This window comes from Rhizobium sp. R635 (assembly GCF_002211285.1).
Taxonomy (GTDB): Bacteria; Pseudomonadota; Alphaproteobacteria; order Rhizobiales; family Rhizobiaceae; genus Rhizobium.
The window spans coordinates 1-115343 of sequence record NZ_LOKX01000012.1 but is presented as its reverse complement, the minus strand read 5'-3'; the positions used below and the strand labels follow the sequence as shown (position 1 = coordinate 115343).

At 61.9% G+C, this 115343-nt stretch carries 99 protein-coding genes and 6 pseudogenes (1 of these 105 running past the window's edge); 60 read left to right on the top strand and 45 right to left on the bottom strand.

Annotation, left to right across the window (positions count from 1 at the left end; all coding sequences use genetic code 11):
- From ATY78_RS11260 to ATY78_RS11250, 3 genes are all read left to right on the top strand, one after another.
- Positions 1 to 298 carry the final stretch of an amino acid ABC transporter substrate-binding protein gene (locus ATY78_RS11260; RefSeq protein WP_190237439.1) on the top strand. 917 nt of this gene lie to the left of the window's left edge, so 298 of the gene's 1215 nt are visible here — the last part of the coding sequence; the start codon falls outside the window, past its left edge; the stop codon is at positions 296 to 298.
- A 107-nt stretch (positions 299 to 405) separates the two neighbouring features.
- Positions 406 to 1524 carry an alcohol dehydrogenase catalytic domain-containing protein gene (locus ATY78_RS11255; RefSeq protein WP_190237449.1) on the top strand — a complete coding sequence of 373 codons (1119 nt, stop codon included), beginning with the start codon at positions 406 to 408 and terminating at the stop codon, positions 1522 to 1524.
- A 50-nt stretch (positions 1525 to 1574) separates the two neighbouring features.
- Positions 1575 to 2126, top strand: coding sequence for an NAD(P)H-dependent oxidoreductase (locus tag ATY78_RS11250; protein ID WP_088682413.1), 552 nt, complete (start codon positions 1575 to 1577; stop codon positions 2124 to 2126).
- Between the two features lie 268 nt (positions 2127 to 2394).
- On the opposite strand, the gene ATY78_RS11245 is transcribed toward ATY78_RS11250, so the two are convergent.
- The 4 genes from ATY78_RS11245 to ATY78_RS11230 all read right to left on the bottom strand — a co-directional run bounded on the left by ATY78_RS11245 (position 2395) and on the right by ATY78_RS11230 (position 8295).
- A complete protein-coding gene (locus tag ATY78_RS11245; protein ID WP_088682412.1) occupies positions 2395 to 3390 on the bottom strand; it encodes an aminoglycoside phosphotransferase family protein in 996 nt (331 codons plus the stop codon).
- 21 nt (positions 3391 to 3411) lie between these two features.
- A complete protein-coding gene (locus tag ATY78_RS11240) occupies positions 3412 to 4374 on the bottom strand; it encodes a C-terminal binding protein (protein WP_088682411.1) in 963 nt (320 codons plus the stop codon).
- Between the two features lie 87 nt (positions 4375 to 4461).
- Entirely contained in the window at positions 4462 to 7218 is a 2757-nt protein-coding gene (ppc, locus tag ATY78_RS11235; RefSeq protein WP_088682410.1) for a phosphoenolpyruvate carboxylase, read from the bottom strand.
- 162 nt (positions 7219 to 7380) lie between these two features.
- Entirely contained in the window at positions 7381 to 8295 is a 915-nt protein-coding gene (locus ATY78_RS11230) for a LysR family transcriptional regulator (RefSeq protein ID WP_088682409.1), read from the bottom strand.
- A gap of 117 nt (positions 8296 to 8412) precedes the next feature.
- Between ATY78_RS11230 and ATY78_RS11225 the strand changes: the two genes are divergently transcribed.
- The 17 genes from ATY78_RS11225 (at position 8413) to ATY78_RS11145 (ending at position 28118) form a co-directional block, all read left to right on the top strand.
- Complete coding sequence (locus tag ATY78_RS11225; RefSeq protein ID WP_088682408.1) at positions 8413 to 9588, top strand: acyl-CoA dehydrogenase; 1176 nt, start codon at positions 8413 to 8415, stop codon at positions 9586 to 9588.
- A 54-nt stretch (positions 9589 to 9642) separates the two neighbouring features.
- The gene (locus ATY78_RS11220) at positions 9643 to 10530 is read left to right on the top strand and encodes a 3-hydroxybutyryl-CoA dehydrogenase (RefSeq protein WP_088682407.1); all 888 of its coding nucleotides are present in this window, start codon (positions 9643 to 9645) and stop codon (positions 10528 to 10530) included.
- Between the two features lie 40 nt (positions 10531 to 10570).
- Positions 10571 to 12235 (top strand): electron transfer flavoprotein-ubiquinone oxidoreductase, encoded by a 1665-nt coding sequence (locus ATY78_RS11215; RefSeq protein WP_088682406.1) that lies wholly within the window; start codon positions 10571 to 10573, stop codon positions 12233 to 12235.
- 42 nt (positions 12236 to 12277) lie between these two features.
- Positions 12278 to 13423, top strand: coding sequence for a CaiB/BaiF CoA-transferase family protein (locus ATY78_RS11210; protein ID WP_088682405.1), 1146 nt, complete (start codon positions 12278 to 12280; stop codon positions 13421 to 13423).
- 39 nt (positions 13424 to 13462) lie between these two features.
- Positions 13463 to 14224 carry an electron transfer flavoprotein subunit beta/FixA family protein gene (locus ATY78_RS11205; RefSeq protein WP_088682404.1) on the top strand — a complete coding sequence of 254 codons (762 nt, stop codon included), beginning with the start codon at positions 13463 to 13465 and terminating at the stop codon, positions 14222 to 14224.
- A 20-nt stretch (positions 14225 to 14244) separates the two neighbouring features.
- The gene (locus ATY78_RS11200; RefSeq protein ID WP_088682403.1) at positions 14245 to 15174 is read left to right on the top strand and encodes an electron transfer flavoprotein subunit alpha/FixB family protein; all 930 of its coding nucleotides are present in this window, start codon (positions 14245 to 14247) and stop codon (positions 15172 to 15174) included.
- Between the two features lie 447 nt (positions 15175 to 15621).
- On the top strand, positions 15622 to 16815 hold the full coding sequence (locus ATY78_RS11195) for an ABC transporter substrate-binding protein (protein ID WP_088682402.1): 1194 nt from the start codon (positions 15622 to 15624) through the stop codon (positions 16813 to 16815).
- Between the two features lie 22 nt (positions 16816 to 16837).
- Positions 16838 to 17710 carry a branched-chain amino acid ABC transporter permease gene (locus tag ATY78_RS11190; protein WP_088682401.1) on the top strand — a complete coding sequence of 291 codons (873 nt, stop codon included), beginning with the start codon at positions 16838 to 16840 and terminating at the stop codon, positions 17708 to 17710.
- A gap of 42 nt (positions 17711 to 17752) precedes the next feature.
- Complete coding sequence (locus tag ATY78_RS11185) at positions 17753 to 18739, top strand: branched-chain amino acid ABC transporter permease (protein ID WP_088682400.1); 987 nt, start codon at positions 17753 to 17755, stop codon at positions 18737 to 18739.
- Positions 18736 to 19509 (top strand): ABC transporter ATP-binding protein, encoded by a 774-nt coding sequence (locus tag ATY78_RS11180; RefSeq protein ID WP_088682399.1) that lies wholly within the window; start codon positions 18736 to 18738, stop codon positions 19507 to 19509. The genes ATY78_RS11185 and ATY78_RS11180 overlap by 4 nt, the downstream gene beginning before the upstream one ends.
- Positions 19499 to 20242, top strand: a complete 744-nt coding sequence (locus tag ATY78_RS11175) for an ABC transporter ATP-binding protein (RefSeq protein ID WP_088682398.1) — start codon at positions 19499 to 19501, stop codon at positions 20240 to 20242. Before ATY78_RS11180 ends, ATY78_RS11175 begins: the two co-directional genes overlap by 11 nt.
- 41 nt (positions 20243 to 20283) lie before the next feature.
- A complete protein-coding gene (locus ATY78_RS11170; RefSeq protein ID WP_088682397.1) occupies positions 20284 to 21492 on the top strand; it encodes an aspartate transaminase in 1209 nt (402 codons plus the stop codon).
- Positions 21493 to 21569: 77 nt separating this feature from the next.
- The gene (gene nac, locus ATY78_RS11165; protein ID WP_088682396.1) at positions 21570 to 22508 is read left to right on the top strand and encodes a nitrogen assimilation transcriptional regulator NAC; all 939 of its coding nucleotides are present in this window, start codon (positions 21570 to 21572) and stop codon (positions 22506 to 22508) included.
- A gap of 228 nt (positions 22509 to 22736) precedes the next feature.
- Positions 22737 to 24800 carry a hydantoinase/oxoprolinase family protein gene (locus ATY78_RS11160; protein ID WP_088682395.1) on the top strand — a complete coding sequence of 688 codons (2064 nt, stop codon included), beginning with the start codon at positions 22737 to 22739 and terminating at the stop codon, positions 24798 to 24800.
- A gap of 111 nt (positions 24801 to 24911) precedes the next feature.
- A complete protein-coding gene (locus ATY78_RS11155) occupies positions 24912 to 26588 on the top strand; it encodes a hydantoinase B/oxoprolinase family protein (protein ID WP_088682394.1) in 1677 nt (558 codons plus the stop codon).
- A 9-nt stretch (positions 26589 to 26597) separates the two neighbouring features.
- Complete coding sequence (locus ATY78_RS11150) at positions 26598 to 27401, top strand: SDR family oxidoreductase (protein WP_088682393.1); 804 nt, start codon at positions 26598 to 26600, stop codon at positions 27399 to 27401.
- A 15-nt stretch (positions 27402 to 27416) separates the two neighbouring features.
- On the top strand, positions 27417 to 28118 hold the full coding sequence (locus ATY78_RS11145) for an aldolase/citrate lyase family protein (RefSeq protein WP_088682701.1): 702 nt from the start codon (positions 27417 to 27419) through the stop codon (positions 28116 to 28118).
- Positions 28119 to 29149: 1031 nt separating this feature from the next.
- Here the strand turns inward: ATY78_RS11145 and ATY78_RS11130 are convergent.
- Entirely contained in the window at positions 29150 to 30019 is an 870-nt protein-coding gene (locus ATY78_RS11130; RefSeq protein ID WP_245313541.1) for an AraC family transcriptional regulator, read from the bottom strand.
- A gap of 185 nt (positions 30020 to 30204) precedes the next feature.
- Here ATY78_RS11130 and ATY78_RS11125 point away from each other — a divergent pair, with 185 nt between their 5' ends.
- The 7 genes and pseudogenes from ATY78_RS11125 (at position 30205) to ATY78_RS11095 (ending at position 38438) form a co-directional block, all read left to right on the top strand.
- Positions 30205 to 31371 (top strand): substrate-binding domain-containing protein, encoded by a 1167-nt coding sequence (locus tag ATY78_RS11125; RefSeq protein ID WP_088682391.1) that lies wholly within the window; start codon positions 30205 to 30207, stop codon positions 31369 to 31371.
- 115 nt (positions 31372 to 31486) lie between these two features.
- A complete protein-coding gene (locus ATY78_RS11120; RefSeq protein ID WP_245313539.1) occupies positions 31487 to 32953 on the top strand; it encodes a sugar ABC transporter ATP-binding protein in 1467 nt (488 codons plus the stop codon).
- Positions 32950 to 33954 carry an ABC transporter permease gene (locus tag ATY78_RS11115; protein WP_088682389.1) on the top strand — a complete coding sequence of 335 codons (1005 nt, stop codon included), beginning with the start codon at positions 32950 to 32952 and terminating at the stop codon, positions 33952 to 33954. Before ATY78_RS11120 ends, ATY78_RS11115 begins: the two co-directional genes overlap by 4 nt.
- 26 nt (positions 33955 to 33980) lie before the next feature.
- Positions 33981 to 35408: an arabinose isomerase gene (locus ATY78_RS11110; RefSeq protein WP_088682388.1), complete on the top strand. Its 1428-nt coding sequence runs from the start codon at positions 33981 to 33983 to the stop codon at positions 35406 to 35408.
- A 519-nt stretch (positions 35409 to 35927) separates the two neighbouring features.
- Positions 35928 to 36188, top strand: a pseudogene (locus ATY78_RS28825) (hypothetical protein); the annotation flags it as partial.
- A 147-nt stretch (positions 36189 to 36335) separates the two neighbouring features.
- Positions 36336 to 36995 (top strand): annotated as a pseudogene (locus ATY78_RS11105) (ISNCY family transposase); the annotation flags it as partial.
- A gap of 504 nt (positions 36996 to 37499) precedes the next feature.
- A complete protein-coding gene (locus tag ATY78_RS11095; protein ID WP_088682387.1) occupies positions 37500 to 38438 on the top strand; it encodes a LysR family transcriptional regulator in 939 nt (312 codons plus the stop codon).
- A 13-nt stretch (positions 38439 to 38451) separates the two neighbouring features.
- On the opposite strand, the pseudogene ATY78_RS11090 reads toward ATY78_RS11095, so the two are convergent.
- A pseudogene (locus ATY78_RS11090) lies at positions 38452 to 39209 on the bottom strand (IS5 family transposase).
- Positions 39210 to 39508: 299 nt separating this feature from the next.
- Between ATY78_RS11090 and ATY78_RS11085 the strand changes: the two are divergent.
- The 8 genes from ATY78_RS11085 (at position 39509) to ATY78_RS11050 (ending at position 47831) form a co-directional block, all read left to right on the top strand.
- Positions 39509 to 40336: a shikimate dehydrogenase gene (locus ATY78_RS11085; RefSeq protein ID WP_088682386.1), complete on the top strand. Its 828-nt coding sequence runs from the start codon at positions 39509 to 39511 to the stop codon at positions 40334 to 40336.
- Between the two features lie 85 nt (positions 40337 to 40421).
- Positions 40422 to 41558 carry an ABC transporter substrate-binding protein gene (locus tag ATY78_RS11080; protein ID WP_088682385.1) on the top strand — a complete coding sequence of 379 codons (1137 nt, stop codon included), beginning with the start codon at positions 40422 to 40424 and terminating at the stop codon, positions 41556 to 41558.
- Between the two features lie 60 nt (positions 41559 to 41618).
- A complete protein-coding gene (locus tag ATY78_RS11075) occupies positions 41619 to 42497 on the top strand; it encodes a branched-chain amino acid ABC transporter permease (RefSeq protein WP_088682384.1) in 879 nt (292 codons plus the stop codon).
- Between the two features lie 17 nt (positions 42498 to 42514).
- Positions 42515 to 43483 (top strand): branched-chain amino acid ABC transporter permease, encoded by a 969-nt coding sequence (locus tag ATY78_RS11070; RefSeq protein WP_245313537.1) that lies wholly within the window; start codon positions 42515 to 42517, stop codon positions 43481 to 43483.
- Positions 43480 to 44226 (top strand): ABC transporter ATP-binding protein, encoded by a 747-nt coding sequence (locus tag ATY78_RS11065; protein WP_088682383.1) that lies wholly within the window; start codon positions 43480 to 43482, stop codon positions 44224 to 44226. Before ATY78_RS11070 ends, ATY78_RS11065 begins: the two co-directional genes overlap by 4 nt.
- A gap of 2 nt (positions 44227 to 44228) precedes the next feature.
- The gene (locus ATY78_RS11060) at positions 44229 to 44957 is read left to right on the top strand and encodes an ABC transporter ATP-binding protein (protein ID WP_088682382.1); all 729 of its coding nucleotides are present in this window, start codon (positions 44229 to 44231) and stop codon (positions 44955 to 44957) included.
- Positions 44947 to 45816, top strand: a complete 870-nt coding sequence (locus ATY78_RS11055) for an SMP-30/gluconolactonase/LRE family protein (protein WP_088682381.1) — start codon at positions 44947 to 44949, stop codon at positions 45814 to 45816. Before ATY78_RS11060 ends, ATY78_RS11055 begins: the two co-directional genes overlap by 11 nt.
- A gap of 125 nt (positions 45817 to 45941) precedes the next feature.
- Positions 45942 to 47831, top strand: a complete 1890-nt coding sequence (locus ATY78_RS11050; protein WP_088682380.1) for a sugar phosphate isomerase/epimerase and 4-hydroxyphenylpyruvate domain-containing protein — start codon at positions 45942 to 45944, stop codon at positions 47829 to 47831.
- A gap of 162 nt (positions 47832 to 47993) precedes the next feature.
- Here ATY78_RS11050 and ATY78_RS11045 read toward each other — a convergent pair whose 3' ends face one another.
- From ATY78_RS11045 to ATY78_RS11035, 3 genes are all read right to left on the bottom strand, one after another.
- The gene (locus ATY78_RS11045; protein ID WP_245313536.1) at positions 47994 to 48137 is read right to left on the bottom strand and encodes a hypothetical protein; all 144 of its coding nucleotides are present in this window, start codon (positions 48135 to 48137) and stop codon (positions 47994 to 47996) included.
- A gap of 134 nt (positions 48138 to 48271) precedes the next feature.
- Positions 48272 to 48997, bottom strand: a complete 726-nt coding sequence (aqpZ, locus tag ATY78_RS11040; RefSeq protein WP_088682379.1) for an aquaporin Z — start codon at positions 48995 to 48997, stop codon at positions 48272 to 48274.
- 106 nt (positions 48998 to 49103) lie between these two features.
- Positions 49104 to 49796, bottom strand: a complete 693-nt coding sequence (locus ATY78_RS11035; RefSeq protein WP_088682378.1) for a GntR family transcriptional regulator — start codon at positions 49794 to 49796, stop codon at positions 49104 to 49106.
- A 151-nt stretch (positions 49797 to 49947) separates the two neighbouring features.
- On the opposite strand from ATY78_RS11035, the gene araD reads away from it, so the two are divergent.
- From araD to ATY78_RS11020, 3 genes are all read left to right on the top strand, one after another.
- Positions 49948 to 51684: an L-arabinonate dehydratase gene (gene araD, locus ATY78_RS11030; RefSeq protein WP_088682377.1), complete on the top strand. Its 1737-nt coding sequence runs from the start codon at positions 49948 to 49950 to the stop codon at positions 51682 to 51684.
- An 11-nt stretch (positions 51685 to 51695) separates the two neighbouring features.
- Complete coding sequence (locus ATY78_RS11025) at positions 51696 to 52421, top strand: ribonuclease activity regulator RraA (protein WP_088682376.1); 726 nt, start codon at positions 51696 to 51698, stop codon at positions 52419 to 52421.
- Positions 52422 to 52498: 77 nt separating this feature from the next.
- Positions 52499 to 52990 carry a YidB family protein gene (locus ATY78_RS11020; RefSeq protein WP_088682375.1) on the top strand — a complete coding sequence of 164 codons (492 nt, stop codon included), beginning with the start codon at positions 52499 to 52501 and terminating at the stop codon, positions 52988 to 52990.
- 67 nt (positions 52991 to 53057) lie between these two features.
- Here ATY78_RS11020 and ATY78_RS11015 read toward each other — a convergent pair whose 3' ends face one another.
- From ATY78_RS11015 to ATY78_RS10975, 9 genes are all read right to left on the bottom strand, one after another.
- Positions 53058 to 54677, bottom strand: coding sequence for a GMC family oxidoreductase (locus tag ATY78_RS11015; protein ID WP_088682697.1), 1620 nt, complete (start codon positions 54675 to 54677; stop codon positions 53058 to 53060).
- Positions 54678 to 54679: 2 nt separating this feature from the next.
- Positions 54680 to 56206, bottom strand: a complete 1527-nt coding sequence (locus ATY78_RS11010) for an FGGY-family carbohydrate kinase (RefSeq protein WP_088682374.1) — start codon at positions 56204 to 56206, stop codon at positions 54680 to 54682.
- A 46-nt stretch (positions 56207 to 56252) separates the two neighbouring features.
- A complete protein-coding gene (locus ATY78_RS11005) occupies positions 56253 to 57095 on the bottom strand; it encodes a class I fructose-bisphosphate aldolase (RefSeq protein ID WP_088682696.1) in 843 nt (280 codons plus the stop codon).
- Entirely contained in the window at positions 57068 to 58816 is a 1749-nt protein-coding gene (locus tag ATY78_RS11000; protein ID WP_190237438.1) for a glycerol-3-phosphate dehydrogenase/oxidase, read from the bottom strand. Before ATY78_RS11000 ends, ATY78_RS11005 begins: the two co-directional genes overlap by 28 nt.
- 12 nt (positions 58817 to 58828) lie before the next feature.
- Complete coding sequence (locus tag ATY78_RS10995; RefSeq protein ID WP_088682372.1) at positions 58829 to 59821, bottom strand: aldo/keto reductase; 993 nt, start codon at positions 59819 to 59821, stop codon at positions 58829 to 58831.
- Positions 59818 to 60825: a sugar-binding transcriptional regulator gene (locus ATY78_RS10990; protein WP_088682371.1), complete on the bottom strand. Its 1008-nt coding sequence runs from the start codon at positions 60823 to 60825 to the stop codon at positions 59818 to 59820. The genes ATY78_RS10995 and ATY78_RS10990 overlap by 4 nt, the downstream gene beginning before the upstream one ends.
- Before the next feature lies 1 nt (position 60826).
- The gene (locus ATY78_RS10985) at positions 60827 to 61813 is read right to left on the bottom strand and encodes an ABC transporter permease (protein WP_190237437.1); all 987 of its coding nucleotides are present in this window, start codon (positions 61811 to 61813) and stop codon (positions 60827 to 60829) included.
- 22 nt (positions 61814 to 61835) lie between these two features.
- Positions 61836 to 63362, bottom strand: coding sequence for a sugar ABC transporter ATP-binding protein (locus ATY78_RS10980; RefSeq protein ID WP_088682695.1), 1527 nt, complete (start codon positions 63360 to 63362; stop codon positions 61836 to 61838).
- A 62-nt stretch (positions 63363 to 63424) separates the two neighbouring features.
- Complete coding sequence (locus tag ATY78_RS10975) at positions 63425 to 64450, bottom strand: substrate-binding domain-containing protein (protein ID WP_088682369.1); 1026 nt, start codon at positions 64448 to 64450, stop codon at positions 63425 to 63427.
- 293 nt (positions 64451 to 64743) lie between these two features.
- Between ATY78_RS10975 and ATY78_RS10970 the strand changes: the two genes are divergently transcribed.
- Positions 64744 to 65748 carry a hypothetical protein gene (locus ATY78_RS10970; RefSeq protein ID WP_088682368.1) on the top strand — a complete coding sequence of 335 codons (1005 nt, stop codon included), beginning with the start codon at positions 64744 to 64746 and terminating at the stop codon, positions 65746 to 65748.
- A gap of 27 nt (positions 65749 to 65775) precedes the next feature.
- Here ATY78_RS10970 and ATY78_RS10965 read toward each other — a convergent pair whose 3' ends face one another.
- On the bottom strand, positions 65776 to 66498 hold the full coding sequence (locus ATY78_RS10965) for a response regulator transcription factor (protein ID WP_088682367.1): 723 nt from the start codon (positions 66496 to 66498) through the stop codon (positions 65776 to 65778).
- 13 nt (positions 66499 to 66511) lie between these two features.
- Entirely contained in the window at positions 66512 to 67750 is a 1239-nt protein-coding gene (locus tag ATY78_RS10960) for a sensor histidine kinase (RefSeq protein WP_088682366.1), read from the bottom strand.
- A 279-nt stretch (positions 67751 to 68029) separates the two neighbouring features.
- Here ATY78_RS10960 and ATY78_RS10950 point away from each other — a divergent pair, with 279 nt between their 5' ends.
- The 5 genes from ATY78_RS10950 to ATY78_RS10930 all read left to right on the top strand — a co-directional run bounded on the left by ATY78_RS10950 (position 68030) and on the right by ATY78_RS10930 (position 73393).
- Positions 68030 to 69046 (top strand): ABC transporter substrate-binding protein, encoded by a 1017-nt coding sequence (locus ATY78_RS10950; protein ID WP_088682364.1) that lies wholly within the window; start codon positions 68030 to 68032, stop codon positions 69044 to 69046.
- A gap of 72 nt (positions 69047 to 69118) precedes the next feature.
- Complete coding sequence (locus tag ATY78_RS10945; RefSeq protein WP_088682694.1) at positions 69119 to 70570, top strand: sugar ABC transporter ATP-binding protein; 1452 nt, start codon at positions 69119 to 69121, stop codon at positions 70568 to 70570.
- Positions 70567 to 71517 (top strand): ABC transporter permease, encoded by a 951-nt coding sequence (locus ATY78_RS10940; protein WP_088682363.1) that lies wholly within the window; start codon positions 70567 to 70569, stop codon positions 71515 to 71517. The genes ATY78_RS10945 and ATY78_RS10940 overlap by 4 nt, the downstream gene beginning before the upstream one ends.
- Positions 71514 to 72464, top strand: a complete 951-nt coding sequence (locus ATY78_RS10935) for an ABC transporter permease (protein WP_088682362.1) — start codon at positions 71514 to 71516, stop codon at positions 72462 to 72464. Before ATY78_RS10940 ends, ATY78_RS10935 begins: the two co-directional genes overlap by 4 nt.
- Before the next feature lie 14 nt (positions 72465 to 72478).
- A complete protein-coding gene (locus tag ATY78_RS10930) occupies positions 72479 to 73393 on the top strand; it encodes an SMP-30/gluconolactonase/LRE family protein (RefSeq protein WP_088682361.1) in 915 nt (304 codons plus the stop codon).
- An 18-nt stretch (positions 73394 to 73411) separates the two neighbouring features.
- Here ATY78_RS10930 and rbsK read toward each other — a convergent pair whose 3' ends face one another.
- The 6 genes from rbsK to ATY78_RS10900 all read right to left on the bottom strand — a co-directional run bounded on the left by rbsK (position 73412) and on the right by ATY78_RS10900 (position 79628).
- Positions 73412 to 74341: a ribokinase gene (gene rbsK, locus ATY78_RS10925; RefSeq protein ID WP_088682360.1), complete on the bottom strand. Its 930-nt coding sequence runs from the start codon at positions 74339 to 74341 to the stop codon at positions 73412 to 73414.
- A complete protein-coding gene (locus ATY78_RS10920; protein WP_088682693.1) occupies positions 74338 to 74799 on the bottom strand; it encodes an RbsD/FucU domain-containing protein in 462 nt (153 codons plus the stop codon). Before ATY78_RS10920 ends, rbsK begins: the two co-directional genes overlap by 4 nt.
- Before the next feature lie 51 nt (positions 74800 to 74850).
- Positions 74851 to 75873 (bottom strand): LacI family DNA-binding transcriptional regulator, encoded by a 1023-nt coding sequence (locus tag ATY78_RS10915; RefSeq protein WP_088682359.1) that lies wholly within the window; start codon positions 75871 to 75873, stop codon positions 74851 to 74853.
- Between the two features lie 17 nt (positions 75874 to 75890).
- The gene (locus tag ATY78_RS10910) at positions 75891 to 76802 is read right to left on the bottom strand and encodes a carbohydrate ABC transporter permease (RefSeq protein WP_088682358.1); all 912 of its coding nucleotides are present in this window, start codon (positions 76800 to 76802) and stop codon (positions 75891 to 75893) included.
- Positions 76802 to 77920, bottom strand: coding sequence for a sugar ABC transporter permease (locus ATY78_RS10905; RefSeq protein WP_088682357.1), 1119 nt, complete (start codon positions 77918 to 77920; stop codon positions 76802 to 76804). Before ATY78_RS10905 ends, ATY78_RS10910 begins: the two co-directional genes overlap by 1 nt.
- Before the next feature lie 67 nt (positions 77921 to 77987).
- Entirely contained in the window at positions 77988 to 79628 is a 1641-nt protein-coding gene (locus ATY78_RS10900; protein ID WP_088682356.1) for an extracellular solute-binding protein, read from the bottom strand.
- A 338-nt stretch (positions 79629 to 79966) separates the two neighbouring features.
- Between ATY78_RS10900 and ugpC the strand changes: the two genes are divergently transcribed.
- The 7 genes and pseudogenes from ugpC (at position 79967) to ATY78_RS10870 (ending at position 85261) form a co-directional block, all read left to right on the top strand.
- On the top strand, positions 79967 to 81049 hold the full coding sequence (gene ugpC / locus ATY78_RS10895) for a sn-glycerol-3-phosphate ABC transporter ATP-binding protein UgpC (protein ID WP_088682355.1): 1083 nt from the start codon (positions 79967 to 79969) through the stop codon (positions 81047 to 81049).
- A 123-nt stretch (positions 81050 to 81172) separates the two neighbouring features.
- Complete coding sequence (locus ATY78_RS10890) at positions 81173 to 83155, top strand: protein-L-isoaspartate(D-aspartate) O-methyltransferase (protein ID WP_088682354.1); 1983 nt, start codon at positions 81173 to 81175, stop codon at positions 83153 to 83155.
- Positions 83156 to 83242: 87 nt separating this feature from the next.
- The gene (locus tag ATY78_RS10885; RefSeq protein WP_245313535.1) at positions 83243 to 83740 is read left to right on the top strand and encodes a hypothetical protein; all 498 of its coding nucleotides are present in this window, start codon (positions 83243 to 83245) and stop codon (positions 83738 to 83740) included.
- 10 nt (positions 83741 to 83750) lie between these two features.
- Positions 83751 to 84203, top strand: a complete 453-nt coding sequence (locus tag ATY78_RS10880; RefSeq protein WP_088682353.1) for a YetF domain-containing protein — start codon at positions 83751 to 83753, stop codon at positions 84201 to 84203.
- Between the two features lie 106 nt (positions 84204 to 84309).
- Positions 84310 to 84837 carry a DUF4142 domain-containing protein gene (locus tag ATY78_RS10875; RefSeq protein ID WP_088682352.1) on the top strand — a complete coding sequence of 176 codons (528 nt, stop codon included), beginning with the start codon at positions 84310 to 84312 and terminating at the stop codon, positions 84835 to 84837.
- Between the two features lie 19 nt (positions 84838 to 84856).
- Positions 84857 to 84942, top strand: a pseudogene (locus tag ATY78_RS29045) (DUF2934 domain-containing protein); the annotation flags it as partial.
- 52 nt (positions 84943 to 84994) lie between these two features.
- Positions 84995 to 85261 carry a hypothetical protein gene (locus tag ATY78_RS10870; RefSeq protein WP_245313567.1) on the top strand — a complete coding sequence of 89 codons (267 nt, stop codon included), beginning with the start codon at positions 84995 to 84997 and terminating at the stop codon, positions 85259 to 85261.
- A gap of 17 nt (positions 85262 to 85278) precedes the next feature.
- Here ATY78_RS10870 and ATY78_RS10865 read toward each other — a convergent pair whose 3' ends face one another.
- The 7 genes from ATY78_RS10865 to ATY78_RS10835 all read right to left on the bottom strand — a co-directional run bounded on the left by ATY78_RS10865 (position 85279) and on the right by ATY78_RS10835 (position 92813).
- On the bottom strand, positions 85279 to 86043 hold the full coding sequence (locus tag ATY78_RS10865) for a FadR/GntR family transcriptional regulator (RefSeq protein WP_008523284.1): 765 nt from the start codon (positions 86041 to 86043) through the stop codon (positions 85279 to 85281).
- A gap of 24 nt (positions 86044 to 86067) precedes the next feature.
- A complete protein-coding gene (locus ATY78_RS10860; protein WP_088682350.1) occupies positions 86068 to 87129 on the bottom strand; it encodes a four-carbon acid sugar kinase family protein in 1062 nt (353 codons plus the stop codon).
- Positions 87126 to 88118: an oligopeptide/dipeptide ABC transporter ATP-binding protein gene (locus tag ATY78_RS10855; RefSeq protein WP_088682349.1), complete on the bottom strand. Its 993-nt coding sequence runs from the start codon at positions 88116 to 88118 to the stop codon at positions 87126 to 87128. Before ATY78_RS10855 ends, ATY78_RS10860 begins: the two co-directional genes overlap by 4 nt.
- A complete protein-coding gene (locus tag ATY78_RS10850; protein ID WP_088682348.1) occupies positions 88118 to 89125 on the bottom strand; it encodes an ABC transporter ATP-binding protein in 1008 nt (335 codons plus the stop codon). The genes ATY78_RS10855 and ATY78_RS10850 overlap by 1 nt, the downstream gene beginning before the upstream one ends.
- Positions 89122 to 90081 carry an ABC transporter permease gene (locus ATY78_RS10845; protein WP_088682347.1) on the bottom strand — a complete coding sequence of 320 codons (960 nt, stop codon included), beginning with the start codon at positions 90079 to 90081 and terminating at the stop codon, positions 89122 to 89124. The genes ATY78_RS10850 and ATY78_RS10845 overlap by 4 nt, the downstream gene beginning before the upstream one ends.
- Positions 90082 to 90083: 2 nt before the next feature.
- Positions 90084 to 91040, bottom strand: coding sequence for an ABC transporter permease (locus ATY78_RS10840; protein ID WP_088682346.1), 957 nt, complete (start codon positions 91038 to 91040; stop codon positions 90084 to 90086).
- Positions 91041 to 91175: 135 nt separating this feature from the next.
- Complete coding sequence (locus ATY78_RS10835) at positions 91176 to 92813, bottom strand: ABC transporter substrate-binding protein (RefSeq protein ID WP_088682345.1); 1638 nt, start codon at positions 92811 to 92813, stop codon at positions 91176 to 91178.
- 309 nt (positions 92814 to 93122) lie between these two features.
- Between ATY78_RS10835 and ATY78_RS10830 the strand changes: the two genes are divergently transcribed.
- The 4 genes from ATY78_RS10830 (at position 93123) to pdxA (ending at position 97716) form a co-directional block, all read left to right on the top strand.
- Positions 93123 to 94028: a dihydrodipicolinate synthase family protein gene (locus tag ATY78_RS10830; protein ID WP_088682344.1), complete on the top strand. Its 906-nt coding sequence runs from the start codon at positions 93123 to 93125 to the stop codon at positions 94026 to 94028.
- An 11-nt stretch (positions 94029 to 94039) separates the two neighbouring features.
- A complete protein-coding gene (locus tag ATY78_RS10825; RefSeq protein ID WP_088682343.1) occupies positions 94040 to 95230 on the top strand; it encodes an exo-alpha-sialidase in 1191 nt (396 codons plus the stop codon).
- Positions 95231 to 95566: 336 nt separating this feature from the next.
- Positions 95567 to 96700, top strand: coding sequence for an iron-containing alcohol dehydrogenase (locus tag ATY78_RS10820; RefSeq protein WP_088682342.1), 1134 nt, complete (start codon positions 95567 to 95569; stop codon positions 96698 to 96700).
- A gap of 29 nt (positions 96701 to 96729) precedes the next feature.
- On the top strand, positions 96730 to 97716 hold the full coding sequence (gene pdxA / locus ATY78_RS10815; RefSeq protein ID WP_088682692.1) for a 4-hydroxythreonine-4-phosphate dehydrogenase PdxA: 987 nt from the start codon (positions 96730 to 96732) through the stop codon (positions 97714 to 97716).
- Positions 97717 to 97762: 46 nt separating this feature from the next.
- Here pdxA and ATY78_RS10810 read toward each other — a convergent pair whose 3' ends face one another.
- Positions 97763 to 98245, bottom strand: coding sequence for an RES family NAD+ phosphorylase (locus ATY78_RS10810; RefSeq protein ID WP_088682341.1), 483 nt, complete (start codon positions 98243 to 98245; stop codon positions 97763 to 97765).
- Positions 98242 to 98673 (bottom strand): antitoxin Xre-like helix-turn-helix domain-containing protein, encoded by a 432-nt coding sequence (locus tag ATY78_RS10805; protein ID WP_064696724.1) that lies wholly within the window; start codon positions 98671 to 98673, stop codon positions 98242 to 98244. Before ATY78_RS10805 ends, ATY78_RS10810 begins: the two co-directional genes overlap by 4 nt.
- Before the next feature lie 261 nt (positions 98674 to 98934).
- Here ATY78_RS10805 and ATY78_RS10800 point away from each other — a divergent pair, with 261 nt between their 5' ends.
- The 4 genes from ATY78_RS10800 (at position 98935) to ATY78_RS10785 (ending at position 103579) form a co-directional block, all read left to right on the top strand.
- Positions 98935 to 99948: a sugar ABC transporter substrate-binding protein gene (locus ATY78_RS10800; protein WP_088682340.1), complete on the top strand. Its 1014-nt coding sequence runs from the start codon at positions 98935 to 98937 to the stop codon at positions 99946 to 99948.
- A 67-nt stretch (positions 99949 to 100015) separates the two neighbouring features.
- Positions 100016 to 101566, top strand: a complete 1551-nt coding sequence (locus ATY78_RS10795; protein WP_088682339.1) for a sugar ABC transporter ATP-binding protein — start codon at positions 100016 to 100018, stop codon at positions 101564 to 101566.
- Positions 101556 to 102575, top strand: a complete 1020-nt coding sequence (locus ATY78_RS10790; RefSeq protein ID WP_088682338.1) for an ABC transporter permease — start codon at positions 101556 to 101558, stop codon at positions 102573 to 102575. Before ATY78_RS10795 ends, ATY78_RS10790 begins: the two co-directional genes overlap by 11 nt.
- A gap of 2 nt (positions 102576 to 102577) precedes the next feature.
- Positions 102578 to 103579: an ABC transporter permease gene (locus ATY78_RS10785; RefSeq protein WP_088682337.1), complete on the top strand. Its 1002-nt coding sequence runs from the start codon at positions 102578 to 102580 to the stop codon at positions 103577 to 103579.
- 16 nt (positions 103580 to 103595) lie between these two features.
- On the opposite strand, the gene glpK is transcribed toward ATY78_RS10785, so the two are convergent.
- The 10 genes and pseudogenes from glpK to ATY78_RS10735 form a co-directional block, all read right to left on the bottom strand.
- Entirely contained in the window at positions 103596 to 105098 is a 1503-nt protein-coding gene (gene glpK, locus ATY78_RS10780) for a glycerol kinase GlpK (RefSeq protein ID WP_088682336.1), read from the bottom strand.
- 152 nt (positions 105099 to 105250) lie between these two features.
- Positions 105251 to 106972, bottom strand: a complete 1722-nt coding sequence (locus ATY78_RS10775) for an ABC transporter substrate-binding protein (RefSeq protein ID WP_088682335.1) — start codon at positions 106970 to 106972, stop codon at positions 105251 to 105253.
- Between the two features lie 78 nt (positions 106973 to 107050).
- Positions 107051 to 107332, bottom strand: coding sequence for a DUF2160 domain-containing protein (locus ATY78_RS10770; RefSeq protein ID WP_088682334.1), 282 nt, complete (start codon positions 107330 to 107332; stop codon positions 107051 to 107053).
- Between the two features lie 13 nt (positions 107333 to 107345).
- Positions 107346 to 108173: a carbohydrate ABC transporter permease gene (locus ATY78_RS10765; RefSeq protein ID WP_088682333.1), complete on the bottom strand. Its 828-nt coding sequence runs from the start codon at positions 108171 to 108173 to the stop codon at positions 107346 to 107348.
- A 14-nt stretch (positions 108174 to 108187) separates the two neighbouring features.
- Positions 108188 to 109054 carry a sugar ABC transporter permease gene (locus tag ATY78_RS10760; RefSeq protein ID WP_088682332.1) on the bottom strand — a complete coding sequence of 289 codons (867 nt, stop codon included), beginning with the start codon at positions 109052 to 109054 and terminating at the stop codon, positions 108188 to 108190.
- Between the two features lie 3 nt (positions 109055 to 109057).
- Positions 109058 to 110128 (bottom strand): ABC transporter ATP-binding protein, encoded by a 1071-nt coding sequence (locus ATY78_RS10755; RefSeq protein ID WP_088682331.1) that lies wholly within the window; start codon positions 110126 to 110128, stop codon positions 109058 to 109060.
- Between the two features lie 9 nt (positions 110129 to 110137).
- Positions 110138 to 111217 carry an ABC transporter ATP-binding protein gene (locus tag ATY78_RS10750; protein ID WP_088682330.1) on the bottom strand — a complete coding sequence of 360 codons (1080 nt, stop codon included), beginning with the start codon at positions 111215 to 111217 and terminating at the stop codon, positions 110138 to 110140.
- Positions 111218 to 111259: 42 nt separating this feature from the next.
- Positions 111260 to 112774, bottom strand: coding sequence for a glycerol-3-phosphate dehydrogenase (gene glpD, locus ATY78_RS10745; RefSeq protein ID WP_088682329.1), 1515 nt, complete (start codon positions 112772 to 112774; stop codon positions 111260 to 111262).
- 121 nt (positions 112775 to 112895) lie between these two features.
- Positions 112896 to 113669 (bottom strand): DeoR/GlpR family DNA-binding transcription regulator, encoded by a 774-nt coding sequence (locus ATY78_RS10740; protein ID WP_088682328.1) that lies wholly within the window; start codon positions 113667 to 113669, stop codon positions 112896 to 112898.
- A gap of 99 nt (positions 113670 to 113768) precedes the next feature.
- A pseudogene (locus tag ATY78_RS10735) lies at positions 113769 to 114494 on the bottom strand (DMT family transporter); the annotation flags it as partial.
- An 80-nt stretch (positions 114495 to 114574) separates the two neighbouring features.
- On the opposite strand from ATY78_RS10735, the pseudogene ATY78_RS10730 reads away from it, so the two are divergent.
- A pseudogene (locus tag ATY78_RS10730) lies at positions 114575 to 115326 on the top strand (IS5 family transposase).
- Positions 115327 to 115343 lie beyond the last annotated feature (17 nt).

The window sequence follows — 115343 nt, the reverse complement described above, 5'->3', positions numbered from 1 at the left end:
CAAGGCCAAGGCGGCAGGCTTCCCTTATCCGCGCGCAGAGTATCAGGCGGCCGTCGAATATGCTGCATGGCAAATCCTTGCCGCCGCTGCGGAAGGGGCAGGGAAACTGGACGACGCCGCAATGGCTGCGTGGTTGCGCTCGAATACCGTCGAGACGGTTGTCGGGCCAAGGACGTTCGACGGCAAGTTCAATGCCGGCAAGCCATCGACGAAGCTCAAGCAAGTTCAAGGAAAGGATTGGGTGACCGTCTGGCCCGCGGACTTCCGGCCGGCCGGAAAGGAATTCCCAGCCCCCTGACGAATGCCGCACGGCGCTTTGCCGCGCGCCTGTCTGAAACTGCAAAAAAGCATTCGGTCGGGCACCGTCCGACCGATGTCCCCATGGAGGAGTGAATGGTTAAGACTATGATTGCCGCTCGGCTGCATGCTCTGCATCAGCCGATGTCGCTGGATGAGATTCCGGTTCCCACGCCGCGGCCCAACGACGTTCTGGTACAGGTCAGGGCCTGCGGTATCGTGCCCAACATGGCCAACGTCATCAATAATTGGCCGACCTGGTTTCCCCACCAGCCGCTGCCGAAGTTTCCGGCAGTGTTTGGCCTGGATCCAGCCGGGGTCGTCGCCGAAGTCGGCGAGGCGGTCACCAATGTCAAAATTGGCGATCGCGTATATGTCAGCCCTCTCAGGTCCTGTGGCTCCTGCAAGGCGTGCCGGTCCGGCAACCGCAGTCAATGCCGTTATTACACCTTGAATGGCTACTTCAGCACCAGCCGCGATGGTCAAAGGATCTTCGATCTTTATCCCTATGGCGGCTTCAGCCAATACATGACGGCCCCGGAATATTCCCTCGTGTGCCTGCCGGACAATCTCAGCTTCGAGCAGGCCGGCCGCTTCGGCTACCTCGGTACATCCTACGGCGCCCTGAAGAACGCGCAGGCCGGACCGGGCCAGGTTTGCCTCATCGACGGGATCACCGGTACGCTCGGCGTCGCGACCACCAAGCTCGCTCTTGCGATGGGCCTCTCCAAAATTCTGGGCACCGGCAGAAACAAGGAATTGATGGATCGCATCAAGGCCATCGCTCCGGACCGCATCGACACGATGATGCTCGGCGAAGGCTCGACGGGAGAATGGGCGAAGGCTGAGACCGGCGGCGAGGGCGTGGATTTCGTCATCAGTGCGCTCGGCGCGCGCGCCCCGGCCGCCACCGTGATCGATTCCATGCGCGGCGTTCGCCGAGGCGGCCGCGTGGTTATCGTTGGCGGCGTCGCGGAAGATGTTCCGGTCGACGTGAAATGGCTGATGGACGAGCAGGTTCAGCTCATCGGCTCCAACTGGTTCAGCGCTGCCCAGGGGCAGGAAATGGCCGACATGGTCCGCACCGGCGCACTCGATCTCTCCTATCTCGAGCACAAGATCTATCCCCTCGAGCGGGTAAACGAAGCCATTTCCGGCATCGGCGAACGCGACGGCGGCTTCAGCAACTACGTGGTCGTTCCGCCGGTCCCGGCCTCTTATCAGTAACAATCACCGGCGTCGGCTATCGCCGGCGCCATCACGCGAGAAGAGAGAACATGTCCAAGAAAGATATCGCGGTCCTGGTCGGAAGCCTTCGTCAGGCTTCGATCAACCTGAAGCTCGCCCGCGCCATGCAGAAAGTGGCGCCCGACGGGCTGAACCTGGAAATCGTCCCGATCGGCGATCTTCCGCTTTATAATCAGGACCTGGAGACCGAGACGCCGCCGGCGGAGTGGACGTCCTTCCGCGAGCGCATCAAGGCTTGCGACGGAGCAATCTTCGTGACGCCCGAATACAATAGATCCGTACCGGCGGCATTGAAGAATGCGATCGAAATCGGTTCTCGGCCATTCGGGAAGAGCGTGTGGGATCACAAGCCCGGCGCGGTGACGGGGGCTTCTCCCGGTCTCATCGGCGCAGCCGCTGCGGCGCTTCAGCTCAGGGTTATCTTGACCAACATCAACGTGCCGACCATGCCTCAGCCTGAAGTTTACCTCAGCACGGCAGACAAGTTGGTGGGTGACCATGGTGTGTTCCTCAACGAAGGAACCCAGAAGTTCATCGAGAGCTTCCTGGTTGCGTTTGAAGGCTGGGTCGCTCGCTTCTGAAGCCGAAGCAGATGCGAAGTCTTCATCCGCCATCGCGACAACCTCGCGATGGCTTTCACACCCTCATTGAAAATGAATGCACCGCTTTCCCGATGCGCCCTGTTCCGCCGCCCATGCGCCGTGCCGATCGCGGCTTCGAAAATGTGATTTTCGTGATGATGGGAAGTGCCGCGTGAACGTCGTTATTCGCTCTTCTGAGCATTCCACAAGACCACGCGGTTTCGGCGCAACGGCAACGAAATATGCCGCTGTCCGAAGACCCTATGCATTATGAAAACCAGGCCTGAGCCACGTCAGCCAGCTTTTGCCGAGGCGATGCGATCAGCGGGATTGCGGCTTTGCGGACCATTTCGCGCTGGCATTCATCGGTTATGTACTCGACGGGCGATTTGCCGTCGATCCGAGCGAGGAAGAGGGCGGGCAACAAGCTTGCGGCCCGCGCTTCGAGAGCATGCCGGTCCTCCCAGTCGACTTGATCCAGGTAGGCTGCCGTCAAAGCCGCGAATGACGAGGCGAGCTCCGGCTCCGCTTCTCCGATAATGATCTTCTTCAACAAGAGATGGTTGAGGCAGAAGGCCAGGTCGAAAGCCGGATCGCCGAACCAGGCGCATTCGGCATCCAGGAACACCGGGCCGCTTTCACCCAGAAGGATGTTCTTCGGGCTGACGTCGCCATGGACCAGCGCCAGCTTTGTTTCGGCCGTGCGCTGAACCAGCTCTGCGAGGCGATCACTGACGAAGGGATGTTTGGCGGCAGTCGCCACCAGATAGGGCTCGAGCCGAAGAGCATAGAAATTCGAGCCGGAGTCGAACTGATCCCGCAAGCCCGGCGTACGGGCACTGACGGAATGGATCTGTCCGATCCGCCGGCCGGTTACCTCTGCCGCCTTTCGGTCGACGTGTCCCTGGAGCAGCTGGGTCTTCCAGAGCGGGTATTCGTCGCCGGGAAGGAACTCCATTGCGAAGACGCCGGACGACGCGTCATGTGCGAGCGGCTTCGGCACGGCGGAAGGAAAATGCTGCGCCACGAAGGAAATCCAGTTCCATTCGTATACATTTCTCGACACCGGCGCCTGCCAATCAGCAGACACCTTGAGTTTGGGAAGTGCGCGTTTCACACAAAGCAGCCGGCCGGGAAGTCCCACGCGGTAGATATCCGAAGAAACGCCGCCGGTCAGCGGCTCGTAGACCGCTTCCTCGGAAGTATTTTTCAGGCCGCTCTTCAGCAGGAAATCATCGAAAATCGTCGTCTCGTCTTCAGACATGAAACCAGTGTCCTTGCGGCATTAGCGGCGGGGGCTGTTGCGGGGTTGTTCGGGCATCTCTCCGGAGAGGACCCTGACAACCTCTTCCGCCGCCCGGCGACGCAGCTCGATCAGCGAAGCATCCGAGGAAAAGGCGACGTGCGGGGTGATCATCGCGCCGGGATGAGCGATCAGCTCCGGTGGAACGCGTGGTTCGTCCTCGAGGACATCAAGGCCGACACCGCTCAGAATGCCGGAGTTCAGCCCCTCGATCACGGCAGCGGTATCGACGACGCCGCCTCGGCTGACGTTGATCAGCAGGCTTCCGCGGCGCATCTTCGAGATGGCGTCTCTGTTGATCAGGTGGCGCGTCGCAGGCGCAAGCGGCGCATGCACGATGACGATATCGCTCCTGGCCAGAAGGGTATCGAAATCGGCAAGCTCCACATTCGCAGGAATATTCGAGGCATGAGGATCGTAAGCTAGCACCCGGCACCCGAGCGCCTGCATTTTTGCCGCAGTCGCACGACCGATGCGGCCAAAGCCGATGATGCCGCAGGCCAGCTCCGAAAGCCTGCGCAGATTTGCCGAAGCCGGATCCCAGCGCCCGTCGCGAACTTCGCGATCAAAGCGGATCAGGCCACGGGCCCAGGCAAGTGCAAAACCGACGGCGTGGTCGGAGACCTCCGCGACGCAATAATCGGGAACATTCGTAACCCATATCCCCCGCTCCGTCGCGGCGTCGACAGCAATATTGTCGAGGCCAACGCCAAGGCGGGCGACGATCTTGAGATTGGGAGACGCAGCGATTGCCGTCTCGCTGACCTGGGCCCAGCAGGTCAGAATCGCGTCCGGCTGATGTTCTGCAGCCAAAACGTCTATCTCGGCAGATGGAGAAGGTTCGGCAGGGCCGCTGACGAGTGTGAACCCGGCCCGCTCGATCACCTCCCGTTCTACTTTGTCATCCGGCCAGGCGTAATCGGTCAACAGCACGGTCCGCGTCATGAATTCCTCCCATTTGTGCGAACGTTAGCGCAACGGCATTGTCGCGGTCAAGAAAAATAGGCTTACACCATCTGCATTGGCGGCTCGCTACCCGCTGTTGCGTAGCCCCGCGGCGATGCCGTTGATGGTCAGATGCAGCGCCTCTTCGGTATCCTGATCGCCTTGTCCGGTACGGTGGCGGCGAAGAAGGTCGATCTGCATGTGGTTCAGCGGATCGAGGCATGGAAAGCGATGATGGATCGACTGCTTCAGTGCCGGATTGTTCTCGAGCAGTGAGGCTTGATCCGTTATGGAGCATAACGCAGACGTCGTCGCTTCCCATTCGTCTTTGATGCGTGCGAAGATTTGCTCATGGGCGGATGCGTCGGGCGCGAGATTCACATAACGCGCCGCGATCGCCATATTGGCCTTGGCCAGAACCATCTCCATGTTGGCAATCAGTGTCTGGAAAAAGGGCCAGTCCCGATGCATTGCCTGAAGAGTTTGCAAGCCGTCGGGACGTCTCGCCAACCACTGTCGCACCGCCGAGCCAAATCCAAACCAGCCCGGCAACATTATGCGGCTCTGCGACCAGCCGAACACCCAGGGTATTGCGCGAAGGTCTTCGATGCGACGTGAGGCGCTGCGTGAGGCCGGGCGGCTGCCGATATTGAGTTTTGCGATTTCGCCGATGATCGTTGCTTCCCAGAAGAACCGTTCGAAGCCCTCGGTCTCGTAAACCAGACAGCGATAGGCTGCAAAAGCGAGATCCGACAGTTCCTCCATGGCGCCGAGATAGTCGGAATCCGGTTCCTGTGCCTCGGAGGGCAGCAGGGACGCTTCCAGGGTCGCGGCGATCAGAAGTTCGAGATTGCGGCGGCCGAGCGCTGGATTGGAATATTTCGCTGCGATGACTTCCCCTTGTTCCGTCAGCCGGATCGACCCGGCAACCGCGCCAGGCGGCAGGGCGGTGATGGCTTCATAGCTGGGACCGCCGCCGCGACCGACGGAGCCGCCGCGACCGTGAAACAAGCCGAGGCGAAGGCCTTCTCGCTCAAAGAGCGGAATGAAGGCCGTCTCCGCCTTATACAACTCCCATCCCGAGGTCAGATAGCCGCCATCCTTATTGCTGTCGGAGTAGCCGAGCATGACCTCCTGCTTGCCGCCAAGCGCTTGCAGATATGTCCGGTAGGCCTCGATGGCCAAAACCGTCTGCATCACGTCATGCGACCTTCGAAGATCCGAAATCGTCTCGAAAAGCGGTATGATGTTGACTGACGCGGCTTCAGGTTCATCGGGCCGGAACAGTCCTGCCTCGCGGAACAGGACCATCACCTCCAACAGGTCGGACGGGCTTGCGGCCTTCGAAATGATGTAGTTGGGGATGCTGGCGCGGCCATAGCGTTTATGGGCTTCGGCAGCTTCACGTAGAACGGAAAGCTCTGACATCGTCTCGGCCGAATAGGCCTTGAGCGGTGTGGTCAGCAGCTGGGAAGATCGAAGCTCCTCAGTGAGCAGGCGGATCTGGTCGCCCTCGGCCAACGCCCCGTACCCTGTGCCAGGCCGCACACTCTCGAAAAGCTCATGAACAACCCGTTGATGAACCTCGGAATTCTGTCTCAAGTCCAGGCTGACGAGGTGAAAGCCAAAGACGTCTATCGCGCGTTGGAGCCTGCGCAGTTTTCCTGCGGCGATCTTTTCTGCGCCGTTGGCCGTCAGCGATTTGCTGATCGTCGCCAAGTCGTTGGCGAATTCGGCAGGGTTGAGGTAGGATGGCGCCGCCGCCACAGGCTCGCGAACCAATTCGGCGCTGCCGAAATTGCGCGCCGTGGCCGCCAGGCGAGCATACATGCCCGAAATCGCCAGGCGATACGGCTCGTGCCGGCGCTGCTCCGATCTGTCGGGAGAGTCGGTCGCGAGCTGCCGAAGCTCCTGCGAGACCCTCACATACCGGTCATCCAGGGAAAGTTCGGCGCCAAGGCCGTGCAGTTCGCCGAGATAGAACGCGAAAACTCGCTCGCTCTGCAGCCGGAGCGCCTCTTTCAAGGTCTCACCGTTGACATAGGGATTGCCATCCCGGTCGCCGCCGATCCAGGACCCCATGCGCAGGAATGGCGGCAGCGCGTCCCGACCGAAACTCCAGGGTGAGTCTCGAAGCTGATTTTCGAGACTCTCGTACACCTCCGGGATGACGCGGAAAATGGTGCTGTCGTAATAGGATAAGCCATTGAGGATTTCATCGACGACCTGCAGCCGCCGGCCCCGCAGACTGTTCGTTTGCCAAAGCGTTGTCGTCGCTCTTTCCAAATCCTCTTGATGCCGCCCTATCTCCTGCTCGGTGAGGCCGGCCTGGTCGAGCTGCGTCAGGCATCGTGCAAGCTCCTGCTCGATTTCGATAACGCTCTTGCGCCGAACCTCGGTCGGATGCGCCGTGAAAACGGGCGAGACGACCGCTTCAAAAAGCAGTTTGCGGATATCTTCCGCCTCAATACCGGCCGCGGCCAGAACCGACAGCGATCTGGCAATCGTTCCCGGCATGGCAGGTTCGCGATCGACGACGCTGAAGCGCTGCATCCTGGCTTGGTGCGCGTCCTCGGCAATATTCATGAGCTGAGAAAACTGGCTGAAGGCACGGATTACGCGCTTGAGCGTCCGGGGAGGCATATCTGCACAGAAGGGGGCGAGCTTGTCGTGCAAGTGCGGACCGGTCTTTCTATGGCCGGCAACCGAGAGAGTGCGGACCTGTTCGACGATCTCACGGGCCTCCTTGCCGTCGCTTGCTTCAATAGCCTCGCACAGCAGGCGGCCGAGCAATTGAACATCCTTCACCAGGGCCCTGCTGGTCGTGAAGCGTTTCCCTTGCATGCTGGCGTTCTTCAATTGAAGGTGCAAATGCGCATTCCTTATGCTAACGTTAGCATAAACTGGCAGGATTTGACGGAGGAGTCAAGCAGCGCTCGCAATCGAGCATCAGGGAATTATCGAAGGCAGGGTTCATCGGCTGTTATTGGCGGCCATCGCCCGCTATCAGCCGGCAACGCCCTTCTTATAGAGCGCGACCTGTTCCAGCAGCCATGCGCGGAACGCCACGACAGGGCGGAAATCCTTCCTGCTGAGAGGCGCCACCGCATAATAGGCGCTGGGGCTTTTGACCTGATGCGGGAAGGCTTGAACGAGTTGCCCGTTCGCGAGCTCGGAGTCGATCAGGAACGGCGGCATCAGTGCGAGCCCCAATCCGGCGATGCAGGCCTGGGCGACGCTGCTGAACTGTTCGAACCGCATCGCCTGCAACGGGGTGCCATCGACCTGGAGGCTTTCGAAAAAATGGCTCCAGGCCCCGGGGCGAGAGGCCATCTGCAGCAGCGGAAGACGAAGCAGATCTTCAGCCGTCACGATCGGATGCGTGCTGAGAAAAGAGGGCGATGCGACCGGTGCGACCATCTCTTCCATGAGAAATGTGCTTTCGGCGCCCGGCCAATCAGGCTGACCGACATGGATCGCCATATCGATGTCGTCGCGGTCGAAATCGAATATGCCGATGCGCGTCGCGAAGTTCAACGTGATCTCCGGATGTCTCGACACGAACTGCGGAATGCGCGGCATCAGCCAGCGGGTGCCGAAGGTCGGCAAGATGGCAAGATTGAGCTGATCTCTATGCTGTTTGGTCATGGCCTGCAGTGAAGCGGAACGGATTTCCGCCAGGGCGCCGGCAATCGCCCGCGCATAGTCGGTGCCTGCCTCCGTGAGAATGACACCGCGGCTGGTCCGCTCGAACAGCAAAACGCCGAGCTGGTCCTCCAGTGTGGCGATCTGACGACTGATGGCTCCCTGCGTCAGGGAAAGTTCGTCTGCCGCCGCAGAAAAGGTGTGCAGCCGTGCGACGGAATCAAAGGCGGCGAGAGCTGAAGTCGAGGGGAGGAGTCTTCGCGATAGGTTTGCCATCAGCTATTACTATACCTCATAGGCTGATGAGTAAACCTCGCTTTGTCAGCCGTCAAAAAGCGGCTTTAATTCCGTCAATTTCGAATTGCCGATAACCTCAATGGGAGGACGACGAACTTGGCCTTTTCTTGGAATGATCCCTTTCTGCTCGACGACCAGTTGACCGAAGATGAACGGATGATCCGCGAGTCCGCTGCGGCTTTTGCAGAGTCCGAACTCTTGCCGCGCGTTGCGGACGCCTATCTCGAGGAAATGACGGACCCCGAACTGTTCAGGCTGATGGGGCAGACGGGTCTTCTCGGTGTGACGCTGCCGGAAGAATACGGCGCCGCGAACGCATCCTACGTCGCCTATGGCCTGGTTGCTCGCGAGGTCGAGCGCATCGACTCCGGATATCGCTCGATGATGAGCGTGCAGTCCTCGCTCGTCATTTACCCGATCTTCGCCTACGGCTCTGACGAGCAGAAGAAGAAATATCTGCCGGGTCTCGTTTCGGGTGAGCTGATCGGCTGTTTCGGCCTGACCGAGCCCGACGCAGGCTCCGATCCCGGCGGTATGAAAACCCGCGCCGAGAAAATCGAGGGCGGCTACCGGTTGCGCGGCTCGAAGATGTGGATCTCGAACTCCCCGATCGCCGATGTCTTCGTCGTCTGGGCAAAGTCTGAGGCCCACGACAACGAAATACGCGGCTTCGTTCTCGAAAAGGGCATGAAGGGCCTTTCGGCTCCGAAGATCGGCGGCAAGCTTTCGCTACGTGCCTCGATCACGGGTGAAATCGTGATGGACGGCGTCGAAGTCAGCGAGGATGCGCTTCTGCCCGGCGTTTCCGGTCTCAAGGGACCGTTCGGCTGCCTCAACCGCGCCCGTTACGGCATCTCCTGGGGCGTCATGGGAGCTGCCGAAGATTGCTGGTTCCGCGCTCGTCAATATGGTCTTGACCGCAAGCAGTTCGGCAAACCGCTCGCGGGCATGCAACTATATCAGAAGAAGCTTGCCGATATGATGACCGAGATCACGCTCGCGCTGCAGGGCTCGCTTCGCGTTGGCCGCCTGATGGACGAACACAAGATGGCCCCGGAAATGATCTCGATCGTCAAGCGCAACAACTGCGGAAAGGCGCTTGAGATCGCACGGCAAGCCCGGGATATGCACGGCGGCAACGGCATTCAGATCGAATACCATGTCATGCGCCACGCGCAGAACCTCGAGACGGTCAACACATATGAGGGAACCCACGACGTCCACGCCCTGATCCTTGGACGTGCCCAGACGGGCCTCCAGGCGTTCTTCTAATTCCCCACGGCCAATCGGCACCGTCCTTCAACTTCCGGATCAACGAGAGGCAGCATGCCTATAGCGAATAAGATTTCTACCGTCGCCATCATCGGCGCCGGCCAGATGGGGACTGGGATCGCGGAAGTCGTCGCGAAACACGGGTATGAGGCATTGGTCTATGATCTCGATAAAGATCGAATTCGCGCAAGCATCGAAACGAGTTCCGGATATTTCGGACGCCAGGTGGCAACCGGAAAAATGCCGGCTGAGGCGGCTGATCAGGCGATCTCCCGAATAAGGGGAGCGTTCTCCCTTCCCGATCTGGCGAGTGCTGATTTGATCATCGAAGCGGTCAGCGAGAATGAAGACATCAAGAGGAAAGTTTTTACGGACGTGTGCACTGTCCTGAAGCCGGATGCGATCTTGGCGACGAACACATCGTCGCTCTCCATAACGCGGCTTGCCGCGTCAACCGACAGACCCAATCACTTTATAGGGATACACTTCATGAATCCCGTTCCTGTTATGAAGCTGGTAGAGCTGGTCCGCGGCATCGGAACGGATCAGGGGACATTTGCCAGAGCCAAGGATTTTGCCGAATCCATCGGCAAGACCGTCACCGTCTCCGAGGACTTTCCGGCTTTCATCGTAAACCGTGTCCTCATCCCCATGATCAACGAAGCAATCTACACCCTGTATGAGGGGGTCGGAAACGTCGAAGCCATCGATACCGGCATGAAGCTCGGCGCCAATCACCCAATGGGGCCGCTCGAACTGGCTGACTTTATCGGTTTGGATACATGCCTTTCCATCATGCAGGTCCTTCATGAGGGGTTGGCTGACAGCAAATATCGTCCCTGTCCGCTGCTGGTCAAATATGTCGAAGCCGGCTGGCTCGGCCGCAAGGCGCAGCGCGGGTTCTACGACTATAGCTACGTTCCGGCTCGGCCAACCCGCTGACCCCATCGCATTCCAACATCGAGATTGTCAGGCATTTATCATGACCGAAGAGCACGCAGCCGAGAGTCGTGAAAGCATGGAATTCGACGTCGTGATCGTCGGTGCCGGTCCGGCCGGTCTGGCGGCGGCGATCCGGCTGAAGCAGGTCGATCCGGAACTGTCGGTCGTGGTGCTGGAGAAAGGCGCCGAGGTCGGCGCCCATATCCTGTCGGGCGCGGTCGTCGATCCGATCGGCATCGACCGGCTGCTGCCCGGCTGGCGCGAGGATGGCGATCATCCCTTCAAGACCGAGGTGACGGCGGATCATTTCCTGGTGCTCGGCCCGGCCGGCTCGATCCGCCTGCCGAACATGCTGATGCCGCCCTTGATGAACAATCACGGCAACTACATCGTCTCGCTCGGAAACGTCTGTCGCTGGCTGGCGACCAAGGCGGAGGAACTCGGCGTCGAGATCTATCCGGGCTTTGCCGCAACCGAAGTGCTCTACGATGATAAGGGTGCGGTGATCGGTGTCGCCACCGGCGACATGGGCATCGAGAGGAACGGCGAGCCCGGCCCGAACTATACCCGCGGCATGGAACTGCTCGGCAAATATGTGCTGATCGGCGAAGGCGTGCGCGGTTCGCTCGCCAAGCAACTGATCGCCAAGTTCGATCTGCAGAAGGATCGCGAGCCGCAGAAGTTCGGCATCGGCATCAAGGAACTCTGGCAGGTCAAGCCGGAGAACCACAGGCCGGGCCTGGTGCAGCACTCCTTCGGCTGGCCGCTCGGCATGAAGACCGGCGGCGGCTCCTTCCTCTATCATCTCGAAGACAATCTGGTGGCGGTCGGCTTCGTCGTCCACCTGAACTACAAGAACCCCTATCTCTATCCCTTCGAGGAGTTCCAGCGCTTCAAGACCCATCCGGCGATCCGCGGCACCTTCGAGGGCGGCAAGCGGCTCTCCTATGGGGCACGTGCGATCACCGAGGGCGGCTACCAGTCGGTGCCGAAGCTCACCTTCCCCGGCGGAGCGCTGATCGGCTGTTCGGCCGGTCTCGTCAATGTGCCGCGCATCAAGGGCAGCCACAATGCGGTGCTGTCGGGCATGCTGGCGGCGGAGAAGGTTGCGGCGGCGATCGCATCGGGCCGCAGCCATGACGAGGTGGCCGAGATCGAGAACGAATGGCGCAAGGGCGACATCGGCAAGGACCTGAAGCGGGTGAGGAACGTCAAGCCGCTGTGGTCGAAGTTCGGCACGGCGGTTGGTGTGGCGCTCGGCGGTCTCGACATGTGGACCAACACGCTGTTCGGCTTCTCCTTCTTCGGCACGCTTGGTCATGGCAAGACGGATGCGCAGTCATTGGAGCCTGCCGCAAACCACAAGCCGATCGCCTATCCGAAGCCGGACGGCGTTTTGACCTTCGACCGTCTGTCCTCGGTGTTCCTGTCGAACACCAATCACGAGGAAGACCAGCCGGTGCATCTGCAGGTCAAGGACATGGCGCTGCAGAAGCGATCGGAGCACGACATCTATGCCGGTCCGTCGACGCGTTACTGTCCGGCGGGCGTCTACGAATGGGTGGAGAAGGATGGTGAGGAGACCTTCGTCATCAACGCCCAGAACTGCGTGCACTGCAAGACCTGCGACATCAAGGACCCCAACCAGAACATCAACTGGGTGCCGCCGCAGGGTGGTGAAGGTCCGGTCTATCCGAATATGTAGTCCCACAATATCCGCCAACTTGGGAATGGTCAGGAGTTATCGATGCAGTTTCCGCTGGAAGGCGTTAGGGTCGTGGAATTGGCGCGTATCCTGGCTGGTCCGTGGGCCGGACAGACACTTGCCGACTTGGGTGCGACTGTCATCAAGGTGGAAAGCCCGGAGGGCGACGATACGCGCCGGTGGGGACCTCCCTTCATTCGGGATGGCGAAGATATCGCTGCGGCCTACTTCCACAGCTGCAATCGCGGAAAACTCAGCATCACGGCGGATTTTAACTCGGCGGAAGACGTCGAAAAGCTTCGTGCACTGATCGCGAACGCCGACGTCGTCATCGAGAACTTCAAGGTCGGCGGGTTGAGGAAGTTCGGCCTTGATTATGAGAGTTTGAAGGCAATCAATCCGAAGCTGATCTACTGCTCGATTACCGGTTTTGGTCAAACCGGCCCATACGCCGGGCGAGCAGGATATGATTTCATCGTCCAGGGCATGGCCGGCATCATGGATTTGACGGGCGAACCTGATCGGGAACCCCAGAAAATCGGCGTCGCGTTCGGCGATATCTTCACCGGGCTCTATTCGGTCATCGCTATCCAGGCCGCCTTGATTCTGCGCAACAGTACGGGCGAGGGACAGCATATCGATATGGCCCTCCTGGACAGCACGGTGGGCGTGCTGGCCAACCAGGCGATGAATTTCCTCGCCTCGGGAAAGGCGCCGACGCGGCTCGGCAATGCGCATCCCAACATCGCGCCATACCAGGTATTCCCGGTATCCGACGGCAATATCATTATCGCCTGCGGGAACGACAGCCAGTTCGCACGGATATGCGATATTCTCCGGCTTTCCGCCGTGGCAGCCGACGACCGTTTCAAGACCAACGCGGAGAGAGTACGTCATCGAGCGGAACTGACATCGGTGATGGAAACGCAGACGAAGCTCTTCCAGCGTACGGATCTGTTAGCCGACCTTGCGCGTGTGGGCGTTCCCGCCGGGCCGATCAACACCGTGGAAGATGTATTTGCGGATCCGCAAGTGGTGCATCGCAAGATGGTGGTGGAGAATGAAGGGATACCAGGCATCCGGACGCCAATCGTTTTCTCGGGGACGATGCTGACCTCGCATCACAAGTCGCCGAGGCTCGGTGAGCACAATGGCAAAGTGCAGCCGGACTGGTCTTCAAGAGGCTGATTTGTTTGGCGTAATTGGGTTTAAAGGAGCGCGCACTCCATGAAAATTCTCGTGCCCGTCAAACGGGTTGTCGATTACAACGTGAAGATCCGGGTGAAGCCGGATGGCACGGGTGTCGAGCTTGCCAATGTGAAGATGTCGATGAACCCGTTCGACGAGATCTCGGTGGAAGAGGCGCTGCGGCTGAAGGAGGCCGGCAAGGCGGAGGAAGTGGTGGTGGTGTCGATCGGTCCTGCCAAGGCCGAGGAGACGCTGCGGACGGCACTTGCCATGGGCGCCGACCGGGCGATCCTGGTCGAGACCGAGGATCAGGTCGAGCCGCTCACTGTGGCCAAGATCCTGAAGGCGGTCGCCGATGCCGAACAGCCGGGCTTGATCATCACAGGCAAGCAGGCGATCGACGACGATTCGAACCAGACCGGCCAGATGCTGGCGGCGCTCTTGGGTTCGGCCCAGGCGACCTTCGCCTCGAAGATCGAGATCGAAGCTGCCGTCCCTGGGGGCAAAGCAACTGTCACCCGCGAAGTCGACGGCGGCCTGCAGACGATCGAGATCAAGCTGCCGGCGGTCGTCACCACCGATCTGCGTCTGAACGAACCGCGCTATGCCTCGCTGCCGAACATCATGAAGGCGAAGAAGAAGCCGCTCGACAAGAAGGCTCCTGCCGATTTCGGCGTCGATACGACACCGCGGCTGAAGGTGCTGAAGACCGAGGAGCCGTCTGGCCGCAAGGCCGGCGTCAAGGTCAAGTCGGTCGCCGAACTGGTCGACAAGCTCAAGAACGAAGCCGGCGTGCTCTAAGGTTCGAAAGGAATATCACCATGACCATTCTTCTTCTGGCCGATCATGACAATGCCAGCCTTTCCGACCAGACCGCCAAGGCGCTGACGGCGGCAAGCCAGATCGGCGGCGATATCCACATTCTCGTTGCCGGCAAGGGCGCCAGGGCTGCGGCCGATGCGGCGGCCAAACTTTCCGGCGTCTCCAAGGTGCTGCTCGCCGAAAGCGACGAGCTCGCCAACAATCTGGCCGAACCGCTTTCCGACCTGATCGTTTCGCTGGCCGGTTCCTACGACACGATCCTCTCGGCCGCGACTTCGGTCGGCAAGACGGTGCTGCCGCGTGTGGCCGCTCTTCTCGACGTCGCCCAGGTCTCGGAGATCATCGAGGTCGTTTCATCCGATACCTTCAAGCGTCCGATCTATGCCGGCAATGCCATCCAGACGGTACAGGCAAGCGATGCCAAGAAGGTCATCACCGTGCGCACCGCTTCCTTCGCCTCCGCTGGTGAAGGCGGATCTGCCTCCGTCGAAGCAATCCCGGCTGTCTCCGATCCCGGCCTGTCGCGTTTCGTCTCCGATGCGCTGTCGGCCTCGGAACGTCCGGAACTGACCTCGGCGAAGATCATCATCTCGGGCGGCCGGGCGCTCGGTTCTGCCGAGAAGTTCAAGGAAGTCATCCTGCCGGTTGCCGACAAGCTCGGCGCCGCGGTCGGTGCAAGCCGTGCCGCCGTCGATGCCGGCTATGCGCCGAACGACTGGCAGGTCGGCCAGACCGGCAAGGTGGTCGCGCCCGATCTCTATATCGCCGCCGGCATTTCCGGGGCGATCCAGCATCTGGCCGGCATGAAGGACAGTAAGGTGATCGTCGCCATCAACAAGGATGAGGAGGCGCCGATCTTCCAGGTCGCCGACTATGGCCTCGTCGCCGATCTCTTCGACGCACTGCCGGAATTGCAAAAGGCGATTTAAGCGGTCGCAGGTTCGATTCCCATCAACTGCAAGCCAGGCGTCGAATGACGGCGTCTCACGTTTCGAGAGCTGCGTACCAGTTGCAGCACGGTCGACCGTCAAATCGTATTTATTGGCTTTTGGGCCGTTCGTCGAGCCTGAGTTATCCGAGGCACCTGCGCGAATGTTTATCGTGCGGCGCAGCCGACTTTTGCTGCACTGCAGTTTCTTGGGGGCGCACCCAGCTGTGTGAAACATCGACGGGTCAATCGGCAATGCCGAATAGATCGGTTCGCTATAAATAAACGCTATAGCGGCAGAATGGAGTTGTGTTGGCCAGCGACGCTTTCCTGAACCTACTGTGACGGTGTCAGCGCTGGGCTGACGCCATAAGAACCGCGCAAAGCGGTCAGGAGTACGCTGGGCCATACGCCCAAGCGTTTGCACCCGAGAACATGGAGTGGGAACATGAAACTTACCGTAAGCCGCAGAGCACTTTTCCTTTCTACAGCAGCCCTTTCGCTGGCGGTTTCCGTTTCCGGCCTGCCGGCTGGCGCGCTGGCAGCGGACGGCACGATCAAGCTCGGACTCGTGGCGCCGATGAGCGGCCCGAATGCGCGCTACGGCGCATTTTCGATGCATGGCGCCGAACTCGCCGTCAAGAACATCAACGATGCCGGCGGCGTCGATGGGATGAAAATCGAACTCTTCAATGCCGACAGCCAGGGCACACCGGTCGAAGGCGTTTCGGCCGCCCGTCGTCTGATCGACCAGGAGGGGGTCGACTTCCTCATCGGTGACGTTTCCAGTTCGGTGACGCTCGCCATCCAACCCGTCGCGGAAGATGCTGAAGTGCTTCTCCTGAATGCGGCGTCGTCGAACCCGAAGATCACCTATCAGGCCGGTGTCGGCGGCTTCAAATGGACCTACCGCAACTATCCGACGGATGAGAACCGGGCGCTGATCGTCGCCAAATATGCCGCCGAGCAGCGTGGCTTCACCAAGTTTGCCGTGCTCTCCGTCGACAGCGACTATGGCCGCTCGGCCATCACATTCACGAAGAAGTACCTGCCCGATTTCAAGGGAGAGATCCTCAGCGAAGACTACTACAAGGAAGGCGAAGTCGACTTCCGCAGCGTGCTCGCAAAGATCCGCGACAACGGCGCCCAGGCCATCATCATGTACGGTCTCGCCGATACGACACCCATCATCGCCCGCCAGATGATCGAACTCGGATTGGCCGGTAAGGTCACGCTGATCGGCAATGGCGAGTTCAACACCGAAAAGACCATCAAGTCTGCCCCGTCAGCGCTCGAGGGCGCCGTCGAGGCAGCCGCCTGGCTTCCGCAGTTTGATTCGCCGGAAAGCAAAGCCTTCGTCGAGAAGTTCACGGCCACCTACAACGAGGCGCCGAACAACCACGCCTACGTTCACTGGGATACCGTCAATCTCCTCGCAGCCGCAATCAAGCAGGCCGGCAGCGCCGACAAGGTGAAGGTTCGCGACGCACTCTCCAAGATCAAGTATAAAAGCCCCGTCGGCGAAGTCACTTTCGACGACCATAACCAGGCCCGCCTGCCGATGATCCTGCTGCAGATCGAGAACGGCAAGCCGAGCATCAAGGGTGCATATACGGCGGACATTCAATACCCCGCCAACTGATCTGCCGGGAGGAGGTACGCCCATGCTCTCGACCATATTCGAGCAGTCTGTGAATGGAATCGTGACCGGTTCCGTTTATGCAATCGTCGCCGTCGGCATGACCATGATTTTCGGCGTGCTGAGAGCCATCAACTTTGCTCACGGCGAATACTACATGCTCGGCACGTTCGGGGCGTGGTTTGCGATCGACTATCTCGGCCTGTCCTACGAGGCGTCGATCGTCGTGGGGGTTCTTGCGACGATCGTCGTTGCCTATGTGGTCGGGCAGCTGGTCATGCGCCGGATGGTCGGTGCACCGGCGGAGTCCGGCGTACTCGCCACCCTCGGCATCGCGCTGATCCTACAGAACACCATCATTCTCGTCTTCGGCGGAGGCTACAAGTTCTTCGCCGGAGGCTATATCGAACCGGTTTCCATCCTCGGCTTCAGCCTGGCTCAGCAGCGCATTCTCATTCTCGTCGTCTGTCTGCTGGTGTTCATCGGCCTCGAACTGATGGTCAGCTACACCCGCCTGGGAATGGCGATGCGCGCCGTTTCCCAGAATGTCGAGTGCTGCGGCGTCGTCGGTATCGACGTACCGCAGGTGGTGCTTCGAACCTTCATGCTGGGGGCGGGCCTTGCGGCGCTTTCAGGGGTCCTGACGGCGCCGGTCAATGTCAGCGTCTATGGCGGCATGGGCGAGCTGATCACCTTCAAGACGCTGCCGATCATCATCATGGGCGGTTTGGGGAATGTGCGCGGCACTTTCGTCGCGGCGATGATCCTCGGCGTTGCCGAGAGCCTGGTCGCCACCTATGTCGGTCTGCAATTTCGCGACACCGTCGGCTTCGCCACGCTGATCCTGATGCTGATGTGGCGACCGCACGGCCTCTTTTCGACGCAGGCGCGCTTCTAGCCGCGGCGCCCGCCGACCTTTCTCGAACGCCGAGGACCCGACATGTCTCTCACGGAAACCGCCCAACAGGCACGCAGGCGCGACCTTCGCATACCGCTCGCCGCCGTCCTCATCGCCCTGGCGCTTGCCGCGCCGTTCATCGGCAGCCGCTACATCACCCATTCCCTGATCATCGCCCTGATTTTCATGCTTCCGGCGCATGGGCTCAATCTGCTTGTGGGCTACACCGGCCTTCTCTCCTTGGCGCAGGCTGCGTTCTTCGGCATCGGCGCCTATACGGCGGGTCTCCTCGCCGTCACCTACGGAACGCCGTTCTACGTCAACCTCATCGCCGCCGGCGCCGTCTCCGGCGCCCTTGCCCTTCCGCTCGGCATTCCCGCCCTGCGCCTTCGCTCGACGTCCTTCGTGATGTGCACGCTCGGTTTCGTGATCATCGGCCAGGCCATCGCCAAGAACTGGATCTCGCTCACCCGCGGCGATATGGGCCTGTCGGGCATTCCAAAGCCCTATGTCGAGTTGGGTCCGCTTTCCTTCACGGTGTCCGGCACGACGAACTTCTATTATCTTGCCCTTATCGTCGGAACCCTTGCCACCTTGGCGGCCTGGGCGATCGTCCGCTCACCCGCCGGGCGCAACATGGTGGCGATCCGCGAGAACGAGACGCTTGCCGAGTCTCTCGGCATTCCCACCTGGCACTACAAGCTGATCGTCTTCATGATCAGCGCCGTGTTTGCCGGGATCGGCGGCTGCCTTTATGCCTATTATCTGACGGTCGTCAGCCCGTTGACCTTCCAGATGTATTATTCGACCACGATGCTGATCATCGTGCTGGGCGGCGGAGCGGGCATGATTTCCGGCACCGTGTTCGGAAGCCTACTTTTCGTGGGGCTGACGGAAGCGCTGCGCATCACGCCCGAATTGCGCATGATCGCCTATGGCTTCAGCCTTCTTGTGCTCGTCTTCTGGTTCAAAAATGGATTTGCGCCACTGATCAATCGCTTCTGGAATGCGATCGGAGGCGCGAAATGACCCGTCATCTTCCGCTTCTCGAGATCAGGAATCTCAGCAAGTCCTACGGCGCGGTTAAGGCCGTCAACGATGTCAGCATTCATATCGACCGGGGTGAGATCGCCGGCCTGATCGGACCGAACGGCTCGGGCAAATCGACCTTCTTCGATTGCAGCACCGGCCTTGCGCGGCCGGATGCCGGCCAGGTCGTGCTCGACGGACAGGACATAACCGGTTGGTCCTTGAACCGCATCGCCCGGGAAGGACGCATGCTGCGGTCTTTCCAGAAGACCGTCACCTTCCGGTCGCTTGATGTCGAGGAGAACCTGGTCATTGCCGGACAGATGTTCACCTTCACCTCCATCGCATCGACCTTCGGGCTTGGAAGAATGTCGCGCCAGCGTATCGGCAGCCTCAGGGAGAGAGCCCGCGAGCTCATCAAAATGGCGGGTCTTTGGGATGTCCGCCACCAGCCGGCAGGCAATCTGTCGGGTGGACAGCAAAAGCTCATCCAGTTCGCATCCATGCTGATGCCCGAACCGAAGCTCATCCTGCTGGATGAGCCGATGGCCGGCATCAATCCGAAGATCATCGAGCGCGTCGTCGACACCATCCTCTATGCGAACAAGTCGCTCGGCGTAAGCTTTCTGGTGATCGAACACAACATCGATGTCGTCACCAGCATCTGCCAGCGCGTCATCGTGCTCGATCAGGGAGCCAAGCTCGTCGAAGGCTTGCCGGGCGACATCATTCAGGACCAGCGCGTCAGGGAGGCCTATCTTGGCGGCTAACTCGAACCTTTTGATCCGTGACCTCCGTGCAGGTTACGGCAATCTGGATATCCTCAACGGCGTCGATCTCGACGTGCCCGCCGGGCACTTCGTGGCGCTCATGGGGCCGAATGGAGCGGGAAAGTCCACTCTTCTCAAGACGCTCTACGGCATGACGACGATCAAGCAGGGCAATATCGATTGGCGTGGCAAGAACATTGCCGGCTGCAAGTCGAGAGCCATTCTGGGCGAGGGGATTTCCTTCGTGCCTCAGGGGCGCTGCAACTTCCCCGTCATGACCGTCGACGAGAACCTTCAGATGGCGGCCTATACCCTCCGCGACGCCAAGGTGAAGGCCGACCGCGATTATGTCTACGACCTGTTTCCGATCCTCAAGACGCGCCGCGCGACGCTGGCCGGAAACATGTCCGGCGGCGAGCAGCAATTGCTTGAAGTGGCGATGGCGGTGCTGCAGCGGCCGAAGGTGCTGCTGGTCGACGAACCGTCCGTCGGGCTGTCGCCGGCCGCGATCGGCATCGTCTTCAACGAGCTTCTTCGGCTTCACGCAGACGGCATGACGATCCTGCTCGTCGAGCAGAACACCAAGAAAGCCATGGAAGTGGCGCAACGCGCGGTCATCCTGAGACTTGGCAAGGTCATCTGGGATGGGCTGCCGAAAGACATCACCCATGACGAACTCGGCGAACTTTTCCTGACCGGCAAGATGCGCGGCGAAACTGAAGCCGTCCACTGAAGGCGATCTCGCCTCTCAAAGAATAGAACGAGGAAATCCCAATGAGCACCTTTGTGCCCGCATCACGCGTGTCCAGAATCAAGGTTTCGCCAAGCACGGCAGCGGCCGCCCGGGCGCGCGAACTGAAGGCGGCGGGTCGCGACATCGTCGATCTGACGGTCGGCGAACCGGACTTCGACACGCCGGAGAATATCAAGGCCGCAGCGCACGCCGCCATCGACAGAGGCGAAACGAAATATACCGCCGTCAACGGCACGCCTGCCCTGCGCAAGGCAATCATCGGCGATATCAAGCGGCGGCTTGGGCTCAGCTACGCCGACAACGAAATCTGCGTCGGCGGCGGCGCCAAGCAGATACTCTTTCTGGCGCTGATGGCGAGCGTTGAGAACGATGCCGAGGTGATTGTTCCGGCACCCTACTGGGTTTCCTATCCCGATATGGTGATCGCCAATGAAGGCAAGCCGGTCATTGTCGAATGCCCGCAGGAAGCAGGCTTCAAGTTGACGCCGGAGGCTTTGGAAAAGGCGATCACGCCAAAGACCCTGTGGCTGATCCTCAACGCGCCGTCCAATCCGACGGGTGCGGCCTATGACAGGCGCGAGCTGGAAGCGCTCGGTGAGGTGCTGCTGCGCCATCCCCACGTCTTCGTGCTCTCCGACGATATTTACGACCAGGTCTGGTTCAAGGACGAGCCGATGACGACGCTCGCCGCCGCCGTCCCGCAGCTGAAGGAGCGTATCCTCCTGACCAACGGCGTTTCCAAGTCCTACGCCATGACCGGATGGCGGATCGGCTATGCGGCGGGCCCGGCCGACCTGATTGCAGCCATCAACAAACTGCAGTCGCAGATGTCATCCTGCCCGTCGTCGGTCAGTCAGGCCGCCGCTGCCTATGCCCTGTCTTCGGATCAGTCCTTCGTCGCCGAAAGCGTGAAAGTCTACAAGGAACGGCGGGATTATGCATGCGCAAGGCTGAATGCCGTGCCGGGTCTTTCCTGCCTCGTGCCGGATGGGGCTTTCTATCTGTTTCCAAACTGCGCCGGCGTCATCGGCAGGAAGGCGCCTGACGGCAAGACGATCGAGACGGACCTCGATTTTGTGCTCTACCTGCTCGACGGCGTCGGGGTCGCGGCGCTGCAAGGAGCCGCCTACGGCGTATCGCCGCATTTCCGCCTCTCGATCGCGACATCGATGGAGACGATCACGCAGGCATGCGACCGCATCGAACGGGCGGTTGCCGCGCTGCGTTAACCGCGAAAGGCCGGTGGGGACTTGCGTCCCTCCGGCCGCAGGCTTTACGTTTTGCATGAAACAACAAGCCGGTGGCCATGAGCGTCGATTTCCGAAAACTGAGGAGCTTCGTCAAGATCGTCGATACCGGCAGCGTATCGCGCGCGGCAAGCATTCTGAGGACGGCACAGCCGGCGCTGTCGCAGCAGATCGCTTCCCTCGAGGCGCATTTCAAGCATAAGCTTCTGATCCGCAGCAATGTCGGCATTACGCCGACGGAGGCGGGACTCATCCTCTACCGGCACGCGCAACTGATGCTGAAGCAGATCGAGCAGACGCAGGTCGATATCGATCAGGCGGCCAAATCGGTGGCGGGCCGGGTCTCGATCGGGCTCGCCACCTATTCCTCGTCAAGCGCCTTGTCGCTGCCGATCCTGAAGGAGATGAAGGCGAGGCATCCCCATATCGTCGTCCACATCAATGACAGTTTCGGCCAGATCCTGAGCGAGCTGATCATGACCGGCAAGATGGACATGGCGCTGATCTATGCAGCCACCCCCATCAAGGGCGTCACCCTGCAGCCGTTGTTCCGCGAGGAAATGTTCCTGGTCTCGCCGCCGGGCATCGAGCTTCCCGGCGATGGCAGCGCACCGCTTCCGCTTGCTGCCCTCCAGGACATCCCGCTGCTTCTTCCCAGCAAGGCGCATCTGCTCCGCCGGTTGATCGACGATGCCCTGGCGCGGGCCAGGGCAACGCCTGACGTCGTCTCGGAAATCGAGTCCGTTCCTGCCCTCAGTGCGGCGGTGCTGGAAGGGCTGGGATCGACCATTCTCCCGGCTTCGGTGGTGACGGAGACGGCGAGCTTTTCCGGCGCACAGGTGAGGGCGCTGACCAAGCCGGTGATCGACGCGACCGTGTCGCTCTGCGTCGCCGATCACCTTCCCTTGTCGGAGCCCGCCATTGCGGCGCGCTCGGTTCTCCTCGACGTCGTCGCGAAACTGATGAGCAGCCATCATCCGGGAATCAAGCCGGCCTAACGACCAACGGGCACGCGGGCGCGGATTTTCTTTCATGACGCCGGCTGTCCTGTCGCCTTGCGGCAGCCCGACGTCGTATCTTCGTTCCGCCATAAGCAAACCCTATAGCGGCAGACTGTAGTTGTGTTAGCCAACGCGCCCGGCATTCCCCTAACCTCCAGGCAGATACTGGTCCGGGCATCGGATCCGCAAAGCGGCGCCTCCCGCGCCGAACGCTTCGAGGACAACATGGCAAAACTGGCTTTCGACACGGGCGGTACCTTTACCGATTTCGCGCTTCTGGACGACAAGGGCGACCTCCATCTCCACAAGGTGCTCAGCACGCCGAAGAACCCGGCGGAAGCGGTTGTGCAGGGCGTGTCCGAATTGCTGGAGAAATTCGCCGGCAGCATCGCCATCGACAAGCTGCAGGTACTGGGCGCCACCACCGTCGTCACCAATGCCGTGCTCGAGCGCAAGGGTGTCGAGACTGGCTTCGTCACCACCGACGGCTTCCAGGACATGCTGCGCATCCGCAACGAAGGCCGCTACGACCTCTACGACCTGAACATCAAATATCCCGATCCGCTGGCGACCCGTGCAAACAGCTTCGGTGCGAAAGAGCGGATCGCCGCCGACGGCTCCGTCATGACCGAGCTCAAGGAAGAAACGGTGCGCGAGATCGCCGGCCGCCTGAAGGAAAAGGGCATCCGCTCCGTAGCCGTCTGCCTTCTCCATGCCTACAAATATCCGCAGCACGAACAGCGTGTCGCTGCGCTGCTGCGTGAAGAAGACCCCGACATCTTCGTCTCGCTCTCGTCCGAAGTCTGCCCTGAAATGCGCGAGTTCGACCGCGCCTCTACAACTGTTGTCAACGCCTATACCCGGCCGCAGATGGCCGGCCACGTCGCTCATCTCCAGCGCGAATTCGCCGCGAAGGGCATCGATCGCCAGGTCCTCTGGATGACGTCGTCGGGCGGTCTGGTGCCGAGCCGTCGTGCCGCGGAACTGCCGGTGCGCCTGATCGAGTCGGGCCCGGCGGCCGGCGCCGTGGCGGCGGCAGAGTTCGGCCGCACGGCGGGGGAGGCGAGCGTCCTGTCCTTCGACATGGGCGGCACGACCGCGAAGCTTTGCCTGATCCCGAACGGTGAACCGAATGTCGGCACCGACCTCGAAGTCGCCCACTATCAGCGCTTCCGCAAGGGATCGGGTTTCCCCCTGAAAATCCAGTCGATCCAGATGATCGAGATCGGCGCGGGCGGCGGTTCGATCGCAGCCCGGAATTCGCTCGGCCTGCTCGACGTCGGTCCGCATTCGGCAGGTGCGATGCCCGGACCGGCCGCCTATCAGCGCGGCGGCACCCAGCCGACCGTCACGGATGCCGACATTCTGCTCGGCTACATGGGCACCGAATCTTTCGTCGGCGGGTCGTTCAAGGTTTCCAGAGAGGCCGCTCACGCGGCGATGGCCAAACTTGCCGCCTCGCTCGATGTCTCGGTCGAACGCTGCGCATGGGGCATCCATGACCTCGTCAACGAATCCATGAGCAAGGCCGCCGCCATGCATGCGACCGATCTCGGCGTCGATCCCCGCTCGCTGCCGATGGTTGCGTTCGGCGGCGCCGGCCCGGTCCACGCCTATGGCATCGCCCGCAAGCTCGGCATTTCCCGTATCATCTGCCCAACCGGTGCAGGTGTGAGCTCGGCAATCGGCCTGCTGATCGCTCCCGTAGCGGTCGATCTGTCCGCAAGCCATCCGATGGCGCTCGACGCCTGGAACGTCCAGGCGATGAACCGTCTGCTGGACGAGCTTTCGTCCCAGGGCGCCGAGGTCGTGTCGGCGGCGGGCGTCCCGAAGGATACGATCAGCAACCGCTATACCGTCGATATGCGCCATGTCGGCCAGGGCCATGAAATCACCGTGGTTCTGCCCGACCGGGCCCTGCCGAAGGAGGAATTCCTTGGCGAGCTTCGCGGCAACTTCTTCAAGCTGTACCGCGAGCTCTTCGGCCGTACGGTTGCAGCGCCGCTGGAGGTCATCACCTGGCGCCTGCGCGCCAGCGGCGAAAAGGATCAGGTGACGCGCCCGCACGAAACCGTCATTGCCGACGCGAGGAAGGGCAGCCGTCAGGTCTATTTCCAGGAGATCGGCGCCTTCGCCGAGACTGCGGTCTACGACCACTACAAGCTGCCGGTCGGCGAAGAGATCAAGGGGCCGGCAATCGTCGAGCAGCGTGAATCGACCGCGGTCGTCGGCCCAAGCAGCATCTTCCACGTCGATGCCCATGGCAATCTCGTGATCAACATTCGCTAGAGCGGTTCAGCTTTTAACGGAAGCGCCGAACCGCTCTATCCTTTTGTTTTTACGCAACACCCGGCAAAAGCGCTTCGCGCTTTGCCTGGAATTGCTCTAAGGGGGACTCAGATGTCGAAACCCGCCACCGATTTCAACGACCCGATCAACCTTCAGGTCATGTGGAACCGCCTGATCTTCATCGCCGACCAGGCCGACAACGTTCTCGGCAAGACGGCGTTCTCGCCGATCGTGCGCGAGAACCACGACTACGTCACCGTCCTGCTGGACAGCAGGGGACGGGCGCTGGCGCAATGCACCTGGTCGATCCCGGTTTTCATTACCTCGCTCCCTGCCGCCGCCCAGAACTACTTTCTACCCAAATTCCCGGCGGACAGGCTCGAAGAGGGCGATGTTCTGGCCACCAACGACCCGGAGATCGGCACCGGTCATCTTCCCGACGTCACGATGATCACGCCGATCTTCAAGAACGGCAAGGTCGTCGCCTATGCCGGCTCCATCGCCCATCTTCCCGATATCGGCGGTGCGCCTCTGCATTCCGAAGCGAGCGACATCTACGAAGAGGGCATCCGCTTCCCGATCGTCAAACTGCTGAAGGCCGGCGTTCCGAACCAGGATGTTTTCGACATCATCGAAGCCTCGGTCCGCCTTCCCACAGAGGTGCGGGGCGATCTGGAATCGATGATCGCCGCCAACAACGTCATGGGCCGCGAACTCGTCAAATTCCTCGACGAGTATGGTCTCGACGACGTCGAGGGCCTGGCCGCCGCCATCCATTCCCGCTCCGAAGCGCAGACGCGCAATGCAATCCGGGAATGGCCGAACGGCAGCTACGCCGCCGAGGTTCTGCTCGACGGTTACGACGTCGACGTGACGCTGAAGGCTTCGGTCATCATCCGGGACGACTCTGTTCACGTCGACTATACCGGCACGTCCGATCAGGTTCTGCACTCGATCAACTGCCGGACGAACTACCGCTACGCCCATTCGGTCTATGCCCTGAAGTGCCTGCTCGACCCCGAAACTCCGAACAACGAGGGCTGCATCATTCCGATCACCGATGAGGCGCCGCTCGGCTGCATCCTCAATCCGCAGGCATGGACGGCAGGCAACTCGCGAAACCTGATCGGGCACGTCATCCCTTCGCTGATCTTCAAGGCGCTTGAAGGCGTCGTGCCCGAGAAGGTTATGGGCGACAGCGGCGGCGCCCCGATCTGGGCCGCCAATTGCGTCGGTCAGCGCAATGACGGTTCGCAATATGGATCCGTCCAGAATTTCCATGGCGGACAGGGCGCCCGAGCCGAATTCGACGGTCTGGACACGCTGAGCTTCCCCTCGAACTGCAAGGTAACGGCCATCGAGATGTTCGAGGTTGCGGTTCCCGTCCTGACGGAGCGAAAGGAACTGATCGCCGACTCCGGCGGAGCAGGCAAACATCGCGGCGGTCTCGGCCAGCGTGTCGTGCTGCGGAACCTCGGCAAGAACCCGATGAACATCTACCTCGCCTCCGAGCGTGTCCGCCATCCCTGCTTCGGCGTCGTCGAGGGGCAGAGCGGATCGGCCGGAAAGGTCATGAAGGAAGGCAAGCCTCAATTCCCGAAAGGCAAGGTGGTCTTGAAGACGGGAGAGCGTCTGGAGGTAGAGACCCCCGGCGGCGGCGGCTGGGGGCATGCGAGCGATCGTTCACGGGACCTCATCGCACAGGATCTTTCCGAGAAGCTGATCACCGCGAAGGCTGCGAGAGACATTTACGGCTATTCTGGCCCGATCACTGCTGCGGCCGAATAGGGGAAAGCCATGGGACGTCTGCAAGGAAAAATCGCTCTCGTGACGGGAGCCGGCTCCGGGATCGGTCGCGAGACCGCCCTGCTGCTGGCAAAGGACGGCGCCACCGTCGTGCTGACCGGGCGGCGGATCGAACCGCTACGCGATGTGGCGGCCTTGATCGAACAGGCTGGTGGCAAGGCCGTTGCGCAGGTACTCGATATCGAGACTCGCGAAGAGGTCTTTGCGGTCGTGAAGCAGATCAAGGATAGCGTCGGACCCGTCGACATCCTGGTGAACAATGCCGGCAGCGCAAGCAAAGTGCTGAATGCGCGTTTCTTGAGCGAGGCCGAGTGGAATTCGACCATCAACGTCAACCTGACGGCCGTCTTCAACCTGACCCAGGCAGTCCTTCCCGATATGATCGCGAACGGCGAGGGGACGATCATCACAGTTTCGTCGCTTGCCGTGATCAATCCCAACCTGCTGGGCGGCGCGGCCTACGGTGCGGCCAAGGCCGGCGTGAAGAACTTCATGACCTTCCTGCACAACACCTATCGCAATCAGGGTATCCGCGCCACGACGATCCTCCCCGGCGAGACGAATACGCCGATCATGGACAATCGCGCGCGGCCGCCTTTGCAGGAGGAACGTGCCGTCATGATGGATCCTCACGACGTCGCTCGCGCGATCGCGCTGTGCGCCAGCCTGAACAAGAGCGCTGTGATTCCGGAACTTCACATCTGCCCGACATTCATGCGGGACACGTCTGCGGATATCGAAATTGCCCGTTGGGTCGGCGCGCCCGCCGATACGCCGGATCTGCCGGAAAAGTAGAATTGGGAGGACATGATGAACGGAGCGAAGTTGCGCGCGCGGCTGTTGGCCGGCGAGGCGGTCACCATGTATACGCCGCACCACGTATCGTCGGGCCTTGCTGGCCGACTGGTGGAGCTCGGCGCCGATTCCGTCTTCGTCGACTGCGAACACGGAAGCTGGAGCTTTGAAGATGTGCGCATGACCGCGCAGATCGTCCGCTCGGTCGGCGGCGCGGCGATCATCCGGCCGCACTCGCACGAGCGCCCGATCATCATCCGCTACCTGAATGCCGGCGCCGACGGGATCATGGTTCCGATGGTGGACACGGCAGAGCAGGCGCGCGCCATCGTCGAAGCGGTGCGTTACGCTCTTCCGTCCGACTTCGACAAGCGCCTGGTGGTGGCGATGATCGAGACGGTGGATGCCATCGACAATCTCGAGGAGATGCTGAAGGTCGACGGTATCGATGTCTTTTTCATCGGACCCGGCGATCTTTCGCAGAATATGGGCTATCCGCCGGCGCCGCCCTTCGGCGAACCGCGTCCGGCAGCGGTGATCGACAAGGTCGCCGTCGCCGTCGACAAGATCCGCGCAGCCGGCAAAATTGCGGGCACGCTGGCGACCGCCGATGAACTGCCTCACTGGTTTCAGAAGGGCGTTCAGTTCTTCTACATCCACACTGATCCTTTCCTGCGCCGCGGGATTGCCGGTATCAAACAGACATTGACGCGGTGAGGGGGCACTAAAGGCGGCGCGTGAAAGCAACGATGGCGTTGCCCGAATGATAGCCTCGATCTCCGCCAATGGTCTCAAATAGGGCTGACAACGCCTGGAGATCAACGCCTTCGTATCGGAAGGCAAATTCCAGATGAGCGCCAAGCGCAGGCTCCGGACGATACCGCGGCGTCAGCATTGGCCATGCCTCGGTTATTGAAATCGGGTGATGTCGGTTAGAGATATCGGCCGCCCGGATGGGCGACGGTAAGATTAGGTCATAGCGTGACATGATCGCTGCGTAGCCAGCCGGTTGACCGCGTTCAGGCAGCAGAGGTCTGTGAAAATCCGTCACTCTGCATCGGCCATTCACTCATTCTTGTCCTCGCGAAATCGGATCGCCGGGTCTAGACCCAGCTGTGAAAATCCTTCACTGCCCTGCGTAAAACTATTAGGCGCTATTCTTTTGCGAACATCAATCACTGTCTAGGCAGCTGCCGTCGATAATCACGGCCTCTGATGGTGCGGCGGCGTCAAAACCAACGAAGAGCTTGTCAAGCTCGAAGACCTACATCTTGTATGCCACCAAGTTCGCACACTCACCGACGACGATTGCCGCTGGCATCACAATCACGAAATCCGCCTCCTGGCGATTGCTAGCGGGATGATCGCGGCAGCCAAGACCGGCCTGAAGGCATCGGTAATGGGTCGCGCGGCGGACCAATACAATACCCATCTGGTGGCCTGGCGCCATCACAGCGATCAGGTGCGGAACTGGTTCCGGCACAACACGAAGAAGCTTCTCGCCTCATTCTGTCAGATGGCTCTCCCGCGAGCCCTGTTTGCTCCGAAAGGACGTCGGAGGCGGAATTTTCAGTGAATTGGCCAGTTTGCTGATTGTCGCTACCGCAACCCCGGTTCGATTCCTTTCAACTGCAGCCGGAATCCCCGCGTGACGGGTCCTCCAAGCAAAGGGTTGCTCTAACTGTGCATTCCTCTCCGGAAGAGGCCGTGAAAATTCGCATTGGGGAGGTCCTACTTCTCGCTCGACTTCAACCTCTCGAACGGGAACGGAATTCGCTCGGTGCAAGACCGACAATTTCCTTGAACTGGCTTGAAAAGTGAAAAGCTGAGTGAAAGCCCAATAATCCCGCGATCTCCTTCACCGACTTGTCGGTGTTGACAAGGAAATCACGCGCGCGCTTGATACGCACCGTCATCTGGTAGGTCTTTGCCGACATGCCTGTCTGCTGGCGAAAGAGCTTTCGGAAATAGGGGTAGCTGACGCCGAGTTCCGCGGCGACGTCCTGGACCGGCTGGTTTGAGCCACATCTCTCCATGAGGATCATCCGCGCTCTGTCTATCAGCCGGGCGCTGGCATCCGCGGCCATGCCGTCGGACTTACAAAGCAGGGCCAGCAACTGTAGTCCGAGGGTGGAAAGGACCAGTTGATTGGCAAGCGGGTCTTGCTGAGCAAACCCGTGGATCGCGGCAAAGGTGCCGGCCGCCTCCGGGCTGGCCGAGTAGTTCGGTCTCTCTGTCGAGACCAGCCCGGAATCCAGAGCGAAATCAAAGGCGTTTCCTCGGCATTCGATCCAATGCTCCGTCCAGCCGCTTTGAACATCGGGCGCAAACCTATGCCAGACGCCTGGAAATAGCAGAAAGATGGTTCCGGCGTTGATGGTCAATTGTCGCCGGCCACTGCCGAATTCGAGCTTGCCGCGCCCGGAGCTGATCAGAACGATTTGGTATGCCTGGAGGATGCGGCCTCGCGACCAGCTGAAATGATGGTCGTCGGGATGGCGGCTCGGGGGATAGTTTGAGTGCGGCGCAATTTCCGTATAGCCGATGGATATTGCCGTGCATCCCCATGCTGCAGATACCCTGTTTTCCGGCATGTAGACAAAGTAATTCTGCGTCACGATGTTCAGCCCATCAAGATCATTATTTGCATGCAAATGATCACTTTTGCGGTTTTTGGCTCCGTGTCAAGGCAATCGGCCGGTGGTAGGGTCCAGATCTCAGCGCGGAACCAAGACACGTTGGAGGGTGCTGAAGCGATGAAGATCACTGCTGCCGGGGAGGGCAGCAGCCGGAGGAGGAAAACATGAAAATCCCAACCAGATTTCTGGTCGCAGCCGCTTGCCTGGCGGCAACCAGTGTTTATGCCGACGATTTCCACGGCTTCGACCCGGCCAAGTTCGATGGCAGCATGCTGTCGGCCGACGCCCTCAAGGCGATGGTCGCCGATGCCTCGAAAGTGACGCCGCCGAAGAACGGCACGAAATACAGTATCGGCTTTGCAAACCTGCAGCGCGACATCGCCTTCGGCGTGTTGGTCGAAAAGGGTATTCAAGCGAACGCGGACGCGGCCGGCATCGATCTCGTCATCGCCGACAACAGGCTCGACGGCCCGACGGCGCTCGCCAACGCCAAGTCCTTCGCCGAGCGCAAGGTAGACTACGTCATCGAGTTCCAGACGGATGCAAACTTTGGGCAGACGGTGATGGACGTCTTCAAGGCCGACGGCACCAAGGTGACCGCGATCGATATTCCAATGCCGGGCGCAAGTTTCTTCGGCGTCAACAATCCGAAGTCGGGCTTCATGGGTGGCTCCTATCTCGCAACCGCCGCGGCGAAACAGTTTGGCGCAGATGTCAACAATGGCTATCTCGTGATCGGTGCACTGCCCCAATCCGGCGTCATCCCGCGTATGCGCACCGATGGGCAGCGCGCCGGCTTCCTGTCCCTGACAAACGACTTCCCAGCCGACCACATCATCGAGATCGACACGAAAAACACGTTGCAGGAATCCTACACGCAGATGAACAACGTGCTCGGGCGTATCCCGCCGGGCGCTCCGATCATGATCATCGCGATCAACGATCAGGCGACCATGGGCATGTTGCAGGCGGTGAGAGCAGCCGGACGTGTCGATCAGGCGATCGCGGTCGGCAATGGCGCCGACGAGGCCGAAGCGCTCGCCACCGATCCTAAACTCGTCGCGGCGACGGGGTCGTTTCCGGGCAGCTACGGAAACTACCTCATTCCGATCGCGCTTTCGTCTCTTGCCGGCAAAGAGGTTCCAGAGGCCACCTTCGTCACCCATCAGATGGTAACGAAGTCCAATATCTGCAAATTCTACAAGGAGTTTGAATGCGCGGGCGAGGCGGACGGCTACACCTTCCCGGAGGCTCAATTCGCCACCTATCTCTCCGATCTGAAAAAGCAGGACTGGTTGAAGGGCTACGAGGCAATTCTTCCCCAGCAATGATCCTCGATTGTCGGAGGCTTCGATGCCAAGCGCTGCAAGCAACGGGAGCCGCGTACCGCGGCTCCAGCTGACGAACGTCACAAAATCCTTTTCCGGCAGCCAGGTTCTGAAGAACGTGGCTTTCTCGGCCTATCCCGGCGAGGTCGTGGCGCTTCTCGGGGCGAACGGCGCCGGCAAGTCCACGCTCATGAAGATCCTGTCCGGCGTCTATGCGTGTGACGACGGCAAGATCGAAATCGACGGTGAGGCAGTCGACATCATCTCCGCCCGAGACGCGATCGCTTCGGGTGTGCGTCTGATGCCGCAGGAGATCTCGGTTCATCCGGACCTGTCAGTCGCCGAAAACATCGCGCTCGGTTCCATGCCGACGCGCAAGATCGCGGGTGTGACGTTCGTGAACCGGGGGGAGATGCTTCGACAGGCCAGAGAGCTTTTGACCCGGTTGAAGGTCGAGCATATTTCCGCGGAACGGAGAATGGGGTTGCTGTCCCTCCCCGAACAGCGGCTCGTCGAAATCGCCAGGGCGTTGGCCGGGCAAGCGCGCATTCTGATCATGGACGAGCCGACTGCGGCGCTTGGGGAAGCGGATGCCGAAACGCTATTCGGCGTCATCGCCTCGCTTCGTGCCGATGGTGTCACGATCGTCTACATCTCTCATTATCTCGACGAAGTCTTTCGCCTGTCCGACCGCATCGTTGTGCTGCGTGACGGCGAGGTCAAGGGAGAGTTCCAGACCTCCGCGACCAGTCATCAGGAGGTTCTCCGGGCAATGCTCGGAAGCGATCTCGGAGATCTCTTCCCCGAGAAATCCGCATCCCCGTCGGACGAGGCCGTGCTTGCCGTCAAGGGATTGTCGCAACCTGGCTGGCTGGACGATGTCTCGTTCACCATCGGCCGCGGGGAGGTGCTGGGGGTGTTCGGTCTAATCGGCTCCGGGATCGAGAAGCTGGGCCGCGCGGTTTACGGCGCCGAACCCGCCGCGAAGGTTCGTTCGCTGGAAATGAACGGTGCTGCGGCAGAACTGTCGACCCCGAAGGCGAGCATTCGCAGCGGGATGGCCTTCGTGGCGGCGGAACGCAAGCAGCAGGGCCTGATCGGAAACCTGTCGGTCCGCGCCAATACGACGCTTCCCTATCTCAGTCTCTTTACCCGATCGGGAGTCATCGATCAGAAGCGCGAGCGAGCGATATCGGCGCATTGGATCAAGGCGCTGCGCGTGAAGACCACCGGGCCTGAGCAGGAGGTGCGGCTGCTATCCGGCGGCAACCAGCAAAAGGTCTGCCTTGCACGGTGGCTGCTCGGGAGACCCAGGCTCCTTGTTCTCGAGGAGCCTACGCGCGGCGTCGACCTCGGCGCCCGGCGGGAAATCTACGAAGAGATCCGCCGCCTTGCCCTGGACGGGCTGGGTATCCTGCTCGTCTCCTCGGACGCCGAGGAGATTGCAGGCCTCGCCGACCGCATGATCGTACTGGAGGGCGGACGCGTCGTCGCAGAGCTCGGATCAGAGGCGACCGCGGCCGAATTGATGCAAGCAGCAGAAGCGCGTCCCTTGGCGGACGTTATGAACGGGGAGAAGCTATGAGCAAGTCGAATTTAGTCGCGGCGCATGCGCCGGCCCCGGCAGCCCGACGTCGTCCTGCAGCCGATATGCTGGCGAGGCCGACGGCCGGAATCGTGCTCCTGCTCGGCTTCTACGTCGTGCTTCTCATAGCATTCGCGCTGCTGTCTCCATTCTTTCTCACAATCAGCAATCTCGCCAACATCGGTACGAACATGGCCTTCATCGGCCTGATGGCGGCGGCCGGTACACCGCTGATCATCGGCGGAGGGCTCGATCTGTCCGTCGCCGCGGTGGCCGGGCTTGCCGGTGTGATCGTCGCCCTTGCGCATGCAAGCGGCATCAATATCTGGCTCGGCTGCATCGTGGCCCTGGTCATAGGTGGCAGCGTTGGGGTGCTCAACGGCGTGATCGTCACCCGGCTTCGCCTCAATCCGCTGATCGTTACCCTCGGAACGATGAGCATTTTTTCCGGTCTGTCCATGGTGATGACAGGTGGCTTGAGCAAACCGCTTTTCGTGCCGGCCTTCAACTGGCTGGGGTCGGGCCGCCTACTGTCCGTTCCGTTTCCCGTGATCCTGATGCTGGTCGTGTTCCTGGTGTTGTGGCTGGTACTTTCCAAGACGCCGTTCGGCAGGTTCGTCTACGCGTCCGGAGGCAATCCGGAGGCCAGCAGTTTGCTCGGCGTTCCCGTCGAGCGCACGCAAATGATCCTCTACGTGGTCTCCGGCATCTCGGGAGCCGCAGCAGGCATCGTGCTTGCCGCCATGCTCGGCGCAGCCGCGCCCAACGCCGCAAGCCAGCATCTTCTGACGATCATCGCAGCGATCATCCTCGGAGGAACAAGCCTGTTTGGAGGGAGGGGCAGCGTCTGGGGAACGCTGATTGCCGTCCTCATCCTGGGAACGTTGAACAACGGCCTCACCTTGATGAACGTCTCGAGCTTTTGGCAGGACGTGACGCGCGGGGTCGTCCTGCTCCTGGCGGTGGGCCTCGACCAGCTTCGAGTCCGACTGCAGGGCTGATCCGCATTATATTCTGGAGAATTGAGATGATTGAACGCCCTTTGAAGGCCGGCCTGTTCGGGATCGGCTTGGAGGCCTACTGGCCGCAGTTCGATGGCCTGGAAAAACGTCTGCGCGGTTACGTGGAGGTCGTCGCCGACAAGTTGGCGCGCCCCGGCGTTGAAGTTGTCAATCTCGGCCTCATCGACACGCCGGAAAAGGCGCTGGACGCAGGTCACGCCTTCCGGGAAGCCGACGTCGACATCATCTTTCTTTATATTACCACCTACGCCTTGTCGTCGACGGTCCTCCCCGTCGTCCGGCGGGCCAAGGTGCCGGTGATCATCCTCAACCTGCAGCCGACCTCGGCGATCGACTATTCCACCTTCAATGCGCTCGGCGACCGAACCGTCATGACCGGGGAATGGCTTGCCCACTGCGCAGCCTGCCCTGTGCCTGAGATTGCAAATGTCTTCACGCGCGCGGGGATCGAGTTTCATCAAGTCACCGGCGTCCTGAGCGGCGATCCAATCGTCGACGAGGAGATCGAGGACTGGATCGAGGCGGCCCGCGTCGCCCACGTCATGGCGCACAATCGCCTCGGCGTGATGGGGCGTTACTACAATGGCATGCTGGACATCTATTCGGACCTTACAGCTCAAAGCACCGCATTCGGGACGCATATCGAAGTGCTTGAGATCGATGAACTTGCGAGGTTGAGACGCGAGGTGACGGAAGCCGAGATCGCTGCGAGCCTTGAAAGGATCCGATCTGATTTCGACGTACAGTCCGACTGCAACTCCACCGAACTTGCCCGCGCGGCGAAAACGGCTGTCGCTCTTCGCAAGCTCGTCGACAGCAAGCGTCTCGGATCGCTTGCCTACTACTACGAATCCGTGCCCGGCCATGAGTATGAGGACGTCATCACCTCGATCATTGTCGGCTGCTCCATGCTGACCGCCGACGGAATTCCCGTTGCCGGCGAGTACGAGATCAAGAACGCCCAGGCGATGAAGATCATGGACAGCTTCGGCGCCGGCGGATCCTTCACAGAATACTATGCAATGGATTTCGACGCCGATATCGTGCTGATGGGGCACGATGGTCCCGGGCATACGCGGATCGCCGAGGGCAGGACGAAGATACGCCCGCTGCAAGTCTACCATGGAAAGGTCGGCTCCGGCGTCAGCGTCGAGATGTCGGTCAAGCATGGGCCGGTGACGCTGCTGTCGGTGGTGGAGAGCGCCGGTGCGCTCAAGCTGGTTTGCGCCGAGGGGCAATCCGTGCCCGGCCCGATCCTCGAAATCGGCAACACCAATAGCCGGTACGAATTTCCGATAGGTGCAAGGGCGTTCGTCGAGTCCTGGAACGAGCAAGGCCCGGCACATCATTGCGCCGTGGGGGTTGGGCATATCGCCAAGCGCATCAGCAAGCTGGGCAGGCTTCTGAAACTCGATGTCGTCAAGGTCTGTTAAATCGCTAAGCGCGTTGTCAGAGGAAAGTCCTTGATGCCTCGCCAAGGATTTTCCTAGAATCGCGGTACCCGATTGCATTTCTGCGATCTCGATCGACAGGTGCGAGGAGAGTGCTTGACGGTGATAATAAGTCTTGCAGGACTTTGCCACCCTTGCGCAGGAGGGGTCGAGCGGCGCGCTGTGCGGCGAGCCGCAGCCCCTATTCATGGCCACAGCAGAACGCGAGGAGGCGCAAGCGACGCCAAGCAGCAGGAGCGGATTGAACTTCAACAGACGACCGATAGCCATAGAGTCGCCGCGGACTACACTCGTACTGGGCTCACGCTTTGTCAGCAGCCGCCAATTCGTGCGAAACAGCACGATACCCGGCTGATGTTCCACGCCGGATTTGCAACATTGGAAGGCAGTTTCGCGAACCGGTTCCTCATCGTAATCTCCAAATAAGGACAATCGCGAGCTTGCTCTTCCCATACAATGTGGCTGGTAGATTGCGGCAGCTAAGGAAAAGAAAGGTGAAGAAGCTTGGCCACGATTGGACGCAACTTGGCGGTGATCGACTTCGGGCGCCTAACAATCGCCGGCTGGCTCGCTTGGTGGATTTGGGGTGTAGCCCACATTTACTTCTTGATCGGAACCAGAAGCCATCGCGCTGTAGCAATGAGTCGATTAAGGATATTTTCACGTCAGCGCGGCGCACGGTTGATCACTCAACAAGATGCCAAACCTGTTCTGTGCAGCCGGAAAACTGCCAAAAGTTCCATAAATCGCCTTATGCGATAAAAATATGTAGCGGCTATTTAGTAATGCGACAGTTGGGCCAGTTAGAGATGCGACAGTCTCGCCTCTCGCCGTTCTGGTCAATGCCAACGTCAGGAGCAAGGATGACGACCTCCAGCCTGGTCGAGACCATGAGCGGTCGGAGTCGTCATGTCCTGTTTGATCACCATGTCGCAGAAAGAATTGCATCGCCTCGAAGTCATTCAGAAGATCCGCGACCGGCGCCTGAGCATCATCCAGGCGGCCGAGTTGCTGGAACTCAGTCGAAGTCAAGTTCATCGGCTGCTGCAGGCCTATGACCGTTTCGGTGAAGCCGGCCTGGTTTCGAAGAAGCGATCCCGACCGAGCAATCGGCGTCACAGCGAGGATTTTCGCAATGCGGCGCTGGATCTGATCCGCGAACGTTATCTGGATTTCGGGCCGACGCTGGCGCGCGAGAAGCTGATCGAACTGCATCAGATTTCGGTCGCCAAGGAAACGCTGCGCCAATGGATGACCGAGGCCGGCATCTGGATCTCGCGGCGCGAACGTAAGAAGCGGGTTTTCCAGCCGCGCGGCCGGCGGGATTGTCTCGGCGAGTTCGTCCAGATCAATGGCTCGCATCACTGGTGGTTCGAGAACCGCGGCCCCAAATGCGCCCTGCTCGTCTACATCGATGACGCCACCGGCAAGCTGTTGCACCTGCACTTTGCCGGATCGGAGAATACATTCGACTATCTGCATGCGACGAAGGCCTATCTGCAGCAATGGGGCAAGCCGCTGGCTTTCTACAGCGACAAGCACGGCGTTTTCCGCGCCACGCATGCGTCATGGCGCCGGTCGCCGTCAATCCTATGCCACCCTCACCATCAACACAGGCAATCGAAAAGAAGCATGCCACGAACAAGTAGTGACAGCGCGGCGACGTCGACGTCACCCTGCAACTTGATTTGCGGAAGCATCGTGCGGCTTTGGTCCCTACCCGGCCTCGTGCAGGTGCGAATGAATATCAACCGGCGACGAAACAATTGCTACTGAGAAAGCTAAAGCCAAAGGGGAGCGTCATCACCCGCCCCCGTTTCTCCCTTACAACCCAGCCCAGCCGGTCGGATCGGGGGCTGATCTCCCTGCCCTGTCGCAGCCTTTAAGCCCTTGTTGCATTTACAATAGAAGTCGCAAACCGACGACGAATAAGCAGACGATTTAAGTGTAATTTTCTTTGCAGTAAATTCGCCAGCCATTGTAGTCCATTGCGAATCTTATGCACATTTGCACCTGTGCAGTCGGCGCTACAATGTGTGGCGAAACATATCGGCTAATGCGGACTCGGCATCAATGCTTACACTACGACAAATTGAGGTCATACGAGCCATCATGGTCACCGGCAGCATCGCTGGCGCCGCCAAGCTTCTCAACGTGTCTGCGCCCGGCCTCAGCCGCCTGATGAAATACACGGAAGATTCGCTTGGGATCCGGCTTTTCGACCGCAGAGCCGGCCGTTTTGTTCCCACCTCGCAGGCGCGCAACATTTTCGATCTGCTTGACGTGGTGCACCGGAAGATCGACGATCTGCAATCGGCCGTCGCGGGACTGGGCCGAGGCCAGAGCCAGGAGCTTTGCATCGCCTCCGTGCCGAGCATCGCCAATGTCATGGTCCCGAGGACCGTCGCGAGATTGCGGCAACGTTTTCCGGATCTCGGGCTCGACCTCAACATACTCAAGATCGAAGAGGCTATCGATTACCTGCTTCTCGGCCGCGGCGAACTGGTCGCGATCTCCTCGCGCTTCGACCATCCGCTGATCGAATTCGAACCGCTGGCGAGCGGCCGGCTCCTATGTATCGTCCCGGAGACGAGCCCACTCGCGATCAAAGACAAGATCACGCCCCAGGAGATGTCCGAATACCCACTCATCGGCATCAATCCCAAGGACCCGTATGGGGCAGTCATGGCAGCGATGTTCACGGACAATCATGTCGACTACCAGATGAACATCAAGGCTCGCTTCGGCACGACGGTCTGCAGTCTCGTCGCGGCCGGGCTGGGGATCGCGATCATCGATGAATTCACCGTGGCGCATGGCGTCGTTCGCGGATTGAAAAGCATCGAGATCGACGCCGACAGCATCTTTCATACCTTCATTGCCTACCGCAAGGATCTACCCCTTTCCGTCTATGCAGAGCATTTCCGATCGCTTCTTCGCCAGGAGATGAACAGCGTCAGTTCACTCAAATCTCCCGAGAAAAAGACGAAACGGAGGAATGGCCGGTGCTAGGGCCGATCGACATTCATTGTAGCCATATCATGATAGCGGCGAGTTGGATGAATCCAGTGAAATGAATGGTTCGACGCTCGTAGCGGGTGGCGAAGCGTCGAAAGTGCTTGAGCCGATTGAAGCAGCGTTCGATGCGGTTGCGATGCTTGTAGGCGACAGGATCATGCGGAATGATGATCTTGCGGGAGCGTTTTGATGGAATGACTGCCTCGGCGCCCATAGCCTTGATCGTCTCGCGCAAGGCGTTGCCGTCATAGGCTTTATCGCCGAGCACAGCCTTTCCTATCTGACCATCGAGCAGAGCCGGGGCGTGCGTGATGTCACCGGCCTGGCCGGCCGTCACGACAAAGCGCAGGGGGCGGCCGAGCGCATCGGCCAGCATATGGATCTTGGTCGTCAATCCACCTCTGGAACGCCCCAGCGCCTGATCCTTGGCCCCCCTTTTCCGCTCGCCGCCTGCTGATGAGTGCGGACGATGGTGCTGTCGATCATCAGATACTGGTTATCCCGGTCCGCTGTGAGTGCGTCGAAGACCCGCTCCCATACGCCGGCATGGCACCAGCGGCTGAAGCGGCGATGCACTGTTTTCCATTTGCCGTAGCGCTCAGGCAGGTCCCGCCAATGTGCGCCTGAGCGTAGAACCCACAGACAACCATTCACGAATAGACGATTATCCGCACCTGTCCGACCTGGATCGCTGGCCTTGCCCGGCAGCAAAAGAACAATCTTCGACCACTGCGCCTCGTTCAACTCGTATCGCTTCACACCCATCAAAGGTCTCCGTGCTCAACACGGTGCGCTATGAATCAGTCATCAACTGATTTGGGAATCCTGAATGTCGATCGCTCCTAGCAGGCATGCGGATCTGTCGCCCCCGCACCCTGCATGGACACGCAGCCAGGCATTAACATGATGTTACGGAAGCCTGCAAAAATGATACTCGATATGCCGCCCAGGGTTCGCTAGGCTTCAATCGAAAATGCGCTGTTGGAGCGCAGGATTGATTGCTTCGGGAGACGGATGCGACGGGAAGGCCCGTCCCTCCCCTCTCCCGGTGGAACGGACGACACATGACGGGTATCATCCCTTCGGGAAATACGAGGCTCTTTCCGGTCGTTGGCGACCCCATCGCTCAGGTTCGCTCGCCGGCCGCCATTACCGGCTTGTTTGCGGATCGTCAGCAGGACGCCGTCGTTGTCCCGATGCATGTCAGCGCCTGCGATCTCTCCCATCTTTTTCGTGCGCTTCATTCGGTGCATAATACGGGAGGCATCCTCGTCACCGTTCCGCACAAGCAAGCCGCATTCACGCTTTGCACGACGGCGACCGACCGTGCCGTCTTCGTAGAGGCGGCAAACGTCGTACGCCGGACCGAGGAGGGCTGGCACGGCGACAATACGGACGGGCTTGGTTATCTCGACGGGATCGAAGCCGAGGGGTTTTTCGTTGCCGATCGCAAATGCCTGCTGGTCGGCTGTGGCGGCGCCGGTTCGGCAATCGCGCTCGAGATCATGAGGCGTGGTGCCGCGGTGCTTGCCATACACGATATCGACGTTGCGCGGCGCGACACTGTCGTAGCAAAGCTCGAGCAGCAATTCCCCGGGCGCGTGCGTCGTGGCAGCGCCGATCCCACGGGCTATGATCTCGTCGCCAATGCCACGCCCCTCGGCATGCGGCCGCATGATCCCCTGCCGATCGATGTCGCAAAGCTCGAGTCTTGGCAATTCGTGGCCTGCGTCATCACGAAGCCGGAAATGCCGCCGCTGATCGAAGAAGCCCGCCGGCGTGGATGCCGGACGATGACAGGCGCCGGAATGTTCGACGCGCAAGCCGTTACGCTTGTGGACTTTTTGCTGTCGCGACCGACGCAACGGGAACTGCACTTGAAAAGTGGCTAGCTTTCGTCTCCTGCTGACGTGAAGCCTGGTGGCGCATGGAGACGGCGCCGTAAAAAGCCAGTCTATTTTTAACTGGGAGGACTACATGTACCGAAAGGAACTCATTGCAATTTCGACCGCGCTGCTGGCCGGTCTCGGCGTGGCGCATGCCGAGGACACCGTGAAGCTTGGCATGGTGGCCGAACTATCCGGCGCCGGCGCCCCCTCGGGAACGAACTGGCGTGACGGCGTCAAGATCGCGGTAGAGGAAATCAATGCCGAGGGCGGGATTCTCGGCAAGAAGATCGAACTCGGCGAATACGACACTCAGACGGATCCGCAGGTTTCGCGCGCCCTCGTTCAGAAGGCGATCGACGAAGAGGCCTATGCGATCCTCGGCACGATCTATTCGGGCTCGACGATGGTCAACATGCTCGTCGCCCAGCAGAACAGCATCCCGCAATTCGTCGGATCGGAATCTCCGAGCATCGTGCAGAAGGGCAATCCCTTTGTCTTCCGCACCTCGTCGGGCTCGCAGAAAGGCATCCCCGCGCTGGTGAGCTATTTTACCGATACGCTCAAGGCCAAAAAAGTCGGCATCGCCTGGGTGAACAACGAATTCGGCAAAGGCGGCCACGATGTTTTCGCCGCAGAAATGAAGAAGGCCGGGATCGACGTCATCGCCGATGTTTCCTCCGAACAGGGGCAAGCCGACTATGCAGCCGACGTCGCCAAACTCAAGGAAGCCAATCCCGACGCGGTCTTCGTTTACATGAATCAGGAAGAATCGGCCCGCTTCCTGATCGAGGCCAGGAAACAGACCCTGCCCATGCCGCTCCTGGGAGAGGTCACGCTTACCGAAGCCAAGGTCGTCGAGCTCGCCGGCCCCGCCGCCGATGGCGCCATCGCCCATGTCGGCCTGACGGCAGCGGCAACGGATGTTCCCGGCATCGGCGCTTTCGACAAGAAATTCGAAGAGACATACAAACGCAAGCCGACACATGACGCCATCAAGGGCTATATCGGCGCCTGGACGACGAAATACGTCACCGAGATGGTCGGCGAATTCGACGGCGAAGCCTTCTCCGAGAAAATGCATGGGCTGTGCCTGAAGGCCGCGGACTATCCGAAGATCCTTCTCGACACCTGCTGGGACGAGCATGGCGAAATGTCGCGTCCGAGCTTCATGGTCCAGGTGAAGAATGGCTCGCCGGTTGTGATCGGAACCGTTCCGGCCAACTGATCGATCCCCGACCCAGCCGCGGCCGCTTCGGCCGCCGCGGCCCTTCGAGAGAATGGCACGATGTCTCAATTCCTACAGGTCTTACTGTCCGGTCTGGCGACCGGCTCCATTTATGCGCTCGTCGCGATCGGTTTCACGCTGGTATGGCAGGCGGCGCAGACGGTGAATTTCGCCCAGGGCGAATTCGTCATGCTGCCGGCATTCTTCGTACTCGCCTGCATGAGCATTCTCGGCATGCCGTTTTGGGCTGCCCTGCTCGCCGGGCTCATCTTGTCGGTCATCATTCTCGGCGTCCTTTTCAAGAAGCTGATGGTCGAGCCCATACTTCCGCACGGGGGGATCACCCTGATCATTGCGACCATGGCGCTCGGAATTCTCTTGAAGGAGAGCGTCAAGGAATTCTACTCGGCCGAAGCCCAGCCGTTTCCCGCCATGTTCCCGAGCGATCCGATCAACGTATTCGGCGCCGTTCTGTCGATGCAGGATATTTTCAACCTCGTGCTTTGTCTCGGCATCGTCGTCCTCCTGACCCTGTTCCTGAATCGCACGCGTACCGGGCGCTCCATGCAGGCGACCGCACAGAATCCCGCAGTCGCGGAAATCCTCGGCGTCAACGTCAAGCGCATGGTCCTCTATACTTTCCTGATCAACGCGGCGCTCGCAGCACTGGCATCCTACCTCATCACGCCTGTCTATCTCGCCAAGTTTTCGAACGGCGAGACGCTCGGCCTGATCGCCTTCATCGCGGCAATCGTCGGCGGCTTCAACCAGATAAGGGGCGCGCTGGTCGGCGGCCTGCTGATCGGCGTTCTCGACAACCTGACCGCAGCCTATGTCACGGCGGAATACCGTGCCGCCCTGCCCCTCCTCCTCCTGATCGTCATCATCCTCGTCAGGCCGCAGGGCATCATGGGAACATCCGAAGGAAGGGCCGTCTGATGATGAGAAGCTCCAAAATGCGTGTCGCGATCATCCTGGCGCTTCTTGCGCTGGCGATCGTCGCTCCCATCGGCCAGAAGAACTACATCATCTACGTTCTGACCTCATGGCTCATTTTTACGATCGCCGCGATGGGACTGAACCTGACGCTCGGCTATGCCGGTCAGATTTCGCTGGCGCAGGCTTCGTTCATGGCGATCGGGGCTTACATAACGGCGCTGCTGACGCTTGCCGGCTGGCATTGGGTCGTGGCCACGCCGCTGGCGCTGCTGGCATGTTTCGTCGTGGGTCTGCTCCTCGGCTATCCCGCATTGCGCGTCAAAGGCCATTTTCTCGCCTTCGTGACGCTCGCCTTCAATACGCTCGTCTTCCTCGTGCTCAGAAACGAGGATTGGCTGACCGGCGGCAGCATCGGGCTCGTCGGCATGCCTCGCCCGGATTTTGGTCTGTTCTCGACGATGAAACAGCTGCCTTTCTACTATTTCACGCTCACCGTCACGGTGCTCGCGGCACTCGTCATGTGGGGGATCGTGCGCTCGCCGTGGGGACGCGCATTCAAGGCCTTGCGTGAAAACCCGATCCGCGCCGAGAGCCTGGGCGTCGATACGCGGCGCATCACCCTTCTCGCCTTTGCCATCGGTTCCGCATATGGCGGGCTGGCCGGCACGCTGATCACGCCTCTCGTCCAATTCATCGAGCCCGGGTCCTTCGCGCTCGCCCATTCCCTTCGCATTCTGCTGATGGTGATCGTCGGCGGTGCGGGATACTTCTTCGGGCCATGGGTGGGAGCAGGTGTCGTCATTCTGCTGCCTGAGGTCCTGCGCTTCACCGAAGGATATTATCTCATCATCTATTCCGCGCTGGTCATCGTCATGCTGATCTTCGTGCCGTCGGGACTGATCGGCGTCGGCGCCAGAATCCGTGACAAATTCTGGCCGAAACAGCAGGTCCGCACAGACATGGCGCAAGGAGCCAGCCTGAAATGAACGCGCCCATCCTCTCCATCCGCAACATCGGCAAGAGTTTCGGCGGCATCCGCGCCGTCGACGGTGTTTCCTTCGAGGTCGGCAAAGGTGAGATCCTCGGCCTGATCGGCCCCAACGGGTCGGGCAAGTCGACGCTCTTCAACTGCATCCTCGGCCAGTTGACCCCGGAGACGGGCGACGTGACGGTCAACGGTAAAAACGTCTCCGGCATGCGCGCCTCCGATCTCAACAAGCTCGGCGTCGGGCGGACCTTTCAGCAGCTTTCGGTCTTTCCGAAGATGTCCGTGCTCGACAACATCATCCTCGCCGGTCAGGAGCATCACGGTACGATGCTCTCGCGTCTCTTCGGCCCCGGCGATGCCGGTTTGACGGCAGAGGCGGAGCGCCTGATCGCGTTCTTTCGCCTCGGGCATCTGCGCGACACGCTGGCAGGCTCCCTTTCCTACGGCCAACAGAAGCTGGTGGATGCGGCAATGGCGTTCATGGCCGGCCCCAGCCTCGTCTTGCTCGACGAGCCGGCGGGCGGCGTCAACCTGACGATGCTCGCCAACCTCAAGGATCGGCTCATCGCCTACAATGCCGAGCACGGCACGACCTTCGTCGTCATCGAACACAATATGGAGTTCGTGATGAGCCTGTGCTCCCGCATCATCGTCCTTGCGGAAGGCCGCATCATCGCCGAAGGCACGCCGGACGAAATCCGGTCGAACCAGACCGTCATCGATGCCTATCTCGGAGGCTGAGAATGCTTGAACTGAAAAACATCCATGGCGGTTACGGCAAGATCACCATTCTGAACGGCGTATCCTTTTCGATTCCGAAAGCGTCGATCACCACGGTCATCGGCCCGAACGGCGCCGGCAAGTCGACGGTATTCAAGGCCATTTTCGGTCTCTTGACCATCAATTCCGGCCAGATCCTGCTCGACGGCAAGGACGTGACCAGACAAACGCCGCGGCAGATGATCGGGCACGGCGTCACCTACGTCCCCCAGGGCCGCAACGTCGTTCCCCAGCTTTCCGTCTACCATAATCTGGAGCTCGGCGGCATCACCGCGAGCGACCAGGCGAAGGTGCGCAAGCGCATCGACATGGTGATGGACCAGTTTCCGATGCTGCGCAAATTCAGCGATCGCAAGGCAATCGAGCTGTCCGGCGGGCAGCAGAAGCAGCTGGAGGTGGCCCGTGCCCTGCTGCTCGATCCGAAGCTGATCCTGATCGACGAGCCTTCGATCGGCCTATCGCCCAATCTCGTGCAGGAGGTCTTCCAGACCCTGATCAAACTGCGCGACCAGGGCGTCACCATATTGATGGTGGAACAGAACGCAAAGTCGGCCCTCGCCATGTCCGATTACGGCCTCGTGCTCGAGCTCGGTCAGACCCGCATGCACGACAAGGCCTCCGCTCTCCTCGCCGACCCGCGGGTCGGCCAGCTCTTTCTGGGCGGGCACATCGAGGAAGAACATGCGCATTGAAGCGCTCGGCTGCGCCCCCGCGAGACTGGGAGAATGCCCCGTCTGGTGTGGGCGCAGTCAGCGATTGTGGTGGGCGGACGTGCTTGCTCCGGCATTGTGGAGCTTCGATCCGAAAAGCGGAACGATTGTCGCTCATGCGGTGACGGCGCGGCGGATAGGTTCACTCGCATTGCGCAAAGCCGGCGGATTGCTGCTTGCCTGCGACGACGGACTGTATGGCTACGATCCCGAAACGGAAGAGCAACACTTCCTCATCGACCCGGAACCGGGGCAGCCCGGGCATCGGAAAAATGACGGACGGACGGATTCCGCGGGCAATTTCTGGATCGGCACATTGCGAGAAACCGACTATGCGCCGGTTGGCGCGATCTACAGAATCTCGCCGGATCTCAGCATAACCACATTTGCCGATGGCCTCGCCATTCCCAATGCGCTGGCTTTCGATCCGGAACGACAGCGGCTCTACTTCGCCGATACACGCGCCTACACGATCTGGGCATGCGAATATGATGCGGAGACAGGCCATGTCGGAGACCGCTGGATTTTTACGACGACGACCGCCCCGGCGCGCCCTGACGGAAGCTGCATCGATGCGGAGGGCTTTCTCTGGAATGCCGAATATGCGGGTGGGCGGCTGGTGCGCTACAGTCCGGACGGCAGGATTGATCGAACGGTCGACTTGCCCGTCAGCCATCCGACCTGCTGCTGCTTCGGGGGCGAAAATCTCGACCGGCTCTACGTGACGTCGGCAAGCGAACCTCTTTCGGCCGCGCAGAAGGAAGCCGAACCGCTCGCCGGCCGCGTGCTGGTGCTCGATGCCGGCCTTCGGGGAAGACCGGAATTTCTGACCGCACTCTAGAGCCTGTCGCGCAAAAGTGAGCAGCGGCTTTGCGAGAACGACATGCGTAAAAACAAAGACCTAAAGCGCCAACAGCGAATCTGAAAGATCGCGACACGCTTTAGAAACCCTGCAGGAGCCGACCGATGAAAACTTCGATTGCGACGGTATCGATCAGCGGAGAGCTTCCCGAGAAGCTGGATGCGATCGCCAAAGCCGGCTTCGATGGCGTGGAAATCTTTGAGAGCGACTTTCTGGCCTTTGACCGCAAGCCGGCGGATGTCGGCAGGATGGTGCGCGACCGCGGGCTTGAAATCACCTTGTTTCAGCCGTTCCGCGATTTCGAGGGCATGCCCGAGCCCTTGCGCGGCCGTACCTTCGACCGTGCCGAACGAAAGTTCGATGTCATGCAGGAACTTGGCGCCGACCTCATTCTGGTTTGCTCGAACGTCTCGTCCGCCTCGCTCGGCGGTATCGATCGGGCGGCGGCGGATTTTCACGAGCTCGGCGAGCGCGCCGCAAGGCGAGGCCTGAGGGTCGGTTATGAAGCGCTCGCCTGGGGGCGGCACATCAATGACCATCGCGACGCCTGGGAAATCGTGCGCAGGGCCGATCACACAAATGTCGGCCTGATCCTCGACAGCTTCCACAGTCTTTCACGCAAGATCGACATCAATTCGATCCGCTCGATTCCGAAGGACAAGATCTTCATCGTCCAGTTGGCGGACGCACCGCTCATCGACATGGATCTTCTCCATTGGAGCCGGCATTACCGCAACATGCCGGGCGAAGGCGACCTTCCGGTAACGGCTTTCGCAGCGGCGATCGCCGAGACAGGATATAACGGCTACTTCTCACTGGAGATCTTCAACGACCAGTTTCGCGGCGGGCTGCCTCGTGCGATCGCCGCCGATGGGCATCGCTCGCTGCTCTATCTCGGCGACCGGGTTCGGCGTGAAGCCGGCTCCGAGCAGCTATCGGTCAAGGCCATGCCCGACCGTGCGGCCGTCAAGGGCATCGCTTTCGTGGAGTTTTCGGCGGACGAGGACGAGGCGGCCGAACTCATCGGCATATTGAGAACCCTGGGTTTTCGCAAGACGGCCGTCCACCGGACGAAGAGCGTCGCCCTGTACCGCCAGGGGGATATTTGCCTCATCGTCAATACCGATGATCGCGGCTTTGCCGGCGCCTCGTTCGCCGTGCGCGGAACGTCGGCCTATGCCATTGCATTGAAGGTCGATGACGCCAGGGACGCTTTCGACAGGGCGATTGCCCTCGACGCGGAGCCTTTCAGCCAGCCGGTCGGGGTGGGCGAGATGGAAATTCAAGCAATTCGGGGTGTCGGCGGCGGGCTCATCTATTTCATAGACGACAAGAGCGATCTCGCCCGGTTTTCGGAAGTCGATTTCGTTCCCGTCGAGGACGAGACCGATATCGTCCCCGCCCATCTTCTTCATATCGATCACGTTGCCCAGACGGTTCCCTATGATGAGATGCTGACGTGGATGCTGTTTTACACCTCGATCTTCGAGACGCAGAAGACGCCGATGGTCGACATCATCGACCCCGCCGGCATCGTCCGTAGCCAGGTGGTGGAAAACGCGTCCGGCTCGTTGCGGATCACCCTGAACGGCGCCGAAAACCGCCGCACCCTTGCAGGGCATTTCATGGCCGAGACATTCGGCTCGGGTGTGCAGCACCTTGCCTTTTATACCGACGATATCTTCGCCACCGCAGCGAGCCTGCGCCGCAACGGCTTCAAGCCCCTCGTCATTTCGCCGAACTATTACGATGACATCGAAGCCCGCTTTGGCCTGGAATCGGAACTCAGCGACCGGCTGAGAGCGGAAAACATCCTCTACGACCGGGACGATCAGGGCGAATATTTCCAGCTCTACAGTTCCACATTCCGCGAGGGCTTCTTCTTCGAGATCGTCCAGCGCCGAAGCTACAGGGGCTATGGAGCCGCCAACGCGATCTTCCGTATCTCAGCTTTGAAGAAGCACCTGCGACCGGAGGGCGTGCCGAAACGCTAGCTCGACGCGGGTTGGGTAACGGGCTTGCTTCAACAGTGTAACGTGCGCACTCGAGCCATTGCGGTATCTCTCGCTTTCCGCTTGCATTGTGCTCTTCGAGCATCTTGAACCTCATCGACCGTCGCGAGTTTAGATCGATGCCCCGGCCTTCCTCTATCTCGGTTAGAACAATAACTCTCGCATCGAGAGCCTTCTCAACGCGACGGCGATATTGGCGAGCAACGCTTCCTTCTTCGGACCGCGATAGGGGTAGCGGGTCATGTTGTCGCCGTTGTGCATGAAGACGTAGCCGCCGCGTCCGGTCACGACAGGATATTGCCAGATCCAGTCCGCCGGCTTCGGATCGTGCTCGGGTTCCTGGATGGGTTTCTTGCCTAGCTCGCCGAGGATATCGGCGAGCGTATGGCGGTCGCCTGATCAGAAGGTTGTTCTTTGCCGGCTTATTCCGCCGGGGCGGTTCCGATGACGACGCCATGCGGTTCATGGCTGAGCCAGCGGTAAAGCGCGCCGCCGATCACGCCGCCGGCGATCGGCGCCAACCAGAACAACCATAGCTGCTGAACGGCCCAGCCGCCGGCAAAGACCGCCACGCCGGTGCTGCGCGCCGGGTTGACCGATGTATTCGTGACATCGATGCTGATCAGGTGAATGAGCGCCAGTCCGAGACCGATGGCAAGCGGCGCAAAGCCGGCGGGAGCCTCGCCGTGCGTTGCCCCCATGATGATGAAAAGGAACACCGCCGTCAGCACAAGTTCTGCGACAAAACATGCAAACAAGCTGTATTGGCCGGGCGAATGTTCTCCGTAGCCGTTCGAAGCAAAGCCCGCGGAGAGATCGAAACCGGCTTTGCCGCTGGCGATCAGATATAGAACGCCGCCGCCGATGACGCCGCCGACCACCTGAGCGACGATATAGGGGACGATCTGGCTCGCCGGGAACCGTCCGCCTGCTGCAAGGCCGATCGTGACCGCCGGGTTCAAATGGCAGCCCGAGATATGGCCAATGGCGTAGGCCATGGTCACGACAGTCAAACCGAATGCCAACGCCACTCCGAGATATCCGATTCCGACATTCGGCAGGCCGGCTGCGATAACGGCGCTGCCGCAGCCTCCAAATGTCAGCCAGAACGTACCGATTGCTTCCGCAGTATATTTCCTCATTGCCATGGAAACCTCTGTCGATGGAGATCATGCGTCGCCACCCTGGCGGGCACTGAGGAAATCTAGCGCCGGGAGATTGCGTGAGGCATGCTCATTTCTGCGCCGACACGCGTCAGCCGCGAATGTAATCCGGATACTCGGCCTTGATCACGTCGACGATCGATAGCGTGCCGGACAGGTGTTTCCGCAACGCCGCCGTCGCGGCGCCAGGGTTTCCCGAGGCGATGCCCGCGACGATTGCCTCATGATCGGCAAGCACGGTCTGCATCTTGCCCGGCATGGGCAGGTTCAGCCGCCGCAGCCGGTCGATATGCACGCTCTGGCGCCTGACATTGGCCCAAAGCTGCAATATTCCGGCTTTCTCGTAAAGTTTCCGGTGAAAGTCGCGATCGATGTCGTCGAAGACGTCGTAGGTCTCAGGGGAGGAAACCGCCTTCTGCCGCGCCAGGATCTCACGCAGTTCCGCCGCCGTCTGCGCCGGCGCTTCCTCGGTCAGCCGCCGCACCGCCTCCAGTTCGATCGACAGCCGCAGGAACTGCGCCTGGCGCGCATGATCGATGTCGATCTTGGCGACCACGGTCGCATATTGAGGATAGACTTCCACGAGCCCCTCTTCCTGGAGACGCATCAAGGCGTCCCGCACGGGGGTCTGGCTCACGCCGAATTCGAGCTGGAGCGAGGCGCGGGACAGGACCGTTCCCGGCGCCAGGTCCACCTTCATGATCCTGGCCTGCAAAATCTCGTGGATCTGCAGCGCCACCTGCCGCGACCGATCCAATCGGCTGTCCCGAACCATTCCACTCATCTCGTTGGCCTGTCCCTGCTTCGTGGCAATGATTAGATCATGTTTTCAATGTTGATGCACTGATGCATTAGTGCTTCAATGGCTTCCTGTCTGCCAATGGAGACGAAGGAATGGCGATGGGTCGCCCCTTCCCTCTCGAAAAGGGTCTGTCATGACATCAAGGAAAACGCCGGAAACGCTGCGGAGTGCGCGATGGTTCGCGCCTGACGACCTGCGCAGCTTCGGCCATCGCTCGCGCATGATGCAGCTCGGTTACGCGGAGGAGGATTTTCGCGGCAAACCGATCATCGGCATCCTGAACACCTGGTCCGAACTCAACACCTGCCACGCCCATTTCAGGGAACGCGCGCAGGACGTGAAGCGGGGCGTCTCCCAGGCCGGCGGCTTCCCCGTCGAGTTGCCGTCGCTGTCGGTCGACGAAAGTTTCACCAAGCCGACCTCGATGCTCTACCGCAATATGCTGGCGATGGAGACGGAGGAGATGATCCGCTCGCATCCGCTCGACGGCGTGGTGCTGATGGGAGGCTGCGACAAGAGCACGCCGGGCCTCGTCATGGGTGCGCTGTCGGCCGGCGTGCCGATGATCTACCTGCCCGCCGGGCCGATGCTGCGCGGCAATTACGCCGGCAAGATCCTCGGCTCCGGCTCCGATGCGTGGAAATATTGGGACGAGCGCCGGGCCGGCAACATCACCGACGCGGAATGGCTGGGCGTTCAGGGCGGCATCGCCCGCTCCGCCGGCACATGCATGACGATGGGGACCGCCAGCACGATGACGGCGATCGCAGATGCGATCGGGCTGACGCTGCCGGGGGCATCGTCCATTCCTGCCGTCGACGCCAATCATCAGCGGATGTCGGCCGCCTGCGGCCGGCGGATCGTGGGCATGGTCTGGGAGGATCTGACACCGGACCGGATCGTCACGGAAGCGGCCTGCCGCAACGCCGCGATCGTCGCCATGGCCACGGGCTGTTCCACCAATGCCGTCGTGCATCTGATCGCGATGGCCCGGCGCGCCGGCATCAACCTGACGCTCGACGATCTCGATCTGCTGGGACGGGTGACGCCGCTCATCGCCAACGTCCGCCCCTCCGGGAAAGACTATCTGATGGAGGACTTCTTCTATGCCGGCGGCCTGCGGGCGCTGATGAAGCAGCTCGAGGACAGGCTTGACCTGACGGTGATGACCGTCACGGGGAAGACCATGGGCGAGAACCTTGCCGGCGCCGTGGTCTATAATGACGATGTCATCCGGCCGCTTTCCAACCCGGTCTATCACGAGGGATCGCTCGCCGTTCTGCGCGGCAATCTCTGCCCCAGCGGCGCGGTGATGAAACCCGCCGCCTGCGACCCTAGATATCATGTGCATCAGGGGCCGGCGCTGGTCTTCGACAGCTACCCCGACATGAAGAAGGCGATCGACGACGAAAATCTCGACGTCACGCCCGATCATGTCCTCGTGCTGCGCAACGCCGGGCCGCTCGGCGGACCGGGCTTTCCCGAATGGGGCATGCTTCCGATCCCGAAGGCGCTGATCAAGCAGGGCCACCGCGACATGCTGCGCATCTCGGACGCCCGCATGTCCGGCACGTCCTACGGCGCCTGCATCCTGCACGTGGCGCCGGAGAGCTATGTCGGCGGCCCCCTGGCGCTGCTCAGAACGGGTGATATCGTCCGCCTCGACCTGCCGAACCGCCGGCTCGATATGCTGGTGGACGAGGCAGAACTCGTCCGCCGCCGTGAAGCATGGAAGGCGCCGGAGCCGCATTTTCAGCGTGGGTACGGCTGGATGTTCTCCCGCCATGTGACGCAGGCCGACCAGGGCTGCGACTTCGATTTTCTTGAAACGGGCTTCGGCAGAACCGTCGGCGAACCGGATATCTATTGAGGAGAATGAGAATGACCGACTACGTGCTGAGCGACGCGACCCGGGCGAAATTCAAGACGATCTCCACCGCATCGATCGCGACCGCCCTCTTCAAGCGCGGCCTTCGGAACCAGTTCATCCAGGGCGTCGTGCCCGTGGCGCCGAAGGCCGAGACGATGGTGGGACAGGCATTCACATTGCGCTATATTCCCGCCCGCGAAGACCGCAACCCGATCACCGTCTTCCAGAATCCGAACCATCCGCAAAGAGTTGCGATGGAGACATGCCCTCAGGGACAGGTGCTGGTGATGGATGCGCGCAAGGATGCACGGGCCGCCACCGCCGGCTCGATCCTGATCACCCGCCTGGCGCTACGCGGCGCGGCCGGCGTCGTCTCGGACGGCGGCTTCCGGGATGCCGAAGGGATCGGGGCGCTTGACATGCCCGCCTATTACGCCAAGCCGTCGGCGCCGACCAACCTCACGCTGCACGAAGCGCTCGACATCAACGTGCCGATCTCCTGCGGCGACGTCGCGGTCTTTCCAGGCGACGTGCTGGTCGGCGACCGCGACGGCGTCATGGTCATCCCGGCCCATCTGGCCGATGAGATCGCCGACGAATGCACGAACATGGAAAGTTACGAGGACTTCGTTCTCGAACAGGTCAAGGCCGGACAAACGATCATCGGGCTCTATCCCTGCACGAAGGACGAGCACCAGCAGAGATTCCAGGCGTGGCGTCGGGAAAACGGCCGCTGAGCCTGCCTGACGGGCCGGAACGGTGGAACCATAATCTTTCCCGCAGGTTTCTTTTGGTCAAAACTGGAGGAGACCCCATGAACCGCAACCTGACCGCCCTGCTCGGCATTCTCGCCGTCGCCGGCTACCAAAATCGTGACAAGATCAGTGAAATCCTGAAGGGCCTGACCCAGGGAGGCCAGCGCCCACCGGGACAGGCGATCCCCGGAAGCACGCAGGGCGGCCTCGGCGATATCCTCGGCAACCTGACGAGAGGCGGAGGCGGTGGTCTTGCCGATCTCATTCGCGGCGGATCGGCCGGCGGCATTCTCAGCGGCGGCCTCGGCGGTCTTGTCGACCAGCTGACGAGAAGCGGCCGCGGCGACGTGGCGGATTCCTGGGTGAAACCCGGCCCGAACCAGCCGATCGAACGTCCTGATCTCGAAAACGCCTTGGGCGACGAAGTCCTATCGGAACTGGCTGAGAAGACCGGCCTTAGCCGGGAAGAGATCGTCGCGCGCCTGTCTCGCGACCTGCCGCGCGCCGTCGACGACCTGACACCAGACGGCAGGGTGCCCGACAGCATCTGATCGAGGCTGCTGTCGCGACTTGATAGGGATGGCGTGGCGATGCCGCAGCATCGCCATCAAGCCTGGGTTAATTGCCTTTCAGGATCGCTTCCGCGGCCTTCTCCGCGATCATGATCACCGGCGAGTTGGTGTTGCCGGAGACGATCGTCGGCATGATCGAGGCATCGACGACCCGGAGCCTCTCCATCCCGTGCACGCGCAGTTGCGTATCCACCACCGCCATCGGATCGCTTCCCATCTTGCAGGTGCCGACAGGGTGGAAGATGGTGGTGGCGATGTCGCCGGCGCGGCGGATCAGATCGTCGTCGCTCTCGTATTCCCGGCCCGGCAGCATTTCCTGCGGGTTGAACCGGGCGATAGCCCTCGTCCGCATCAGGCTGCGCGCATGACCGATGGATTTTGCCGCAAGCAGCCGGTCGCCGGCCGTCGAAAGGTAGTTCGGGTGGATTTCCGGCGGCTGGCTCACGTCGCGGGTCGTGACATGCACCGTGCCGCGGCTCTCCGGCCGGAGATTGCAGACGGACACCGTGACGGCGGGATAGCGGTGCAACGGCTCGCCGAGCCTATCCGTGCTCAGCGGCTGGACGTGATATTCGAGGTCCGCCGTGGCGACGGCCGGATCGCTTTTGGCAAAGATACCGAGCTGGCTCGGCGCCATGGAGAGCGGGCCTGACCGGCTGACGGCATATTGCAGCCCCATGCCGGCGCGGCTGAAGAGATTGTGGTAGAGCTGGTTCAGCGTGCGGGCGCCTTCGATCTTGAAGACGGTGCGGATCTGCAGGTGATCCTGGAGGTTTTCGCCAACGCCCTGAAGCGCGTGACGAACGGGAAGATCGAGGGCGGAAAGAACCTCCGGCCGGCCGATGCCGGACAGTTCCAGGATCTTTGGCGAGTTGATGGCGCCTGCCGACAGCACGACCTCGCGAGAGGCGCGGGCGATGCAGAGCCGCCCACCGAGGCGGAACCGCACCCCGGAAACGGCCTTGCCGTCGAACTCCAGCCGATCGGTCTCGGCGCCTGTCAGGACGCGGAGATTCCCACGTTTCATGGCCGGCCGGAGGAAGGCCTTCGTCGTGTTCCAGCGCAGGCCGCCCTTCTGGTTGACCTCGAAATAGCCGGAGCCTTCATTGTCGCCATCGTTGAAATCGTCGGTCTTCGGAATGCCAAGCTCTTCCGCCGCATCGCGGAAGGCGTCGAGGATCGGCCAGGAAAGGCGCTGGCGCTCGACGCGCCATTCGCCGCCTCCGCCATGCATGGCGGATTTGCCGCGGTAATTGTCTTCCGACTTCAGGAAGTAGGGCAGTACGTCGTCCCAGCCCCAGCCTGCGTTTCCGGCCTGCCGCCAGCCATGATAATCGGCCGCCTGCCCGCGCATGTAGATCATGCCGTTGATCGACGAACAGCCGCCGAGGAGCTTTCCGCGCGGATAGTTCAGTGCGCGGCCATTGAGCCCGGCTTGCGCGGCCGTCTTCATCATCCAGTCGGTACGCGGATTGCCCATGCAGTAGAGATAACCGATCGGCACATGGACCCAGTGATACCGGTCCGTGCCTCCGGCTTCGAGCAGCAGCACCCGGTTCTTCGGATCGGCCGACAGCCGGTTTGCCAGCACACAGCCGGCAGAGCCGGCGCCGACGATGATGAAGTCGTAAATACCCTCGTCTGTCGGCGTTTCGTTATCACTCATCATCACGCCGCAGTTCCCTTCGCCGTGGGTAAGGTTGCCGAAAGCCGCCGCCAGAGCGGCGTCATGGCTTCGGTGATATCCTGGTAGAGCGCGTAGCGCCGGCCGTAATGGGCGGCAAGCGCGGCATTCGGCTTGTAATGCCGGTCGATACGCACCATGGCATTGGCTCCTTCCGTGAAATCGGCAAACAGGCCGACGCCGGTTCCAGCCGCAATCGCCGCGCCGAGCGCGCCCGTCTCCCGCGAGACGGCGACCGAAACGGGCAGGCCGAGCACATCGGCAAAAATCTGCGGCCAGAGGCGGCTGCGCGATCCGCCGCCGGAGAGCACCGCTTCGTCGAAACTCGCTCCCGCCTTGCGCAGCGTCTCGACATGGTGGCGGTGGCCGAAGGCGACGCCTTCCAGAAGGGCGCGGATCAAGTGCCCCTTGCTGTGCCAGCCGGCAATGCCATAGAAGCCGGCCCGCGCGTGGCCGTCCTGCTGGGCGCCGTAGAGATAGGGGTGATAGAGCGGGTCGTCGGCAGCCGGCTGAATTTCCGCCGCGAGCGCGCAGCAGGCATCGAAGGGCGACACGCCCTCGTGCTCGCCTTCGAAGAACTCCCGCACCAGCCATTCGAGATTGGCCGCGGAAGTGGCGCTGTTTTCCATCGCCATGTAGCGCGTGCGGTCGAAGGTCGAGGACATGAAGACCGGGCCGCCGAGATCCGGCCCGTCGATGATGACCTGGTTGATGCTCCAGGTGCCGGCGATGATCGAGGCGCTGCCGGTGCGCGAGACGCCCGAGCCGAGCGCCGAAGCGACGACATCGAACAGCCCGCCGATCACCGGCGTGCCGGCGGCAAGGCCGGTCTCCGCCGCGACCTCTTCGGTCACCTTGCCGGCAATGTCGGCGCTTTCGATCAGCCGCGGCAACAGGTCCATGCAATCGCCAAGGCCGTAAGCTTCCATCAGCGTCCTGTCATAGCGGCGGGCGGCGAGATCGAGCAGGCCTGCGCCGGACATGTCCGACATCTCGCTGACGCGTTCGCCGGTCAGGCGGTTGACGACGAAATCCTTGGAATAGAACACCGTGCCGATGCGCTGGAAGAGGTCCGGCCGGTAGCGTTTCAGCCAGGCGAGCAGCGTCGGCGTCTGCGAGGGCCAGGGCCTTTGACGGGCGATCGGATAGGTGCGATCGCCGACACTCTCGGCCGCCCATTCCTCGACGAGCCCGGTCGCGCGTGTATCGAGCGACTGGATGCCAAGCAGCGGTTCACCTTCACGATCGAGCGCGTAAAGACCATTGCCGTGGCCGGCGCAGCCGATCGCGGCGATCTCGGTCGCAGCGATCCCGGCCCGGTCGAGGCAGGTGCGGATGACGCGCTTGGCGTTGGACCAAAGCTCGCCGAGATCGCGCTCGACATGGCCGGGGCACGGCATGCGGCTATGCCCCTCCTCCCCCGCATGTGCCACTTCCCGGCCGGTGCGGTCGAAGATCACCGCCTTGATGACGGTGTTGCCGGCGTCGAGCCCCAAGAGATATTCTCCCATTCGAACCCCTCCCAAGGTTCTGTGCTTGTTAAATTGCTCCAGCGCCTCAGCCCTGCCGATAGACCGCAACGGCCTCTTCGCCGCTCGCGTTCTCATGGATGATCGCCATCAGACCGCGCACGACGGCGCTCGGATTGGCATGCTGGTAGATATTGCGACCATAGACCATGCCCATTGCGCCCTGCCGCATCAAGGCGGCGGATTTTGCGAACACGGCGCCGAGATCCTCCTTGCCGCCGCCGCGCACCAGCACCGGGCAGCGCGCCGCCTCGACGACACGGTGGAAATCCTCCGCATTCGTCGTGGGATCCGCCTTGACGATATCGGCGCCCATTTCACGGGCAAGCCGCGTCAGGGTGACGATCTTGTCGGCATCGCCATCCACCATGTAGCCGCCGCGCTCGGTCACCGGCTGCATGACGAGCGGTTCGATCATCAGCGGCACGCCGTATTTTTCGCAGTCCGCCCGGACGCGCGCAATGTTCTGCACGCACTGGCGGAAAAGGTCGGGCTCATCCGGCAGCATGAAGAGGTTGACCACCACGCAGGCGGCATCCATCTGCAATGCGCCGATCAAAGGCTCCGCTTCGTTCTGCAGCACCGCCCACATGTCGCGGTGGCGGATGCGGTTATAGGGATTGCCCATGTCGATGCGCATGACGAGGGCCGGCTTGTCCTTGCCGGGCAGATCCTGCAGCAGATCGGTCTGGCCGTAGTTCATCTGGATCGCATCCGGCCGCGCATCGACCAGCGCCTTGACGACGGCCGGCATGTTCTCCAGCCCGTCGAGGAAAGACGGCTCGTTGCAGACGCCGTGATCGATCGCCACGTCAAGGCAACGGCCGTTGCCGAACAGCCGGTTCATCCGGACCTTACGGTTGTCTCGCATAATTCGCTCCTTCGTTCGTTCCTTGCGGAAAGGGTTGCTTCCGAGACGCCATGGCGCTCGCGCATGATGGTGAGAAAACGGATGCGCTCTTCGGCGGCGCGTTGCGCCGGCCAGCCTCTGGCGGCGGCGAGCAGTGCCAGCACGGCATCGGCCATGTCGAGCGAAAGCTCCCCGGAAATCGCAAGCGTCGTGCGGCGCAGCAGCAGATCGTCGAGATGCTCGACGGCTTCGGCGCCGATCAAATATTGGAATTCGCGGAGGCTGTAGCCGGCATGCGGCAGGGGGTGATCGGCTCCCGCAGCGATGAAGCCGGCGACGTCAGCGCCATCGGTTCCGTAGCGTTCGAAGAGGCATGCGGCGCGATCGGCGGAGATACCCGTCGATGCCGCGAGGTCACGAATCCAATCATCGCGATCCCTGGGAAAGGCGCGCCCGCCGCCCAAGGCCCTCTCCGCCGTATCGACGCGCCGGGGCCGGCCGAGCCGTTCCAGCGCCATGTCGGCCGCCAGTTCGCCGAAGGAGCGGAACGTGGTCCACTTGCCGCCGATCATGCAGAGTACCGGCGGGCCGCCGTCACGGCCTTCGATCACGGTGCAGAAATGGTCACGCGGAATGCGGCCGGTAAAACTGTCCTTGCTGGCCGGCAGCGGGCGCACGCCGGCGAACTGGAAAACGACCTCTTCCGGCCGGATGCGGACGCCCGGCAGCACGAAGGCGAGCGATTGCAGGATATAGTCCCGCTCGTCGGCCTCGCAGCGAACGGCACCGGGATCATCGACGCGGATATCCGTCGAGCCGACCAGCACCTTGCCGAGATAGGGAAAGAGGATGCAGATGCGCCCATCCTCGTTCTCGTAATAGATCATGTGCCCGTCAAGCATGTCGCGGAGCGCGGGATTGTCGATAATGAGATGCGACCCCTTGGTGCCGCCCATCAGCGGGGCAGGCCGCGCGCCATCGGGAAAGAGCGAGCCGTTGGCTATATCGATCCAGCCACCGGTGGCGTTGATGACCAGTCTCGGCTGAATGAGAAGTGTTTCCCCAGCAATGCCGTCGTGCAGCAGGAAGCCGGCCCCGCCGGACTGTTCCAGCGTCGCGTAATTCAGGGCTCTGGCATTCGGCCCGGCAGACAGGCCGTCGCGCAGCAGTTCGATGCCGATCCGCTCGGGATGGCTCACCCAGGCGTCGTAGTAGGTGGCGGAACTGCGGATCGCCGGATTGAGCGCCGGCCATTTTGCCAGCGTCGCCCTGCGTCCGCGGAACTGGTGGCGAGGCATCAGCGCGCGCTTGCGTGTCAGGAAATCGTAGATGGCCAGCCCCGTCTTGATGGCGACGGCGCCGCGGCGGCTCGGGCGGCGGGTGAGGCCAAGGAAGCGCACGATGCCGTTGGCAAGGCCGGAGAAGACGTCGAAGATCGGAACCGTCGTCGGCAACGGCTGAACATAATGGGGAGCGTTGCGCAGCAGCCGATCGCGCTCGACGAGCGATTCCTGCACGAGGCTGAATTCACCGTTCTCCAGATAGCGCAGCCCGCCATGGACCATGCGCGAGAGGGCGGCACTCGCGCCGGAACAATAGTCGCCCTGTTCGACGAGCAGCACGTTGACGCCCTGCAGCGCCAACTCTCGGAAGACGCTGAGCCCGTTGATGCCGCCGCCGAGGACGCACACGTCCACCGCCGGGCTTTGGCGAAGCCCGTCCATTGTTTCCACACGGTTCATGATGACAGCCCGTTATTCCATGGTGGCCAGTTGCGCCGATATGGCGGTGTCGATGGCAGCGAGATCGGCTGTCGAAAGACGAAGCGTTCCGGCCCTTGCATTGTCGAGCGCCTGCGCCGGGTTTCTCGCGCCGCAAAGCGCGAAGGTCACACCCGGCTGCGCCAGCGTCCAGGCGATCACCGTCTGGGCGATGCTGGCTTCGTGGCGCTCCGCCACAGGCCGGATCGCCTCGGAAAAATCCTTGGCCTTCCGGCGGTTGGCGACGGAGAAGCGGGGATTGTCCTTGCGCTGGTCGTCGCCGGAAAACACGCGCTCCGGCCCGATCGTGCCGGAAAGCAGGCCGAGCGCCAGCGAGGAATAGCTGAGCGTCGACACGCCGTTCGCAATGGTGAGCGGCAGCAGGTCCGCCTCGATCTGGCGATCGATCATGCTGAACCGCTCCTGGATCGCATCGAGCGAGCCGGTCGCGATATACTCTCCAAGTTCCTCCCGGCTGACGTTGCTGGCGCCGATCGCGCGGATCTTTCCAGCCTGTTTCAGCTCTTCCAGCGCCGCCACGGTTTCCTCGATCGGCGTCGTCTCGTCCTGCCAATGGGTAATGTAGAGATCGATATGGTCCGTGCCGAGCCGGCGCAGGCTTTCCTCAACCTCGTGAACGATCGAATCCCGTCCGAGATGCCGGTGCACAGGCCTGCCGTCCTGATCGAAGAAATGGTTGCCCTTCCCAGTGTGCCACACCAGCCCGCATTTGGTGGCGATCACCGCCTTGTCGCGGCGTCCGGCGAGCGCCTTGCCGACGATCTCTTCCGATCGCCCGAGGCCGTAGGCCGGCGCCGTGTCGATGAGCGTCACGCCGGCATCGAGCGAGGCCTGGATCGCGGCGATCGATTCCGACTCGTCCGTGCCGCCCCACATCCAGCCGCCGATCGCCCAGGTGCCCAGGCCGACGGCCGATGCCTTGACGCCGGAGCGTCCGATTTCGCGGGTCAACTGTTCGCCGCTCATGCGGAAAATCCTTCCTCGGATGCCAGTTCAAGAATGCGCGCGCCCGTCGCCTCGTCGGTGACGAGCGTGTCGAGGTGATTGCCGCGCAGGATGCTGAGTATGGGGCGGGCCTTGTTCGGGCCGCTTGCGACGCCGATCTTCGTGGGGATCGAGGCGAATTCCGGCAGCGTCAGCGAAACCAGCGACCGGTTGAGGCTATAGTCGCAGACACGGCCGTGATCGTCGAGCAGGTGAGCGAGCAGTTCGCAGTTGGCGCCCGAACGCTCGATCGCCGCGCGATCGGTGCTGGAGGATGGATGCAGGTCGTAATAGCTCGAATCGTCGGTCAGGATCGAGCCGATGCCGACCACAGCCACCTTGGCTTCGCGCGCCCGCCGGAAGACGTCGGCGACGGAGCGCATGTTGATCAGCATCGCCCGCTGCTCGGCATCATCGGCAAAGAGCGGCGCGTGGATCTGGTAGGAGCGCCCGCCGAGCCGGTCGGCCATCAGGGTCGAAACGTGGTTGACGTCGGTATAGTGTTTGCCCTGCACGCATCCGGTTGCCGGGATGACCTCGACATCGAAGCGGCGCGGCGGCTGGAGGCCGGCGACGACGGCGCTGACGCCCTTGCCGCCGGTGATGCAGATCGTGTCGCCGTCGGCGATTTCTTCGAGCAGCAGGCGAGCCGCCGCCTCGCCGACCGCCTGCAGCGCGGTCTGCGGATTGTCGGAGACGGTCGGGACGACGACCGCGCGGCTGATGCCGCCGAGCGCGAGAAGCCGTTCCTCCATGTCGACCAGAGGTTCGACCGGCGACTTGATCTTGATCTCGACAAGGCCGAGCTGGCGGCCCCGTTTGATGAGGCGATTGACGGTGGCGTGCGAGATGCCGAGCTGATCGGCGATCTGCGCCTGTGTCAGGCCTTCCAGAAAGTGCAGGACGAGCGCCTGGTGCATCTGGCGGGCAATGACGATTTCCTCGCGCGGAGCTGTCGTCCTGGATTTCAGTTTGGCGATCGGCATGTCAGGCGGCCTTCCGCTTGTGCAGGAAATGGTCGATGGATACGGCGGCAAGCAGGATGCATCCTTTGATCATGTCCTGCCAATAGACGGAAACGTTTAGCAGGATCAGCGACGAGGTGACGAGGGAAAGAAGCGCCATGCCGAGGATGGCCCCGAGGATGGTTCCCGAGCCGCCGTTCAGCGAAGCTCCGCCGATCACCGCGGCCGCAATGATGTTCAGCTCCATGCCGACGCCGAAAGTGGGGGTCGCGGCGCCGAAGCGGGACATGTAGATGACGCCGGCGACACCGGCGAGCGTGGAGCACAGCACCGTCACCCAGAACTTCACCTGGTTCGTCTTGATGCCGGAATAGAGCGCCGCCTTTTCGTTGCTGCCCGTGTAGAAAACCTTGCGGAAGGCGGTCGCCCGGCGCAGCAGGAAATCGAACAGGATGACGACGGCGACGAAGATCAGGATGACATAGGGAATGCCGTAGAACGTGCCCTGCCCTACCGCCTTGAAGCCCGCCGGCAGCGTGAACAGCGAGAGCGGCGTGCCCTTGGTGACGATCAGGCACAGGCCGCGCACGATCACCATGGCCGCCAGCGACGTGATGAAGTGGTTGAGGCCGACGACCGTCACGAAGAAGCCCATGATGGCGCCGATGGCGCTGCTGGCAAGAATGCCGGCAAGCGAAGCCGTCCACGGGTCGAGCCCGGCAAGAAAGAGCGAGCCCGAGAGCACCATTGCGAAGCAGACGACGGAGCCGACCGCAAGATCGATGCCGCCGACGATGAGCAGGATCGTCATGCCGACGACGACGATGCCTTCCACGGAAAAGCTCATCAGCATGGCGCGGAAATTGCCGAGCGTCAGGAAGTGCGGCGAGGCGAAGCTCATGATTATGCCGAGCGCGAGGATGATTGCGATCAGCCCCGCTTCGCGCATCGTGCCGATGCGTTTGAAGGACGATGCCTTGGGCATTGCCATCATCGTGTCGATTGCCATTTCCGTCTCTCCCGATTTCTCTTCACGCGGCATGGTCCGCCGCCCTTGCCGTGCCCATGCCCGAGGCAAGACGGATCACGGCCTCCTCCGACATTTCCTCCGGACCCAATTCCCCTGCGATGCGTCCCTCCCGGACGACAAGCAGCCGGTCGCAAAGGCCGAGCAGTTCCGGCATTTCCGACGAGATGACGACGATGCCGATGCCCGAACGCGCCAGCTCGCGCAGCAGGCGGTGAATTTCTGTCTTTGCCCCCACATCGATCCCGCGCGTGGGCTCGTCCATCAGAATGACCTTCGGCTTCACGGCAAGCTGCTTGGCGATCGCCACCTTCTGCTGGTTGCCGCCGGAAAGCGATTTCACCGGCGCCTCGATGCCGCCCATGCGCACGGCGAGCCGCCGGGCGAAATCCTCGGCCAGCGCGGCTTCCGCCCGGCCGTTCAGGAGGCCGGCCCGGTTGGTGAACACCTTCAGGTCCAGCACGGAAATGTTCTGCGCGATGGACATTTCGAGAAAGACGCCCGACCCCTTGCGGTCCTCGGAAAGATAGACGATGCCGGCCTTCACGGCGTCGGAATAGACGCGGATCGGCCGCGCCTGCCCATGCAGGCGCACCGCGCCCGCCGTGCGCGGCCGCAGCCCGCAGATGCCCTCGGCGATTTCCGTGCGGCCGGAGCCGATGAGGCCGCCGATGCCGAGGATCTCGCCCTTGCGCAGGCGGAAGCTGACATCATGAAAACGCGCGCCGTCCCCAATGCCGTCGACCTCGAGAATGGTCTCACCGGACATTTCGTCTGCGCCGAGCTTGTCGGGATAGAGCTGCGTGATCTCGCGGCCCACCATGCGGCGCACCACGTCATCAGGGGTCACGTCGGCGATGCGGTCGGTGCAGACATAGCGGCCGTCGCGGAACACGGTGACCCGGTCGCAGAGGCTGAAGATTTCGGCCATGCGATGGCTGATATAGATGATCGAAATGCCGTTCGCCTTGAGATCGCGGATGATGGAGAAGAGCTGCTGCGCCTCGGTTTCAGTCAGGGCGGCAGTCGGCTCGTCGAGGATCAGCACCCGGCAGTCGAGCGTCAGCGCCTTGGCGATCTCGACGAGCTGCTGGCTTGATATCGGCAGGTCGGCGACCTTCCGGCGGACATCGATTGCCGCAAGCCGGTTCATCACGGCCTGAGCATCGCGTTCCAGAGCACGGTAATTCATGACGGGCGCCCGGCGGCGGTTGGTCGCCGCCATGAACATGTTTTCGGCGACCGTCGCATCCGGGCAGAGCGCGATTTCCTGGTGCACGAGGCCGATGCCGAGGGACTGGGCGGCGGCGGGAGAGGAAATGCGCACGGCCTTGCCGTCGATGCGGATTTCACCCTCGTTCGGCTGCAGCACACCGGCGATGATGTTCATCAGCGTCGATTTGCCGGCGCCGTTCTCGCCGCAAAGCGCATGGACCTCCCCGCGCTCGAGCGTGAAGTCGACATCCGTCAACGCCTTCACCGCTCCGAAATGCTTGGTCACGCCACGAATGGTAAGCACCGGCTCCGCCATCATCTCTCTCCCTCTCCGTCCGAACCATCCGCGCCAAAAGGCGCGGATGGTCTTGTCGGGCCTTATTCCTCGATGCCCTTCGTTCCGCGGCGCTTCAGATACTTGTCCCAATAGAAGTCGTCGGCATTTGCGGCGGTCACGATCGAGAGGCCGTTGTCGACGACCGGGATGCTCATCGGGTTGAAGCCCGAGCGCTTGGCGTCGTTCATCGGGTCGATCAGTTCCGGGTGCTTGGCGAGCCACAGCAGCATGAAGCCCATGTAGCCCTGCATGCCCTGGTTCGGGTTGATGGAGCCGAAAACCTCGCCGGCCTTGATCATGTCGAGGATGTTGGCATTGACATCAGCGCACATGACGAGAACCTTGCCGCCGGTTTCCTTATTGGCCTGCGCGGCGCCGATCGCGGAATTGGCTTCCGGCATGAAAACCGCGCCGAGGTTCGGATTGGCCTGGATCAGGCTGGAGAGCCCCTGATAGGCCTTGGTCGGATCCTGGTTGGACGCGGCGCGGCCGACGAGCTTCATGTCGGGCCATTTCGCGTCCATACGGGCGATGAAGGCGGCAATGCGCTTGTCGTGGTTGTCCTGGCCGGGATTTTCCAGAACCGCGTATTCGCCTTTGCCGCCCATCTTCTCGGCGATCGCGTCAGCGGCATAAGTGCCTTCGCGGGTATTGTCCGAAGTGATGAAGGAAACCCGCTTGGAGAGCGGCGAGTCGGCTGCGAAGGTGACGACCGCAGTGCCCTGATCGACGGCGCGGTTGATCGGCTCGATGAACGGATCGGAGTTCATCGGATGGACGAGAATGCCGGCCGGATTTTGCGCCAGCGCCTGGTCGAAGGTTGCGATCTGCTTGTTGACGTCATATTCCGGGGTCCCGGTATATTCCGTTTCGCAGCCGAGCTGCTGGCCCGCCTGCTTGAACATTTCATAGACCGGGAACCAATATTCGACGCCCGAAACCATGACGTTCATGACGTATTTTTCGCCCGGCTTGCAACGAAACGGATTATCCGTCGCAGCGGCAGAACCGGCAAAAAGCGTTGTCGCCAGGACCGCCATTGCGGTCGTCGTGAGAAAAGTGCGCAAAAGTCCTCCTCGAGGCCGAAGCCCCTCCCAAAAAGCCCGAGGGCGCCGAAACGACGCCGCTGATCGCGTTGAAGCCCGGATTTCCTCCTCGAAGTCCGGTATAGGCAGCTAACCTCAAAGGGAAATACATGTCAATATAATTCATAGTCAGAAATATATTTCACATTCGATCCCTGTACGGCCGTCTTTTGGCAGATGGAAGTGCGCTGTTAGGACTCATGCCAATCATGCGCGAATCCGCTATTACCGGCAGCGTGATATTGTGATTGGCCAATGTGCCCGGAGACTGCCGCATGCCCTTAGCGCCGAGCCTTTCCAAGTCTCTTGGTTTCACCGTGGTCCTCGCGTCGCTCTTGGGTGCAAGCCCGGCATTGGCTTCGGGGAAAACATCGCCTGTACCAAGCTGGCTGGCCGGCTATGTCGGCGAAGGAAAAGGCCAGATCGCTCCCGTCGTGCTGGAACGGGCTCGGGCGCTTTACCTGCAAAACATTGCGGAGGGAAAGGTCAGGAATTCCTGCTATTTCGCGATGGACGCCACACGTCCGAACGATCTTACCGACGGAACGACAGGCGGCCGGTTCTACATGATCTGCGAAGCGGAACAGTCGTTCCGGGTGATATCGGCGGGGCATGGAGGCGGCCGCAACCTGAAGGGCGTCGTCAACTTCTCCAACGGACGGGAGTGCGCCAGGAATTTCGGCAATGCGATGAACTCCAATCTGACGGCCGGCGGTGCCTATCTGACGAGTGAGATCAAGACTTCCTTCAAGGGCTATTACGGGCCTACCGCCAATCAGGAGACGGTGCTCACCCGCTCCTTCGTGCAGTTCGATGGCGTCGGCGAAACCGCGAACGCAAGGCAGCGCGCCATCGGCGGACATGCTGCGGCACTCGTGTCCGGCATATGCATGCAGAAAAAGCCGGAAAGTCCCTATGCCAATCGTGAGGGCTATGTCCCATTCGGAAAGCTGGTCATTTATGCGGGCGGCCGCAGTGACGGCTGCACCAGCTGGTCGCCCGAGGAAGCCCCGCAGGTGCTGTCGATGGTGAAGGACAATCCGACCACCCTCTATATCTATCCGGAAGCCCGCGATATCAGCGCGGTCGCGCGCGCGGTGACATCGGGCCAGCCGCCGGCAAAGGCCGGTTCCTATTGGAACGCTTCATGCCTTGGTGAAATCGGCTCTCCGCAGTTCTGGCCGAAGGAGAAGCTGGAGCCGGTCATCGTCAAGTACGGGCAAGATCACCCGGCGCCGCCGCCGCGCCCCGTACCGCTTTGCCAGACCCCTTCCAATTGAGAGACGCGTTCGACGCAGCGTCGGAAACTATTTCCCGTCAAGCCATTCCTGCAGTTCCGCCTCGGCCCGTTCCAGAGCGCTGTAGTTCAGGAGTTTGCGCAGGAATGCGACGGTGACGGCGCGGGCGCGCAGATTGAAGCGCCCGTCCTCGTGGTCGTCGCCGGCCGTCTGATAGACGTCGAGCTTGTCGTAGAGCTGCTGAAGACGGTTCTGGACGCTGCGCAGCGACAGGCCCCGGCGTTTGGCGATGGCCCGGTCGGTCAGGCCGAGCGCTATATCGACGAGGATCTCGTATTCGGAATCGGTGAAGCCGTTCGTCTGGCCAAGGCTCTTCTGCTGCAGGCCGCGCACCTCGCGGTCGATGACGCATTGGCTCTCGATGAAGATCGAGCGAAGCGCCAGCTTCAGCCGCTCGTCGGAGGCCGATTTCAGCACATAGCCATAGGCGGCCCCATCCGGCACGATGCGCGAGACGCCGCGCACATAGGCCTCATCAGAGTAATTCGACCAGAACAGGATGCGGGTTTCCGGCCGCTCCTTCCAGATCGTGCGCGCCGCCTCGATGCCGTTGCGGCTCGCCATCTGCAGGTCCATGACGATATGCGCCGACTTGTGGTCACGGGCGAGCTTCTCACCGACGGTTCCGTTCTCCGCCTCGATCACCGTGTCGCATTCCGGCAGCGCGGCGTTGACAGCCTCGTGTAGGTAGGACCGGTGCAGCGGGTCGTCCTCGACGATCAGAACTTTCATCGTGTCTTTCTCCTCAGTCTGGCTCGCCCGCCGGGCCGTTCGGCGCCAGCGGCAGCACGACGCGCACGGCGGTGCCGCGATTGTTGTGGCCTGGGCCGGTCGTGAAGCGCGCCGAAATTAGCCGCGCGCGGGTCTTCATATTGTCGATGCCGCCGCCGATCCGTCCCCGCGTCTTGGCAAGTCCGGTGCCGTCGTCGGAGATTTCGATCGACAGCTGTTCGTCGTCGGCTTCGAGCCGCACCATGATCGCCAGCGGGGCGGCATGGCGCACGGCATTGTTGATCGCTTCCTGCGCGATGCGGAACAGGGCGACGCTGACGGTCGGCTCCAGCCTTTCCAGCGCCCCGTTCGTCTCGTCGGCGAGGCCCCATTCGATGCCCGATCCGGTGTCGCGGGTCGACCGGTCGAGATGATGCTCGATCGCCTGGGCGAGACCGAAGAGCTGGAGTACGGAGGGTTTTGCCTGCTCGATGATCTGCCGCAGATCCTGCATGCAATGCTGCAGGGACCGCGAAACGGGTTCGAGCGCCTCGGGCGTCACCTCGCCGTTGCGCGACAGCCGGTCGATCCGCCGCGCAAGCCGCGTCAGATCGGCGAGCGTCTGGTCGTGAAGGTCCATGCCGATCCGCTGACGCTCCTGCTCCAACGCTTCGGTCAGCTTCAGCGCGCCCTGCCGCAGCCCCTCCTCGCGGGCGCGGGCTTCGGCCTCCACGATCGCCGAGCGTTGCGCCTGCTCGGCCGCCTGCAGCGCGAAGAAATAGGGCGTCAGCAGATCGGCGATGATGCGGGCGCGCTCGACGTCCTCCATCGTATAGACGCCCGCCCTGTGAGACGAGCAGGAAAGGGCCGCAATGATCGTGCCCTGCACCTTCATCGGGACATGCAGCCGGCTCCTCAGCGATTGTTCGACGATCGGCCGCTTGAACGCACCCTCGAAATGGAAACGCGGATCTTTCATGGCGTCATCCGAGAGCAGAAAGTCGACTTCACCGCGCAGGAGCGAGCGGATGGGGCTGTTGACGACAGGCGCGCCGGCAATCTCGCCCCAGGCGGTCTCGATGCCCGTCTCATAGGCCGTGTGATAATTGCCGCCTTCCAGCAGCACGCAGACGTCGAGATGGTCGTGCGGAATGATGTGGGCGACTTCGGCCGCGACCGAACGGATGGCCGAGCGGAAATCGAGCTGACCCGCGAGCAGCCGGGAAATGCCGAGATAATGGTCGAACAGGGCTGCCGGTGCGAGATGCAGCATTGTCAGTTCCTCCCCGTCACGACAGGCTCCTCAACCCGCCGCGATCGTTTCCCAGTAAGCGCCCGCAAATGGGCCGCCGTCTTGCGTAAACCCGCAGCTTGTTGCGCAAAACCCGCAAACGCGTTGCCGCCTTGCCCCTGTACAGGCCGGCCGATCTCCCGCATCCTGCCCTTACTGAGAGGAGGAAGCTCAGTGCAAGAACAATTTTCACTCGGGGCCCGCTTGAGCCGGCTGGAGTGAAGCGATCCGCCGACCGGCGCGATCATGAGGGAGGAAGACATGACAATCCGTAAGATGCTTCTGGCATCGGCCGCCATTGCTTGCGCCGCCATGCCCGTTTCCGCCTTTGCCGACACGTCGGCCAAGAAGATCGCCCTTTCCAACAACTATGCCGGAAACTCCTGGCGCCAGGCCATGCTGACGAGCTGGGGCAAGGTGACGGGCGAAGCCGTGAAATCAGGCGTCGTTGCCGCCGCCGATCCTTTCACCACCGCTGAGAACCAGGCGACGGAACAGGCCGCGCAGATCCAGAACATGATCCTGCAGGGCTATGACGCCATCGTGCTGAACGCCGCCTCGCCGACGGCGCTGAACGGCGCGGTCAAGGAAGCCTGCGACGCCGGGATTACCGTCGTCTCCTTCGACGGCATCGTCACCGAACCCTGCGCCTGGCGCATCGCCGTCAACTTCAAGGAAATGGGCCGCAGCGAGGTGGAGTATCTGTCGAAGAAACTCCCGCAGGGCGGCAATCTGCTCGAGATCCGCGGTCTTGCCGGCGTCTTCGTCGACGACGAGATTTCGGCCGGCATTCACGAAGGCGTCAAGCAGTTCCCGCAGTTCAAGGTCGTCGGCTCCGTCCACGGCGACTGGGCGCAGGACGTGGCGCAGAAGGCCGTCGCCGGCATCCTGCCGAGCCTGCCCGACATCGTCGGCGTGGTGACGCAGGGCGGTGACGGTTACGGCGCTGCACAGGCGATCGCCGCGACCGACCGGAAGATGCCGATCATCATCATGGGCAACCGCGAAGACGAGTTGAAGTGGTGGAAGGAGCAGAAGGACGCGAAGAGCTACGAGACCATGTCCGTGTCGATCGCGCCCGGCGTCTCCACGCTCGCCTTCTGGGTCGCCCAGCAGATCCTCGACGGCAAGCAGGTCAAGAAGGACCTCGTCGTGCCCTTCCTGCGCATCGACCAGGATAACCTCGAAACGAACCTCGCCAACACCCAGGCCGGCGGCGTCGCCAATGTGGAATACACGCAGGCAGACGCGATCAAGGTCATCGAGTCGGCAAAATAACTCTCCCGGCGATTGCCGCGCGGGCCGAAAATGGCCGCGCGGCAGTCCTTCCGAGCAGATGTGGCGGGCAGCATGAATGAGGTTTTGAAGGCGGTGATCGCCGTCGACGGCGCCAAGGTAAGCTTCGGCGCGGTCAGAGCGCTCGACGGCGTCACGCTCCGCGTCATGCCGGGCGAATGCGTCGGGCTCGTCGGACACAATGGAGCCGGCAAGTCCACGATCGTCAGCGTCATCAATGGCGGCCTCACGCCCCATGAAGGCAGCGTGACGAGCGATGGCGAGCGGCTGGAGCGTTACGGCATCAATGCGGCGCGAGCCCGCGGCGTGCGCTGCGTCTTCCAGGAGCTTTCGCTCTGCCCCAACCTTTCCATCGTCGAGAACACGCGCATCATGCACCGCGATCTCGGCGGCTTCGGCTGGCGCAGGCGCGCCGCAAGAATCATCGAAAAGAGCCTCGATGCGGTCTTTCCCGGCCATGGCATCGACAGCAGCCGGGCCGTGGGAGACCTTTCGATCGCCGAGCGGCAGATGGTCGAAATATCAATGGCCTTTTCCGACGCCGGCATTGCGCCGCGCCTGGTGATCCTCGACGAACCCACCTCCTCGCTCGATGCGAGCCTCGCCCGCCAGATGCTCGACCATGTCCGCCGCTTCGTCGCGGCCGGCGGCTCCGTCATCTTCATCTCGCATATCCTGCACGAGATCCTCGAAACCTCCGACCGCATCGTCGTCATGAAGGACGGCCGCGTCGTGGCCGAACGCCCGGCTGATGGATTCGACCATCGTGGCCTGGTCGAGGCCATGGGCACAGTTGCGAAGGAGGAGACGGGCCAGCGCCCGGCACGCGAGCAATCCACCGCTCCGCTCATTCTCTCCCATCAGACGGCGGGCCGTCCCTTTTCGGCCCGCAAGGGCGAGATCATCGGACTGGCGGGTCTCGCCGGCCACGGGCAGACCGAACTGCTGCTTGCCCTGCATGCTGCCCAGTCCGGCAACTGGCTGCCCGAGCGCGACCCGCTCGTCACCTTCGTCGCCGGCGACCGACGCCTCAACGGCGTCTTCGAACTCTGGAGCATCCTGCGCAACTTTTCCGTCGCCTCGCTCGGCGACCTGTCGCGGCGCGGCCTCATTCTGGCTGATGAAGAGGAGAGCAAGGGCGCGGACTGGAAACGGCGGATCGAGATCCGCACGCCCGACATGGCAAACCGCATATTATCGCTCTCCGGCGGCAACCAGCAGAAAGTGCTCTTTGCCCGCGCCCTTTCCACGCGCGCGCCTGTCGTCCTGATGGATGATCCGATGCGCGGCGTCGATGTCGGGACCAAGCAGGAGGTCTACGCCATCATCCGCGACGAAGCTTCGCGCGGCCGCACCTTCATCTGGTATTCGACCGAGATGGACGAGGTCCGTCTCTGCGACCGCGTCTACGTCTTCCGCGAAGGCCGCATCACGGCCGAACTCGCCGGCGACGCCGTCAGCGAGACCAACATCATCGCCGCATCCTTCGAAGGGGTCGCCGCATGACGTTCCGGCTCTCGTCCGACGCCATGCGTCTTGCCATTCCCGCTTTGTCGCTGACGCTGCTCCTCGCCGCCGTCTTCTGGCTGCAGCCGCGCGCCATGAGCTATGTCGGGCTCAACCTGCTGTTCAATCTGGCGGTGCCGATCGCGCTGGCGACGATCGCCCAGATGCTTGTCATGGCGGTCAACGATCTCGATCTGTCGATGGGCACCTTCGTCAGCTTCGTCGCCTGCGTGAGCGCGACCTTTCTGCGCGATGACCCTGTAATCGGTGTCCTGATCCTTGCAGGAGCGATCGCAGCCTATGCGGGCCTCGGCGTCATCATCTACCTGCGCGACCTGCCGTCCATCGTCGTCACTCTCGGCATGAGCTTCGTCTGGGGCGGCCTTGCCGTGCTGCTGCTGCCCGCACCAGGCGGGCAGGCGCCGGATTGGGTGCGCTCTCTGATGACCGTCAAGCCGCCGCTGGCGCCCATGGCGATCGTCGCCAGCATCATCATCGCCGTCATCGCCCATCTTCTCGTCATGCGGTCGTCGCTCGGCGTGCTGATCCGCGGCATCGGCGGCAACCAGCGCTCGGTCGAGCGCGCCGGCTGGTCGATCGTCGCCGCCCGCGCCGCCGCCTATGGCCTGGCCGGCCTTTTCGCGGTGCTCGCGGGTATTGCCCTCGTCGGCCTGACGACGTCGGCCGACGCCAATATCGCGTTGCGCTACACGCTGCTGTCGATCGCCGGCGTGATCCTCGGCGGCGGCGAATTCATCGGCGGCCGCGTCTCCCCTGTCGGCGCGGTCATCGGCGCGCTGACGCTGACGCTCGCCGGCTCCTTCCTCTCCTTCCTGCGCATCTCGCCCGACTGGCAGATCGGAGCCCAGGGCGCGATCCTGATCATCGTGCTCGCCCTTCGCCTGATGCTGAACCGCCTGGAGAAACGGGAGAAACGCCGCCGATGACCCATCTCCTCGGCCTTTTCGGCAAACCCTGGATTTGGTCATGGCTTGCCGCCTTCGTCGTCTGGTTCCTGACGATCATGGTGACGCTCGGCGCCAGCACGCTCGGCCTGTCGCAGGCAGCCCTCACCTTCGCGGCCTTCTCCGTCATCGTCGGAATCGGCCAGATGTTCGTCATCACGCTCGGCCCCGGCAATATCGACCTGTCGGTTCCCGCCACCATGACGCTTGCCGGCACGGGGGCGCTGAAACTGATGAACGTCGAAAACAGCTTGATCCTGCCCGGGCTTCTTGTCGCCATCCTCATCGGCCTCCTCGTCGGCCTCGGCAATTATGCGCTCATCAAGGCGCTGCGCATTCCGCCGATCATCGCTACGCTTTCCATGAGCTTCATCGTGCAGTCCGCGGCGATCTGGACGAACCGGGGCTTGCGCATCAAGCCGCCGAGCATGCTAGCGGAATTCACCACCTCGAACACGCTCGGCGTGCCGAACGTGGCAATCGCAGCGCTCCTCATCTCACTGCTGGCCTGGTTCTTGCTCCATAAGACGGTCTACGGACGCTGGATCTCGGCGATCGGCCAGAGCATGCCGGCCGCGCGCATGGCCGGCATCCCGGTCGACGGCACGCGTTTCGTCACCTATCTGTTCTGCGCTGTGCTCGCATCCGTCGCGGGCTACCTGCTCGCCTGCTTCTCCGGCGGCGCAGCGCTCAATATGGGCTCGGAATATCTGCTGACCTCGATCGCCGTCGTCGTGATCGGCGGCACGGCGGTCGCAGGCGGCGATTCCAACGTGCCGGGCATCTGGGGCGCGTCGCTCTTCATGTTCCTGGTTGTTTCCATGCTCAACACCTATGGGGTCGGCGCGGGCATCCGCCTCATCATGACCGGCCTCATCATCATCAGCGTCATCATGCTCGCCGGCGGCCGCCGGGCCGGCATGCGATAAACGGGAAGACCGCCATGGCCGAGGCCAGCATCTACGAAATCCACGACCCGCGCTTCCGGCAGTTGATCGTGGCTAGCGCCGGCCTCGACGAGCTTTATTCCGGCTGCCGCTGGGCGGAAGGCCCCGTCTGGTTCAACGATGCGAACCAGCTCCTCTGGAGCGATATTCCCAACCAGCGCATGCTGCGATGGACGCCGGAGGGCGGGGTCTCCGTCTACCGGCAACCATCCAACTTCACCAACGGCCACACGCGCGACCGCCAGGGCCGGCTCGTCTCCTGCGAACATGGCGGACGCCGCGTCACGCGCACCGAGATCGACGGTTCGATCACCGTGCTCGCCGACCGTTTCGAGGGCGCGCGGCTCAATTCGCCGAACGACTTAGTTGTGAAATCGGACGGCACGATCTGGTTCACCGATCCCACCTACGGCATCATGTCGAATTATGAAGGCTATCAGGCCGAGCCCGAGCAGGCGACGCGCAATGTCTACCGCCTCGATCCGGCAACCGGCGAACTTGCCGCCGTCGTCACGGATTTCATCCAGCCGAACGGCCTCGCCTTCTCGCCCGACGAGACGATCCTCTACATCGCGGACTCGGCGGCAAGCCACGACGAAAGCCTGCCGCGTCACATCCGCGCCTTCGACGTGATCGATGGCAGCAGGCTCGAAAACGGCCGCGTCTTCTGCCATATCGACAACGGCATTCCGGACGGCATCCGGATTGACGTCAATGGGAATCTCTGGTCCAGCGCCGGTGACGGCGTGCATTGCTTCGATGCGACGGGCAAGCTGATCGGCAAGATCCGCGTCCCCCAGACCGTCGCAAACCTCACCTTCGGCGGGCCCGCACGCAACCGCCTGTTCATCGCCGCGACGCGCTCGCTCTATTCAGTCTATGTCGCCGCGACCGGCTCTCAAATGCCATGAGCCGATGATGGGCCTCCATCATGCGGAACACAGCAAGGTGTCGATCTCGGCGCGAGAAGGCATGGCGGGAGCCGTGCCCGGCCGTGTCACGGCAATGGCAGCCGTGGCGGAGCCGAAGCGGACAGCATCGATCGGCGCGCGTCCTTCGGAAATCGCCGTCGCGAAGCCGCCGAGGAAGGCATCGCCGGCCCCGGTTGTGTCGATGACGCTGCCCGCCGAAAATGCGGGCACGAATTCGCACTGACCCTCGGTGTAGTAAAATGCGCCGCGTGCGCCGAGCGTGATGATCGCCGCTTTCGCCCCTCGCTCCACCAGGGCACGGCCGGCTGCGCGCACCTGTTCATCGCTTTCGATCGCGTGACCCACCAGTTCGGCCGCTTCCACCTCATTGGGAACGATGAAATCGCACAGGCCGTAGATGCTGTCCGGAATGGCGCGCGCCGGCGCGGGGTTGAAGATCGTCGTCGCCCCTGCCCTCTTCGCCATCGACAGCCCGTGCATGGCCGCTTCGAGCGGCTGTTCGAGCTGCGTCATGAAAATGGCGGCGCTTTCGATCTCCGCCCGGTTCGCGTCGACGTCTTCGACGCCGATAAGGCCCGAGGCACCCGGCGCGACGATGATGGCATTGTCACCGGTCACTTCGTCGACGAAGATGAAAGCGGCGCCGCTGGAAACGCCGTCCATCTTCATCACATTGGCTTTGACGCCCGCCGCCGCATAGGCCGCAAGGGCCATTTCGCCGAACGGATCGTTGCCGACCCGGGAGATGAAGGTCACCTTCCCGCCGGCCTTGGCCGCGGCGACTGCCTGATTGGAACCTTTGCCGCCCGGCCCGAGCGTGAAGCCCGACCCCATCAGCGTCTCGGCCATGTGCGGCAGGCGCTTTGCCTTATAGGCGGTGTCGGCGGCAAAAATGCCCAGAATGACGATCCCGCTTTTCTCGCTCATCTCACAGCATCCTCCGCGGGGATGACGCCCTTGGTCAGAAGGAAGCAACCGTAGAACCGAAGCTCTCCCGTGGCGATGACGCAATAGGCCTTCTTGGCAATCTCATAAAACGCCATCCGTTCGACCGGATACATCGGTGACGGCCTGCGTTCGGCGCGATCGACGATCGCCTGGACTTCCTGTTGAATCGGCGGAATTTCATCGGGCTTGCCGATCACTTCCATGCGGCCCACCGAGGGCTGGATCGGTGTGTCCAGGGGCAAGACGGAAAGGATCGCCTCGATCGCCTGCGGCGCGGTGATGTTTTCCATGGTCAGCAGCTTGCCCAGACGCGTCTGACGGGCGATCGAATCCGATGGAAAATTCATGTCGGATACGACGAGATAATCGCCGTGCCCCATGTTGCAGAGTGCTTGAAGAATGTCGCCGTTGAGTTCGGCCCTGATTCCCTTGAGCATTGATCCTTCCATCCCTTTCTCGTGGCCGGAGCACCGGCCTTGCTTCAATTCTTAATGTTTGGCGATATCGGGCTTCGGCTTCGGGCACGGGCCGCTCGAACCCCGCACGACCAGCGACCCGTCGACCATCTCGTCTCTCCTGTCCGATGGGTCCTCGAGGAGAAGGCCGACCGCGCGCCGCGCCAGCATGTCCGCCGGCTGGCGTATGGTCGTCAGCCTCGGAACGACGAGATTGGCGAGCGAAATATCGTCGAAACCCGTGACCGAGAGTTTTCGCGGCACGTCGATCTTGAGATCGCGTGCAGCGCGCAGCGCACCGATCGCCTGCTGGTCGCTGGCAGCAGCAATCGCCGTGGGCCGGTCCTGCGGCGGGCGCGAGAGCAGGTCGCGGGCAATTCTTTCACCGGATTCATAATCGAATTTGCCGTAGGCGATTTCGAGTTCGACCGGCTCCCCGGTTTTGCCGAACCGATCGATGCGGCCGACGAAGCCCTCTCTGCGCATGCGCCCGGCTTCAGTATCGGGCGGCCCGGCGATATAGGCGATGTGGCGATGTCCAAGCTCATAGAGATGATCGGCAATCAGCGCGGCCGCCTGCGCATGATTGGTCGAGACCAGCGGAAAGGCGCCGAAGCGCCGGTCGAGCGAGATGACCGGAACCGTGGCCTCCAGGTGGAGCCCCGGACCGGCGCTCGAAGCCACCACGATGATGCCGCGCACCGACCGATCGAGAAACGCCAGGACGTGGCTCTGCTCCGCCTCGCGATCGTCATGCGAGCTTGCCAGCATGAGGCTATGCCCGCGTTCGAGCGCCGCGCGCTCGACGCTGGCCGCAAGCTGCGCGAAGAACGGATTGGTGATGTCGGGAACGATGAGGCCGATGACATCAGTTCTGCTGGTGCGCAGCGCTCTCGCGGTGACATTCGGCCGGTAGCCGAGCGCCGAGATGGCGTCGTTGACCTTTTCGCGCAGCATGGGTTTGACCGCGGCTTCGCCCGACAGCACGCGCGAAACGGTGCCCACGGATACACCGGCATGTTCGGCGACATCCTTGACTGTGGGCATCTTTGACATTTTCGACCGTCCCGCAGCTATTTTACCGCTCCTGCCGTCATCCCGGCGATGATGTGCTTTTCCAGCACGACGCCGACGATAACAAGCGGAAGGATACCGGCGGTGGAAAGAGCGGCCATCGACCACCAGTTGATGCCCTGGCTGCCTGTCTGGCTCGCAATCATCACCGGCAGCGTATTGGTATTGGTCGAGGTCAGCAGTGCGGCGAAGAAATATTCGTTCCAGCACAGGATCAGCGCCAGCAGGAACGCGGCCACCATGCCCGGCAGAACGAGCGGCACGATGATGCGGGCAAACGCGCCCCAGACCGACAGGCCGTCGACGAGTGCGGCCTCCTCCAGCTCCACCGGTATGGTGGCGAACTGGTCGCGCATGATCCAGACGACGATCGGCAGCACCATCAGCGTGTAGACGGCGATCATGCCCACATAAGTGTCGAGCAGCGCCAGCTCCTTGTAGAGAACCAGGAACGGCAAAGCGAGGACGACGGGCGGCATGATGAGTTGCGAGAGGAAGAAGAAGGAAATGTCGGAATTGCGCATATGGCCGAACTTGTAGGAAAAGCGGCTGAGGCCATAGGCCGCGAGCGATCCGAGCACGACCGCAAGGGCGGATGCGGTGACGGAAATGATGACGCTGTTCCAGAGCCTGCGCATGAACTCGTCGCGCACCGTCGATATCTCGAAAATCGTATCGGGAGAAAGCCCGAGCGAGCGCCAGCCGAGCCAGCTGGGCGCAAAGTTGAACCAGGGGATCAGATTGCCGCGCATGACATCCGCGGCTGTCTTGAACGAGGTCGACACCGTCCAGAACAGCGGGAAGATGCAGACGAATGCCCAGATGATCAGCAGGCCATAGACGGCGAAACGCATGGCCCACCAGCGGATGCGCTGGCCGCGCCCGTATTTTTCGAAATCGATCCGAACCATCAGAGCCTTCCTGTCATGCGCTTCACGATACGGTCGGAAATCTTCATCAGCCCCGTCATGCCGACGACGATGATGACCAGATAGACCAGCGCGAGCAGGGTTCCATATCCGACATTCGAACGGTCGCGGTATTCGCGATAGATGAAACTGGTGACGGAATCGGTCGCGCCACCGGGACCTCCCGATGTCACCGTGATGATGATGTCGGCGAGCTTCAGCTTGAAGATGATGCGGATCATCACCGCCGTTACCGAAACCGGCAGCATCAGCGGGAAAATGACCTGCCAGAAACGTTGCCATTTGGTGGCGCCGTCGACTTCGGCCGCCTCCAGCACCTCCCTCGACAAGGCCTGCAGCCCGGCAAGCAGCATGATCATCATGAAGGGGATGAAGGTCCAGGCATCCATGATCATGATCGACAGCCGCGCCGTCAGCGGATCGCCGAAGAAGGAGGGATTTTCCCATCCGAGCCAGCGGGCGAAACGCGCAACCGGACCGAAACGGGTCTCCAGCATCGACTTGCCGACCATCCAGCTCACCGCGACCGGCGACAGCATCAAGGGCACGAGGAAGGTGACGCGCCAGAACTTACGGGCAAGGATTTCCTGGTTGAGGAGCAGCGCCAGGCCGAAGGCGATCGCATATTCCACCGCTATCGCCAGGCAGTAGAGGATCATGTTGAGTAGGGCGTTGGCATAGAACGGGTCGGCGATCATCCGGCGCACATTGTCGAGCCCGTTGAAGCGCCGGCCGGCGGAAGAGGCGAGGTTCCAGTCGGAAAAGCCGATCCAGAGCGCAAAGAGCAGCGGAAAGACCACCATCGACACGACGAAAAGCGCGGCCGGCAGAACGAAAAGCGCCTTCTTGCCCGCTTCGCCGTGAATGACGACACGGGTGACGCAAAGAACCGCGGCCCAGAGAAAATAGGCATAGAGAACCGGCCGCCAGTTCGCGAAGCCCCAACCGGTCCAGCCCAGTTCATGCATACCCTGCAGTACGAACGACGCTATGAACCATAGGGCGCTGAGCCACAGGGCCGCGCGGCCCCAGAAGCGGCGGCTCGCGGAAATGGAGCCGGCTTCGACCGTGTGGAGCAGGTCGCCTTCGACTGTCGACATGATATTCCTCGTCCGGACAGAATGGGCGCTGGCGAATTCCGATCCGCCAGCGCGTATGAGTGAGCGATCAGAGCCCGAGGCTTGCTCGGTAAAGCTTCAGCTGGCTGTCGCGGCCGATCTGGTCGGTGATCTTTTCCCAGGCAGCCGCGATCGCATCCGCGGTTTCCTGTGCTGATTTATACTGTCCGGCAAAGCCCTTTGCCAGTTCGTCCTCGGCAACGGAGTAATATTGGAAGATGCCGGGAATGCGCGGCTCGATGGCGGCGTTCGGATGGTTGTAGCTGTCGGCGTTCGAACCGAGATAGTCCTCGATATAGGCGCGGTCGTAACCTGCCTTTTCCCATTCGTCGTAGTTGAAGTTGGACTGACGATAGGGCTGGAAGCCGGAAGGATAGGCCGACGTCCACAGGGACAGATCCTTGCCGCCGAGATGGGCGGCGGCAGACCAGGCGGCCTTGCGCTTCTTCTCGTCGCCGGAGACCTGCTTGGTGACGTAGATGCCCCAGCCGAGATAGGCCATGTTGGGCGCTTCGTTGTACTTGTCTTCCCATTGCCCGGTCTTGCGGTTGTAGACCCGGTTGGAGCCGCGGTTGATGCCGAAGCCGACCACATCGCCCACGACCGACGTGTCCGAGGTGCGAGCGCTGGAGCCGACGTCGCCCCACCACATCAGCATTGCGCCGGTGCCCGCCAGGAACTGAGAGAAGGCGGTGGTGCCGGGGTCGGCGTTGATCTGGTCGGCCGGATAGGCCTTGGCGGCGATCAGATCCAGGACGTCCTGGATCGCCTGGACCCAGGCGGGGTTATTGACCAGCGGCTTCATGTTTTCAGGATCGAACAGCCAGGCCGGGTCGCCGGGATATTTGGCATAGGCCGTCGCGCGGTTCTCGATGAAATAGAAGCCGAACCCGCCCCAGCCCTTGAGCGGATCGAGATAGCCGTAAGCCGGCTGGCCGGTCAGCGGATCGGTCTTGCCGATCAGCGCCTTGGACGCCGCATTGACCTCCTGCCAGGTCTTCGGCGGCTCGGCCATGCCGCTGATCGAACCCTCGCCGAAGTAATCCTTGCGATAGGCGAAGGTATGGCAGTCGCCGTCGATCGTGACGCGATAGGTCTTGCCGTCCCAGGTGCCGACCGGCGGCTTGAGGTAGCTCACCAGGTCGTCGGCTTCGATCTGCTTTGCAGCCCAGTCGGGCATCTCGTCCAGAAGCCCGCGCCCGGCGGTGTCGCCTTCGAAGGGCGCGCCCATTTCTAGAATGTCGAAATCGACCGTGCCGGTCGCGATCGACTGCTGAAGGCGGGCGTTGTAATCGGCCTGAGCAAGGTCGATCCAGTTGATCTTGGCGCCCGTATAGGCTTCCCACGGCTTCAGGAAACCGCGGAACAGGAAGTTATGCAGATTCTGGTTGTTGAGCCCCATGAAAGTCAGCTCGACGCCCGCGAACTCGCCTTGCTTGACATTGGCCTTGGTCGGGCCGAGGCAGAGCTCGCCGACCTTCTGCCAGTCCGCATCCGTCGGCGAGCCCTTGCCGACGCCCGGGATCTGCAGGATCTGGGCGCGCACGTCATCGGCGGCAAATGCCATGCCGGGAATGCCGCCCATCGCGCCGGACAGACCGAGCAGGGCCGCGGCACTCGCCGTTCCGCGCAAAACGTCGCGGCGGCTTGCCTGACGGCGCATCAGTGCATCGTATATTTCGACTTTCATGTCTTCCTCCTCCACGTTTCCTAGCGCTGCCGGCAGCCGATCTGACGGGCCGGCTCCAGTCCGATTTTAAGACTGGCTTGGTGCAGAACTATCTGGTAAGCAAGAAATGAAACGTTTCATATCTTGCTTGAAACCGCTTCCTCCCGGTCTCGCGACGGAGGATCAGACGGCGCGCTGAAAAAGTCAACAAGAAATGAAACGTTTCACGGAGGACGATTGACGGGTGTTTTCGGGCAGGCGCAGAGGACGGTTTTGCCGGCCGGATGCTCTGGAATACGCGGCAAGGCATGCATGCTTCCGGGGCTGCCCGGGAGCGCTGGACAGCAAGCGGGAGGCACATGGCTGAGGTCGATATTTCAGGGGCGCGCAAGGCTTACGGCGCCGTCAATGTCCTGCATGGCGTGGATATAGACATTCGCGACGGCGAATTCGTCGTGCTCGTCGGCCCGTCCGGCTGCGGCAAATCCACCCTGTTGCGCATGGTCGCGGGGCTGGAAAGCATCACCGGCGGCACCATTTCGATCGGCGGGAAGGTCGTCAACAACCTGCCGCCGAAGGACCGCGACATCGCGATGGTCTTCCAGAGCTATGCGCTCTATCCGCACAAGACCGTCGCCGAAAACATGGTCTTCGCGCTGCGCCTGCAGAAGCAGCCGGCCGATCTCATCAAGCAGCGCCTGCAGGCGGCGGCCGAAACGCTCGACCTCGTGCCCTATTTGGACCGCTATCCGCGCCAGCTTTCGGGCGGTCAGCGCCAGCGCGTGGCGATGGGCCGAGCCATCGTCAGGTCGCCGCAGGTGTTCCTGTTCGACGAGCCGCTTTCGAACCTCGACGCCAAGCTGCGCGTGCAGATGCGCAAGGAAATTAAGGAACTGCACCAGCGGCTGAAGACCACGACCATCTATGTCACCCACGACCAGGTCGAAGCGATGACCATGGCCGACAAGATCGTGGTGATGCAGGGCGGCAAGGTCGAACAGATCGGCACACCGCTGGAACTCTACGACCGCCCCGGCAACACCTTCGTCGCAACCTTCATCGGCTCGCCGTCGATGAACCTGCTGAAAGGCCGCTACAAGGCCGACGGCGCGATCTTCGTCACCGAGGCCGGCGACGAGATTGCCCTCGGTTTCACGCCGGAAGCCGCCGACGGCCAGGCCGTGCTGCTCGGCATGCGGCCTGAACACCTGTCGCTCAGCGAAAGCGGGCTGAAGACGACGGTGAACGTCACCGAGCCCACCGGCCATGAAACGATGGTGTTCCTGCGCTACGGGCCGGGCGAGCTGGTCGCGGTGTTCTCGGAACGCCACGATTTTGACCCCGGGCAGGCCGTGACGATCGCCCCTCGGCCGGAGAAGCTTCATCTTTTTGATGCGGCATCCGGCAAGACGTTGCGACCGGAACAAGCCTCTGGCAGGTGAGGACATATAATATCCAGGGAGGCGCGCTGCTGGCGAACCGCTCTCCCCAGGAACTCTTCGGGCGTCCGGGTGTTTTGCTTTCTTCTCACTCCCCGAAATTGCGATCGACCGAGGAGTTGATCCATGGATATGACGCGCGCCCGGGATCGTATGGTGGAACAACAGCTGACACGCCGCGGTATCGGCGATCGGAGTGTCGTTCAGGCGATGCGCACGGTACCGCGCGAAAGCTTCGTCGACCCCGGCTTCGAGGAATTCGCCTATGAGGATGCGCCGCTGTCGATCGGCGACGGCCAGACCATTTCGCAGCCGTTCATCGTCGCCCTGATGCTCGAAAAGGCCGGCCTTAATGCCGGCGACAAGGTGCTCGAGGTCGGAACCGGTTCCGGCTATGCCTCGGCCCTCATCAGCCGCATCGCCAGGCACGTCTACTCCGTCGAGCGCCATGAGCGGCTGGCGCTGCAGGCCAGGGAGCGGTTCGAGAGGCTCGGATACTCCAACATCGACGTTCGTGTCGGCGACGGCAGCAAGGGTTGGCCGAAAGCCGCTCCCTTCGATGCGATTATCGTTTCCGCCGGCGCGCCCGAGGTCCCACTTGCCTTGAAAGAGCAGCTGGACTTCGGAGGACGGCTGATCATTCCCGTCGGCCGCGGCGACGCGCAGCGTCTGAAACGGATCACACGGACCGGAGCCGCCGTCTTCGAGGAGGAAGATCTCGGCGGCGTCCTGTTCGTTCCCCTGATCGGGGAAGACGCCTGGACCGCCGCACATCCGATGTATACGGCGACGGCCCCGTCATCGCCTGCGGAAGAGGCGCCCGCTGCGTTCATCGCGGATGCGGCGGAAGAATTCTCATCGCTTGATGACAAGAGCTTTGCAGCCCTTTTCGACCGGTTTGCCGAAAGCCGCATCGTTCTGCTCGGCGAATCCACGCATGGCACAGCAGAGTTTTACGAGGCCCGCGCCGCTATCAGCCGCCACCTGATCGCGCATCACGGCTTCAATCTGATCGCGGTCGAAGCAGATTGGCCTGATGCCGCGGCGATCGACCGATGGATAAACGGCCAAGCGCCGAAGGGCGGCGAGCCATTCAGCCGATTTCCCAGGTGGATGTGGCGCAATCTGGAATTTTCCAGCTTCGCCGGCTGGATGAAGGAGGAAAACCGGCCTCGAAAGACTTTGCAGAAAGATCCGGTACGGTTCTACGGCCTGGATCTTTACAACATGTCGGGATCGATCCGCTCCGTGCTCGACTATCTCGAAAGCGTCAGCCCGGAGACGGCGGCGACCGCCCGGGAACGCTACGGCTGCCTCAGCCCCTGGCAGAGCGATCCGGCGACTTACGGCAGAGCCGTCCTCACCGACGCCTACAGATCATGCGAGGAGGCCGTGCTGAAGCAATGCACCGAACTCCTGGCGCGGTCTCTCGATGACTCGGCCTCCGATGGCGACGATTTTCTGAATGCCGCCCAATCGGCAAGGCTGCTCGCCGCAGCCGAGCGCTATTACCGCGTCATGTATTACGGCGGTTCCCAAGCCTGGAATCTCCGCGACACCTATATGGCCGATACGATCGAACATCTGCTCGAGTTTCACGGACCGGCAGCGAAGATCATCATATGGGCTCATAATTCCCATATCGGCGACGCCCGCTATACCGACATGGCGGCCGCCCGCGACGAACTCAATCTCGGCCAGCTGTGTCGGCAGCGTTTCGATGGAATGACCAGCCTCATTGGACTGGGAACGCATTCCGGCGCAGTGATCGCCGCAAGCGACTGGGACGGTCAAGCCGAGACGAAGCAGGTCAATCCATCGCTGCCGGAAAGTTGCGAGCGGCTGTGTCACGACTCCGAAAAGCCGCGATTTCTCCTCGATTTCAAAGCCAGCGAGGAACTGCACGCCCGTCTTGTCGAACAGCGGCTTCAGCGCTTCATCGGCGTCATCTACCGGCCGGACACGGAGCGGCTGAGCCATTACATGCCGACGTCGCTGTCACGGCAATATGATGCCTTCCTCTGGTTCGATGAAACCCGCGCGCTTTCGCCGCTCGGGCCGCCGGAGCCGGACACCGGTGACCGGGAAACTTTTCCCTATGGTTTCTAGCGCATCGGCTTGAAGGCGGCCGCTCCTTGGTCCCGGGAACTTTTGCGTCCGCCGCAGGTTCTATGCGGAACGCATAGGGAGGGCGCATTGGGAAAAATACGCAAGCCCGCACTGCCGGAAGGCATGATCGACTCCACCGAGTTCCAGCAGAGATTCTGGGCAATTCAACGTATTTCCTGGATCGTCTTCACGCTGCTTCTGCTGGCCTGTTTATTGGGTCTGCTCGGAAGGGGCGGGCCGTTCTCACGCCAAACGCTGGTATTGCCGGGCGGATCCGTGGATTTCCCCACCATCTCCCGCTGGAACGCTCCTGAGCATATGGTCGTGAACTTCGGGCCGTCGTCCGAAGACAGGATTTTCACGATCGACGCGGCCTTTCTTCAGACGTTTTCCATTCAGAGCGTCGACCCGCCTCAAAAGGCGACCTTCGCGCGGGACGGTCGGATAGGCTACATGTTCCCCGCCGACCCGGCAGGGCCGACGCAGATCGTATTCCGCCTGCAGACGGAACTTGCCGGCCCGCGTCGCGCCACCATCGGCATCGGGGCGGACACCCGCGCGCAGTCGACTTTCATCTTTCCGTGAGGACGTCACCGTGGATGCTGTATTTCGCGGACTGACAATCTATTTCACGCTGCTTGTGATCATCCGTCTGTCGGGCAGACGGACGCTGGCTCAGATGACACCCTTCGACCTGGTCATCGTGCTGGTGATTTCCGAAACCACGCAGCAGGCGATGCTCGGGGACGACTTCTCGATCACCAACTCCATCATCCTGATCCTCACGCTGTTCACCACCGACATCGGCCTCTCCTACGTCAAGAGATGGTGGCCCCGCGCCGCTCACGTCATCGACGGCGTTCCCACAGTCCTCGTGACGGACGGCGCCTATGACGAGCGCGCGCTCAAAGGAGCCCGGCTGCAGAAGGAAGACGTCATGGAAGCGGCTCGAAGCCAGGAAGGTATCGAGAGCGTGGCGGAGATAAAATTTGCAATCCTCGAAGTGAGCGGCGCCATCAGCATCATCAAGAAGCAGAAACCCGGCTGACCATTGGTCGGCTATGCCAGGCGAGGCCGAACGAATATCGAAGCGGAGGCACGGGAACTCTCCGCTTTCCCGAAAGTTCGGCGGATCATCAACAGAGGAGATTCCGATGAAACACCTTGTCATTGCTTCACTCGCCCTCTCGCTTGCCGTTCCCGCCTTCGCACAATCCGCAGCCGAAAAGTCGGGGGTCAATTCCCTGATCGGCGTCCCGCCGAAAACCGAGGATTTCGTCAAGGAAGCAGCCGCCAGCGACATGTTCGAAATCGCCTCAAGCAAGCTCGCTGCCGAGCGAGGTGACGATGCGACCAAGGCCTTCGCGCAGCAGATGGTGACCGATCATCAGAAAACCAGCGATGAACTCAAGGCACTGGTCTCGAACGGCAAGGTCAAAGCAACGCTTCCAAGCGCCATGACAGCGGAGCAGCAGAGCATGCTCGACAAGCTGAACGGCCTGCAGGGAGACGATTTCAACAAGCAGTATCACTCGGATCAGGAATCGGCGCATGAAGACGCGGTCGATCTCTTCAAGCGCTACGGCGACGAAGGCGACAATCCCGAGCTGAAGGCATGGGCCGCAGCCACGCGTCCGGCTCTGGAGCATCATCTCCAGATGGCCGAGGAGCTGAACAAGTGAGCGGTGGGCGGAAACAACGATGATCGACGACGAGACGCGAAGGATTCGCGCCTACCAGATGTGGGAAAGCGAGGGCCGTCCGGAAGGTCAGGACCTCGCACACTGGTATAGAGCGGGTGACGATGCGGACAATCCGGCGGCGGATGTCGCCGAATATATCAGGTATGCCCAAGCCGCCGTCCCTGCCGGTTCGCTGGTCGTCAAACTCTATCGCTCGGGCAGCCATGTCAGGGGATATGTTCGCAACGTCGCGGATACGGACCGGAACGACAGGATATTTCCCGGCGAGGAGATGGAGCCCGAAGCGGCGTTCAAACTGGCCGAATCCCACCGAGGCAACAGCCGCAACCCCGTCTTCGTCGAGCTTGTCGAAGATGTCGAATGGGACCCGTCATGGGGTCGGCTCAGAAACAGCCCAATCTAACGGTCGAGCGACGCGTTTCAGAACGACAGGTCGAGCACCCTGCCCTCGAACAGACGGTCACGGGAGCCTTCGAGATGCGCCTTCATCAGCCTTTGCGCATCGTCGGCCCGGCCGTCGGCGATCGCCTTGTAGATGGCGTTATGCTCCTCATAGACCTGCTCCAGCCCCTGGCGGGGACCGAGCAGCGAGAGGCCGTGGAGATGCATGCCGACAGCGATATGGGCTTTCAGCGCATCGATCGAAGCTGTGTAGTAATGATTGTTGGCGGCTTCCGTCACCGCGCGGTGGAAGGTGAAATCGGCATCGGCGCGGTGAAGCTGATGGCTGGTCGCCTCGCGCAGATCCGCCAGCGCATTGGCGATCTTCTGGATGGCCTGCTCATTGCGGCGCTTGGCGGCGAAATAGGCGGCGGCCGGCTCGATCGTCAGGCGGAATTCGTAGCAGCGCTGGATATCGGCAATGGTTTTGACGGGCGAATAGGCGAGCTGCGTGGTCGGCGATCCATGCGCGCTGACGAAGGTGCCGGCGCCTTGGCGGGCATAGACCATGCCCTGGTCGCGCAGGCGCGCCAGCGCATCACGCACGATCGGTCTCGAAACACCCAGCATCGAGGCGAGTTCATGTTCGCCGGGAAGGCGTGAATCCGGCGGGTAGTTTCCGCCGCGGATGCGCTCCAGCAGCTGGTCGAAGACACGATCGACCAGCTTGACGGCCTTGCCGCGTTCGGGCTTGCCCGGCGGGCCGGCTTCCGCGTTCAAAGATTCGCCATTCGCTTCAACCACGTCATTCTCCCCGACGGTATTCTACTATGCCGCCTGATTCCGAGGAACCAGTCTTAGCAAACTATCGGGCTTGCCGAAGCCCCCCGACTTGACGGCGCACCGAAATTGCCGCCCGTCGCCGGCCGTGACATCAAACCACGGAACACCGGCCTCGATCTCGCCCTTCGGCGCCAGCACCCTGACGCCAAGCGCCTGAAACACGGCAAGGGCGGTATCGCCGCCACCAACCATCAGCATATCGGGCCCTGTGTCGTCGATGACCGCTTTGACACCTGCCGCAAAGCGGCTGGCGACGAGGCCCGCATCGGCCGTCATATCGCCGGTGCAGCGAAGGAGGACCGGCAGCGCCAGCCCCTCCCCGCATCCGATCTCGCCGATCGGGGCGTCCACCACCATGCGCAGGGCACCCGAAGCTTCGAGCCGGTTCATCTGGACGGCGGTGATCGGGTCGCGCGAGCCGAAGGCAAACAGCGTGCGCGGGCTTGCCGCAAACTCCATGGCAGGCTGCCCCGCTTCGCCAAGCCGGCGGGCAAATGCCGCGCCGAGGCCGCGCGCACCGACCGCAAGCGTTCTCGTCCAGTCGTGACCGTCGACGATCTGGTCGAGGTCAAGATCGTCCTCCGCATCGGCAACGACGACATTATCGCCACCGCGACCGAACAGATCGGCGATCGGCAATGGCTTGGGAACCCCGCGCCCGACGACGCAGCCCCGGTAGGTCACGCGCTCCTGATCGGGAATGGCGGGCGCCACCAGGATGGTTTTCAGGCCGAGCGCCTCGACGAGCGCCAGGCTTTCCGCCGCGACATTGCCCTTCAGCCGGGAATCTATCTTCTTCATCACGACCAACGGCTTCTCGCCGCAAAGCACCTCGGTCGCCGTACGGACCGCTTCGACGGCTTCGCGTTTGCCAAGCGCGCGCGAGGCAGTGTTGACGACGACGACATCGCAGCCGGTTGCGATCGCATCCTGCGCCGCCCCGACGTCGACCGCGACCGCAACCGAAAGGCCGGCCGCAACGAAGGGCGTACCGGTATCGAGTGCGCCCGTCAGATCGTCGGCGATAATGGCGGCCTTCAACGTCATGCGATCTGCTCTGTATTGACGGCGTGGCAGGCGACGAGATGGCCGGGTCTCGCTTCCTTCCAGGCGGGAATAACCTTGCTGCAGACGTCCATCGCGATCGGGCAGCGCGTGTGGAAACGGCAGCCCGAAGGCGGGTTCAGCGGGCTCGGCACGTCGCCCTGCAGGATCTGGCGCTGGCGGGTGCGCTCACCTTCCGGATCGGTCTCCGGAACGGCCGACAGCAGCGCCTTGGTATAGGGATGCAGCGGATTGTCGAAGAGCTCCTCGCGGGTCACCAGTTCGGCAAGCCGCCCGAGATACATGACGCCGACGCGGGTGCTGATGTGGCGCACGACCGCGAGATCATGGGCGATGAAGAGGTAGGTTAGCCCGTATTTCTCCTGCAGATCGAGCAGGAGGTTGATGATCTGCGCCTGGATCGACACGTCGAGCGCGGAAATCGCTTCGTCGCAGACGATGAATTTCGGCTGGCAAGCCAGCGCCCGGGCGATGACGACGCGCTGGCGCTGGCCGCCGGAAAGCTCGTGCGGGTAACGCTGGGCAAAGCGTGTGGGCAGGCCGACATCGGTCAGCAGCGTCGCCACCCTCTCCTTCAGCTCGGCCTTCACGCAGAGCTTATGAAAGAGCATCGGCTCGCCGATCGCCTCGCCCACCGTCATGCGCGGATTGAGCGTCGAATACGGGTCCTGGAAGACGATCTGCAGGTCGCGGCGGAAAGGCCGCATCTGCTTCTCATCGAGCGTGGCAAGGTCCTGGCCCTTATAAACCACCCTGCCGCTGGTCGCCTTGTAGAGGTTGAGAATGGTGAAACCGGTCGTCGACTTGCCGCAGCCGGATTCGCCGACGAGGCTCAGCGTCTCGCCTTCCATGATGTCGAGATCGACATTGTCGAGCGCATAGACCGTCGCCGAACGCTCGCCGAAAGCGCCGAGCTTGACGTGGAAATGCTTAACCAGGTTTTCGACCTTGAGCAGCGGTTGAGCAGCCATCACGCGGCCTCCTGCATTCTCTGGACGACGAAACAGGCGGCGCGATGCTTGCCGCTGCCGGCGAGCGGTTCGAGCTGCGGCACTTTCTCGTGACAGACCGCCTCGGCGAGCGGACAGCGCGGCGCAAAGGGGCAGCCCTTCGGCCGGCGGCCGGGCTCCGGCGGCGTGCCGCCGATCGAGCTCAGCCGGCTTGCCGGCGGGTCCGACAGTTTCGGGATCGAGGAAAGCAGGCCGCGCGTATAGGGATGGCTGGGACGAGCATAGAGCTCGTCCACCGGCGCATCTTCCACGACGGTGCCGGCATAGAGCACGGCGACGCGATCGACGAGACCGGCGATCAGCGCGAGGTCGTGGGTGATCCACACGACGGACATGCCGAGCTTGGCTCTGAGATCCTTCACCAGATCGACGATCTGGGCCTGGATCGTGACGTCGAGCGCCGTCGTCGGCTCGTCGGCGATCAGGAGCTTGGGGTTGCAGGCAAGGCCGATCGCGATCATCACGCGCTGGCGCATACCGCCCGATAGTTCATGCGGAAAAGCCTGCAGGCGCTCTTCCGGCCCGGGAATGCCGACGAGGCGCAGCAGTTCGACGGCGCGGGCGCGGGCTTCGGCCTTCTTCATTCGGCGGTGATAGATCAGCGGCTCGCAGATCTGGTCGCCGACGCGCATGACGGGATTGAGCGAGGTCATCGGGTCCTGGAAGACGAAGCCGATATCGCCGCCGCGCACCTTGCGCAGCTCGGCGTTCGACATCGTCTGCAGGTCGCGGCCGTCGAAGGTCGCCGATCCCTTGGCGACTTTGATCTTGTTCGGCAGGAGCCGCATCAGGCTCAGCATGGTGAGGCTCTTGCCGCAGCCGGACTCGCCGACGACGCCGAGGGTTTCGCCTTTATCGACATGCAGATCGATGCCATCGACGACGACGGCGGGACCATTGCGGCCGTCGATCTCGACGGTGAGGCCCCTGACATCGAGCAGGCGTTCTGTGCTTTTCGTATCCATCATTTGCTGCCCCGCGGATTGAGCGCGTCGTTGAGGCCGTCGCCGAGGAAGCTGAAGGCAACCGAGGCAAGGCCGAGCACGGCCGCCGGAGCGGCAAGGAGATGCGGATAATGCTGCCAGACGCGAAGGCCGTCCGAGATCATGTTGCCCCAGCTCGGCGTCGGCGGATTGACCCCGACACCCAAGAAGCTGAAGGCGCTTTCCAGGACCATCGCCGTACCGAGACCGGCGCTGACCGAGACGATCAGCGGACCAAGCGCATTCGGCACGACATAACGTTTGATGATGACCCAGTTCGACAAGCCGAGCGCCTGTGCCGCGGTAATATAGGGCCGGCTGCGGATCGACAGCACCTGGGCGCGCACGAGACGGGCATAGGGCGGCCAGGAGATCAGCGCCATCGACCCGAAGACGAGGATGAAATCCACCCATATGGTCTGGCGGTAGAAGGGATTGAGGGTCTCGAGGTAGCGCGCCTCCATCCATCGGGTGATCGGCGATTTCAGCGAAGCATTGATGACGACGACGAGCAGCAGGTTCGGAACCGACATAGTGACATCGGTCAGCCACATGATGGCACGATCGAAAGGATTGCCGAAGAAACCGGCCACCGCGCCGAGCGTCAGGCCGATCAGCACGGCGAAGAAGGTGACGATGACGGCGACGAGGAAGGCGGTCCGCGTACCGAAGACCACACGGCTGAAAACGTCGCGGCCGAGATCGTCGGTCCCGAACAGATGGTTCATCGACGGCAGCGCGTTGCGGGCGTTGAGGTCCTGGCTGAGATAATCATAGGGTGTGAGGTATGGCCCGAAGATCGCCGTGAACGCCAGGATCAGGACGACGACGAGGCCGAAGACGGCGAGCTTGTTGCGGCGCAGCCGATGCCAGGCGTCGCGCCACAGGCTGACCGGCGGCTCCTCGACGGTTTCGGTAGTGGAAAGAGGGATGGCGGACATGGTCAGCGGCTCCTTCTTGAATCGTTGGCGCGGGGATCGAGCAGCGGATAGAGAACGTCCACCAGCAGGTTCGACACCATCACCAGGAACGATCCGATCAGCGTGATCGCCAGGATGACCGGATAATCGGAATTGATCAGCGCCTGCACCGTCAACCGGCCGAGACCCGGCAGGCCGAAGACGAGCTCGACGAAGATGGCGCCGTTGACGATGGTGATCATGATCAGGCCGAGCTGCGTGACGACTGGCGTCAGGACCGGACGCAGGATATGGCGCAGCGCCACGACGATCTCGGGCACACCCTTGGCGCGGGCGGTCCGGACGAAATCCTCCGACAGCACCTCGATGACAGCGGCGCGGGTCTGGCGCACGATCAGCGCGATCGGCTGGAAGGAAAGCACGAGCAGCGGCAAGAGGATGCGGACATCGAGGATGCCGCCCCAGCCATAAGGCACGCTCGCGCCGGGCAGCAGCACGATGAGGCCGACCATCAGCAACGGCCCGGCGACATAGGCCGGGATCGCCCAGAGAAACAGCGCGGAGCCCAGAATGGCGTAGTCCAGGCGCGAATTCTGGTTCAGCGCGGCGATCATGCCGAGCGGGATCGCGACGACGGCCGTCAGGATGATGGAACAGAGGGCAAGCTGGAACGAGACGGGAGCGGCAGCCGAGACCATCGCCCAGACGGCGCGGCCCGAGGTCAGCGAATTGCCGAACTGACCGTGCAGCAGATTCCAGATGTAGAGGCCGAACTGCTCGATGAAGGGTCTGTTGAGGCCCGCGCTTTCACGGATCGCCTCGATGCGCTGCGGATTATAGGCGACGTCGCCCGGCGCGCGCAGGAAGATGAGCTTGATCGGATCGCCGGCGCCGTAGAAAGCCAGCGCATAGACGGCCAGCATCACCACGAGAACGGACGGAATCCAGATGGCGAACCGGGTTAGCACGTAGCGCAGCAAGGCCACCTCCCACCTGTTTTACGATGCGTTCCCGCCCTTGGCGGAAGCCTGGCGGATCGCATCTCTTCTTCTTGAAACTTGCGCGAAGGCCCTGCGGCCTTCGCGCGCTTATTGCCAGGAGACTATTGTTCCGGATCAGCCGATGGAGATGTTCCAGGGCTCGGCGATCTGCCAATCGAGGTTCTTCTCCATGCCCTTGACCTCCTTGGTGGCCCAGCGCGACATCGCCTGAGAATACCATGGAATGAAGGCCCAATCCTCGCGGAAGGCCTTCTGGGCCTCCTGGGCGAGAGCGATGCGCTGCGGATCGTCCGCCGCCTTGGTCGCCGCTTCGGCAAGGGCGCTGTCGACCTTATCGTTCTTGTATCCGCCGAGCTTGTTCTGCGCGTTCGACGAAGTCGAGGCGATGCTGCCTGTGAGATAAGAGACCGCATCGGGAACGCGGGTGCCGACGTCGTCGCGGAAGATCTGGACCGAGTTCTGATCCGGACCGGCATAGGCATCCTGCTGCGGTTTCATGTCGACGGCCGTGATGCCGAGATTCTGGCGCCACTGCTCGGCGATGAATTGGGCGGCGGCTTGAATGGCCGGCGCCGAAATGCCGACGAACAGGATCTTCGGCAGGCGCTCCGGCCCGCCATAGCTCGATTCGGCAAGCAGCTTCTTGGCGGCCGCCGGATCATAGGGAAAGGCCTCGAATCCGGAATTGTCGGCGCCGGGAACGGAATTGAGGATCTGATCGGCCTTCTTGTGCGGCCCATCGGGATAGGAGGCCTTGAACAGGCCGTCGCGATCGACCGCCATGATCAGCGCCTGGCGCACCTTCGGATCGTCCATCGGCGCGCGGGAGATGTTGAACCAGAAGTGCTGGCTGGTCGGGATCAGCGGGCCGGCCGAGAATTCCGGGCCGAGATCCTGAATGATCGTCGAGGTGACGAGCTCGGTATGGGCGTTGAACTCGCCGGATTTGATCAGCGACGTCGCGGTGACATTGTCCTCGATCGAGGTGATGTCGATGCGGGCCAGCTTCGGCTTCGGCCCAAAGAAGTTCTCGTTCGGCTCGAATGTGATCTTGCCGGCATCGATATCGATGCTCGTCAGCTTGAACGGGCCTGAAAAGACCGGCTTGCTGTCCGGCTTGTACCAGTCGATGATCTCCTCGCCATCGCTGCCGCGCGACTGCGACGCCTTGGTGATCGGCGCGATGTGGTTTGCCAGGCGCATGAAGAAGATCGGATCGGCGGCGGCGAGCGTCACAACGACGGTCCCCTCGTCGGGCGTCGCAACACCGATCAGCTCGTTGCCGGAGCCGGCGGCGATTTCGGCGTAGCCCTTGACCTTGCTCAGCACCTGGTCGGCGCGCTGGCTCTTGGTGTTCGGCATCGAGGCGACTTCCCACGATCCCTTGACGTCGGCGGCGGTGATCTTGCTGCCGTCGGAGAAGACGGCCTTGGGGTCGATCTTGAAGGTCCAGACGGTGTTGTCGGCCGATTCCCAACTGGTGAAGACGTAAGGCTTGATATTGCCTTCGCTGTCGAAATACATCGGCGCGGCCCACCAGATGGAATTCCAGCGGAAGGTCCTGCCGCCGCCGCGCAGCGGCGACCAGTCCTGATCGAAGGCCGGATGCGCGACCTTCAGCACCTGGCCTTCATCGGCCAGCACGATGCGCGCATTCATACCGAACACGGTGAGGCCGACGCCGGCCGCAAGGCCGAGCTTCAGCGCGTTGCGACGTGAAATATTGGTTTTGTCAGATTGATCAAAAGACATGGCATTCCCTCCCACGGTGAATTCGGCAGCGTTCTCCCTGCGCCTGCCGGGCGCAGCACAATCCGTCGCCTATGGTTCTCTCGTTATTGTAAATATGTCAACAAAAAATCGCAGTTTTGACCCGTTGAAAATTTTGAGTTTGAAATAATGTAATAATTACAATCAGATAAATTTTCGCTCTCGTATTAATCCATTTTGTCTTCTTGACAAAAGCGTCACGATGGAAAAGTTCTTTGCACTCATCGCCACAGACGAACGACAATTTTTCTGCGCAGCCGGCACGGCGGAGCGCGCCTAAGGGAGGGCGGAATGAGCCATCACAGGATTACAGGCGTTTTCAGCGCGGCCGCTACGCCGCTGACCGCAGATAACACGCCGGATCTCGCTCTTTTCACCGATCATTGCCGTCGGCTGCTGGCCGAGGGCTGCCATGGCGTGGCCCTGCTCGGCACGACCGGCGAGGCCAACTCCTTCTCCGGAGCCGAACGCCGCGCCATTCTGGAAGCGGCGCTGGAGGCCGGCATTCCTGCCGGCAAGCTTCTTCCGGGTACGGGCGTCGTCGCCATTCCCGAAACCGTGGAACTGACCCGGCACGCGCTGTCGCTCGGCGTCACCAAGGTGGTGATGCTCCCGCCCTTCTACTACAAGGGCGTTTCCGACGACGGTCTCTTCGCCGCCTATTCGCAGGTGCTGGAGAAGGTCGCCGATACGCGCCTGCAGGTCATCCTCTACCATATCCCGCAGGTCTCAGGCGTGCCGCTCTCCATTCCGCTGATCGGCCGGCTGATTGCCGCCTTCCCGGAAACCGTCGTGGGCATCAAGGAATCTGCCGGCGATTTCAACAACATGCAGGCGATTATATCAGCCTATCCCGGCTTCTCCGTGCTGGCGGGCGCCGATCCGCTGCTGCTGCCGCTCTTGAAGGCCGGAGGTGCGGGCTGCATCACGGCGACCTCCAATCTCGTGGCGGATTCGCTGCGCACCGTCTACGACCACGTCCATGACGAGGGCCGCGCCGGCGACGTCGAGGCGGCGCAGGCGCGGATCAACGCCTATCGCACGCTTTCCAACTCTTACGTCCAGATCCCGACGATCAAGGCAATGGTCGGGCTGAAAACAGGCAACTCCGCCTGGAAGCGCACGCGCGCACCGCTGATGCCGCTCAGCGAAGCGGATTATGCCGCACTCGCCGAAAGCTACGCCAAGCTGCCCTGAGGAGACCCGCCATGAGCTTTACCGGCCTGCCCCCCGAAGCCGTTCCCGCCCTGATGACCGGGATCATCGCTCCTCATCCCTCCTTCAAAGGCCGCGCGGATGCCTATCTGCCCTCGCCCTGCATTCAGAACCACGCGGCAAATCTCGCTTTTCTGCCCGACGGCACGCTCACCTGCGTCTGGTTCGGCGGCACGATGGAGGGCATGGGCGATATCTCGATTTACATGTCGCGGCTGGCGCCGGGCTCCAATCGCTGGTCCGAGCCGGAGAAGATGAGCGACGATCCGGAGAAATCCGAGCAGAACCCATTGATTTTCAACGCTCCTGACGGAAAGACATGGCTGCTCTATACCTCGCAGACCTCGGGCAACCAGGACGGTTCCGTTGTCAAATGCCGGATATCCGAGGATGGCGGCCGGACGTTCGGCCCGGTCCGGCTCCTCTGCGACAGCCCCGGCACATTCGTTCGCCAGCAGATCGTCGTGAACGGCAAAAGCGAGTGGCTGCTTCCGGTCTTCCGCTGCGTCGGCCTTGACGGACGGCGCTGGAGCGGCGACGCCGATACGGCAGCGGTGCTGATCTCGCGCGACGGCGGTGCGAGCTGGCAGATGCACGACATTCCGAACAGTATCGGCGCCGTGCACATGAACATCCTGCCGCTCGGCGGCGACGAGATGGTCGCCTTCTACCGCAACCGTTTCGCCGAAAACATTCTTTCCAGCCGATCGAGCGACGGCGGCAGGACGTGGAGCGCGCCCGAGCCTGCGGACCTTCCGAACAACAATTCCTCCGTCCAGGCGACAGTCCTGAATGATGGAGGGATTGCAATGGTTTACAATCATTCGAATGCAGCCATGTCCGATGCGCGGCGCCAGTCTCTCTATGACGAAATCGAGGGCGACGAGGCTGGAGAGACGGCCACCGCTGCTGTTGCCGATACCGGCCGCAAGGCGGTCTGGGGCGTTCCGCGTGCGCCGCTGAGCCTTGCGATATCGAGGGATGGCGGCAAGAGCTTCCCGCATCGCATGGATCTCGATACCGGCGACGGTTTCTGCCTCAGCAACAATTCGAAGGATTCGCTGAACCGCGAATTCTCCTATCCCTCGATCATCCAAGGCAGCGACGGCACGCTCCATGTCGCCTACACCTACTATCGGCGAGCCATCAAATATGTGCGCCTCGCCCCGCAATCCCTGCCGTGAGCAAGGCGGTGGCCGGCCTGTTGTAAATCTGCGTCCCTTCGAGCCCGAAAGGACGCAGGCCCGATCGCTTCGACCAACTGAACGGCCAGAAATTGACAACAGGCTTGACAGGCTTGTCATCAGTACGAGCTTTTGCCGCCCGCCACTGGCGATCGCCGTTCAACTATTTAATTTTATTATAAAATACCAGAATTTTTGGCTTATCTAAATCTGGTCCATCGCATATCGGACGACAAAATTTCCAGCTCTCAACAATGCCCGCTTGACTTTGACATTACAACTTTACATTAAAGAGAGCGACACTGTTGCCGCAAGATCCTGCAGGGAGGACTGGTCATGGCCAGCTTGGGTTCGCCAATCACGATAATTCGGCCGCATCAGATCGAATTCGGCATCGGCACGGCAGGAAAGCTCGGCAAATGGGCTGCCGAAAGAGGCTATCGGCGCACGCTTGTCATCTCGGATGCTTTCAACGCTTCGCGCATCGACGTGCTGGAGCTGAAGGGCGAGGTCGCGGTCTTCTCCGAGGTCACGCCCGAGCCGGATACGGCCAATCTCGACAAGGTGCTGGCGGCGGCCAACGCCGCCGATGCCGAGCTGATCGTCGGCTTCGGCGGGGGCAGCGCCATGGACCTGGCAAAGCTCGCCGCCGTTCTGGCCGGCTCGGAGCAGACTCTGCATGAGGTCGTCGGCCCGAACAAGGTGCGTGGGCCGCGCAAGGTAGGGCTTGCCCAGGTGCCGACGACCTCGGGCACCGGCAGCGAGGCCGGCATCCGCGCGCTCGTCACCGATCCCGCGACGATGGCGAAGCTAGCCGTGGAAAGCCTGCATATGCTGGCCGACATCGCCGTCGTCGATCCGGCCCTGACCTTCAGCGTGCCGGCGCGCACAACGGCCGCAACAGGCGTCGACGCGATGGCCCATTGCGTCGAGGCCTTCACCAACCGCAAGGCCCATCCGATGGTCGACATCTATGCGATCGAGGGAACGCGGCTCGTCGGCAGATATCTCGCCCGCGCCGTCAAGGACGGCAACGACGCGGAGGCGCGCGCCGGCCTCGCGCTCGCCTCGCTTTACGGCGGCTTCTGCCTCGGCCCGGTCAATACCGCCGGCGGTCATGCCCTCGCCTATCCTCTCGGCACGCGCTGGCATGTGGCGCATGGCGCGGCGAATGCCCTGATCTTCCCGCATGTTCTCGCCTTCAACACGCCAGCGGCCCCGGAAAAGACGAAAGCGGTGATGGCAGCGCTCGGCTATGAGGCTTCGGAAAACACGGCATCGGTCTTCGATGCGGCTTATGCTTTTTGCGCCGAGCTCGGCATCGAGATGAAGCTTTCCGGCCTCGGCGTGCCGGAAAGCGATCTCGACGCCATGGCCGACGACGCCTTTGCCATTCGCCGTCTGCTCGATAACAATCCGCGCGATCTCAGCCGCGCCGACATTCGCTCGATTTATGCAGCTGCTTTTTAGGCAGCACGGTTTCAGAAGGGACTTTGATGATGGACAGGAATGCGAAAGTCGCCGTGACGCTCGGCGACCCGGCCGGCGTCGGCCCGGAAGTGATCGTCAAGGCCTTGGCGGCGCTTCCGAGCGAAGAGCGCCGCGATTTCGTCGTCGTCGGCAATGTCGAAGCGCTGGAGCGGGCCGACCGCGTCAGCGGCACCGGGCTGAAATTCGCGCCTGCCGATCTATCCCGTGACGACAGGATTGGCGTTGATGAAGTCCCGCTCGGCGCGGCCCTGCCCGAGATCGGCAAGGTGAGCCCGGTCGCGGGCGATGCCTCCGTGCGCTATATCACCCGTGCCGTCGATCTTGCCATGTCGGGTCAGGCCGATGTCATCGTCACCGCGCCGATCAACAAGGAGGCGATGAACCTTGCCGGCCATCACCATGACGGCCACACCGGGCTTCTCGCGCATCTCACGGGCTCGAAGAGCTCTTTCATGCTGCTTGCCTCCGAGCGGCTGAACACCATCCATGTCTCCACCCATATCTCGCTGAAAGGCGCGATCGCACGCGCCAGGACGGAGCGGGTGCTGGCAACCATCGAGGCCGGACACAAGCATTTCCTGCGCCTCGGCAAGACGGCGCGCATCGCCGTCGCCGGCCTCAATCCGCATTGCGGCGAAAACGGCCTGTTCGGCACCGAGGACATGGAATTCCTGGCGCCCGCCGTCGAGCAGGCGCAGGCCAGGGGTATCGACGTCGTCGGACCGATCTCGGCCGATACGGTGTTTGCCCGCGCCTATAACGGCGCTTTCGATCTCGTCATCGCCCAGTATCACGACCAGGGCCATATCCCGATCAAGCTCGTCGCCTTCGAAACCGCGGTCAATGTCTCGCTCGGCCTGCCGATCGACCGCGTATCGGTCGATCACGGCACCGCCTTCGACATTGCCGGCACGGGCAAAGCCAACCATGTCAACATGCTGTCGGCCATCGCCTATGCCAGGCTGATGGCCCGCTCGCCGCGGCAGAAGACCTAATCCCACGTCAGGGAGGAACTGGCGGGAAACATTTCTCGCTGCCGCGTCACATGCCGAACAGACGACGATCCCAGAAGACGGGCTCGTGAAGGCTCGCTGTGATCGATGCGAATTCCGGATGCGCCGGGTTGATCAGCACGTTGCGGTCGACGCGGGCGGCGACGCTCGGCACCAGCAGGATGGCGCTGCGCTTCTCCTGGCACCAGCCTTCACCGAAGTCCTTGCTAACGCTGGCCGGCATGCTGTCCCAGCCCGGCAGCGCGGGCTCGGAGAAAACCTCGTAGCTGACCCCGCGCGGTATGGTGATGGTGACATAATGCTGGTTGGGCGGCAGCCGCCCGCTGCCATGCACGAGCTTTTCGAGAAGCGCCGTCGAATAGTGTTCGCTCGTATAAATGATCGGGCTGCCTGCCGTGTTCCACCGCCCCGGCGCGATGGTCGAACCGGTGGCGTCGAAGATCGGATAGGTTCCGTCAGGATCTCCGATACGGACGGATGTCAGCGTGCGGTCCAGGCGTTGCGCGCTCACGCAGCACTGCCGTATTTCAGGCTTCCGAGGATATCGAGAACGAGTTCGCCGCCGATTTCGCTCTGAATGACGACGTCGATCGGCCGCCTGTCCTCCAGCATCGCATGCGGGCGGAACAGGAAATCGCGCGCCTCGATCTCGCTCTGCCAGACATCGAGCGCCAGCCCCCAGACGCGCGCAAGGCGGGCGAGCTTTATGCCCTCGTCGGAGGAAAGCCGATGCTTGGACTTGCGCCGCTCATAGGTGGCCTTCGGCACCAGCCGGTACTTGAACTGCGCATCGCTTGGCGCCAGAAGCAGCGCCATCCGGTCAAGCGCCTTGACCGGCAATCCCTCTTCGATGCTGGAGAGCAGCCCGAAGGCCGAACGCGAGGCCGGCTCCCTGGCCGGCAGGCCGAGAACATCGGCAACGACTGCAAATCCCGTCATGACAATGGCTCCAATTCACTTGAGGTTATATTTAGTCTCAATTGGGCCAATGTTCAATAGCCGTTCCAGTCGGGCTTCGATCCTCCCCCACCGGGCACAGGCGATGATGGCATGTTCACTCGCTGGATCGGGGAACCGGCAGCCAGGAATGCGCTTAGCTACATCAAGTCTTTTCCTACAGGATCGTCTTTTTGGAAATTCATTTCTCCTCATTCTATTTAGTCCACTTAATTTATAGATATAGTCATTTGGAGAGTGATCATGAGCATCGAAAAGTCCGAAAGCGGTCTTGGAAGACGAGATCTGCTGAAATTGTCCGTAGCGGCCGGGGCTGCCGTCGCCGGCGCTTCGCTGATCGGGCAGAAGCCGGTTTTCGCAGCCGACGGGGAGCTGTCGCTGAAAGGCAAGCGCATCGCCATCAGCGCCACCGGCACCGATCACTTCTTCGACCTGCAGGCTTACAATGCCCAGATCGAAGAGGTGAAGCGTCTCGGCGGCGAGCCGATCGCCGTCGATGCCGGACGCAATGACGGCAAGCTGGTCTCGCAGCTTCAGACGCTGATCGCCCAGAAGCCGGATGCGATCGTTCAAATCCTCGGCACGCTCAGCGTCATCGATCCCTGGCTGAAGAAGGCGCGCGATGCCGGCATCCCGGTTCTCACAGTCGACGTCGGCTCGACCAATTCGATCAACAACACCACGTCGGACAATTGGGGCATCGGCAAGGATCTGGCGCTGCAGCTCGTCTCCGATATCGGCGGCGAAGGCAATATCGTCGTCTTCAACGGCTTCTATGGCGTGACGCCGTGCGCGATCCGCTACGACCAACTGGTCAACGTCGTCAAATATTTCCCGAAGGTGAAGATCCTCCAGCCGGAACTACGCGACGTCATCCCGAACACGGTGCAGGACGCCTTCACGCAGATCACGGCGATCCTCAACAAATATCCGGAAAAGGGATCGATCAGGGCGATCTGGTCGGCCTGGGACATTCCCCAGCTCGGCGCCACCCAGGCGCTGACGGCAGCAGGGCGGACCGAAATCCGCACCTATGGCGTCGACGGCAGCCCCGAAGTGCTTCAGCTCGTCGCCGACCCCAATTCGCCGGCCGGCGCCGATGTCGCCCAGCAGCCGGCCGAAATTGGCCGCACCGCCATCCGCAACGTCGCCAAGCTGCTGGCCGGCCAGACGCTGCCCCGCGAGACCTATGTTCCCGCCCTTCTCGCCAACAAGGTCAATGTCGGCGACGTCACCAAGAAACTCGGCATTGGTTGACGCAGCCCGATGAACGGTCCGGCCATGCCGGACCGTTCACTGCCGGAATCACGTTCGGAAGGATCGCATGACGGCCATTCCCCTGAAGCAGCCGGTGACGGCGCGAGACGACGTCATCCGCTTCGAAGGCATCGTCAAACGTTTCGGCGGCGCGCAGGCGCTGGCCGGTGCGTCGCTGATCGTCAGGCGCGGAACCATCCACGGCCTCGTCGGCCAGAACGGCGCCGGCAAGTCGACGCTGATCAAGCTGCTGGCCGGTCTCCACCAGCCGGATGACGGGCGGATCGAAATCGAAGGACAGGCATTCGACCGGCTGACGCCGCATCTCGCCGAAGAGCTCGGCATCCACTTCATTCACCAGGACCGCCTGCTGGTGCCGACCTTCACCGTCGGCGAAGCCCTGTTCCTCGGCCGCGAACCGCGCATAAGGGGCACGCCGTTCCTCGACCGGCGGCTGATGCAGCGCCGCGCATCCGAAATCCTCAACGACTATTTCGATATCCGCTTACCGAACACCGCTCTGATCGGTGAATTGTCGACCGCCGAAAAGCAGATCGTGCAGATCACCCGCGCCCTCCTCAACCAGCCGAAGGTGCTCGTCTTCGACGAGCCGACCGCCGCATTGGTCCGCCGCGAGGCCGATATTCTCTTCAGGCTGATCCGCCGCCTGCGCGATGAAGGCGTGACCATCATCTACATCTCGCATTACCTGAACGAAATCGAAGAGCTCTGCGACCACGTCACCGTGCTGCGCAACGGACTTGATGTCGCTTCCGTGCCGATCAGGGAGACTTCGGCTTCGGCGATCGCACGGCTGATGGTCGAGCGCGACATCAAGGACATGTTCCCGAAAGCTGAAGTCACGCTCGGCGACGAAATCCTCAAGGTCGAGCAGTTGTCGGCATCGGGAAAATACAGCGACGTCAGCTTCTCGCTTCGCCGTGGCGAGGTGCTCGGTCTCACCGGCCTGCTCGGTTCCGGGGCAAAGGAGCTGGTCCGCACGCTCTTCGGCCTGGAGACCCCCTCCTCCGGCAGCATCGAGATCAGCGGAAAATCCGCCCGTTTCGCCAATCCCACGCAAGCCGCCGGCCGCGAAATCGCCCTGGTGCCGGAAGATCGCCGCCGCCATGGCGTGGCGCTCGACCTCAGTGTCGCGGAAAATACCAGCCTTTCCAGCCTCGGCCGCTTCACGCGTTTCGGCTTTCTCGATCGCAGGCGCGAGCAGCGCGAGGTCGATGCCCTGATCGCGCGGCTGCAGGTGAAGACCAGCGGACGCAATGCGCTGCTGCGCACGCTCTCAGGCGGCAACCAGCAGAAGGTGGCGATCGCGAAGTGGCTGAGCCGGCACTCCGAGGTCTATCTCCTCGACGAGCCCACCGTCGGCGTCGATATCGGCTCCAAGGTCGAGATCTATACGTTGATCGGCGAGCTTGCGGCGCGGGGCGCCGGCGTCATCGTGCTGTCTTCGGATTTGCCCGAACTCATCGGCATCACCGATCGCATCCTCGTGCTCTTCCGCGGCCGCGTCGTGCGGGAATTCATCTCGTCGGAGACCACGGCGGACGCCGTGCTGGCGGAATCGACCGGATCGTCGAAGGGAAAACGCCATGTCGGCTGAAGTAGAATTCGCGCCTTCCGGATTTTCGGCGGTAGAACCGCCTGACCAGCCGGCCGGCAATATCGCGGCCGCGGCACTGCGCTTCGGATCGCTCATCGCTTTCGCGGCCATTCTGATCGTCTTCTCGCTGACCGCGCCTTACTTCCTCAGCGTCGGCAACATCGGCAACGTGCTCGGCCAATCCGCCATCTCGGGCGTGCTGGCCATCGGGCTGACGGTCGTCCTGATCGCCGGCGGCTCCAATGTCGTCACCGGCGGCATCGACCTGTCGCTTGCGGCCAATATGGGCCTCAGCGCCGCCGTCTATGCCAGCCTGACCCAGCTCGGCTACGGCGATGCGGCGGCGATCTCGGCAGCGGTCGCGACCGGGGCGCTGATCGGTGCGGTCAATGCCATTGCCGTCGTCCATGCCGGCATCGTGCCGTTGCTGGCCACGCTTGCCGTAATGAACGTCGTCGCCGGCCTGGAACTGGTGCTGACCCAGAATACCGTTCTGCCGGCTTCCACACCCCTCCTCTCGGCGCTTTCGGCATCCGGTCCCTTCGGCCTGCCGGTTCTTGCCTATGTGCTCCTCGGCTTCACGGCCCTTGCAACGGCGGTCGTCCAATATACGCCGCTCGGCCTGCGCCTTTATGCCGTCGGCGAATTCCCGGATGCGGCACGCGCCGCCGGTCTGCCGCTTCGCCGCCTGCTTGCCGGCGCATTCATCGCCAGCGGCCTATGCGGCGGCATCGCCGGCATCCTGAGCGTCTCCTATCTGAGCGGCAGCACGACCGGCTCCGGCGAGATGCTGTTGCCCGTCGTCGTCACCGCCCTGCTCGGCTCGGTCTTTTCGCGCCGGCTGGTTCCCACGATCACCGGCACATTGCTCTCGGCCCTGCTGGTCGGTTTCCTCACAAACGGTTTCCAGCTGCTCAACATTTCGAGCACGCTGGTCAGCGGCGTCCAGGGCCTGCTCATTCTCATCGTGGTCTCCGCGACCACCCTGTTGCGCCGTCAGGAGGCCTGATCATGTCGCTCCAGACTTCGACATCAACCGTCACCGGTCTGCCGCGCCTTATCGCCGCCGGCGCGGTGCGCTACGGGCTGATCCTCGCACTCGTCGCGGTGTCCGCCATCCTCTCAGCGGCAACGCCGACATTTCTGACGCTTGCCAACCTGCAGAGCATCCTCGTCAACAATTTCACGCTGCTTGCCATCGTCTCGATCGCCATGACCTTCGCCGTCTCCTCGGGCGGCATCGATCTCTCCGTCGGAACGGCGATGGATTTTGCAAGCTTCGCCTTCGTCTCCCTCGTCCTTGCCGGCCAGCCGGTGGCAATCGCGGCCCTTGCCGGACTGGCGGCAGGAGCGCTCGTCGGCGCCTTCAACGCGCTGCTGATCTCAGGGATCGGCGTCTCCCCCTTCCTTGCGACACTCGGCACACTGTTCATCGGCCGCAGCATTCAGCAATTGCTGACCAATGGCGGCAATCCGGTCTATCTGCCGCCGAGCGGCGTGCCGGAAGCTTTCCGCTTTCTCGGCCACGGCACGATCGCCGGTTTTCCCGTGCCGCTTGCGGTCGCGATCCTCATCATAGCGGCGGCCGCGGTCGTCTTTGCCCGTACGCGTTTCGGCCGCGTCATCCTGTCGATCGGCATCCAGCCGGCCGTCGTGCGCTATTCCGGCATCGCAGCATCTGCCCATATCGCCGCAACTTTCATCATCGTAGGCTTGATCGCAGCCGTCGCCGGCCTGATCCTGACGGCGACCGTTACCGTCTACATCCCCTCTTCCGGCAATGCCTTCCTGCTGAATGCCATCGGCGCGACCTTCATCGGCACGACGCTCAGCCCGCTCGGGCGGCCGAATGTCGGCGGCACCGTGCTCGGCGTGCTGCTGCTCAGCATCGTCGCCAACGGGCTGCTGCTGACCGATCTGAATTTCTATTGGCAGCAGGTCGGCACCGGCACGCTGATCTTCGCCGTGCTCGCCCTCAGCTTCATCAACAGGAAAGCTGCCGGCAACGCGTGAGAAAAAGCCGAAGTCTCTACCCCGCCGAGGTGTCCGAGATCATGCGCGAGACGGCATTTTTCCAGCCGATGATCTTCGCCTGCCGCTCGGTCTCTTCCATCGAAGGGTCGAAGCGGCGGTCGCAGGCCCAGGCCTGAGCAAACTCGCGTCTGCCGGGCCAGATTCCGGCTTTCGAGCCGGCGAGCCAGGCTGCGCCGAGCGCCGTCGTCTCGCGGATTGCCGAGCGGTCGACGGGGTTTCCGGTGATGTCGGCCAGGCACTGCATCGTCCAATCCGAAGCCGCCATGCCGCCATCGACGCGCAATACCGTTTCCAACTGGTTGGCGCCCCAATCCTTCTTCATCGCAACGAGCAGGTCGAGCGTCTGATAGGCGACGGATTCGAGCACGGCGCGGGCGAATTCCGCCGGGCCGCTGTTGCGCGTCAGGCCGAAGATCGCGCCGCGCGCGGCCGGATCCCAATAGGGTGCGCCTAGGCCGGTGAAGGCCGGAACGATATAGACCTGCTGGCCGGGGTCTGCCTTGGTCGCGAGAACCCCTGCCTCGGAGGCCTGATTGATAATGCCGAGACCGTCGCGCAGCCACTGCACGGCGGCACCGGCAATGAAGATCGAGCCTTCGAGCGCATAGGTCGTCTCGCCGTCGAGCCGGCAGGCGATCGTCGTCAGCATGCGGTTGGAGGAGGAAACACGGTCCCTGCCGGTGTTCAGAAGGGCAAAGCAGCCGGTGCCATAGGTGGATTTCATCATGCCGGGCTCGAAGCAGGCATTGCCCACAGCCGCAGCCTGCTGGTCGCCGGCGACGCCGAGGATCGGAAGCGCGGCGCCGAACAGCGCCTCGTCGACCCGGCCGAAATCGTCGGCGCATTCCCTGACCTCGGGAAGCATGGCGGAGGGAATGCCGAGAATGCCGAGAAGCTCCTCGTCCCATGCGCCGTCATCGATATTGTAAAGCAGCGTTCTCGACGCATTGGTCGCATCGGTGGCGTGCACGCGACCATCGGTCAGCTTGTAGATCAGCCAGCTGTCGATCGTGCCGAAACAGACTTCGCCTGCCTCCGCCTTTTCCCGCAGACCATCGACATTGTCGAGCAGCCAGCGCAGCTTCGTGCCGGAGAAATAGGGATCGAGCAGCAGGCCTGTTTTGGCGCTGAACAGTTTCTCGTATCCGTCGGCCTTCAGGCTCTCGCACATTTCGGCGGTGCGCCTGTCCTGCCAGACGATCGCGCGGTGAAGCGGCACGCCGGATTTGCGATCCCAGACGACCGCCGTCTCACGCTGATTGGTGATGCCGATCGCGGCGATCGCGGCGGCGTTCAGTCCGGCATCGGCGATGGCGCTCCTCACCGTGGCGACGACGGACTGCCAGATTTCAGCGGCGTCATGCTCCACCCATCCGGGCTGCGGATAATATTGGGTGATCTCCGCCTGCGCCGAGCCGGCCATTTTCATGCCGCCATCGAAGATGATGGCGCGCGAAGAGGTCGTGCCCTGGTCGATCGAAAGAATATAGCCGCTCATATATCCGTCTCCGGTTCGCACGAAACCGCTCGGCCCGCCGCTCAGCGGCAGGACTCAATGTTTGATGAGAGAAAGATTGTGGGTGCCACCGGCTTCAAGCCGGTGGCAGGAGGTGATGGCCGGAAGCCTCGTTGCTTCCGGCCGGGTCCGCCTTACTTCTGCCAGCTCTTGACGAGTTCGTCGTAGTTGACGGTAAGCGGCTTTTCCTTCTCGTTCTCGATCTTCAGCTGCGGCGCCAGGTTGCCCTTCTTCACCGCATCCGCGTTCCAATAAGCGAGATCATGCTCTTCGGCGAGTTTCGGGCCGATATCGCCCTGGACCTTGGCGCGCTCGAGGCGCTGCAGCACCTTTTCCTGTTCGGAGCAAAGCGAGTCCATTGCTTCCTGTGCCGTCTTGGCGCCGGAAGAAGCATCACCGATTGCCTGCCACCACAGCTGCGCGAGCTTCGGATAGTCAGGAACGTTCGTACCGGTCGGCGACCACTGCAGGCGGGCCGGCGAACGGTAGAATTCGATCAGGCCGCCGAGCTTCGGCGCGCGATCGGTGAAGGACTTATGGTCCAGCGTCGATTGGCGGATGAAGGTCAGGCCCATGTGGCTCTTCTTCACGTCGACAGTCTTGGAGGTGACGAACTGGGCATAGAGCCAGGCGGCCTTTGCACGGTCGTCAGGCGTGGACTTCATCAGCGTCCAGGAACCTGCGTCCTGATAGCCGAGCTTCATGCCGTCCTTCCAGTAGACGCCATGCGGGCTCGGTGCGAAACGCCATTTCGGCGTGCCGTCCGCGTTGACGACCGGCAGGCCGTCCTTGACGAAGTCGGCGGTGAAGGCCGTGTAGGTGAACATCTGCTGGGCGACTTCACCCTGCGACGGGACCGGGCCGGATTCGGAGAAGGTCATGCCCTGAGCCGCAGCCGGTGCATAGGCCTTCATCCAGTCCAGATACTTCTGGATGGAATAGACCGCTGCCGGGCCGTTGGTGTCGCCGCCGCGCGCGACGCACGATCCGACCGGACGGGAGTTCTCGTCGACCTTGATGCCCCATTCGTCGACCGGCTTGCCGTTCGGGATGCCCTTGTCGCCGTTGCCGGCCATCGACAGCCAGGCGTCGGTGAAGCGCCAGCCGAGCGACGGGTCCTTCTTGCCGTAGTCCATATGGCCGTAGACCTTCTTGCCGTCGATCTCGCGGCCGGTGAAGAACTCGGCAATATCCTCATAGGCCGACCAGTTGACCGGCACGCCGAGATCGTAGCCGTACTTCGCCTTGAAGTCCGCCTTGTTCTTCTCGTCGTTGAACCAGTCGTAGCGGAACCAGTAGAGGTTCGCGAACTGCTGGTCCGGCAGCTGGTAGAGCTTGCCGTCGGGCGCCGTGGTGAAGGACTTGCCGATGAAGTCGTCGATGTCGAGGCCGGGATTGGTGACATCCTTGCCTTCATTGGCCATCCAGTCGGTCAGCGAGCGGGCCTGCTGGTAGCGCCAATGGGTGCCGATCAGGTCCGAGTCGTTGATGTAGGCGTCATAGATGTTTTCGCCCGACTGCATCTGCGTCTGCAGCTTTTCAACCACATCGCCTTCGCCGATCAGGTCGTGGGTGATCTTGATGCCCGTGATCGCGGTGAAGGCCGGAGCCAGCACCTTCGATTCATATTCATGCGTGGTGATCGTTTCGGAAACGACCTTGATGTCCATGCCGGCGAAGGGTTTCGCGGCATCGACGAACCACTGCATTTCCTTTTCCTGGTCGGCGCGGGAAAGCGTCGAGAGGTCGCCGACTTCCTTGTCGAGGAAGGTCTTGGCCTCGTCCATGCCGGCATAGGCCGATGCTGTCATCGCCAGCAGCAAGCCTGCTGTCGTCGTCAATAAGTGCCGTCGCATATTATCCTCCCAAGGGTTTGCGATTGCAGTCACGTCTCAGGCGGCCAGTACCCCCGGCCATCTGTCTTCTCCTTGCCGTCACACGTAGCGGAACACGCCGATGGCGTAGACTACGGAAATGGCAAGAGCCCACCACAGGTTGGGCCCAGCGAGCCCAAGCCATGCAAGATGAATGAACGCTGCGCCGAGCAGCGAAATGAAAAGCCGGTCGCCGCGCGTCGTCTCGAAACGCAGCACGCCTGTGCGCGGCGAGCCGCCCGGCGAAAAATATTCCCAGACGCTCATGGCGATCAGAAGCGCCAGGATCGTCAGGAAGAACAGCGCCGTCGGCAGCGTCCAGGCCATCCAGGAAAATGTCATGGCCGTCTCCTCCTCAGACGCGGCCCAGGGCAAAGCCCTTGGCGATGTAGTTGCGGACGAAATAGATGACGAGCGCGCCGGGAATGATGGTGAGCACGCCGGCTGCCGCCAGCACGCCCCAGTCCATGCCGGCCGCCGAAACCGTGCGCGTCATGATCGCCGAGATCGGCTTTGCCGCCGTCGTGGTCAGCGTGCGGGCAAGCAGCAGCTCGACCCAGGAGAACATGAAGCAGAAGAAGGCCGCGACACCGATCCCGCTCGCGATCAGCGGCATGAAGATCTTCACGAAGAAGCGCGGGAAGGAGTAACCGTCGATATAGGCGGTCTCGTCGATCTCCTTCGGCACGCCGGACATGAAGCCTTCGAGAATCCAGACCGCCAGCGGCACGTTGAACAGGCAGTGGGCAAGCGCCACGGCGATGTGCGTGTCGATCAGGCCGAAGGCCGAATAGAGCTGGAAGAAGGGCAGCGCGAAGACGGCCGGCGGCGCCATGCGGTTGGTCAGCAGCCAGAAGAACAGGTGCTTGTCGCCGAGGAAGCGGTAGCGCGAAAAGGCGTAGGCCGCCGGCAGCGCCGCGAGCACCGAAATGACCGTGTTCATCGCCACGTAGATGATCGAATTGATGTAACCGCTATACCAGGACGGATCGGTGAAGATGACGGTATAGTTCCGCAGCGTCGGGTTTTGCGGCCAGAGCGAGAAGGCGCCAGTGATCTCGGCATTCTCCTTGAAGCTCATGTTGACCAGCCAGTAGATCGGCAGGAGCAGAAAGAGAATGTAGAGCGTCGTGACCACCCAGGAGAAGTTTCCGGCGGGCTTGTATTTCATTGTCGCAGCCATGGATCTCTCCTTTCTCAGGCGTTGGCGTCGCTGCTGGTCATGACCGTGTAGAAGATCCATGACAGCAAGAGGATGATCAGGAAGTAGATGATCGACATCGCCGCGGCGGGGCCGAGATCGAACTGGCCGACGGCCATCTTCACGAGATCGATCGACAGGAAGGTGGTCGAGTTGCCGGGACCGCCGCCGGTAACGACGAAAGGCTCGGTATAGATCATGAAACTGTCCATGAAGCGCAGGAGCACGGCGATCAGCAGCACCCGCTTCATCTTCGGAAGCTGGATGTAGCGGAATACGGACCAGCGCGAGGCGCCGTCGATCTTCGCAGCCTGATAATAGGCGTCGGGGATCGAGACGAGGCCGGCATAGCAGAGCAGCACGACGAGGCTCGTCCAGTGCCAGACGTCCATGACGATGACGGTGACCCAGGCATCGACCGGATCGCGGACATAGTTGTAGTCGAGGCCGATCGCTTCGAGCGTATGGCCGAGCAGGCCGATATCGACGCGTCCGAAGACCTGCCAGATGGTGCCGACGACATTCCACGGAATGAGCAGCGGCAGCGCCATCAGAACGAGGCAGACGGGAACGCCGATGCCCTTCTTCGGCATATTGAGCGCGATGAAGATGCCGAGCGGAATCTCAAGCGCCAGGATGATGAAGGAGAAGAGCAGGTTGCGTTCGAGCGCTTCCCAGAAGCGGTCGGAATGCAGGGTCTGGACGAACCAGTCGGTGCCCGCCCAGAAGAACTCGTTGTTGCCGAACGTATCCTGGACCGAATAGTTGACGACGGTCATCAGCGGGATGGCAGCCGAAAAGGCGACCAGCAACAGCACCGGCAGGACCAGAAACCAGGCTTTGTTGTTCCACGTCTTCTGCATGTCTCAGGCCTCCCTGCCGACACGCCAGCTGTCGGCGTAAATGCTGATGGCGGACGGATCGAAGGTGACGCGGGCATCCGTGGGGATGTCGGCATCCTCCTGCACGACGATCGCAATCGGCTGGCCGGCGAAGCGGGCGCGTACGATCTTCTGCCGGCCGATATCCTCGACCTTGGTGATGGTGACCTGCATGCCTTCCCGTCCGAGACGGATGAATTCGGGGCGGATGCCAAGCTCGGTCTTGGAACTGCCTGCGGTCTTCGGCGCGTAATCGAGCGTCAGCACCTCGTCTCCGACCTTGACGGCACTGCCGTCGATCTGCGCCGGCATGACGTTCATGCCTGGCGAACCGATGAAATAGCCGACGAAGGTGTGGCTCGGCCGCTCGAAAAGCTCGGCCGGCGTGCCGATCTGAACGATCTGGCCGTCATACATGACGACGACCTTCTCGGCGAAGGTCAGCGCTTCGGTCTGGTCGTGTGTGACGTAGACCATGGTGAAGCCGAACTGCTTGTGCAGCCGCTTCAGCTGCGAGCGCAGCACCCATTTCATATGCGGATCGATGACGGTCAGCGGCTCATCGAACAGGATGGCGTTGACGTCATTGCGAACCAGGCCGCGGCCGAGAGAGATCTTCTGCTTCTGATCCGCCGTCAGCCCCTGCGCCTTGCGCTTGGCCCAGCCGGCAAGGTCGATCATTTCGAGAATGTCGCGGACGCGCCGGTCGACATCGGCTTCCGCCACGCCGCGGTTGCGCAAGGGGAAAGCGAGATTGTCGTAAACGGTCATCGTGTCGTAGATGACGGGGAACTGGAAGACCTGCGCGATGTTGCGGCTCTGCGTCGAAAGATTCGTCACATCCTTGCCGTCGAAGAGGATGCGGCCATGCGAAGGCTGCAGCAGACCGGAGATGATGTTGAGCAGCGTGGTCTTGCCGCAGCCGGAAGGACCGAGCAGCGCATAGGCGCCGCCGTCGTTCCACTCGTGGTCGACTTCCTTCAGCGAATAATCATTCTCCGTCTGCGGATTGGCTCCGTAGGCGTGGCGGATATGGTCGAGCGTAATGCGTGCCATTGTGCTCTCCTATGCCTTCTTTTCGGCTGCAGCGATGGCGCGGCTGTCGGCGCCGAACGCCAAGAGGTGGCGCGTGTCGAGGAAGGCCTCGATCTCCATGTCGGGATCGATGTCGTGAATCCCGTGCGCCAGCATCACCCAGCGCACGCCGTCATATTCCAGGTGGACGAAGCTCTCAGAACCGGTGATCTCCGAAACCAGCGTGCGCGCCTGCAGGCGGGCCGCGTCACCCGTCTGTGGCTTGAAGCCGAGATGATGCGGGTGAAAAGCGATGGTCACCGGCCCCTCCGGCACGGCAGCCAGATGCGGGGGAACTGGAAGGGCTGCTCCGCCCGGACGCGTAAAGACATTGCCGGATTTGGTGACGTCGAGCGTGTTCAGCGGCGGGTCGGCGAAGATGCCGGCGGTGGCGAGGTCGGCAGGCCGGCGGTAAACATCGATCGTCGGCCCGAACTGGGTCACGCGGCCTTCGTTCAGCGTCGCCGTATTGCCGCCGAGCAGGAGCGCCTCGGAAGGCTCGGTCGTGGCATAGACGAAGATCGCGCCGGATTGGGCGAAGATCTTCGGCAGCTCTTCACGCAGTTCCTCACGCAGCTTGTAATCGAGGTTGGCGAGCGGCTCGTCCATCAGCACGAGGCTGGCATTCTTGACGAGCGCGCGCGCCAGCGCGGTGCGCTGCTGCTGGCCGCCGGACAGGTTGAGCGGCGTGCGGTCGAGATAGGGCGTGAGCTTGAGAAGTTCGGCCGCCTTGCGCACCTCGCGGTCGATCGTGGCCGCATCCTTGCCCGATATACGCATCGGCGAGGCGATGTTCTCGTAAACGGTCAGCGCCGGATAATTGATGAACTGCTGGTAGACCATGGCGACGTTGCGCTTCTGCACCGGCATGCCGGTGACATCGACGCCGTCGAAATGGACGGAGCCGGCGGTCGGACGGTCGAGCCCGGCCATCAGCCGCATCAGCGACGTCTTGCCCGACAGCGTCGGCCCGAGCAGGACGTTCAGCGTGCCGCGCTCGAGGACCAGATCGGTCGGATAGATATGATAGTCCGCGCCCACCATCTTGGCGGCGTTTCGCAGTTCCAGCATTCCGATTCCCCTGCCTCCACGCAGCGGGGACCACACGCCGCCTTATCCGGCCATCGCCGGTATGGCAGCCATGTACTCCTCCAGTGACTGAGCCTGCTCCCTGGAAAGGCGCAGACCATCCTTCGTTCTCCTCCACAGCACGTCTTCGGCGTGCCGGGCCCATTCATGTTCGACGAGGTATTTGACCTCGGCTTCGTAAAGATCGCCGCCGAACAGCTGCCCGAGGTCTTCGATGCCGCGGGCATCGCCGATCAGCGTCTCGGCCCTGGTGCCGTAGCGGCGCACCAGCCGGCGCGCATGCGGATCGGCAAGGAAGGGATAACGCCGCTTCAACTTGGCGACTTCGCCTTCATAACCCTGGACCGCGAAATTGCCGCCCGGCAGATGGCTCTTTGCCGTCCACGGGCTGCCCTTGACGCCGATCGCGGCGCCGATCTTCTCCAGCGCGTGCTCGGAAAGCCGGCGATAGGTGGTAAGCTTGCCGCCGAAAACGTTGAGCAGCGGCGCAGCCCCGCCTTCGCCTTCCAGCTTCAGCACATAATCACGCGTCGCCTCCTGCGCCTTCGAGGCGCCGTCGTCATAGAGCGGCCTGACCGCCGAATAGGTCCAGACGATATCTTCCGGCCGCACCGGCTCCTTGAAATATTCCGAAGCCGCGTTGCAGAGGTAGGCGGTCTCCTCCTCGGAGATCCTGACGTCCTTGGGATCGGCGGTGTAGTCCCGGTCAGTGGTGCCGATCAGGGTGAAGTCGCCCTCATAGGGAATGGCGAAAATGATGCGGTTGTCGGGATTCTGGAAGAAATAGGCTCTGGGATCGTCGAACTTCTTCCTGACGACGATATGGCTGCCCTGAACGAGACGGACGTGTCGGGCCTCGTTCTGGCCGAAGGCGGAACGGATGACATGATCGACCCAGGGACCGGCGGCATTGACCAGCATGCGGGCCTGATGGCTGTCGTTGCGCCCGGTGACGGTATCGACGGTCTCGATATGCCACAGGCCGTTCTCGCGCCTCGCCGCGACTACCTTGGTGCGCGGCAGGACGGTCGCCCCCTTGTCGGCGGCGTCGCGCGCGTTCAGCACAACCATGCGGGCATCGTCGACCCAGCCGTCGGAATATTCGAACGCCCGCGTGAACAGCGCCTTCAGCGGCTTGCCGGCCGGGTCCTTGCGCATGTCGAGCACATCAGTCGCCGGCAGCAGCTTGCGGCCGCCGAGATGGTCGTAAAGGAAGAGGCCGAGCCGGATCAGCCAGGCGGGGCGAATGCCGCCCTTGTGATAAGGCAATACGAAGCGCAGCGGCCAGATGATGTGCGGCGCCATCGCCCAGAGGATCTCGCGCTCCATCAGCGATTCACGCACCAGGCGGAATTCGTAATGTTCGAGATAACGCAGGCCGCCATGGATCAGCTTGGTGGCGCCGGACGAGGTGCCGGAGGCGAAATCGTTCATCTCCGCCAGCGCGACGGAATAGCCGCGCCCGACGGCATCGCGCGCAATGCCGCAGCCGTTAATGCCGCCGCCAATGACGAATATGTCGTGTATCTCCCGGCCCAATTGCCCCTCCGAGCCCACTGCTGATTTCGCATCGCACAAAACTTGCGCGATTGCGAAAGTGATAACAGTTAAAACGAAAGGAATGTGAATGTCAAACGAATGTTTGTTTCAGTCGCGTGACCTAGCGCGATCTGCTGGCCGTTTCGATCAGCTTCACATTGTTTTCGAGGCAAAGATTGCGGATGGACGGCACCGGACAGTGGTCCGTAATGAAGGTATGGACCTGGGAAAGCTGGCCGATCCGAACCGGCGCAGTGCGTTCGAATTTCGTCGAATCGGCCACGAGGATGACATGCCGGGCATTGGCGATGATCGCCTGCGCGACCTTCACTTCGCGAAAATCATAATCGAGGAGCGCGCCGTCGATATCGATTGCCGATGCGCCGATGACGGCATAATCGACCTTGAACTGCCGGATGAAATCGACCGCCGCTTCGCCGACGATACCGCCGTCCGAGCCGCGCACGACGCCGCCGGCGATCACCACCTCGATTGCCGGAAAAAGACGCAACCTGTTGGCAACGTTGATGTTATTGGTGATCACCATCAGCTCGTGGTGATTGGCGAGCGCCTCGCCCACCGCTTCGGTCGTCGTTCCGATGTTGATGAAGAGCGAGGCTCCGCTCGGGATCAGCTCGACTGCCGCCATACCGATCGCCTGCTTCTCCGAAGCGGCGATCTGGCGCCGCGCCTCGTATTTGACGTTCTCCGTTCCGCTCGGAAATGTCGCGCCGCCATGGATGCGCGTCAGCACCTGCGCATCGCAGAGATCGTTCAGATCCTTGCGGATCGTTTGCGGCGTCACCGAGAAGCGGGAGGCGAGCTCCTCGACCAGAACCCTGCCGCTCGATTTCGCAATCGCCACGATTTCAGTTTGTCGGTCGGTCAAGAACATCGGCGCCCCTTTCGGTCTGCTTTCGTTTTTAAAGAAAGCGAAGGGCGGCGCAATGCCTATTTGTCAGTGGGCCAACTTCCGCACTCCAAATGAACGCGGTTATCGTTTCCGCATGACGTTGACCACGAGCACGCCAAGGATCGCCATGACGCCGCCGGCAGCACCCAGCGCCGTCGGCGTCTCGCCCAGCCAGACGAACCCGATCAGCGTTGCGACCGGCGGGACGCCGTAGAGAAAATTCGAGGCGCGCGCAGCCGTCAGCCGCTTCAAGGCGATGGCCCAGGTGAGATAGCCGATCGCAGTCGGGAAGATGACGAGATAGGCAACGCCCCAGTTGACTTCCGCCGGTGCAGCGGCCAGCGCGCGGATCGTCGCCGGGACGGCCGGAAAGAGCGGCACGGAGCCGATCAGCAGGATCCAGGCGGTGACGGCAAGCGCCGGCAGGCGAGCGAGCAGCGGCTTCTGCAATACGCTGGCGATCGCGGAGCAGAGCGCTGCGCCAAGGATCAGCACGGCGTTCGGATCGAGCTTGAAGCCACCATCAGAGGAAAGCGCAATCAGCGCCACGCCGCCGAAGGAAACCGCCGTACCCGCCCAGCCCCAGCGTCCGAAGCGTTCGCCGAGCGCGAATGTGGCGATCAGCGCGGTGAAAACGGGCATGGTATTGATGATGAAGCTTGCCGGCCCCGCCGCCACCGTCTGCTCGCCGGTGTTCAACAGAACCGCATAGGCGGCGATGAAGAGGACGGCGGCGACCGAGAGCCGGAAGACATCGCGCTTTTCCGGCATCGGCCGGTAAATGGCGAGGTAGACGAGGGCTAGGACCAATCGACATTCAGGATTCCCAAATCAGTTGATCACTGATTCATAGAGTACCCGTGTGACGCACGGAGGCCTTGATGGCGGTGAAGCGATACGAGTTGAACGAGTCGCAATGGTCGAGAATTGCGCCTTTGCTGCCTGGCAAGGCGGGCGATCCAGGCAGGACGGGAGCAGACAACCGGTTGTTTGTGAACGGCTGTTTGTGGGTGTTGCGCTCGGGGGCACATTGGCGGGACCTGCCGGAACGCTACGGCAAGTGGAAGACGGTCCATCGCCGGTTCAGTCGCTGGTGCCATGCCGGAGTCTGGGAGCGGGTTTTCGATGCGCTGACAGCTGAGCGGGACAATCAGTACCTGATGATCGACAGCACCATCGTGCGTGCCCATCAGCAGGCGGCCTCCGGAAAAGGGGGGCCAAGGATCAGGCGCTGGGGCGTTCCAGAGGTGGATTGACCACCAAGATTCATATGCTGGCCGATGCGCTCGGCAGACCATTGCGTTTCATCGTCACCGCCGGTCAGGCCGGAGATATTACCCAAGCTCCGGCTCTTTTGGAGGGGCAGGTCGGCAAGGCCGTACTCGGCGATAAAGCCTATGACAGCAATGCCTTGCGGGAAACGATCGCCGGCATGGGAGCCGAGGCGGTGATCCCCTCAAACCGCTCGCGTAAAATCATCATACCGCACGATGAAACCATCTACATTCAGCGGAACCGCATCGAACGCTGCTTCAACCGAATGAAGCACTTCCGTCGTTTCGCCACACGTTATGACCGCAGAACCATTCACTTCAAAGGCTGCGTATATCTCGTCGCAGCGATGATCTGGCTCAGATGAATGTCGATTCGTCCTAG

What these genes read in the sequence shown, in the direction of transcription:
- ATY78_RS11255 (WP_190237449.1), top strand. Translation starts at nt 406, where the DNA reads ATGATTGCCGCTCGGCTGCATGCTCTGCATCAGCCGATGTCGCTGGAT.
- ATY78_RS11250 (WP_088682413.1), top strand. Translation starts at nt 1,575, where the DNA reads ATGTCCAAGAAAGATATCGCGGTCCTGGTCGGAAGCCTTCGTCAGGCT.
- ATY78_RS11245 (WP_088682412.1), bottom strand. Translation starts at nt 3,390, where the DNA reads ATGTCTGAAGACGAGACGACGATTTTCGATGATTTCCTGCTGAAGAGC.
- ATY78_RS11240 (WP_088682411.1), bottom strand. Translation starts at nt 4,374, where the DNA reads ATGACGCGGACCGTGCTGTTGACCGATTACGCCTGGCCGGATGACAAA.
- ppc (WP_088682410.1), bottom strand. Translation starts at nt 7,218, where the DNA reads ATGCAAGGGAAACGCTTCACGACCAGCAGGGCCCTGGTGAAGGATGTT.
- ATY78_RS11230 (WP_088682409.1), bottom strand. Translation starts at nt 8,295, where the DNA reads ATGGCAAACCTATCGCGAAGACTCCTCCCCTCGACTTCAGCTCTCGCC.
- ATY78_RS11220 (WP_088682407.1), top strand. Translation starts at nt 9,643, where the DNA reads ATGCCTATAGCGAATAAGATTTCTACCGTCGCCATCATCGGCGCCGGC.
- ATY78_RS11215 (WP_088682406.1), top strand. Translation starts at nt 10,571, where the DNA reads ATGACCGAAGAGCACGCAGCCGAGAGTCGTGAAAGCATGGAATTCGAC.
- ATY78_RS11210 (WP_088682405.1), top strand. Translation starts at nt 12,278, where the DNA reads ATGCAGTTTCCGCTGGAAGGCGTTAGGGTCGTGGAATTGGCGCGTATC.
- ATY78_RS11205 (WP_088682404.1), top strand. Translation starts at nt 13,463, where the DNA reads ATGAAAATTCTCGTGCCCGTCAAACGGGTTGTCGATTACAACGTGAAG.
- ATY78_RS11200 (WP_088682403.1), top strand. Translation starts at nt 14,245, where the DNA reads ATGACCATTCTTCTTCTGGCCGATCATGACAATGCCAGCCTTTCCGAC.
- ATY78_RS11195 (WP_088682402.1), top strand. Translation starts at nt 15,622, where the DNA reads ATGAAACTTACCGTAAGCCGCAGAGCACTTTTCCTTTCTACAGCAGCC.
- ATY78_RS11190 (WP_088682401.1), top strand. Translation starts at nt 16,838, where the DNA reads ATGCTCTCGACCATATTCGAGCAGTCTGTGAATGGAATCGTGACCGGT.
- ATY78_RS11185 (WP_088682400.1), top strand. Translation starts at nt 17,753, where the DNA reads ATGTCTCTCACGGAAACCGCCCAACAGGCACGCAGGCGCGACCTTCGC.
- ATY78_RS11180 (WP_088682399.1), top strand. Translation starts at nt 18,736, where the DNA reads ATGACCCGTCATCTTCCGCTTCTCGAGATCAGGAATCTCAGCAAGTCC.
- ATY78_RS11170 (WP_088682397.1), top strand. Translation starts at nt 20,284, where the DNA reads ATGAGCACCTTTGTGCCCGCATCACGCGTGTCCAGAATCAAGGTTTCG.
- nac (WP_088682396.1), top strand. Translation starts at nt 21,570, where the DNA reads ATGAGCGTCGATTTCCGAAAACTGAGGAGCTTCGTCAAGATCGTCGAT.
- ATY78_RS11160 (WP_088682395.1), top strand. Translation starts at nt 22,737, where the DNA reads ATGGCAAAACTGGCTTTCGACACGGGCGGTACCTTTACCGATTTCGCG.
- ATY78_RS11155 (WP_088682394.1), top strand. Translation starts at nt 24,912, where the DNA reads ATGTCGAAACCCGCCACCGATTTCAACGACCCGATCAACCTTCAGGTC.
- ATY78_RS11150 (WP_088682393.1), top strand. Translation starts at nt 26,598, where the DNA reads ATGGGACGTCTGCAAGGAAAAATCGCTCTCGTGACGGGAGCCGGCTCC.
- ATY78_RS11145 (WP_088682701.1), top strand. Translation starts at nt 27,417, where the DNA reads ATGAACGGAGCGAAGTTGCGCGCGCGGCTGTTGGCCGGCGAGGCGGTC.
- ATY78_RS11125 (WP_088682391.1), top strand. Translation starts at nt 30,205, where the DNA reads ATGAAAATCCCAACCAGATTTCTGGTCGCAGCCGCTTGCCTGGCGGCA.
- ATY78_RS11115 (WP_088682389.1), top strand. Translation starts at nt 32,950, where the DNA reads ATGAGCAAGTCGAATTTAGTCGCGGCGCATGCGCCGGCCCCGGCAGCC.
- ATY78_RS11110 (WP_088682388.1), top strand. Translation starts at nt 33,981, where the DNA reads ATGATTGAACGCCCTTTGAAGGCCGGCCTGTTCGGGATCGGCTTGGAG.
- ATY78_RS11095 (WP_088682387.1), top strand. Translation starts at nt 37,500, where the DNA reads ATGCTTACACTACGACAAATTGAGGTCATACGAGCCATCATGGTCACC.
- ATY78_RS11085 (WP_088682386.1), top strand. Translation starts at nt 39,509, where the DNA reads ATGACGGGTATCATCCCTTCGGGAAATACGAGGCTCTTTCCGGTCGTT.
- ATY78_RS11080 (WP_088682385.1), top strand. Translation starts at nt 40,422, where the DNA reads ATGTACCGAAAGGAACTCATTGCAATTTCGACCGCGCTGCTGGCCGGT.
- ATY78_RS11075 (WP_088682384.1), top strand. Translation starts at nt 41,619, where the DNA reads ATGTCTCAATTCCTACAGGTCTTACTGTCCGGTCTGGCGACCGGCTCC.
- ATY78_RS11070 (WP_245313537.1), top strand. Translation starts at nt 42,515, where the DNA reads ATGCGTGTCGCGATCATCCTGGCGCTTCTTGCGCTGGCGATCGTCGCT.
- ATY78_RS11065 (WP_088682383.1), top strand. Translation starts at nt 43,480, where the DNA reads ATGAACGCGCCCATCCTCTCCATCCGCAACATCGGCAAGAGTTTCGGC.
- ATY78_RS11060 (WP_088682382.1), top strand. Translation starts at nt 44,229, where the DNA reads ATGCTTGAACTGAAAAACATCCATGGCGGTTACGGCAAGATCACCATT.
- ATY78_RS11055 (WP_088682381.1), top strand. Translation starts at nt 44,947, where the DNA reads ATGCGCATTGAAGCGCTCGGCTGCGCCCCCGCGAGACTGGGAGAATGC.
- ATY78_RS11050 (WP_088682380.1), top strand. Translation starts at nt 45,942, where the DNA reads ATGAAAACTTCGATTGCGACGGTATCGATCAGCGGAGAGCTTCCCGAG.
- aqpZ (WP_088682379.1), bottom strand. Translation starts at nt 48,997, where the DNA reads ATGGCAATGAGGAAATATACTGCGGAAGCAATCGGTACGTTCTGGCTG.
- ATY78_RS11035 (WP_088682378.1), bottom strand. Translation starts at nt 49,796, where the DNA reads ATGAGTGGAATGGTTCGGGACAGCCGATTGGATCGGTCGCGGCAGGTG.
- araD (WP_088682377.1), top strand. Translation starts at nt 49,948, where the DNA reads ATGACATCAAGGAAAACGCCGGAAACGCTGCGGAGTGCGCGATGGTTC.
- ATY78_RS11025 (WP_088682376.1), top strand. Translation starts at nt 51,696, where the DNA reads ATGACCGACTACGTGCTGAGCGACGCGACCCGGGCGAAATTCAAGACG.
- ATY78_RS11020 (WP_088682375.1), top strand. Translation starts at nt 52,499, where the DNA reads ATGAACCGCAACCTGACCGCCCTGCTCGGCATTCTCGCCGTCGCCGGC.
- ATY78_RS11015 (WP_088682697.1), bottom strand. Translation starts at nt 54,677, where the DNA reads ATGAGTGATAACGAAACGCCGACAGACGAGGGTATTTACGACTTCATC.
- ATY78_RS11010 (WP_088682374.1), bottom strand. Translation starts at nt 56,206, where the DNA reads ATGGGAGAATATCTCTTGGGGCTCGACGCCGGCAACACCGTCATCAAG.
- ATY78_RS11005 (WP_088682696.1), bottom strand. Translation starts at nt 57,095, where the DNA reads ATGCGAGACAACCGTAAGGTCCGGATGAACCGGCTGTTCGGCAACGGC.
- ATY78_RS11000 (WP_190237438.1), bottom strand. Translation starts at nt 58,816, where the DNA reads ATGAACCGTGTGGAAACAATGGACGGGCTTCGCCAAAGCCCGGCGGTG.
- ATY78_RS10995 (WP_088682372.1), bottom strand. Translation starts at nt 59,821, where the DNA reads ATGAGCGGCGAACAGTTGACCCGCGAAATCGGACGCTCCGGCGTCAAG.
- ATY78_RS10990 (WP_088682371.1), bottom strand. Translation starts at nt 60,825, where the DNA reads ATGCCGATCGCCAAACTGAAATCCAGGACGACAGCTCCGCGCGAGGAA.
- ATY78_RS10985 (WP_190237437.1), bottom strand. Translation starts at nt 61,813, where the DNA reads ATGGCAATCGACACGATGATGGCAATGCCCAAGGCATCGTCCTTCAAA.
- ATY78_RS10980 (WP_088682695.1), bottom strand. Translation starts at nt 63,362, where the DNA reads ATGGCGGAGCCGGTGCTTACCATTCGTGGCGTGACCAAGCATTTCGGA.
- ATY78_RS10970 (WP_088682368.1), top strand. Translation starts at nt 64,744, where the DNA reads ATGCCCTTAGCGCCGAGCCTTTCCAAGTCTCTTGGTTTCACCGTGGTC.
- ATY78_RS10965 (WP_088682367.1), bottom strand. Translation starts at nt 66,498, where the DNA reads ATGAAAGTTCTGATCGTCGAGGACGACCCGCTGCACCGGTCCTACCTA.
- ATY78_RS10960 (WP_088682366.1), bottom strand. Translation starts at nt 67,750, where the DNA reads ATGCTGCATCTCGCACCGGCAGCCCTGTTCGACCATTATCTCGGCATT.
- ATY78_RS10950 (WP_088682364.1), top strand. Translation starts at nt 68,030, where the DNA reads ATGACAATCCGTAAGATGCTTCTGGCATCGGCCGCCATTGCTTGCGCC.
- ATY78_RS10945 (WP_088682694.1), top strand. Translation starts at nt 69,119, where the DNA reads ATGAATGAGGTTTTGAAGGCGGTGATCGCCGTCGACGGCGCCAAGGTA.
- ATY78_RS10940 (WP_088682363.1), top strand. Translation starts at nt 70,567, where the DNA reads ATGACGTTCCGGCTCTCGTCCGACGCCATGCGTCTTGCCATTCCCGCT.
- ATY78_RS10935 (WP_088682362.1), top strand. Translation starts at nt 71,514, where the DNA reads ATGACCCATCTCCTCGGCCTTTTCGGCAAACCCTGGATTTGGTCATGG.
- ATY78_RS10930 (WP_088682361.1), top strand. Translation starts at nt 72,479, where the DNA reads ATGGCCGAGGCCAGCATCTACGAAATCCACGACCCGCGCTTCCGGCAG.
- rbsK (WP_088682360.1), bottom strand. Translation starts at nt 74,341, where the DNA reads ATGAGCGAGAAAAGCGGGATCGTCATTCTGGGCATTTTTGCCGCCGAC.
- ATY78_RS10920 (WP_088682693.1), bottom strand. Translation starts at nt 74,799, where the DNA reads ATGCTCAAGGGAATCAGGGCCGAACTCAACGGCGACATTCTTCAAGCA.
- ATY78_RS10915 (WP_088682359.1), bottom strand. Translation starts at nt 75,873, where the DNA reads ATGTCAAAGATGCCCACAGTCAAGGATGTCGCCGAACATGCCGGTGTA.
- ATY78_RS10910 (WP_088682358.1), bottom strand. Translation starts at nt 76,802, where the DNA reads ATGGTTCGGATCGATTTCGAAAAATACGGGCGCGGCCAGCGCATCCGC.
- ATY78_RS10905 (WP_088682357.1), bottom strand. Translation starts at nt 77,920, where the DNA reads ATGTCGACAGTCGAAGGCGACCTGCTCCACACGGTCGAAGCCGGCTCC.
- ATY78_RS10900 (WP_088682356.1), bottom strand. Translation starts at nt 79,628, where the DNA reads ATGAAAGTCGAAATATACGATGCACTGATGCGCCGTCAGGCAAGCCGC.
- ugpC (WP_088682355.1), top strand. Translation starts at nt 79,967, where the DNA reads ATGGCTGAGGTCGATATTTCAGGGGCGCGCAAGGCTTACGGCGCCGTC.
- ATY78_RS10890 (WP_088682354.1), top strand. Translation starts at nt 81,173, where the DNA reads ATGGATATGACGCGCGCCCGGGATCGTATGGTGGAACAACAGCTGACA.
- ATY78_RS10875 (WP_088682352.1), top strand. Translation starts at nt 84,310, where the DNA reads ATGAAACACCTTGTCATTGCTTCACTCGCCCTCTCGCTTGCCGTTCCC.
- ATY78_RS10860 (WP_088682350.1), bottom strand. Translation starts at nt 87,129, where the DNA reads ATGACGTTGAAGGCCGCCATTATCGCCGACGATCTGACGGGCGCACTC.
- ATY78_RS10855 (WP_088682349.1), bottom strand. Translation starts at nt 88,118, where the DNA reads ATGGCTGCTCAACCGCTGCTCAAGGTCGAAAACCTGGTTAAGCATTTC.
- ATY78_RS10850 (WP_088682348.1), bottom strand. Translation starts at nt 89,125, where the DNA reads ATGATGGATACGAAAAGCACAGAACGCCTGCTCGATGTCAGGGGCCTC.
- ATY78_RS10845 (WP_088682347.1), bottom strand. Translation starts at nt 90,081, where the DNA reads ATGTCCGCCATCCCTCTTTCCACTACCGAAACCGTCGAGGAGCCGCCG.
- ATY78_RS10835 (WP_088682345.1), bottom strand. Translation starts at nt 92,813, where the DNA reads ATGTCTTTTGATCAATCTGACAAAACCAATATTTCACGTCGCAACGCG.
- ATY78_RS10830 (WP_088682344.1), top strand. Translation starts at nt 93,123, where the DNA reads ATGAGCCATCACAGGATTACAGGCGTTTTCAGCGCGGCCGCTACGCCG.
- ATY78_RS10825 (WP_088682343.1), top strand. Translation starts at nt 94,040, where the DNA reads ATGAGCTTTACCGGCCTGCCCCCCGAAGCCGTTCCCGCCCTGATGACC.
- ATY78_RS10820 (WP_088682342.1), top strand. Translation starts at nt 95,567, where the DNA reads ATGGCCAGCTTGGGTTCGCCAATCACGATAATTCGGCCGCATCAGATC.
- pdxA (WP_088682692.1), top strand. Translation starts at nt 96,730, where the DNA reads ATGGACAGGAATGCGAAAGTCGCCGTGACGCTCGGCGACCCGGCCGGC.
- ATY78_RS10805 (WP_064696724.1), bottom strand. Translation starts at nt 98,673, where the DNA reads ATGACGGGATTTGCAGTCGTTGCCGATGTTCTCGGCCTGCCGGCCAGG.
- ATY78_RS10800 (WP_088682340.1), top strand. Translation starts at nt 98,935, where the DNA reads ATGAGCATCGAAAAGTCCGAAAGCGGTCTTGGAAGACGAGATCTGCTG.
- ATY78_RS10795 (WP_088682339.1), top strand. Translation starts at nt 100,016, where the DNA reads ATGACGGCCATTCCCCTGAAGCAGCCGGTGACGGCGCGAGACGACGTC.
- ATY78_RS10790 (WP_088682338.1), top strand. Translation starts at nt 101,556, where the DNA reads ATGTCGGCTGAAGTAGAATTCGCGCCTTCCGGATTTTCGGCGGTAGAA.
- ATY78_RS10785 (WP_088682337.1), top strand. Translation starts at nt 102,578, where the DNA reads ATGTCGCTCCAGACTTCGACATCAACCGTCACCGGTCTGCCGCGCCTT.
- glpK (WP_088682336.1), bottom strand. Translation starts at nt 105,098, where the DNA reads ATGAGCGGCTATATTCTTTCGATCGACCAGGGCACGACCTCTTCGCGC.
- ATY78_RS10775 (WP_088682335.1), bottom strand. Translation starts at nt 106,972, where the DNA reads ATGCGACGGCACTTATTGACGACGACAGCAGGCTTGCTGCTGGCGATG.
- ATY78_RS10770 (WP_088682334.1), bottom strand. Translation starts at nt 107,332, where the DNA reads ATGACATTTTCCTGGATGGCCTGGACGCTGCCGACGGCGCTGTTCTTC.
- ATY78_RS10765 (WP_088682333.1), bottom strand. Translation starts at nt 108,173, where the DNA reads ATGGCTGCGACAATGAAATACAAGCCCGCCGGAAACTTCTCCTGGGTG.
- ATY78_RS10760 (WP_088682332.1), bottom strand. Translation starts at nt 109,054, where the DNA reads ATGCAGAAGACGTGGAACAACAAAGCCTGGTTTCTGGTCCTGCCGGTG.
- ATY78_RS10755 (WP_088682331.1), bottom strand. Translation starts at nt 110,128, where the DNA reads ATGGCACGCATTACGCTCGACCATATCCGCCACGCCTACGGAGCCAAT.
- ATY78_RS10750 (WP_088682330.1), bottom strand. Translation starts at nt 111,217, where the DNA reads ATGCTGGAACTGCGAAACGCCGCCAAGATGGTGGGCGCGGACTATCAT.
- ATY78_RS10740 (WP_088682328.1), bottom strand. Translation starts at nt 113,669, where the DNA reads ATGTTCTTGACCGACCGACAAACTGAAATCGTGGCGATTGCGAAATCG.